At 64.0% G+C, this 115,343-nt stretch carries 87 protein-coding genes and 2 riboswitches (1 of these 89 running past the window's edge); of the genes, 47 read left to right on the forward strand and 40 right to left on the reverse strand.

The window, feature by feature from the left end; all coding sequences use genetic code 11:
- Positions 1-118: 118 nt before the first annotated feature.
- The 4 genes from FHS03_RS21560 to FHS03_RS21575 form a co-directional block, all read right to left on the reverse strand.
- Positions 119-1,090 (reverse strand): FHA domain-containing protein, encoded by a 972-nt coding sequence (locus FHS03_RS21560; RefSeq protein ID WP_183442995.1) that lies wholly within the window; start codon positions 1,088-1,090, stop codon positions 119-121.
- Entirely contained in the window at positions 1,087-2,445 is a 1,359-nt protein-coding gene (locus FHS03_RS21565) for a S1 family peptidase (RefSeq protein ID WP_183442996.1), read from the reverse strand. The genes FHS03_RS21560 and FHS03_RS21565 overlap by 4 nt, the downstream gene beginning before the upstream one ends.
- 39 nt (positions 2,446-2,484) lie before the next feature.
- Complete coding sequence (gene ribA / locus FHS03_RS21570) at positions 2,485-3,135, reverse strand: GTP cyclohydrolase II (protein ID WP_183442997.1); 651 nt, start codon at positions 3,133-3,135, stop codon at positions 2,485-2,487.
- Between the two features lie 155 nt (positions 3,136-3,290).
- Positions 3,291-3,992 carry a pirin family protein gene (locus tag FHS03_RS21575; protein WP_183442998.1) on the reverse strand — a complete coding sequence of 234 codons (702 nt, stop codon included), beginning with the start codon at positions 3,990-3,992 and terminating at the stop codon, positions 3,291-3,293.
- Positions 3,993-4,109: 117 nt separating this feature from the next.
- Between FHS03_RS21575 and FHS03_RS21580 the strand changes: the two genes are divergently transcribed.
- From FHS03_RS21580 to FHS03_RS21590, 3 genes are all read left to right on the forward strand, one after another.
- Positions 4,110-5,048, forward strand: coding sequence for a LysR substrate-binding domain-containing protein (locus FHS03_RS21580; RefSeq protein ID WP_183442999.1), 939 nt, complete (start codon positions 4,110-4,112; stop codon positions 5,046-5,048).
- A 95-nt stretch (positions 5,049-5,143) separates the two neighbouring features.
- On the forward strand, positions 5,144-6,151 hold the full coding sequence (locus FHS03_RS21585; protein WP_183443000.1) for an EAL and HDOD domain-containing protein: 1,008 nt from the start codon (positions 5,144-5,146) through the stop codon (positions 6,149-6,151).
- On the forward strand, positions 6,144-8,297 hold the full coding sequence (locus FHS03_RS21590; RefSeq protein ID WP_183443001.1) for a putative bifunctional diguanylate cyclase/phosphodiesterase: 2,154 nt from the start codon (positions 6,144-6,146) through the stop codon (positions 8,295-8,297). Before FHS03_RS21585 ends, FHS03_RS21590 begins: the two co-directional genes overlap by 8 nt.
- A gap of 99 nt (positions 8,298-8,396) precedes the next feature.
- Here FHS03_RS21590 and FHS03_RS21595 read toward each other — a convergent pair whose 3' ends face one another.
- Positions 8,397-8,906, reverse strand: coding sequence for a KGG domain-containing protein (locus FHS03_RS21595; RefSeq protein WP_183443002.1), 510 nt, complete (start codon positions 8,904-8,906; stop codon positions 8,397-8,399).
- A gap of 182 nt (positions 8,907-9,088) precedes the next feature.
- Between FHS03_RS21595 and FHS03_RS21600 the strand changes: the two genes are divergently transcribed.
- Together FHS03_RS21600 and FHS03_RS21605 are read left to right on the forward strand one after the other, a co-directional pair.
- Entirely contained in the window at positions 9,089-9,319 is a 231-nt protein-coding gene (locus FHS03_RS21600) for a DUF1810 family protein (RefSeq protein WP_229426333.1), read from the forward strand.
- A 51-nt stretch (positions 9,320-9,370) separates the two neighbouring features.
- Complete coding sequence (locus tag FHS03_RS21605; protein WP_183443003.1) at positions 9,371-9,754, forward strand: glutaredoxin domain-containing protein; 384 nt, start codon at positions 9,371-9,373, stop codon at positions 9,752-9,754.
- A gap of 16 nt (positions 9,755-9,770) precedes the next feature.
- Here FHS03_RS21605 and FHS03_RS21610 read toward each other — a convergent pair whose 3' ends face one another.
- The gene (locus tag FHS03_RS21610; protein WP_183443004.1) at positions 9,771-10,421 is read right to left on the reverse strand and encodes a substrate-binding periplasmic protein; all 651 of its coding nucleotides are present in this window, start codon (positions 10,419-10,421) and stop codon (positions 9,771-9,773) included.
- A 263-nt stretch (positions 10,422-10,684) separates the two neighbouring features.
- On the opposite strand from FHS03_RS21610, the gene FHS03_RS21615 reads away from it, so the two are divergent.
- Positions 10,685-13,144, forward strand: coding sequence for a TonB-dependent receptor (locus tag FHS03_RS21615; protein ID WP_183443005.1), 2,460 nt, complete (start codon positions 10,685-10,687; stop codon positions 13,142-13,144).
- 5 nt (positions 13,145-13,149) lie between these two features.
- Here FHS03_RS21615 and FHS03_RS21620 read toward each other — a convergent pair whose 3' ends face one another.
- Positions 13,150-13,389, reverse strand: a complete 240-nt coding sequence (locus FHS03_RS21620) for a DUF3820 family protein (protein WP_183443006.1) — start codon at positions 13,387-13,389, stop codon at positions 13,150-13,152.
- Positions 13,390-13,490: 101 nt separating this feature from the next.
- Here FHS03_RS21620 and FHS03_RS21625 point away from each other — a divergent pair, with 101 nt between their 5' ends.
- The 7 genes from FHS03_RS21625 to FHS03_RS21655 all read left to right on the forward strand — a co-directional run bounded on the left by FHS03_RS21625 (position 13,491) and on the right by FHS03_RS21655 (position 34,311).
- Entirely contained in the window at positions 13,491-14,699 is a 1,209-nt protein-coding gene (locus tag FHS03_RS21625) for an MFS transporter (RefSeq protein ID WP_183443007.1), read from the forward strand.
- Positions 14,700-14,901: 202 nt separating this feature from the next.
- Entirely contained in the window at positions 14,902-16,578 is a 1,677-nt protein-coding gene (locus FHS03_RS21630; RefSeq protein ID WP_229426334.1) for a ShlB/FhaC/HecB family hemolysin secretion/activation protein, read from the forward strand.
- An 8-nt stretch (positions 16,579-16,586) separates the two neighbouring features.
- Positions 16,587-31,421 (forward strand): two-partner secretion domain-containing protein, encoded by a 14,835-nt coding sequence (locus FHS03_RS21635; RefSeq protein ID WP_183443008.1) that lies wholly within the window; start codon positions 16,587-16,589, stop codon positions 31,419-31,421.
- A gap of 7 nt (positions 31,422-31,428) precedes the next feature.
- A complete protein-coding gene (locus FHS03_RS21640) occupies positions 31,429-32,256 on the forward strand; it encodes a hypothetical protein (protein WP_183443009.1) in 828 nt (275 codons plus the stop codon).
- 320 nt (positions 32,257-32,576) lie between these two features.
- Positions 32,577-33,392 carry a hypothetical protein gene (locus FHS03_RS21645; RefSeq protein WP_183443010.1) on the forward strand — a complete coding sequence of 272 codons (816 nt, stop codon included), beginning with the start codon at positions 32,577-32,579 and terminating at the stop codon, positions 33,390-33,392.
- A 53-nt stretch (positions 33,393-33,445) separates the two neighbouring features.
- Positions 33,446-33,691, forward strand: a complete 246-nt coding sequence (locus FHS03_RS21650; RefSeq protein WP_183443011.1) for a hypothetical protein — start codon at positions 33,446-33,448, stop codon at positions 33,689-33,691.
- A 200-nt stretch (positions 33,692-33,891) separates the two neighbouring features.
- The gene (locus FHS03_RS21655; RefSeq protein WP_183443012.1) at positions 33,892-34,311 is read left to right on the forward strand and encodes a DUF596 domain-containing protein; all 420 of its coding nucleotides are present in this window, start codon (positions 33,892-33,894) and stop codon (positions 34,309-34,311) included.
- A gap of 40 nt (positions 34,312-34,351) precedes the next feature.
- Here the strand turns inward: FHS03_RS21655 and FHS03_RS21660 are convergent, their stop codons facing one another.
- Both FHS03_RS21660 and dgt read right to left on the reverse strand, forming a co-directional pair.
- A complete protein-coding gene (locus FHS03_RS21660; RefSeq protein WP_221208214.1) occupies positions 34,352-35,329 on the reverse strand; it encodes an AraC family transcriptional regulator in 978 nt (325 codons plus the stop codon).
- Between the two features lie 4 nt (positions 35,330-35,333).
- Entirely contained in the window at positions 35,334-36,557 is a 1,224-nt protein-coding gene (dgt, locus tag FHS03_RS21665; RefSeq protein WP_183443013.1) for a dGTP triphosphohydrolase, read from the reverse strand.
- Between the two features lie 91 nt (positions 36,558-36,648).
- Between dgt and FHS03_RS21670 the strand changes: the two genes are divergently transcribed.
- From FHS03_RS21670 to FHS03_RS21720, 11 genes are all read left to right on the forward strand, one after another.
- Entirely contained in the window at positions 36,649-38,118 is a 1,470-nt protein-coding gene (locus FHS03_RS21670; RefSeq protein WP_183443014.1) for a sodium:solute symporter, read from the forward strand.
- A 58-nt stretch (positions 38,119-38,176) separates the two neighbouring features.
- Positions 38,177-40,039: a signal peptide peptidase SppA gene (gene sppA, locus FHS03_RS21675; RefSeq protein WP_183443015.1), complete on the forward strand. Its 1,863-nt coding sequence runs from the start codon at positions 38,177-38,179 to the stop codon at positions 40,037-40,039.
- Between the two features lie 281 nt (positions 40,040-40,320).
- The gene (locus tag FHS03_RS21680; protein ID WP_183443016.1) at positions 40,321-41,634 is read left to right on the forward strand and encodes an efflux RND transporter periplasmic adaptor subunit; all 1,314 of its coding nucleotides are present in this window, start codon (positions 40,321-40,323) and stop codon (positions 41,632-41,634) included.
- Entirely contained in the window at positions 41,631-44,729 is a 3,099-nt protein-coding gene (locus FHS03_RS21685; RefSeq protein WP_183443017.1) for an efflux RND transporter permease subunit, read from the forward strand. Before FHS03_RS21680 ends, FHS03_RS21685 begins: the two co-directional genes overlap by 4 nt.
- Entirely contained in the window at positions 44,726-47,947 is a 3,222-nt protein-coding gene (locus FHS03_RS21690; protein WP_183443018.1) for an efflux RND transporter permease subunit, read from the forward strand. The genes FHS03_RS21685 and FHS03_RS21690 overlap by 4 nt, the downstream gene beginning before the upstream one ends.
- Before the next feature lie 8 nt (positions 47,948-47,955).
- Positions 47,956-49,341 carry an efflux transporter outer membrane subunit gene (locus FHS03_RS21695; protein ID WP_229426335.1) on the forward strand — a complete coding sequence of 462 codons (1,386 nt, stop codon included), beginning with the start codon at positions 47,956-47,958 and terminating at the stop codon, positions 49,339-49,341.
- Between the two features lie 117 nt (positions 49,342-49,458).
- Positions 49,459-52,047, forward strand: a complete 2,589-nt coding sequence (locus tag FHS03_RS21700) for a chemotaxis protein CheB (protein WP_183443020.1) — start codon at positions 49,459-49,461, stop codon at positions 52,045-52,047.
- A gap of 38 nt (positions 52,048-52,085) precedes the next feature.
- Entirely contained in the window at positions 52,086-53,639 is a 1,554-nt protein-coding gene (locus FHS03_RS21705; RefSeq protein ID WP_183443021.1) for a sensor histidine kinase, read from the forward strand.
- A 74-nt stretch (positions 53,640-53,713) separates the two neighbouring features.
- On the forward strand, positions 53,714-55,849 hold the full coding sequence (locus FHS03_RS21710; protein WP_183443022.1) for a S46 family peptidase: 2,136 nt from the start codon (positions 53,714-53,716) through the stop codon (positions 55,847-55,849).
- Between the two features lie 118 nt (positions 55,850-55,967).
- A complete protein-coding gene (gene pnuC, locus FHS03_RS21715; RefSeq protein ID WP_183443023.1) occupies positions 55,968-56,603 on the forward strand; it encodes a nicotinamide riboside transporter PnuC in 636 nt (211 codons plus the stop codon).
- Entirely contained in the window at positions 56,600-57,118 is a 519-nt protein-coding gene (locus FHS03_RS21720) for an AAA family ATPase (protein ID WP_183443024.1), read from the forward strand. The genes pnuC and FHS03_RS21720 overlap by 4 nt, the downstream gene beginning before the upstream one ends.
- Positions 57,119-57,244: 126 nt before the next feature.
- Here the strand turns inward: FHS03_RS21720 and FHS03_RS21725 are convergent, their stop codons facing one another.
- Positions 57,245-59,365: a TonB-dependent siderophore receptor gene (locus tag FHS03_RS21725; protein WP_183443025.1), complete on the reverse strand. Its 2,121-nt coding sequence runs from the start codon at positions 59,363-59,365 to the stop codon at positions 57,245-57,247.
- Positions 59,366-59,420: 55 nt separating this feature from the next.
- Positions 59,421-59,518: riboswitch (TPP riboswitch) on the reverse strand.
- 147 nt (positions 59,519-59,665) lie between these two features.
- Positions 59,666-60,823, reverse strand: a complete 1,158-nt coding sequence (locus FHS03_RS21730) for an iron-containing alcohol dehydrogenase (RefSeq protein WP_183443026.1) — start codon at positions 60,821-60,823, stop codon at positions 59,666-59,668.
- A 139-nt stretch (positions 60,824-60,962) separates the two neighbouring features.
- Between FHS03_RS21730 and FHS03_RS21735 the strand changes: the two genes are divergently transcribed.
- Both FHS03_RS21735 and FHS03_RS21740 read left to right on the forward strand, forming a co-directional pair.
- Positions 60,963-61,262 carry a ferritin family protein gene (locus tag FHS03_RS21735; protein ID WP_176349689.1) on the forward strand — a complete coding sequence of 100 codons (300 nt, stop codon included), beginning with the start codon at positions 60,963-60,965 and terminating at the stop codon, positions 61,260-61,262.
- A gap of 28 nt (positions 61,263-61,290) precedes the next feature.
- Entirely contained in the window at positions 61,291-61,767 is a 477-nt protein-coding gene (locus tag FHS03_RS21740) for an Imm26 family immunity protein (RefSeq protein ID WP_176349688.1), read from the forward strand.
- Here the strand turns inward: FHS03_RS21740 and FHS03_RS21745 are convergent.
- The 6 genes from FHS03_RS21745 to ompR form a co-directional block, all read right to left on the reverse strand.
- Positions 61,733-63,040, reverse strand: a complete 1,308-nt coding sequence (locus FHS03_RS21745) for an RNA polymerase sigma factor (protein WP_371871752.1) — start codon at positions 63,038-63,040, stop codon at positions 61,733-61,735. The two genes, FHS03_RS21740 and FHS03_RS21745, sit on opposite strands and share 35 nt — an antisense overlap.
- Entirely contained in the window at positions 63,037-63,735 is a 699-nt protein-coding gene (locus FHS03_RS21750; RefSeq protein ID WP_183443027.1) for a YciI family protein, read from the reverse strand. The genes FHS03_RS21745 and FHS03_RS21750 overlap by 4 nt, the downstream gene beginning before the upstream one ends.
- A 69-nt stretch (positions 63,736-63,804) precedes the next feature.
- Positions 63,805-64,224, reverse strand: a complete 420-nt coding sequence (locus tag FHS03_RS21755; RefSeq protein WP_183443028.1) for a YciI family protein — start codon at positions 64,222-64,224, stop codon at positions 63,805-63,807.
- A gap of 22 nt (positions 64,225-64,246) precedes the next feature.
- Positions 64,247-64,738, reverse strand: a complete 492-nt coding sequence (locus tag FHS03_RS21760) for a VOC family protein (protein WP_221208215.1) — start codon at positions 64,736-64,738, stop codon at positions 64,247-64,249.
- Positions 64,739-64,889: 151 nt separating this feature from the next.
- On the reverse strand, positions 64,890-66,254 hold the full coding sequence (locus FHS03_RS21765) for a sensor histidine kinase family protein (protein WP_183443029.1): 1,365 nt from the start codon (positions 66,252-66,254) through the stop codon (positions 64,890-64,892).
- Positions 66,255-66,272: 18 nt separating this feature from the next.
- On the reverse strand, positions 66,273-67,040 hold the full coding sequence (gene ompR / locus FHS03_RS21770; protein ID WP_183443030.1) for an osmolarity response regulator transcription factor OmpR: 768 nt from the start codon (positions 67,038-67,040) through the stop codon (positions 66,273-66,275).
- Between the two features lie 196 nt (positions 67,041-67,236).
- Between ompR and FHS03_RS21775 the strand changes: the two genes are divergently transcribed.
- The 4 genes from FHS03_RS21775 (at position 67,237) to FHS03_RS21790 (ending at position 74,591) form a co-directional block, all read left to right on the forward strand.
- Positions 67,237-67,614 (forward strand): hypothetical protein, encoded by a 378-nt coding sequence (locus FHS03_RS21775; RefSeq protein ID WP_229426336.1) that lies wholly within the window; start codon positions 67,237-67,239, stop codon positions 67,612-67,614.
- A 202-nt stretch (positions 67,615-67,816) separates the two neighbouring features.
- The gene (locus tag FHS03_RS21780; protein WP_183443031.1) at positions 67,817-69,682 is read left to right on the forward strand and encodes a flagellar assembly protein A; all 1,866 of its coding nucleotides are present in this window, start codon (positions 67,817-67,819) and stop codon (positions 69,680-69,682) included.
- A gap of 99 nt (positions 69,683-69,781) precedes the next feature.
- The gene (locus FHS03_RS21785; protein WP_183443032.1) at positions 69,782-72,130 is read left to right on the forward strand and encodes a penicillin acylase family protein; all 2,349 of its coding nucleotides are present in this window, start codon (positions 69,782-69,784) and stop codon (positions 72,128-72,130) included.
- Positions 72,131-72,257: 127 nt separating this feature from the next.
- Positions 72,258-74,591: a penicillin acylase family protein gene (locus FHS03_RS21790; RefSeq protein WP_183443033.1), complete on the forward strand. Its 2,334-nt coding sequence runs from the start codon at positions 72,258-72,260 to the stop codon at positions 74,589-74,591.
- An 18-nt stretch (positions 74,592-74,609) separates the two neighbouring features.
- Here the strand turns inward: FHS03_RS21790 and FHS03_RS21795 are convergent, their stop codons facing one another.
- Together FHS03_RS21795 and FHS03_RS21800 are read right to left on the reverse strand one after the other, a co-directional pair.
- Positions 74,610-75,689 carry a CaiB/BaiF CoA transferase family protein gene (locus tag FHS03_RS21795; protein ID WP_183443034.1) on the reverse strand — a complete coding sequence of 360 codons (1,080 nt, stop codon included), beginning with the start codon at positions 75,687-75,689 and terminating at the stop codon, positions 74,610-74,612.
- 12 nt (positions 75,690-75,701) lie between these two features.
- Positions 75,702-76,826, reverse strand: coding sequence for an HDOD domain-containing protein (locus FHS03_RS21800; protein WP_183443035.1), 1,125 nt, complete (start codon positions 76,824-76,826; stop codon positions 75,702-75,704).
- Between the two features lie 149 nt (positions 76,827-76,975).
- On the opposite strand from FHS03_RS21800, the gene FHS03_RS21805 reads away from it, so the two are divergent.
- Entirely contained in the window at positions 76,976-77,488 is a 513-nt protein-coding gene (locus FHS03_RS21805) for a chemotaxis protein CheW (RefSeq protein ID WP_229426337.1), read from the forward strand.
- Positions 77,489-77,544: 56 nt separating this feature from the next.
- Here the strand turns inward: FHS03_RS21805 and FHS03_RS21810 are convergent, their stop codons facing one another.
- From FHS03_RS21810 to FHS03_RS21825, 4 genes are read right to left on the reverse strand one after another with little or no spacing between them, the layout of a single operon-like run.
- Positions 77,545-79,542: an ATP-binding cassette domain-containing protein gene (locus FHS03_RS21810; protein WP_183443036.1), complete on the reverse strand. Its 1,998-nt coding sequence runs from the start codon at positions 79,540-79,542 to the stop codon at positions 77,545-77,547.
- A 1-nt stretch (position 79,543) separates the two neighbouring features.
- Positions 79,544-80,431, reverse strand: coding sequence for a 50S ribosomal protein L3 N(5)-glutamine methyltransferase (gene prmB / locus FHS03_RS21815; RefSeq protein ID WP_183443037.1), 888 nt, complete (start codon positions 80,429-80,431; stop codon positions 79,544-79,546).
- Between the two features lie 44 nt (positions 80,432-80,475).
- Positions 80,476-81,609: a succinyl-diaminopimelate desuccinylase gene (gene dapE / locus FHS03_RS21820; protein WP_183443038.1), complete on the reverse strand. Its 1,134-nt coding sequence runs from the start codon at positions 81,607-81,609 to the stop codon at positions 80,476-80,478.
- Positions 81,610-81,618: 9 nt separating this feature from the next.
- A complete protein-coding gene (locus FHS03_RS21825; RefSeq protein ID WP_183443039.1) occupies positions 81,619-81,969 on the reverse strand; it encodes an ArsC family reductase in 351 nt (116 codons plus the stop codon).
- A 348-nt stretch (positions 81,970-82,317) separates the two neighbouring features.
- Between FHS03_RS21825 and FHS03_RS21830 the strand changes: the two genes are divergently transcribed.
- On the forward strand, positions 82,318-83,007 hold the full coding sequence (locus tag FHS03_RS21830) for a class I SAM-dependent methyltransferase (protein WP_229426338.1): 690 nt from the start codon (positions 82,318-82,320) through the stop codon (positions 83,005-83,007).
- Positions 83,008-83,019: 12 nt separating this feature from the next.
- On the opposite strand, the gene FHS03_RS21835 is transcribed toward FHS03_RS21830, so the two are convergent.
- The 3 genes from FHS03_RS21835 to dapC are packed head-to-tail and all read right to left on the reverse strand — an operon-like array spanning position 83,020 to position 86,260.
- Positions 83,020-84,159, reverse strand: a complete 1,140-nt coding sequence (locus tag FHS03_RS21835) for a PilT/PilU family type 4a pilus ATPase (protein WP_183443041.1) — start codon at positions 84,157-84,159, stop codon at positions 83,020-83,022.
- A gap of 50 nt (positions 84,160-84,209) precedes the next feature.
- Positions 84,210-85,037 (reverse strand): 2,3,4,5-tetrahydropyridine-2,6-dicarboxylate N-succinyltransferase, encoded by an 828-nt coding sequence (gene dapD, locus FHS03_RS21840; RefSeq protein ID WP_183443042.1) that lies wholly within the window; start codon positions 85,035-85,037, stop codon positions 84,210-84,212.
- 8 nt (positions 85,038-85,045) lie between these two features.
- On the reverse strand, positions 85,046-86,260 hold the full coding sequence (dapC, locus tag FHS03_RS21845) for a succinyldiaminopimelate transaminase (protein ID WP_183443043.1): 1,215 nt from the start codon (positions 86,258-86,260) through the stop codon (positions 85,046-85,048).
- A gap of 108 nt (positions 86,261-86,368) precedes the next feature.
- On the opposite strand from dapC, the gene FHS03_RS21850 reads away from it, so the two are divergent.
- Positions 86,369-88,180, forward strand: a complete 1,812-nt coding sequence (locus tag FHS03_RS21850) for a DUF4153 domain-containing protein (protein ID WP_183443044.1) — start codon at positions 86,369-86,371, stop codon at positions 88,178-88,180.
- A gap of 30 nt (positions 88,181-88,210) precedes the next feature.
- Here the strand turns inward: FHS03_RS21850 and FHS03_RS21855 are convergent, their stop codons facing one another.
- On the reverse strand, positions 88,211-88,570 hold the full coding sequence (locus FHS03_RS21855) for a MerR family transcriptional regulator (protein ID WP_183443045.1): 360 nt from the start codon (positions 88,568-88,570) through the stop codon (positions 88,211-88,213).
- A gap of 78 nt (positions 88,571-88,648) precedes the next feature.
- Between FHS03_RS21855 and FHS03_RS21860 the strand changes: the two genes are divergently transcribed.
- The 3 genes from FHS03_RS21860 (at position 88,649) to FHS03_RS21870 (ending at position 90,118) form a co-directional block, all read left to right on the forward strand.
- Complete coding sequence (locus FHS03_RS21860; RefSeq protein WP_221208217.1) at positions 88,649-89,059, forward strand: hypothetical protein; 411 nt, start codon at positions 88,649-88,651, stop codon at positions 89,057-89,059.
- Positions 89,060-89,088: 29 nt separating this feature from the next.
- The gene (locus FHS03_RS21865; RefSeq protein WP_183443046.1) at positions 89,089-89,478 is read left to right on the forward strand and encodes a VOC family protein; all 390 of its coding nucleotides are present in this window, start codon (positions 89,089-89,091) and stop codon (positions 89,476-89,478) included.
- A 79-nt stretch (positions 89,479-89,557) separates the two neighbouring features.
- Positions 89,558-90,118 (forward strand): dihydrofolate reductase family protein, encoded by a 561-nt coding sequence (locus tag FHS03_RS21870; protein ID WP_183443047.1) that lies wholly within the window; start codon positions 89,558-89,560, stop codon positions 90,116-90,118.
- 13 nt (positions 90,119-90,131) lie between these two features.
- Here FHS03_RS21870 and FHS03_RS21875 read toward each other — a convergent pair whose 3' ends face one another.
- Complete coding sequence (locus FHS03_RS21875) at positions 90,132-91,106, reverse strand: dipeptidase (protein WP_183443048.1); 975 nt, start codon at positions 91,104-91,106, stop codon at positions 90,132-90,134.
- A gap of 112 nt (positions 91,107-91,218) precedes the next feature.
- Between FHS03_RS21875 and FHS03_RS21880 the strand changes: the two genes are divergently transcribed.
- On the forward strand, positions 91,219-92,469 hold the full coding sequence (locus tag FHS03_RS21880; protein ID WP_183443049.1) for a DEAD/DEAH box helicase: 1,251 nt from the start codon (positions 91,219-91,221) through the stop codon (positions 92,467-92,469).
- A 69-nt stretch (positions 92,470-92,538) separates the two neighbouring features.
- On the opposite strand, the gene FHS03_RS21885 is transcribed toward FHS03_RS21880, so the two are convergent.
- The 4 genes from FHS03_RS21885 to FHS03_RS21900 are packed head-to-tail and all read right to left on the reverse strand — an operon-like array spanning position 92,539 to position 95,906.
- Positions 92,539-93,210, reverse strand: a complete 672-nt coding sequence (locus FHS03_RS21885) for a hypothetical protein (protein WP_183443050.1) — start codon at positions 93,208-93,210, stop codon at positions 92,539-92,541.
- Complete coding sequence (locus FHS03_RS21890; protein WP_183443051.1) at positions 93,207-94,178, reverse strand: MlaD family protein; 972 nt, start codon at positions 94,176-94,178, stop codon at positions 93,207-93,209. The genes FHS03_RS21885 and FHS03_RS21890 overlap by 4 nt, the downstream gene beginning before the upstream one ends.
- Positions 94,179-94,191: 13 nt before the next feature.
- Positions 94,192-95,016: an MlaE family ABC transporter permease gene (locus FHS03_RS21895; protein WP_183443052.1), complete on the reverse strand. Its 825-nt coding sequence runs from the start codon at positions 95,014-95,016 to the stop codon at positions 94,192-94,194.
- A 23-nt stretch (positions 95,017-95,039) separates the two neighbouring features.
- Complete coding sequence (locus FHS03_RS21900; RefSeq protein WP_183443053.1) at positions 95,040-95,906, reverse strand: LysR family transcriptional regulator; 867 nt, start codon at positions 95,904-95,906, stop codon at positions 95,040-95,042.
- Positions 95,907-95,997: 91 nt separating this feature from the next.
- Here FHS03_RS21900 and FHS03_RS21905 point away from each other — a divergent pair, with 91 nt between their 5' ends.
- Positions 95,998-97,386, forward strand: a complete 1,389-nt coding sequence (locus FHS03_RS21905) for an MFS transporter (RefSeq protein WP_183443054.1) — start codon at positions 95,998-96,000, stop codon at positions 97,384-97,386.
- Positions 97,387-97,553: 167 nt separating this feature from the next.
- Here the strand turns inward: FHS03_RS21905 and ribB are convergent, their stop codons facing one another.
- The gene (gene ribB, locus FHS03_RS21910) at positions 97,554-98,198 is read right to left on the reverse strand and encodes a 3,4-dihydroxy-2-butanone-4-phosphate synthase (RefSeq protein ID WP_183443055.1); all 645 of its coding nucleotides are present in this window, start codon (positions 98,196-98,198) and stop codon (positions 97,554-97,556) included.
- A gap of 99 nt (positions 98,199-98,297) precedes the next feature.
- A riboswitch (FMN riboswitch) is annotated at positions 98,298-98,439 on the reverse strand.
- A 151-nt stretch (positions 98,440-98,590) separates the two neighbouring features.
- Between ribB and FHS03_RS21915 the strand changes: the two genes are divergently transcribed.
- The 3 genes from FHS03_RS21915 (at position 98,591) to FHS03_RS21925 (ending at position 102,590) form a co-directional block, all read left to right on the forward strand.
- Positions 98,591-101,413 carry a M16 family metallopeptidase gene (locus FHS03_RS21915; RefSeq protein WP_183443056.1) on the forward strand — a complete coding sequence of 941 codons (2,823 nt, stop codon included), beginning with the start codon at positions 98,591-98,593 and terminating at the stop codon, positions 101,411-101,413.
- A gap of 118 nt (positions 101,414-101,531) precedes the next feature.
- A complete protein-coding gene (locus FHS03_RS21920) occupies positions 101,532-102,059 on the forward strand; it encodes an SRPBCC family protein (RefSeq protein WP_183443057.1) in 528 nt (175 codons plus the stop codon).
- A 93-nt stretch (positions 102,060-102,152) separates the two neighbouring features.
- Positions 102,153-102,590: a hypothetical protein gene (locus tag FHS03_RS21925; RefSeq protein WP_183443058.1), complete on the forward strand. Its 438-nt coding sequence runs from the start codon at positions 102,153-102,155 to the stop codon at positions 102,588-102,590.
- Here FHS03_RS21925 and FHS03_RS21930 read toward each other — a convergent pair.
- The gene (locus FHS03_RS21930; RefSeq protein WP_183443059.1) at positions 102,587-103,636 is read right to left on the reverse strand and encodes an AraC family transcriptional regulator; all 1,050 of its coding nucleotides are present in this window, start codon (positions 103,634-103,636) and stop codon (positions 102,587-102,589) included. The genes FHS03_RS21925 and FHS03_RS21930 overlap by 4 nt on opposite strands.
- 121 nt (positions 103,637-103,757) lie before the next feature.
- Here FHS03_RS21930 and FHS03_RS21935 point away from each other — a divergent pair, with 121 nt between their 5' ends.
- From FHS03_RS21935 to FHS03_RS21955, 5 genes are all read left to right on the forward strand, one after another.
- On the forward strand, positions 103,758-105,368 hold the full coding sequence (locus FHS03_RS21935) for an FAD-binding oxidoreductase (RefSeq protein ID WP_183443060.1): 1,611 nt from the start codon (positions 103,758-103,760) through the stop codon (positions 105,366-105,368).
- On the forward strand, positions 105,365-106,981 hold the full coding sequence (locus tag FHS03_RS21940; RefSeq protein WP_183443061.1) for a glycerol-3-phosphate dehydrogenase/oxidase: 1,617 nt from the start codon (positions 105,365-105,367) through the stop codon (positions 106,979-106,981). The genes FHS03_RS21935 and FHS03_RS21940 overlap by 4 nt, the downstream gene beginning before the upstream one ends.
- Entirely contained in the window at positions 106,974-108,536 is a 1,563-nt protein-coding gene (locus FHS03_RS21945; protein WP_183443062.1) for an FGGY-family carbohydrate kinase, read from the forward strand. The genes FHS03_RS21940 and FHS03_RS21945 overlap by 8 nt, the downstream gene beginning before the upstream one ends.
- 78 nt (positions 108,537-108,614) lie before the next feature.
- Entirely contained in the window at positions 108,615-108,851 is a 237-nt protein-coding gene (locus FHS03_RS21950) for a type II toxin-antitoxin system Phd/YefM family antitoxin (RefSeq protein ID WP_183443063.1), read from the forward strand.
- On the forward strand, positions 108,851-109,228 hold the full coding sequence (locus tag FHS03_RS21955) for a type II toxin-antitoxin system VapC family toxin (RefSeq protein ID WP_183443064.1): 378 nt from the start codon (positions 108,851-108,853) through the stop codon (positions 109,226-109,228). The genes FHS03_RS21950 and FHS03_RS21955 overlap by 1 nt, the downstream gene beginning before the upstream one ends.
- 147 nt (positions 109,229-109,375) lie before the next feature.
- On the opposite strand, the gene FHS03_RS21960 is transcribed toward FHS03_RS21955, so the two are convergent.
- From FHS03_RS21960 to FHS03_RS21985, 6 genes are all read right to left on the reverse strand, one after another.
- Complete coding sequence (locus FHS03_RS21960; protein ID WP_183443065.1) at positions 109,376-109,738, reverse strand: hypothetical protein; 363 nt, start codon at positions 109,736-109,738, stop codon at positions 109,376-109,378.
- A 46-nt stretch (positions 109,739-109,784) separates the two neighbouring features.
- Positions 109,785-111,143 (reverse strand): diguanylate cyclase, encoded by a 1,359-nt coding sequence (locus tag FHS03_RS21965; RefSeq protein WP_183443066.1) that lies wholly within the window; start codon positions 111,141-111,143, stop codon positions 109,785-109,787.
- Between the two features lie 243 nt (positions 111,144-111,386).
- Positions 111,387-112,580, reverse strand: a complete 1,194-nt coding sequence (locus tag FHS03_RS21970) for an aminotransferase-like domain-containing protein (protein WP_183443067.1) — start codon at positions 112,578-112,580, stop codon at positions 111,387-111,389.
- Between the two features lie 106 nt (positions 112,581-112,686).
- Positions 112,687-113,148 carry a RidA family protein gene (locus FHS03_RS21975; protein ID WP_050407049.1) on the reverse strand — a complete coding sequence of 154 codons (462 nt, stop codon included), beginning with the start codon at positions 113,146-113,148 and terminating at the stop codon, positions 112,687-112,689.
- Positions 113,149-113,298: 150 nt separating this feature from the next.
- A complete protein-coding gene (locus tag FHS03_RS21980; protein ID WP_371871756.1) occupies positions 113,299-114,240 on the reverse strand; it encodes a DMT family transporter in 942 nt (313 codons plus the stop codon).
- Positions 114,237-115,223, reverse strand: coding sequence for a threonine dehydratase (locus FHS03_RS21985; RefSeq protein ID WP_183443068.1), 987 nt, complete (start codon positions 115,221-115,223; stop codon positions 114,237-114,239). The genes FHS03_RS21980 and FHS03_RS21985 overlap by 4 nt, the downstream gene beginning before the upstream one ends.
- Before the next feature lie 102 nt (positions 115,224-115,325).
- Between FHS03_RS21985 and FHS03_RS21990 the strand changes: the two genes are divergently transcribed.
- Positions 115,326-115,343: the 5' portion of an aminotransferase-like domain-containing protein gene (locus tag FHS03_RS21990; RefSeq protein WP_183443069.1), read on the forward strand. It continues 1,473 nt past the right edge of the window; the window shows 18 of its 1,491 coding nt (coding positions 1-18); the start codon lies at positions 115,326-115,328; its stop codon lies off the right edge, out of view.

The raw sequence follows: 115,343 nt of genomic DNA on the forward strand, positions 1-115,343 counted from the left end.
TGCGCAAGCTGCTCGTCACCATGAACGCCATGCTGCGCAATCACACTATGTGGTCAGCAACTGACATGCCTTAATCAAGACAGTTGCTGACCCCAATCGGACACGGGCTGGGCTGTGCTTAGTCGTCGTCGTTGTCGTCGGATTTGACGGTTTGGCGGCGGGCGGCGTCGGCGTTGGGCTTGAGCTTGGCGGCGCTGTTCATGAAGTCGTCGACGCTGTGGTCCTTGCTTTGGCGTACTTGCGGCGGCAGCTGGACGGACATATACAACTCGTCGCTGAGGCGGCCGCTGCTTTGCAGATTGCTCATCAGGAGCAGGCCGGAGCCGAGCGCGAGCAGGCTGCCGCAGAAGGCGGCCATGCGCCGCGGATGCTGGGGCTTGATCGTGGTCAGGTGGAAGTAGACCATGCCGCACACGATCGCCAAGGTCATGTGGTTGCCGTAGCGTGTGAAGAATTCGGCCGACCAGGCATAGGCCAGCACGCTGCTGACGGCGCGCCAGGCGCCCGCGGCGATCAGGCCGCCGCCGAGGATGAACAGGTGCCGCCCCATGCGCGCATGGCCGCCAAACAGGCGGTTGGCCAAGGCCCAGACGCCGCTCCACACCAGGCCCGCACCGAGGCTGGACGCGATCAGCAGCAGGTAGCGGATGGCCTGGAACGATTCCACGTCCGACAAGGCTTCTTCCACGCCCGTGAACAGGGCGATCAGGGCCAGGCCGGCCAGGGCCGGCGCGCCGCCTTCCCAGGCGTGCATGGTGGTGTCGGTCATTTCGGGCGCGACCGGGTAGGCGGCGCTGCGGATGCGCAGGCGCGTGTGGCCCAGGCGCACCACGGTATTGCCGTCCAGCGCCATTTCGCTGTGGCGCCGGCCCTGGTGGATCACGCCGTTCTGGCTGCCCAGGTCGCGCAGCAGCAGGCCGCCTTCGGGCGTTTCTTCCACGATGGCGTGGCGCGCGGCGGTGTGGGCGTCGTCCAGGATGAAGTCGTTGTCGTAGCCGCGGCCGATGCGGATCGGCAGGCTCTCCACGCGGTGGCGGTGCAGCACGTCGCCATTGCGCGCCAGCAGTTCGACGAAGTAGGGCCCCTTCATTTGGCGCCCTTGCGCGCCAGCGCTTCGAGGAAGGCGCGCGAGGTGCGCATGCCGTTTTCATAGGACACGCCGCGCGCATCCATCCGGCTTTGCAGGTTCATCAAGCCTTCGTCGGTGCTGGAGGTGAGCAGGGAAAAGTCGTACAGCCCTTCGAATTTGCGGTAGGCGCGCACGCACAGCACGGCGCGCAGCGGCAGGCTCTGGTTCTTGACGAATTGTTCGGTGCAGGTCGGACCGGTCAGGCGGCTGTCCTTGTAGCCGCCGAAGGCTTCGTTCTTGAACGAGGCGCTCGACAGTTGGGCGAAGCGCAGGCTGCCCATCTCGGTGCTGCGCATGAACTGGTGGCGGATGCCGATCTGGCCCGTCTGCAGCGAGCCGGAAACGAAGATGGCCGATTCCATCGCGCAGTTGGTGATGTCGACGGTGAAGGGCTTGTCGGCCTTCTGGTTCGAGCGGCCCCAGCAGCGCATCTGCTCGGTTTCGCGCACCGGCACCTGGTACGGTCCCATGGCTTTCAGCGCCAGCGGCGTGGCCAGCAACTGGTCGACCATGGATTTCTGGTGCGCCAGCAATTGCGCAGCGACGACAGTGGTGAAATCCTTGGGCGGCTTGCCTTGGGCCTGGACCTTTTTCAGCAACTCCTGGGCATAGCGGGCCGGCACCAGGAAGCTGACCAGTTCGCCGTCGAGGCGCTTGGACACGTTCACGCCGGCCACCTCGCCATTGACGGTGACGCTGGGGCCGCCGCTCATGCCCGAGTTGATCGGGCCGGTGAACATCAGTTGCTCGTAGAAGCTGCGCGTGATGACGCCGTTGAAGGCGCCTTCCGAAATGGCGAAGCCCAGGTCGAGCGGGTTGCCCAGCGAGTACAGGTACTGGCCTTGGGTCAGCGGCACCGGCTGTTCGGGCACATTGAAGAAGCCGGTGCCGTAGCGGTTGACGCGCACCACGGCCAGGTCGTGCAGCACGTCGACCGCCAGCAGCTCGATATTGCCGCGCTGGCCTGAGGTGTCGACCCACTCGCCGGTATAGGTGTCCGGGTCGAGCGCGAATTGCGAGACGACGTGGTAGTTGGTGAGCACGAGATTGCTGGTGCCGACCAGGAAGCCGGAGCCGACCGAGGACTGGGTGCGGCCGCTTTTCAGCAGCGAGCGCACTTGCAGCAAGTCCTTCTTGGCGGCGGAGTAGAGTTTTTGCGCCGTGCTCGACGGCGGCGGCAGGACGCTGTCTTCGGCCGACGGTGCGGCCGGTGCGCCAGGCGCGCCAGGCGCAGCAGGGGCGGCGGGTGGGGCCGCCAGCGCGCCGGCGCAGCCCCAAGTCAGCATCAGCGTTACGGCAAGATTAGTAAATTTCATCTATTCCTGGGACTTGGGGGGGAAGGGCGGGGCCGGCGCTTAGAGCTGACCGTCTTCGGCAGCGGGCGGGGTCAGCGGCGCCATCATGTGGCCCAGCTTGCTCGCCTTGGTATCCAGATAATGCTGGTTGAAGGCGTTGCGGTTGACCAGCAGCGGCACGCGCTCGGCCACCGTGAAGCCCAGGTTTTCCATGGCCGCGATCTTGCGCGGATTATTCGTCATCAGACGCAGGCTGCGCACGCCGAACTGTTTGAGCATGGGTTCGACCAGGGCGTAGTTGCGCTGGTCGGCCTTGAAGCCGAGCTGCTCATTGGCCTGCACCGTGTCGGCGCCGGCTTCCTGCAGGCGGTAGGCGCGGATCTTGTTGACCAGGCCGATGCCGCGGCCTTCCTGGCGCAGATAGAGCACGATGCCGCGGCCTTCCTCGGCCACGCGCTTGAGCGCGCCTTCGAGCTGGGCGCCGCAGTCGCAGCGCTGGGAGTAGAGCACGTCGCCGGTCAGGCATTCGGAGTGCACGCGCGCCAGCACCGGCGCGCCGTTGCCGATATCGCCCAGCACCATGGCCAGGTGTTCCTTGCCGGTGGCGTGCTCGACGAAGGCGTGCAGCGTGAACTGGGCCCAGGGCGTGGGCAGGGCGCAGGACGTGACGTAGTCCAGTTCTTCTTTGGGGGCGTGGGCGGCGGACTGCATGGTGTGCTCTTCTTTTTCGGGACGAATAATTCAAAAAGCGCGCCGGTCTGCTCGTCAGACTCGGCGCGCGCCCTTCATCTTACCAAATATTATGCTTTCCTATATTGAGGACCTTTTTCCAGGTTTCAAGATCGGCCAGCTTCCCGCCTGCCGGCTCAGCGCGGCAAGTCGAACAGCAGGATCTCGGCCGCCTCGGCGTTGTCGAGCACGACTTCGGTCTCGCCGCTCAGCTTGGCCGCGTCGCCGCCTTGCAGGCGCTCGCCATTGACCGTCAGGCTGCCGCGCACCACATGGACATAGGCCAGGCGGCCGTCTGCCAGGCTGTGGCGCAGGGCCGGGCCGCCGTTCAGGATGCTGGCGTACAGCGCGGCATCCTGGTGCATCAGCACCGAACCGTCGCGGCCGTCGGCCGAGGCGATCAGGCGCAGCACGCCGGTTTTGCTGTCGGCCGTGAAATGTTTTTCCTCATAGCCGGGTTCGATGCCATTCGCGCTCGGCATGACCCAGATTTGCAGGAAATGCACGCCGTCGGTGGCCGAGTGGTTGAACTCGCTATGCCGCACGCCGCTGCCGGCCGTCATGCGCTGCACGTCGCCCGGACGCAGCACGGAACCGTTGCCCATGCTGTCCTTGTGCTCCAGCGCCCCGTCCAGCACATAGGAAATGATTTCCATATCGCGGTGGCCGTGGGTGCCGAAGCCCTGGCCGGGCGCCACGCGGTCTTCGTTGATCACGCGCAGCGGACCGAAACCCATATGTTTGGGATCGTAATAGTCGGCGAAGGAGAAGCTGTGGTGGGAGTCCAGCCAGCCGTGGTTGGCATGGCCCCGGTCTTCGCTTTTACGGATTTGCAGCATGGTCTTGCTCCTTTCTAGGGATTTATTTGCGATAATTTCGAACACAGGACTCATTCTACGCGGGCCTGTAAAATTCAAAAAACGGAAAATTTCTCAACTCATTATCGAAAATTTCGAATGCTCAGACTCAGCCTCGACGCCCTGCAAATCGTGGACGCCATCGACCGCCGCGGTTCCTTCTCGGCCGCCGGCAAGGAATTGCACCGCGTGCCTTCGACCATTTCCTACACCGTCGCCAAGCTGGAAGACGAGCTGGGCGTGCAGGTCTTCGAGCGCAACGGCCCGCGCGTGGAGCTGACGCCGGCCGGGCGCGAGCTGCTGAAAGAGGGCCGCTACCTGCTGCACGCGGCCCAGGATCTGGAACACCGCGTGCGGCGCGTGGCCTCGGGTTGGGAAACCGAGCTGGTCCTCGGCACCGACGCCATGTTCGCGCCGCTGGCGCTGGCGGCCGATATCCGCGCCTTCTACGCCGTGGCGAGCCAGACCCGGCTGCGCCTGGCCCAGGAAACCCTGTCCGGCACCTGGGAAGCGCTGCTGGAACGCCGCGTCGACTTGCTGGTGGGCGCGCCGGGCGACGGTCCGGCCGGCGGCGGCTATGTGTCGCAGCCGATGGGCCGGATGGACTGGGTCTTCGCCGTCGCCCCCGGCCACCCGCTGGCCGCCGTGGCAGGGCGGCTCGGGCGTGCCGACCTGCAGCGCCACCGCGCCATCGTCACCGCCGACACGGCGCGCCGCATCGCGCCGCGCACCGTCGGCCTGCTGCTGGGCCAGGATACGCTGACCATGCCCACGCTGGCGAGCAAATACGGCGCCCAGCTGGCCGGCCTGGGCTTCGGCTTCCTGCCCGCGCCCTGCGCGCGCGCCGCCATCGCCGCTGGACTGTTAGTGGAAAAGCAAGTCGAGGAACCCAAGCCGGCCGAAACCTTCTACCTGGCCTGGCGCAGCGGCGAGGGCGGGGCGGCGCTGGACTGGTGGCGCCAGCGCATGGCCCAGCCCGGCATGTTCGCGCGTTTGTGTCATCATCTGCCGGGTGTGCCCATGACCGCGCCGTCTTGATGTAAGACAGGAAATGGCGACACAATGTTGGCCTACGCCAACTGTTTTGGGAGTACCATTATGAGTCCGAATCCTCTGGCCCGAACCGATTGCGCATGATAGCCCCGACCCTAGCGCCCGTTTTCCTGCAACTGCTGGCTGACCGCAAAGGCCAGCCCGCCGCCCTCTTATTCGCCGCCGCCCTGCCTGGCGAAACCGCGGCCGCCGAGGCGCTGCCGGCTGGGGCGCCGATGTTGCCCGAGGTGTTGACCGGACTGGCGGCCGCCAGTCCTTGTTTCTATCCCGACACGCTGGAGGAGCCGCTCGCCGCGGCGCTGGCCGACGCCGGCTGGCAGCCGCTGCCCGCCGCCGAACTGTGCCGCGCCGACAGCATGGCGGCGCTGGACGATGTGCCGCCCGGCGCGCACTGGGTGCGCGGCGACTGGGCGCTCGATACGCCGCCCAAGGGCGCCTCGGGCCAGGCCGGAACCTCGCGCGGCTTGGCCCTGCAACTGGTGCAGCTGGTGGCCAACGATGCCGATACCCACGAAATCGAAGCCTTGCTGCGGCGCGATCCGACCCTGTCCTACCATCTGCTCAAGCTGGTCAACTCCCTCGGCATGGGCACCGGCCGCCGCGTCACCAGCTTCTCGCAGGCCATCCTGATCCTGGGCCGGCAGCAATTGCGCCGCTGGCTCAACCTGATGCTGTTCGCCGCCCGCGACGGCGACCTGCGCACCGCCATGCTGCTGGCGCGCGTCTCGGTGCGCGCCATGGCCATGGAGTTGCTGGCGCGGTGCGCCGGCCTGGACAAGCACCAGCAAGAGCAAGCCTTCATGACGGGCATGTTCTCGCTGCTGGGCGCGCTGTTCGGCATGCCGCTGGCCGAAGTCATGCAGCCGCTTACCATCGGCGAATCCGTCAAGCAGGCGCTGCTGGCCAAGCAGGGCGAACTGGGCGTGCTGCTGGGCTTGCTGGAACAGGCCGAGCAGGGCGACTTCGCCGCCGTCGCCGCCAGCCTCCAGCAGCTGCAATTGGAGGCGGCCGACTTCAACGCTGCCGTGGCCGAGGCCAATCAATGGATGCTCAGCGTCACCAGCGGCGCGGGCCAGTCCCATGCTTGACACCGCCATTGCGCGCTGCCAAGCCCTGAGCCGCGCCGCGCGCGGCCTGCAGGGCGAGGCGCAGTCGCGCACCCTGGCCGAACTGGAGGCTGCGCTGGAAGAGTTGCGCGGCTGGCAGATTGCCGCCGTGCCCGCCGCCGGCCTGACGGCCATGCTCGAACTCGACCTGGCCGGCTATGTGCGCGAATGGAACGAGGGCGCCGAGCGCATGTTCGGCTACCCTGCGCGCGAAGCGCTGGGCCAGCACATCCTGTTCCTGTACGACGGCAGCGAGGAGGGCGGCGATATCGCCGAACTGCTGCTGGAGGCCGGCAACGCCATCACCGCCGTGCGCCGCCGCAAGAAAAATGGGGAAGTGATCTGGGTGCATATGGCCATCTCCCTGATGCACGACGCGCAGCGCGAACCGGTCGGCATGCGCGTCCAGCTGGAAGAGGTGAACAAGGCCCTGAGCCACGCCGAAAAACTCAATCTGCATGCGCGCATCATCGAAGACAGCGACCAGGGCGTGCTGATTACCGACGCCAACGAGCGCATCGTGTCCATCAACGGCGCCTTCACGCGCATCACCGGCTACAGTCCGGCCGAAGCGATCGGCAAGACGCCCGACCTGCTGCGCTCGGGCATGCACGACGCCGAATTCCGCGCCAAGGTGCAGGCCGCCATGCGCGGCGCCGGCCCCTGGCGCGGCGAGATCGTCGGCAAGCGCAAGAACGGCGAGCTGTTCCCGCAATCGGTCACCATCAGCGCCGTGCGCGATGGCGAAGGGCGCATCAGCCACACCTTCTCGCTGTTTACCGATATCAGCGTGCACAAGGACGCCGTGGCGCGCATGCAGCGCATGGCCAATTACGACGCGCTGACCGGCCTGCCCAACCAGGGCTTGCTGCAGCAGCTCGTGGCGCAGGCGCTGGCCGAGGCGCGCCGCAGCCAGGAGCACGGCGCCTTGCTGGTGATCGACATCAGCCGCATCGGCGCCATCAGCGATACCCTGGGCCATGAAATCGGCAACCGCCTGCTGGTCGAGATCGGCCGCCTGCTGCGCCTGTGCCTGCGCGAAGGCGATGTCCTGGCGCGGCTCGACGGCCACCGTTTCGGCATCGCCCTGCCGCATATCGAAAAGCGCGAACACGCCGCCATCGTCGCGCAAAAGCTGATCGCCTCGCTGGCCGCGCCGGTCCAGATCGACGGCCAGCACCTGCAGACCGGCGCCCACGTCGGCATCGCCATCTATCCCGAAGACGGCGAGGATGCCGACACCCTGCTGCGCGGCGCCGACGTCGCCATGACGCGCGCCGCCCTGCAGCCGGAATCGGGCTTCCTGTTCTACAGCGAGGAAATGAACCAGCGCGCCAAGGAGCACCTGCGCATCGAAAGCGAGCTGCGCCATGCGCTGGCTAATAACGAGCTGATGCTGTACTACCAGCCCAAGGTCAGCCTGCGCAGCGGGCGCATCGTCGGCGCCGAAGCGCTGCTGCGCTGGAAGCATCCGGTGCGCGGCTTGGTGTCGCCGGGCGTCTTCATCCCGGTGGCCGAGGAAACCGGCCTGATCCTGGAATTGGGCAACTGGGTGATGGAAGAAGCCTGCCGCCAGATCCGCGTCTGGCAGGACGCCAACCTGCTGATGCCGCCGATCGCCGTCAACCTGTCGGCGCGCCAGTTCGACCGCGGCCTGCCGGCGCGCATGGCCGACGTCATGGCGCGCCACGGCGTGCAGCCCGAACAGCTGATGCTGGAAATCACGGAAAGCCTGCTGGTGAAAGGCGCCGACAAGGTGATCGCCATCATGAACGAGCTGGTGGCGATGGGCTTGGCGCTGGCGCTGGACGATTTCGGCACCGGCTATTCCAGCCTGGCCTACCTCAAGAAATTCCCCATCAGCACCTTGAAGATCGACCGCGCCTTCGTCATCGGCCTGCCGTATGAAGAGAACGATTGCGCCATTGCGCGCGCCATCGTCACCATGGCCCAGCAACTGCGCCAGGAAATCGTGGCCGAAGGCGTGGAAACCCCCGAGCAGATGAGTTTCCTGCGCGAGCTCGGCTGCGATCAATTGCAAGGCTACCTCTTCAGCCAGCCCGTGCCTGGCGCCGACTTCGAACGCATGCTGCGCGAAGGCAAGCGCCTCGCCTTCGGCGCCCGCTGACAACCCGCCCACCGCCGGATCGGAGGTCCCTGTTGAGCCCGTGTCCACCTTGGTGCCAGGCACCAAGGTGGACACAGGCTCAACGAGGACGGCGCTCAATTACCGCTTGTCGTCGTTTTTGTGGCTTTGGCGGCCGGCCTGGGCGTGCTGCTCGGGCGTGCCGCCGCGCGTGCCGCCACCGCTGCCACCGCTGCCGCCGCTGCGCGAGCCGCTGCTGCTGTCGTCGTCATCGGAACCGCTTTGCCGGCTGCCGCCGCCGCTGCCGCCCCGGTTGCCGCTGCTGCGCTGATTGTCGTCCTCATCCTCTTCATCGGACGCGCTTTGGCGGTTGGGATCGTTCTTGTGGCTCATGCTGCCGGCGCGGCGCGCCTCTTCCGATGTGAACTCGTGGGCGTTGCCGGAGGCATGCGCGGCGCGCCCACCCTCGGCGGCGATTTCACGCTGGCGTTCCGGGTCCATCGAGGCGAAGCCACGGTTGCTGGTATCGCCGCCCTGATTGCCGCCACGGTTGTCATCCGACTGCTGGTTGTCGCTGCGGCCGCCTTGCTTGCTGCCTTGGCTGCCGCCCTGGTTGCTGCCCTGGTTGCTGCCTTGATTCGACGATGCCATGATGATCTCCTCTTGTTTCGGTTGAAGGAGTGCACATCTTAGGCCGCGGACGAGAGCAGGTTTATAAGATCACATGAGGGAGCGTTGTAGGACAATGCCCCAGTAAAAAGTAACACAGCCATAGCCGTCTTCCTTTCTGCGCGAGGTGGAAATCATGGGTGATATTTTCGATCTGCAGCGTTTTGTCAGCGCCCAGCACGAGGTGTACGAGTCCGTGCTGGCGGAGCTGCGCCCTGCTGCTGCAGGCGCAGGACAGCGCCCACGCCATCTTCGGCGCCACCGATGAAATGAAGCTGCGCTCCTCGCTGACCCTGTTCGCCGCCGCCGCGCCGGACGAAGCGCTGTTCGCGGCCTGTCTGCGCCACTTCTTCGGCGGCCGGCCCGACCCGGCCACCTTGCAGCGCTTGTCATAAACAGCGGGGAGGGCTACATTAGCGCCATCTTCGTTCTCGCAAGGACCATCCATGAGCCGCACGATTCTTGAGCAAGCCCGCATCCATCCCGCCATCCGCGAGCGCATCGGACGCAACCACGCCGATCTGGTGGGCGCGGTGCAGGCGGCCGTGGCGGCCAATCCGCTGGTGGTGGTGGGTATGGCCATGAATCCCTTTCCGCGCAAGGCACGCCGCATCCTCGATCAGCTCGGCACGCCGTATGCCTATCTGGAATACGGCAGTTATCTGAGCCAATGGCGCCGGCGCAATGCGCTGAAGATGTGGACCGGCTGGCCGACCTTCCCGATGATCTTCGTGCACGGCGTGCTGATCGGCGGCACCAGCGAGCTGGAGCAGTTGATCGCCAAGGGCGAGTTCCCAGCCATGCTGAGCGCGCTGCGCCTGGCCGAATAAGCGGCGCGGTGCCGCTTCAGCGGTAATGCGACAGCACGCGCTCGATGCTGCCGTCCTGCAGCAGACTGGCGATGGCGCGGTCGGCCTCGGCGATGTCGATGTGGGAACGCAGTGAAAACGCGCATTGCGCCTTGAACGGATCGAATTCCAGATCGGCGCGCAGGCCCAGTCCCGGCTGCTTACGCTGCAGGTAGGCGAAGGTGGTTTTTTCCAGCACCGCATATTGCATGCGGCCCAGCAAGAGCTTGCGGATATTGTGCTCCATCGACGGCGCATCGTCGCGCCGGAAGCGCGGCCCCAGCGTCGTGCTGAGGGCGGCGTAATGGTAGCCCGCCACAGTGCCCAGCGGCCGATCCGCGAGCTGCGACAGCTGCTTGAGAAGGGCCGCGTCGGCACGCGCCACCACCACCCCGGCATCGGGAATCAGCGGCACGCTCCAGTTGAAATTGCCATCGAGCCATTCCGGCAGCACATAGCAGACCGCGTCGGCGCTGCCCTCGGCCAAGGTACTGGCGACGCGCCGCGGCGGCACGCTGACAAAGCGCGCCTGGCGCCCGGCGCGCTGCGCGATCGCCTCGCCCAGCTCCTTGAGCAGGCCGCCGCTCAGTTTGCCATCGGCAAAACTCGCCAGCGGCATCGTATGGTTGGTCGCCGCGACAAACACCATCTCGCGGCGCTCCTCGGCCCGCGCCGCGGACGCCAGCAGCAGCGTCCCCAGCAGCGCCGCCGCCCCCCAGCGCTTTGATCTAGCGCAAACAATGTCCCACCCTGGTGTCAGGCACCAGGGTGGGACATTGTTTGATTTGGCGCAAAGCGGCATGGCGGGTGGGTAGTGGTGTGGCGGAACAGAGGGTGATCGCTGGAAAGTGTAACGCAAAGCATCGGGGCGGGGGCATAATGCTTGAGCTGGCTTTCTTTTCGGGAGGGGGCATGGGCCGCTTGGGATCGTGGCTGCTGGCCGGGCTGGGCTTGGTGGCGTCGGCGTGGGCGTTGGCCCAGCAGCAGGGCGCGGATACGACGATGCCGGTGGTGCGCATCAGCGCGCCGGCCTTGGGCGCGGGCAGCGCGCGTTCCAGCAGCGTGCTGGAAGCCGACGTGCTGGCACGCCAGCCGCCCGGCCTCGATCCATTCAAGCAGTTGGCCAGGGTGCCGGGCATGCAGACCAGTTCGGGCGACGCCATCACCGGCAGCTATTCCATGCGCCTGACCTTGCGCGGTTTGAACAAGGAGCAGATCGGCATCTCGGTGGACGGCATCCCGAACGGGTCGACCTTGTCGAACGGCGGCGCCATGCCGCACCGCTTGCTGGAAAGCGCCAACCTGGACAGCATCGAAGTCTCGCCCACGGCCGGCGACCTGGGCACGCCGTCGAACCAGGCGCTGGGCGGCTATATCGATTTCCGCACGCGCGATCCGGCCTTGACGCGGGCGGTGTATGGCGAGCTGTCGGGCGGCAGCGTCGGTTACCGGCGCGCTTTCCTGCGCTTCGACAGCGGCCAGTCGGCTTCGGGCCTGAGCGCCTATGCCGACATCAGCCGCAGCTTCCAGCGCACCTGGCCGGGCCAGCATAGCGGGCGCAATTTGCGCTGGCATGCCGATCTGCGCCTGCTGCAGGATCTGGGCGGCGGCTCCAGCCTGCGCGCCACGCTCAGCTATAACCGCTTTGCCGATAACGATTACGAGCCGGTGGCTTTGCGCGCCATCTCGGCGCCGTTCTACAAGGCCACGTTCGAGGGCGATCCCGGCAGCGATGGCTTGAACGACCGCTGGACGGGCGACCCGGCCCAGGACCAGAACCACCGCGGCACCCACGGCATCAACAGCCGCGACATCCTGGCCCACATCGACTGGACGCAGCGCTTCGGCAGCGGCGCGCAACTGGTGCTGAAACCCTATCTGCACACGCAGGACGGCTACGGCTGGTTCTACGTGCCCTACCAGCAGGCGCCCGCCGATGGTCAGGCCTACAGCGTCGTACCGCCCGGCGGCGCGCCGGTGGCCAGCGCACAGGAATGCTTCGCCGGACAATACCGGCGCAATGCCGACGGCAGCCTGCAGCCTTTGCCGCGTGCCGAATTTCCGGCCGGCGCCAGTGCCGCGACGCTGAAGGCGCTGGGCTGTCCAGCGGCGGCCGCCTTTGCCATGAATCCGCCGACACAATGGGGCGCACGCCTGGCCACCACGCGCCGCAGCGATTACCGCATCCGCCGTCAGGGCGTGCTGACGGAGTGGTCGATGGCGCTGGGCGAGCATCAGCAACTGCGCGTGGGCGCCTGGTACGAACACATCGACCGCAGCAAGTCGCGCAACTGGTACGCGGTCAGCGACCCGCTGCGCAATGGCGATTTCGACGCCGCGCGCGGCCCGTATTCAGTGACGCACGACCGCCGCTATCTGGTGAACACCGTGATGGCCTATGCCCAGGACCGCCTGGAACTGTTCTCGCGCCGCCTGCAATTGAGCGCCGGCGCCACCTGGCAGCGCTCGCGCGAAAGCTATGCTTCGCCGGTGGAGTTTTACGGAACGCGCTCGCTGGGCGCCGCCTCGGGCCTGCTGCCGAAGTTCTCGGCCCTATACCGCGCCGATGGCGGCTGGGAGCTGTTCGCCAGCCGCGCGCGCAATTTCAGCGCCATCCCGGACAGCGTGTTCGAAGGCACGGCCGCCATCAGCGCCAAACGCGGCATCCAGCCCGAGACCTCGGTGAACAGCGACGCGGGTTTGCGCTGGTTGCGCGGCGCCTACGGCTTTGGCCTCACCGCCTATGCCATCGATTACCGCGACCGCATCTCGATCCAGAACGGCAAGCCCGACGCCGATATTTTTTCGCGCGACGCCACCACGACGTTTTCCAACCAGGGCGGCATCCGCTCGCGCGGCCTGGAGTTGAGCGCCCAGGCCAACTGGCGCCAGGTGGAACTGCTGCTGAACTACACCGTCAACCGCGCCCGCTATGCCGAGGACACGCCGGCCGAAGGCATCCGCGCCGGCGATCCCGTGCTGGGCGCGCGCCGCCGCACCGGTTTTGCCGAGATCACGTGGAAGCCGCGGCGCGCCTGGCGCCTGAGCGTGAACGCCAGTTACGCCGGCACGGCGGCCGGCACCTATGGCGAGGTGCCGAATACGGTGATCGCGGGCGGCCCGGCGGCGTATCCGCGCGAATACATGCCGGCCTATACGCTGGTGGGGCTGGCGCTGTCCTACCGTCCGGGCGGGGAGTGGGGCGGCGGCTGCCGCCGCTGCGAGCTGCTGCTGAACGCCGATAATCTGCTGAACAAGCGCTATCTGGGCGGCCTTGGTTCGGAACTCGCCAATTCCAATCCCCTGACGACGGGCCGCTACTTCCTCGGCAGTCCGCGCGCGCTGTTCTTGACCTGGCGCAGCAGCTTCTGAGCGCCTTACTTCACGCCGATGGGCGAGCGGCGCGGCTTGCTGCGCAGCGGGTCGAGCAGCTGGCGCAGGGCGTTGTGATCGAGTTCATACATCAGGGCCAGCAGGGTGCCCAGCTCGCCCTTGGGAAAGCCCTCGCGCGCGAACCAGCCCAGGTAGTGGCCGGGCAGGTCGGCCAGTAGAAAACCCTTGTATTTTCCATAAGGCATTTCGCGGCTGACGAGGAGGGTGAGGAGCTCTGCATTCATATTCTTGACTGTGAATCAAATATCTTCTGTTTTTCAACGGCTTTTTCTATCTAAAGAAAGCCGGGATACTGCGTGGCATCAACTTTACAGGAGTGTATGCCATGCCTCTCGCTTTATTGGCGCTGACCATCGGCGCTTTCGCCATCGGAACCACCGAGTTCGTGATTGTCGGGCTGCTGCCCACCATCGCCGCCGACCTGGGCGTCGATCTGCCCTCGGCCGGCATGCTGGTCAGCCTGTACGCCATGGGCGTGGCGGTCGGCGCGCCGGTGCTGACCGCGCTCACCGGCAAACTGCCGCGCAAGCTGCTGTTGCTCTCGCTGATGGTGCTGTTTACCGCCGGCAATCTGCTGGCCTGGCAGGCGCCCGGCTACGCCACCCTGATCGTGGCGCGCATCCTGACCGGCCTGGCGCACGGCGTCTTCTTCTCGATCGGCTCGACCATCGCCACCTCGCTGGTGCCGAAGGAAAAGGCGGCCAGCGCGATCGCCATCATGTTTACCGGCCTGACCGTGGCCCTGGTGACGGGCGTGCCGCTGGGAACCTTCATCGGTCAAAACTTCGGCTGGCGCGAAACCTTCCTCGCCGTCTCGGCGCTGGGCCTGATCGCCTTCCTCGGCAGCCTGTTCTTCGTGCCGCAGAATATCCAGCACAACAAACCGGCCTCGCTGCTGCAGCAGCTGAAGGTGCTGGGCCAGCCGCGCCTGCTGCTGGTGTACGCCATGACGGCGCTTGGCTATGGCGGCTCGTTCACCGCCTTCACCTTCCTGGCGCCGATCCTGCAGGAAGTCTCGGGCTTCAGCGCCGGTTCGGTGAGCCTGGTGATGCTGGTGTATGGCGTGTCGGTCGCGTTCGGCAATATCTGGGGCGGCAAGCTGGCCGACCGCCGCGGCCCGGTGGGCGCGCTGAAGCTGGTTTTCCTCGGCCTGGCCGCCGTGCTGGTGGTGCTGAGCTTCACCGCGCCGCATGCCTGGCTGATGCTGGCCACCGTGCTGGTCTGGGGTATTTTCGCCTTCGGCAATGTGGCGGGTTTGCAAGTGTATGTGGTGCACCAGGCTGAGCACTTCACGCCGCGCGCCGTGGATGTGGCGTCCGGCTTGAATATTGCGGCGTTTAATCTGGGTATTGCCGGCGGCGCCTGGGGTGGCGGTCATATCGTCGAGAAACTGGGCTTGCTGCACACCGGCTGGATCGGCGCCATCGTGGTGCTCGGCGCTTTCGGTCTGACCGCGCTCAGCGGCCGCCTGGACCGCCTGAATCCAATTCCCTTCCATGCGGGCCAAACCGGCAACCGGGTGGCCGCGCATTAAAAGAGTTAATACCGCATCAATAAAACCGCCTCCTTTGCGAGGCGGTTTTTCTTTATAACTTTCAAATTAAAACTATCTAATTGTCACAATTGCTTCGAGTTTTAGAGGGAAATTAACATGGATAATCGTTTTTCCAACTAAAATTTCCATGTGGAAATAATTCAATTAGAATTAATTGGATTAATAGTTCCTCAAGGCAATAATGCAATACCGTCTCAAGCTGTACAGTACGGCTGCCATGCTGTGCAGTGTTTTTGTTCCAGCCGTCCATGCCCAGGATGCCGCCGGCATCGCAACCCAGCAGTTGCAGCGCCAGCAGCAGCGCGAACGGGTCCAGGCCGAACAGGCCGAGCAGCGTCCCGATGTGCGCTTGCAGGCGCCGTCCACCGCCAGCGCCACCAGCTATCCAGCCGACGAGTCGCCATGCTTTCCCATTCGCGATATCCAGCTGCAAGGCGAGCAGGCCAGCCAGTTCGCCTGGGCGCTGAAGGCCGGGGACGAGGCCTTGGGGCGCTGCCTGGGCAGCGCCGGCGTGAATGTGCTGCTGGCGCGGATTCAGGACGCGCTGGTGGCCAAGGGCTGGGTCACGACGCGCGTGCTGGCCGCGCCCCAGGATTTGCGCAGCGGCACGCTGGTGCTGCAGCTGGTGCCGGGCCGCATCCGCGCCATCCGCTTCGCCGATCCGGCCGCGCGCACCTCCTGGCGCAGCGCCATTCCCGTCCGGCCCGGTGATCTGCTGAATCTGCGCGACGTCGAGCAAGCACTGGAAAACTTCAAGCGCGTGCCGAGCGCCGAGGCCGACATCGAGATCGTGCCGGGCGAAGCGCCGGGCGAAAGCGATCTGCTGGTGAAATGGCGCCAGGCGGCGCCCTGGCGCCTATCCTTCTCGCTGGACGACAGCGGCAGCGAGTCCACCGGCAAGCGCCAGGGCGGGCTGTCCATCGCGCTCGACAATCTGTTGGGCTGGCAGGATTTGCTGACCATCTCGGCCAACCGCCATCTGCCTGGGTCCGGGCCGGCCACCGACCATGGCACGCGCAGCACCGCGCTCAACTACTCCCTGCCTTATGGCTACTGGTTGTTTTCCCAGCAGTTCAGCGACTACCGCTACCACCAGACGGTGGCGGGCGCCAACCAGGACTATATCTACAGCGGCACCAGCGTCAATGCCGAATTCAAGGCCGCGCGCCTGGTCTACCGCGATGCCGTGCGCAAGACCACGCTCTCGCTGCGCGCCTACCAGAAGCGCAGCCGCAATTTCATCGATGACACCGAAGTCGAGGTGCAGCGCCGCCGCATGGGCGGCTTCATCCTCGGTATCGCGCACAAGGAATTCCTCGGCCAGGCCACGCTGGACGCCAGCCTGAGCTACAAGAAGGGCAGCAGCGCCTTCGGCAGCTTGCCCGCGCCGGAAGAATTGTTCGGCGATGGCACTTCCCGGCCCACCATCCTGAATGCCGAGCTGACGCTGGCTATTCCGCTGAGCAAACAGTTGCAGCTGCAAAGCGCTTGGCGTGCCCAGCGCGAGCGCACGCCCCTGATTCCGCAGGACCGCTTCGCCATCGGTGGCCGCTACACGGTGCGCGGTTTCGACGGCGAGTCGAGCCTGATGGCCGAACGCGGCTGGCTGAGCCGCAATGACCTGGTGTGGAGCCTGCCGGGCGCGCAGCAGCTCTATCTGGCCCTGGACTACGGCAGCGTGTCGGGCCGCAGCGCACCGCAACTGCTGGGCACCCGCCTGGGCGGCGGCGCCATCGGCTGGCGCGGCCAGTTCCACGGTCTGCAGTACGACCTGTTCGCCGGCGCCCCGATTGCCAAACCCGAACACTACCGCACCGCCGCCGTCACCGGCGGCATCAACCTGAATTACGAGTTCTGAGAATTGCCATGAATAAGCTTCGTTACCGCCTCATCTTCAACAAACACCGTGGTCAGTTCATGGTGGTGCATGAACTTACGCGCAGCCATGGCAAGAGTCCGGGCGAAGGCACGCCGGCCGGCGAGCTGGCGCTGGAGGCCTGGCCATGGCCGGCCTTGCGCAGCCTGGGACTGTCGCTGCTGGCGGCCTTTGGCGTGCTGTTGTGCGGATCGGCCATGGCGCAGATCATTGCCGATCCGCGCGCGCCGGGGCAGCAGCGCGCCACGGTGCTGAATACGGCGAACGGGGTATTGCAGGTGAATGTGCAGACCCCAAGCGCGGCCGGCGTGTCGCGCAACAGCTATGTGCAGTTCGACGTGCCGAGCAGCGGGGCGGTGCTGAATAACTCGCGCGTCAACGTGCAGTCGCAGATCGGCGGCTGGGTCCAGGCCAACCCATGGATGGCGGAGGGCAGTGCGCGCGTGATCCTGAACGAGGTTAATTCGAACAATGCCAGCCAGATCCGCGGCTTCCTCGAAGTGGCGGGGCCGCGCGCCGAGGTGGTGGTGGCTAACCCGGCCGGTATCGCGGTCAATGGCGGCGGCTTTATCAACGTCAGCCGCGCCACGCTGACCACCGGCGCGCCCATCGTCAATGACGGACGGCTCGATGGCTACTCGGTGCAACGCGGCCTGATCAGCATCGATGGCGCGGGCCTCGACGCCAGCCGCACCGACTACACGGCCCTGATCGCGCGCGCCGTGGCGCTGAACGGCCGTCTGTGGGCACAGCAATTGCAGGTGACGACCGGCGCGAATCAGGTGAAAGAGGCGGGGGGCGCGGCATTGGCCCAGGCGGGCGAGGGCGCCGCGCCGGGCTATGCGGTCGACGTGGCGCAGCTGGGCGGCATGTACGCCAATAAGATTTTCCTGGTGGGTACCGAAAAAGGGGTGGGGGTGCGCAATGCCGGCGAGATCGGCGCGGCGGCCGGCGATCTGGTGGTGACCAGCGAGGGCCGGTTGGAGAATAGCGGCAAACTGCTGGCGACCCAGCAGGCGCAGCTTGCGGCCAACACGCTCGGCAACAGCGGCACTATCAGCGGCGATGCGGGCTTGCAGCTGAAGACCGGCGCACTGGTGAACAGCGGCAAGATCAACAGCGCGGCCCAGGCGCGAATCGAGGTGCAAGGCGAGATCGATAACCGCCAGGGCAGCGTGCAGGCGCAGCGCCTGGAGCTGAGTAGCGGCGGCGCACTGCTGAATGCGCAGGGCAAGATCGTCCAGACCGGGGCGACGGGCCTGGACATCAAGTCGGCCTCCCTCGACAACCGCAATGCCGGCATGCTGGGCATGCCCGTGGCTGATGGCGCGAGCGGCAATGCCGGCACGGGTAATGGCACGGGCAACACCGGCGGCACCGGCTCCAGTGGGGAAACGGGCAGCAACAACAATAGTAACAACGGCAGCGCCAATTCCGGCAACAACGGCAACAACGGCAGCAACGGCACAGGCACGGGAACCGGCCCCACGCCCGGCACCGGTGCCGGCCAGGATGGCGGCAACGGCAAGCCTGTGCCGCCGCCTTTGCCCAGCGGCGTGATCCGCGTGGCCCAGGCGCTGAACAACGATGGCGGCACCATTACCGCCGGCGGCGAGGTTAATCTCGACACCGGTAATCTGGATAATGCCGGCGGCAAGCTGGTACTAAATTCGCTCAGTGCCAGGGGACGCGACTTCAGCAACCGCAAAGGCATGCTTAGCGTGCTGCGCGGCGTCACCATCCGCAGCCAGCAGTTTAGCAATGAGGAGGGCAAGCTGCTGGCCGGTGGCCTGTTCGATGCCCAGCTGGGCAGCATGCTGAATGGCCAGGGCTTGCTGCAGGCTGGACAGCTGGCGCTGACGGCCGAGCAAAGCTTGAGCAACGCCCAGGGTGTGATCCGCCAGACCGGCACCGGCGCTGGACAATTGTCGGTGGCCGGCCAGCTCAATAATGACAAGGGGATGTTCGAAAGCGCCGGTAATCTCGATCTGGCCGCCGGCACCCTGAGCAGCAAGACCGGCAAGCTGAATGTGCTGGGCGATTTGCGGATCAAGAGCGGTACGGCTAGTCTGGAGGACGGTAGCGTGACCGTGGCCGGTTCGGCCACTCTGCGCACGGCGGAATTGCAGAATGCCGGTGGTGCGATCTCGGCCGGCAAGGACTTGAGCATCGACAGTGCTGCGCTCGGCAACCAGACCGGCAAGCTGGTGGCGGCGGCCACGGTCCGCATCCATGCCGACGGCATGTTGGACAATGCCACCGGCCACATCCAGTCTGGCCAAGACATGCAGCTCAAAGCCAGCGGCAGTTTCGACAATCACAGCGGCCGCCTGGAAGCGCTGGGGACGGGCAGCAGCCTGAAACTGGAAGCGGCGGCCATTCTCAACCAGAGTGGCCAGATCCTGAACAGCGGTACGGGCGAGAGCAGTCTGTTCAGCCAGGGCGCGCTCGACAACGGCGGCCAGATCGCCGTCAACGGCAAGCTGGCGGCGACGGCGCAAACGGTGATCAACGCCACCGACGCCAGCATGACGTCGGCCCAGGATATGGCACTGGCCGTCGGCCGCAAGCTCGATAACAGCGGCAATATCGCCAGCGGTGGCAAGCTGGGCTTCCAGGGGAGCAGCGCCGAGCTGCGCAACGGCAATACGTTCCTGGCCCAGGGCGACATCCGGGTTGAAGCGGGACGCGTGGACAACACGGCCGGCCGTCTGGCCACGGCCGATGGCGGCACGGGCAGCATCCAGTTGCATGCGGACGAGCTGCAGAACCGCGCTGGCCTGATCCAGGCCCAGGGCAAGGCCAGCCTCGACTTGAAGAATAATCTGGAGAACGCGGCCGGACAAATCCGCAGCGTGGGCGATATGGCGCTGATGGCTGGCGGCCGCGTAAATAATGACGGTGGCCAGCTGGAAGTGGGCGGTAAGGATAGCGGCCTTCAGCTCAGTGCCGAAGTCGTGACGAACCGCAGCGGCCGCATCCTCAATGTCGGCACCGGCGATAGCAGCATTCTGGGTCGCACGGAGATCGTCAACAACGGCACCATCGGCGTGAACGGCCAGTTATCGATGACCGGCATGCGCTTTAACAACCAGCAACTGGGCGTGGTTTCCACCCAGGGGGCGTTGCAACTCGAGATTTCCCATCTGCTCGACAATGCCGGCTCCATCAGCAGCGTCGGCATGCTCAATTATCACGCTGCGGGGGCCAGTCTGCTGAATCATGGCCGCATTGTGGCCGAGGGCGGCGCGCGCTTCGAAATTGATTACCTGAGCAACGACGGCGCGGCGCTGGCGGTCACCGGCGCCGGCCGCTGGTTGAGCGCCAAGGTGTCTGGCCTGAGCAATATCGGCGGCCAGATCACCAGTGCGGGTGGCCTCGGCTTCAATGTGGCGGGCGCGGCCATCAATCGGAAGGGCGTGATCCAGGCCCAGGATGGTGTGCAGCTCAAGGTGGGCGAGCGGCTCGACAACCAGGACGGCGCGGTGGAAGCGCTTGGCCAGAGTGCCTCCCTGGCCGTGCACTCCGGCAGCATCGGCAACGACAAGGGCCGCATCGTCAATCTGGGCACTGGCAATAGCGTGGTCGGGGCCGACAAGGAGATCATCAACGGTGGTTTGATCGGCGCCAAAAACGATCTGAGCGTGAGCGCCGCCACCGTCGTGAACAGCGTGGCCGGCCAGATCAGTTCGAGCCAGGCGCTGGCGCTGACTGCGACCGTCAAGCTGGACAACGCCGGCGCCATCAGCAGCGGCGCCCGCCTGACGCTGGGCCAGGCCAGCGCCGATGTCGTCAACCGCGGCAGCATCGTGGCGGCCGGCGACGCGGCCATCAGCGCGGCCCACCTCGACAACCGGGGTGGCCAGATCGCCACCGTCAAGGATTCCAAGGCCGATATGCTGCTCAGCGCGCAGAACCTGAGCAACCAGGGCGGCGCCATCTTCACCGACCGCAGCGCCAGGCTGAAGATCGGAAGTGACCTCGACAATAGCAAGGGCGTGATCCAGGCCGGCCAGGACTTGCAAGTGGCGGCCGCCGGCAAGCTCGACAACAGCGCCGGCGTGCTGGAAGCCTTGGGCGCCAGCGGCAAGATCGAGGTGCAGGCGCAGTCGCTGGAGAACGCGGCCGGCCGCATCGTTAGCCTGGGCCAAGGCGCCAGCCGGGTGGTGGCCGAGGCCGATTTGCACAATGCCGGCCTGATCGCCAGCAAGGGCCAGCTGGAAGTGGGCGCGCAAACGGCACGCAACGAGCAGGGCGCGACCATCGCTGCCGACGGCGCCATGCGGCTCAGCGTGCATGGCCAGCTCGACAATGCTGGCTTGATCAATACCCAGGCCAGCCTGAGCATGGCCGAAGCGGGCGTGACCCTGAATAACAGCGGCCAGATCAGCGCCGCCGGCAAGGTGCAGCTCGATGGTCGCCACCTGAACAATGATGGCGGCCTGATCGCCAGTGCCAAGGGCGGCGGCGCCGACCTGCTGCTGGGCGGCGAAAGCCTGAGCAACCGCCAAGGCAAGATCCTGGCCGATGGCCAGCTCGGCGCCAGCTTCACGGGTGCGGTGCAGAACGAGAACGGCGCCATGCAGGGCATCAGCGGCGTGGCGCTGACGGCGGGCGGCGCGCTGGGCAACAAGGCGGGCGTGATCGAAGCGGCCGGCGCCGGCGCCGCGCTGGACGTGAAGGCGCGCTCGATCACCAACGAGACGGGGCGCATCGTCAACGTCGGCAGCGGCGCGGCCAGCGTCAGCGCGCAAGAGCAGCTGCTGAACAGCGGCATGGTGACGGGCAATGGCAGCTTGCAGGTGGCGGCCGCTGCGCTGGACAATAAGATGGGCGCCATCCTGGCGTCGGCCGGCAAGATGGAACTGGCCATCGGCCAACGCATGGACAATGCCGGCACGGTCAACAGCAAGTCCACGCTGACGCTGAGCGGGCCGGCGGCGAGCGTGAGCAACGGCGGCCAGATCGTGGCCGATGGCGCGCTGGCCATGCGCGTCGACCGCCTCGTCAACGACGGTGGCCAGATCGCCACCGCCAAAAACAGCGGCGCCGACGTCAGCCTGCAAGCCCAGGAGCTGAGCAACCGCAAAGGTTCGATCGTGGCCGATGGCAGCGCCACGCTGGCGCTGTCCGGCGGCATGGAGAATAGCCAGGGGCTGCTGCAGGCGGTGCGCGACCTGAAACTGACGGCGGCCGGGGCCGTCGTCAACAATGCCGGCGTGATGGAAGCGACAGGCGCAGCCAGCACGCTGCAGTTGCAGGCCGGCGCGCTGGAAAGCCTGGACGGGCGTATCGTCAACGTCGGCAGCGGCGACAGCAAGGTGAGCGCCGAGCAGAGCTTGGTCAATAGCGGCCTGATCGGCGGCAATGGCGCGCTCGCCCTGGCGGCTGGCAAGCTCGATAACCGCAGCGGCGGCAGCATCAGCGCGGCGACGGGAATGGAGATGACGGTGCGCGAAGCCATGCTCAATGCCGGCCTGATCACCAGCGGCGGCGGCTTCACGCTGAGCGCGGCCGGCGCCGGCGTCGGCAACAGCGGCCAGATCGTTTCCGGCGCCAAGGCGACCCTGGCCGCGGCGGCGCTCGACAATAGCGGCGGCAAGATCGTGACGCTCAGGGATTCCGGCTCGGCCATTGCGCTCAACGCGGCCAGCATCGTCAACCGCAATGGCCAGATTCTGGCCGACGGCGGCGCCAGCCTGACGGTGGCCGGTGCGCTCGACAATAGCCAAGGCACGCTGCAAGCGATGCATGGCTTGCGCATCAGCAGCGGCGGCCTGCTGTCGAATATAGGCGGCGTCATCGAAAGCAGCGACGCGGTGAATACCCTGGTACTGCAAGCCCAGGCCATCGACAACGGCACGGGCCGCATCGTCAATGTGGGCACGGGCGACACCAGCATCAGCGCGCAGGACTATGTGCGCAGCAATGGCCTGATCGCGGGCAACGGCCAGCTCTCGGTGCAGGCGCAGACGCTGCAGCAACAGGCGGCGGGCGTGTTGAGCGGTGTTGGCGATGTCGAACTCGGCATCAGCCAGAAGCTCGATAACGCGGGCGCCATCAGCAGTGGCGGCCAGTTGCGCCTGGACCAGGCCGCAGCGGGCGTCCGCAACAGCGGCAATATGAGCGCGCGCGGACCGGTGCTGCTGCATGCGGCCGACGTCAGCAACGATGGCGGCCAGATCGCCACGCTCAAAGGCGGCGGCGCCCATATCGTGCTCGACACCGGTTCGCTCAGCAATCAGGGCGGCAATATCCTGGCTGACGGCAACGCCAATGTGAGCGCCAGCGGCAACCTCAACAACAACACGGGCAAGCTGCAGGCGCAAGGCGCGCTGACTGCCAGCGCAGGCGCAACGCTGAGCAATAACGCCGGCCTGATCGAGATCGCCGGCGGCGCCGCCACACTGACGGTGCAGGGCCAGGCCATCGTCAATGCGGGCGGCCGCATCGTCAACGCCGGCAGCGGGCATACCAGCCTCGACGCCCAAACCAGCTTGAACAACAGCGGCGCCATCGCCGGCAACGGCAGCTTGCAGATCGGCGCCGCCAGTTTGCAGAACGCCGCGCCGGGCATGATTTCCGCCGGCGGCGCGCTGGAACTGGCCGTGCGCCAGCAGCTCGACAATCTGGGCGGCGCCATCAGCAGCGGCGGCACGCTGAACTTCAACCAGGCCGGCGCCAGCTTCAGCAATAGCGGCAAGCTGATCTCGGCCGCGCAAGCGACTGTCATCGCCAACACTGTGAACAACGATGGCGGCCAGATCGCCACCGTCAACAACAGTGGCGCCGACATCGTGCTGCGCGGCCAGAGCGTGAGCAACCGGGGCGGCAAGGTCGTGGCCGATGGCCGCGCCAGCCTCGACAGCGGCAGCGGCCTGGATAACAGCGGCGGCACCATCCACGCGGGGCGCGACCTTGACGTGGCGGTGGCATCCACCTTGAGCAACCATGGCGGCACCCTCGAAGCGGCCGGCGCGGCTGCCCGCCTCGACTTGCGCGCCGTACAGATCGCCAATGGCAGCGGGCGCATCGTCAATGCAGGCAGCGGCGACACCAGCGTCTCCAGCCAGGGTGAGATCAGCAGTAGCGGCCAGATCGCCGGCAACGGTCAGTTGATCCTCACGGCGCAAAGCTTGCGCAACCAGGCCGGCGGCAGCATCGGCGCCGGGCGCGACCTGGAATTGCTGGTCGGCCAGCAACTGGAAAACCAGGGCAAGATCGACAGCAACGGCAAACTCAACTTCAACCAGGCTGGCGCCAGCTTCAGCAATAGCGGCCAAATCGCCTCGGGCGGCGAAGCGACCCTGATTGTCGCCAGTATCAACAATAACGGCGGCAAGATTTCGACGGTCAAGGGTTCGGGCGCCGACATCACGCTGACGGGCGCCTTCAGCAACCAGGGCGGTTCGGTGCTGGCCGATGGCAAGGGCGTGTACACGGTCAGCGGCGTCCTCGACAACAGCAAGGGCACGCTGCAGGCCGGTAAGGACTTGCAGCTCAGCGTGAGCGGCGCCCTGGCCAACGCGGGTGGCGTGATCGAAACCCTGGACACGGCCAGTACCCTGACCATCGGCGCCGAAGCCATCGACAACGGCACGGGGCGCATCAGCAATGTGGGCACGGGCGACACCACATTGACGAGCAAGGGAGCGATCAGCAGCAATGGCGCCATCGCCGCGAACGGCAAGCTGATCCTCGATGGCAAGAGCCTGGACAACCAGGCCGCCGGCAGCATTGCCGCCGGCAAAGACCTCGACCTGCTGCTCACCGAGAAACTTGACAACAAGGGCAAGATCAATAGCGGCGGCACGCTGAGCCTCAAGCAGGCCAACGCGACCTTCACCAATAGCGGCCAGGTCTTCGCTGGCGGCAAAGCCGTGATCGAAGCGCGCAATGTCAACAACGCCGGCGGCCAGCTGGGCACGGCCACCGGCTCCGGCGCCGACCTGACATTGACCAGCCAGCAGCTCAACAACCAGGATGGCCGCATCGCCACCGACCGCGACCTGAGCGTGAGCACCCATACGGTGCAAAATGCCGGCGAGATGTTCGGTGGCCGCGACCTGGCACTGAGCATGGACGGCGACTACACACAGACCAGCGGCTCGCAGCGCTTCCACTCCAACCGCGACCTGAGCCTGACGGTGACGGGCAATATCACCAATACCGCGACCTTCGAGGCGGCGGGCAAGCTGAGCCTGTCCGGCAACCAGGTGACGAACCAGGCTGGCGCGAGCATCCAGGCGCAGGATCTGGTGCTGAACGCCAAGGGCAATATCGGCAATGCGGGTGAGATTAATGGCCAGGGTAAGCTGGAACTGAACAGCGGCGCCACCTTGGACAATACCGGTGGCATTGTCGGCGGCACGGTGAAGGTGACAGTGCAAAACCTGAACAATACCGGCAACGCCGCCCTGATCGGCGCGACCAATGACCTGGCGCTCGGCGTGACCGGTACGCTGAACAATACTGATACGGCGACCCTATACAGTTCGGGCAATCTCAAAATCGACGGCAATGGCGGCTCGACTGCGCTGGTCAACAATGACTCCTCCACGATTGAGGCGGGCCGCGACCTGAATATCACGGCTGGTACGATTGAGAACGTTCGCCACAACGTGCAGGTCGAGCGTGTCAAGACGGTTGATGAAACGCGGGAAATGCATTTGCCGAGCTGGTATCAGCACGGCGATAACCATGAACGGTTTGAAGCCAGTTCGTCCAATTACGCGCCGTATGAGGTTTACTACATCAACCCCGCTTCCATCCTGGAAGAAGAGAAATTTGTGACTCCAGATGGCAATCTGGTGGGACGGGTCAGATTTAAGACACAAGCCAACGATTCCGCCTTTTTCGCAGCCAGGAGCGGCCTGCGTAGCTCGTATGGGCAGCGCAGACGGATCAATCTGAGCGATGGCGAACAGGAAATGTACTATATCTGGCGGAGCGATAACCAGTTGAATCCCGATCAGGGAGGGCCAGCTGAGGGGGCAACGCAACATACCGGTACGGTAACAAATTGGGGTGGTACGACGCTTGATTTCTCCAATCAGTATGGCAATTGCACCAGCAACTGTGTACGGCTGGTGACCCAGCCCGATTATCTGGATCCCGCCACCACCATTCAGCGGGACAGGGTGCTTGCCCTTATCCCTGAAAAGGGCAAGCTTGAGCGAACCCGGTATGCCCACCATACGGCTGAGGAGGATCGGCTGCTACCTGGTTCTGGCCCCGCCGCGCGTATAGTCGCCGGCGGTAGCGCCAATCTGTCGGCAAGCGCTGTCAACAATCGATATGCGGAGATTTTGATCGCTGGAGACTTGGTTACGACGGCTGCGAATGGCGTGTATAACGAGAGTGTCACCTTAAAACGGGAGCATAAATTCGATGGTACCTACCGTACGGGTGATGGATCCACGGGGGTTATGGAAGAACGTGCCTACAGCGAAGAATACGCCAAGATCGGCGCAACCATTAAGGGCAAGAGCGTCACCATCAATGCGCGCAACTTCACCAACGTCGATGTCGGCGCGGGGACTACCGGCAATCTCCTGGACTCCATCAAGGTAATCGGTAGCGGCGCTACAGGCGCATCGTCCGCCGCGGCCAACGCTGGAGCCAGCGGCGCGAATGGCGGTTCGGCTGCTGGCGGCCAGGCAAATGGCAGCGGCACCGTGAACAATGCCAGCGGCCGCGGTAACGCTTTCGGCAGCGGTATTGCCAATATGCTGCGTACGCTTTCCAATGCCGGGAGCAGTGGCATCCAGAACCAGAGTCAGACTGGCGGCAATGCAAACGGCAGCGGCACGGCTGGCCATACCGGCTTCGCTAGTGATGTCGATGGCAGCGGCGTCAAGAACGGCGCCAATACCGCCGGACCGGCCTCGCACAGTGGCTATGTGAACCGTATGGGCGCCGATGGCCGTACAGCGGAAGGCGTGGCAGCCAATGTAGCCTTGGGCGATATCCAGGCCCGCGCTGGGAACAGCGTAGCCAACGCCGCCGGTGCGGTTCGGGGTGAGAGCCAGCAGGGCAATGCGGTCAAGATCGCTCCTGGCGGGCTGTTCAAGCGTAATCCCGATGCCAGCGGCAATGTGCTGTTCGAAACCCGTCCGCAGTTTGCGAATCACGGCAATTGGATCAGCAGCGATTATCTGCTGAAAGAAATCGGTAATGACCACGCCATTACGCAGAAGCGCCTGGGCGATGGTTTTTACGAACAGCGCATGGTGCGCGAGCAGCTGGTGCAAGCAGGCCGTAGCCTGCAAGGCAGTGGCGGCGACGATAGCCGTTACAAGGATTTGCTAACCAGCGGCATCAGCGTGGCCAAGCAGTTTGACTTGCGGCCCGGCATTGCCCTGACCTCCGACCAGGTCAGCCGCTTGACCAGCGATATCGTCTGGATGGAGAGCCAGACTGTCGAACTGCCGGACGGCAGCACCGAAAACGTGCTGGTACCCAAGGTCTATCTGGCACATCTGGATAAGGATGCGGTGAAGCCCTCTGGCGCTGTGGTACGTGGCGACGCCATCGAGATCAATGTTTCTGAGAATATCGTCAACCAGGGCGGTGTGATCGATGGCGGCAAGGGACGAACCGTACTGATCGCAAAACAGGATATCGTGAACCGCGGCGGCGCGATTTCCGGCGGCGACGTCACCTTGCAGGCCGATCGCGACGTAAGGAATGAAACGCTGACCACCAGCCGCAGCTATGCCAACTCGATGGCGAGCGGCAGCTATACCATGCTGTCGGACCAGGCGAAGATTGCCGCTGCGGGAACGCTGAATATAAAAGCAGGCCAGAATGTTAGCGATATCGGTGGCCAGATCACGGCTGGTAGCGCGGTTATCACTGCTGGTAAGGACGTCAATTTCGGTACGGCGCAGACAGGGCACACCTTTAAATCCCAGATTGGTGAATATGTCAGAAACGAAAGCTCGATCACACACGTCGTCAGCCAGCTCAATGCCAGCGGCAATGTGAACATCAGCGCTGACCGTAACCTGAGTTTGAGCGGAACTCAGCTCGGTTTCGGCGGCGATGGCAAACTGACAGCAAATGGGAACGTGAACGTCGCCTCGGTAAGCAATGAGACGAAGTTGGACATGCATAACGATGCCAGCAACAAAGTTTACGATAAGCAGATTCACGAAAACCAGATGGTGGTCGGCAGCAATGTCACCGCCGGTAAATCCCTGGAGCTAAAGGCGGGCAACGCGACCCAAACAGGCACGCTGAATCTCACGGCCAGCAATATCTCCGGCGGAGACGCGGTCAAGCTGTCGGCCACCGGCAGCGTAAATATCAATGAGGCGATGGAGCGCCACCTTTCGGACACGGCTTCCCATCGTGAATCGAAGAGCACCTTCCGCGGCAAGGCAACAGACACGGCCGATTTCAGCGACGTGAACCTGGCCATAGGTAGCAGCGTGAGCGGCAAGACGGTTGTGATCGATTCCGGCAAGGACTTGAACGTGCGTGGCAGCGCCATCGCTGGCGAAGGCGACGTCAATCTGTCGGCAGCCGGCAAGGTTGACATTGCAGCGGCCACCAGCACCAGCACCGAAAAGCACCACAAGAAGGTGACTGAAAGCGGCTTCCTGAGCGGCGGCGGCTTCGGCATCAGCTACGGCACGCGCACCACCACCACCGACCAGGAGCGCGACGCGACCACGCAAAGCGGCCAGTCGCGCAGCCTGATCGGCAGCACGGGCGGTAACCTGACGATCACGGCGGGCGAAGCCCTGAAAGTGGGCGGCAGCGACCTGAACGCCGCCAAGGATATGAGCCTGTCCGGCAAAAGCGTGACCATCGATCCTGGCAAGGACGCGGAAAAAGGCAAGTTCGAGCTGACCCGCGTGCAAGACGGCTTGACCCTGGCCATTGGCGGCACGGTGGTGGATGCGATCCAGGCGATACAAACCGCGAACAAGGCGACGCAAACGAAGAACTCGCGGGTGCAAGCCTTGGCCGCTGCCACAGCCGCCATGCAGGCCGCCAATATCGCCAACAACGTGGCGCAGAACGGCGTGAACGTGAGCATCAGCCTGACGGCCGGCCACTCCGAGTCGAAGCAGACGCAGACCACGGCCAGCCTGACCAACTATGGCAGCGCGCTCACGGCGGGTAACAACCTCAGCATCACGGCCACCGGCGCCGGTAAGGACAGCAACCTCTCCGTTATCGGCAGCGACCTGAAGGCCAAGGGCGACATCAAGCTCAAGGCCGATAACGCGGTGAACCTGGTGGCGGCGCAGGATACCGAAAGCCAGCACAGCGACAGCAAGAGCATGAGCGCGGCGGCCGGCATTGGCGCCTCGATCGGCACCAACGGCATGTCCTTCGGCTTCACGGCCAGCGCCAGTCTGGGACGCGGCAAGGAAGACGGCGAAGGCACCACGCAGCTGAACAGTTATGTGACAGCGGGCAAGCAGCTGACAATCGACAGCGGTGGTGACACCACGATCAAAGGCGCGGTGGCGAGCGGCGAGCAGGTGGTCGCCAAGGTGGGCGGCGACCTGAAACTGGAAAGCCTGCAGGATACCGCCAAGTTCGACGCCAAGAATCAGAGCCTGAGCGTGAGCGGCACGGTGGGCATGGGCGCCAGCTTCAGCGCCAGCGTCAACCAAAGCAAGATCCACAGCGATTACGCCAGCGTGCAGGAGCAAAGCGGCATCAAGGCCGGCGATGGCGGCTTCCAGCTCAAAGTCGGCGGCAATACCGACCTGAAAGGGGCCGTGATCAGCGCCACTGCCGCTGGCGCCGCAAGCAGCATTCTCGACACGAAGACCCTGACCAGCAGCGACATCGCCAACCATGCCGTGACCAAGGCCAGCAGCATAGGCGGTGGCGGCACCATGGGGTCGGCCGGCAGCGGCGACGGCAAAGGCGCCGGTCCAGGTGGCGTGAACTTGATGAAAACGGCCGGTTCGAAAGTCGATACGCCGATTGCCGTGGCGAGCAACGACAAGAACAGCAGCGTGACCAAGAGCGGTGTAGGCGCAGGCCAACTGGTGATCCGCGACGATGCTGCGCAGATTGCAGCGACCGGCAAGAGCGCTGCGCAAACGGTGGCTGACCTCAACCGCCAGGTGGAAACGGGTGTGGATACCAGCGGCAAGATCGCCAACAACTTCGATAAGAAGGAAGTAGAAACTCAGTTGGCGGTAACAGCCGCGTTTATTCAGACGGCTGCTCCATATGCCGCGAAAGTGGTGGGCGATTTCGCACAAGAGAAGCAGACGGCAGCGCTACTCGAGCAAAAGGACTTTGCCCAAAAGGCGATGGAAGCCTGGACCAAGGGTGACACCGTTGCCGGCGATGCTTACGCAGCCAAGGCCGCTGAAGCAGGTGATGCCGCCGCCAAATGGGGGGATAACGGCATGTATCGCGTTGGCTTGCACACTGCCGCGCAAGGCTTGATCGGCGGTGCTGCGAGCGGCGGAGCTGGCGCAGTAGGATCCGCTAGCGCGGTTGTGGCAGGCAATCAAGGCCAGCAAATAGGCAAGGAATTGGGAGAAGCTGAGGCTAAGCGGCTTGGCTTGGACCAGACAGCTCGCGACAAGCTGGTCAATTCTTATCAGGAAGCGTTTGCCACGGTGAGCGGTGCCTTGAGTGGATTATTGACATCTGGCGTAACAGGGCAGAGTGGTACAAATGCCTTGGCCAGTGTGACGCAAAGTACGAATACAGCGAGATCGGTTGATGTATTTAACCGGCAATTGCATACCAAAGAGATTGACCTGATTGGCAAGCTGGCCAAAGAAAAAGCCAAGGAGGTATGCCGCGATAAAGCGTGTGAGGCTAAGGCGGAAGTAATATTTTCCGATGCGCTGGAGCGTACAGCCAAGGGCTGGGTTGACGAGAAAGAGTACGCAAAGAATCAGGCGTATTTCCAAGCACTGTTGCAAGCATCGTCGCATGAAGATAGTAATGGCATGCGCGGTGGCTTGCGTGATTTCCTCGAGTTGCAACGGTTGGCGGAAGAAATGCTCACGCCGCATGTAGGAAGTACCATTTTAGTACGTGGTCAACCCGCGAAGGGGGATGATGCAGAGCAGACGTATTTTAGTGCCACCAGTCGTCAACGCGCCGACTCATCCCTGAATGATGTTTTAGGCATGCAGCCTCCTGCACCTGTAGTTCCCGGCGTGGAGTATCGGAATAAAAATCGCCTGGAGCAATTTGCTGTTCGTAACGGAAACACAGAGCCTATCTATCCTGTGGAAGAGTTGCTGCTTGGTAGTGCCGTTGGTAACCGCGTGACGCAGACACTCGGCCGTATGGCACAATCATTGGATGTGTTGCTTGCCGGAAAAGTTGCAACGTCGGCTGCGGGTAACATTAGTGCGCGAAAGGTCACGGAAGAGGGAATTGCACTTCGTCTCACTTCTTATGAAGAGAGTTTACTCGCGAAGATGAATACAACGTCGAGTTATGCCGTCCAGGGAGAGTTGCGGGAATTTGTTGCAGAAAGCTACTTCATGCGTAACGGTTTTGCGCGGTTGGAAGGAAAATGTGGCAGCGGAAACTGCTTTGATGGTGTGTTTATCAAGGGAGATACTGTATATATTAATGAGGTTAAGCCACTTAACGCGAATAACTCCATTAAATTAAGTGGGCCTGATGCCGCAACCGGATTGAAAACGCAGATGTCGAAGTCGTGGGTGGAAAATGCTATTCAAAGATTAGAGCAATCGAGTAATGCTCAGGCCGTCGAAACGGCAAAAGTAATTAATAAGGCTATGGCTGAAGGGAGGCTTGTGAAGATGGTTACTGGTGTCGATGGAAAGGGAATGACCCTTATTAAGGTTGAATGAGAATAAAATGATCATGTCTAGAGAAAGAAAACTTCAGGCACTACTGGCTGCCTGCGAGGAGAGTAAAGATTTATATTTTAATTCTTTGATGTATAAGAGAGAGAGGGTTCCAATTGGTGTTGGTCTTTGCTTTTTTGCAAAATACGCTAGAACAAAGGCAAATGTTTCATATTTTATAGAAAAGGATATTGATTCTTGTAAGCAATTTTTTTATTTAACTAGTCAGCTAATATTGGCTAGTAGTAAGGAAAGAGAGGGTGAAACATTTGAGGTTGGTACTTCATTTCTTGGTGCTTTGTTATCTGATAATCTGGAAGTTATCAAAAAATTTTCCATGTTGGAAACAGACGAATTGCTTAAAGAGCGGAATAATCCTCTACGGAGCCGTTTTCACGTTCATATGATACAGTTAGCATTGCGAGGCGACGATGAGGCGCTATTGGAGAAAATTGGAAAAATTTCTAAAAACGGAAGAAGGTCAGATAAGGAAGAGTATGGCAGTGGTAGTGATTTTTATTCACTGTTGATAAAGCGGGATAAAGATGCTTTGGAGAATTTAATTCAAAATAAGCACGCCTATATAAAAAGTAGCGAGCCTCTGGATGAGGAATTTATGTCATACCTAGGTGCGCTAGAAACGAAATTATGCTGGCTAAGAGATATTCCGGTAAAAATCAACCATCCTCTGATACCAATGGATTTGATGCCAATTAGGCCATTGGATCAATATGATGATGTATACGATTTTTTAAAGCCGGAATGGGTTCCGCCTAAGCAAGGAATGTTGGCAGATGCTGCCCGATGGATAAAGGATAAAGTTGGTATAAGAAAGTAAGAATTGGTATTGGTTTTTGAAATGGCAAGTTATGCACTTGCTGAGAAATTTAGAGTACGGCTGCAAGCGAACTCTTGGACACCAAAAACTCTAAGCTGGGTACCACTACTCACTAATGCACGGAATGTGCATTGGATTTAAGCCGCGTAATACTGTCTGCCGAGTGGGTAAAGGCACTAAGTGCCGTCTTGCAAAGTCAGGTTTAGATGGGGCCGAGGTTGAAAAAAATTACAGAGAAGGAAAATAAAAGAGGGAGCGTTAAGCTTGATTGGTGTGAATGACAAAGGCATGACGGCGATCAAGGTTGGAGGAAATAAAGAATGACTGAAATGACTAGGCAAGAGGGACTCCGCAATATTATTCTTATGCACGAGGAAATTTATGAGAATGATGTAGTTATGCTGTTGCGTGGAAAATGTCAAGGAAAAGGTGTGACTTTACTATCCTTGGCTACGCATATAAAAGCAAAAGCCATCTATTCTTATTTTGTGGAGAACGATTTAAAGAAAAGTAAGCAGTATTTCCATCTTTCTGCCAAATTGGCTTTGGCTAGCTTTGGCGAAAATGAAGGGGCTAGTTTTGGCAGCGGAAGATGGTTTTTGACGGCTCTTTTTTCCGACAATAAAAATCTAATTGATGAATATGCTTTTTTGAGAAATTATGATTTCATTCAAGAACATGAGAACCCAGCATCAAGCCTTTTTTATGTTCATTTGATACAGTTGGCTATTTTAGGTAATGATGAAGGTGTTGAAAAAAAGATTGCTATTTTTGAGAAGCAGAAGAACAATAGGATGAAAAATGTAAGCGATTTAGGTTTTTACTCATTGCTTATAAATCGCGATAAATTTTCTTTAGAAAAATTAATTTCAGGGAAGCATGCAAATATTAAAAGTGCTGACCCTGTAGATGAGGATTTTCTATCTTATATCGGAGCTTTGGAAACAAAATTGTGCTGGATGAGAGGTTTGAACGTGGAAATAGATCATAATTTAGTGCCAATGGGATTAATGCCGATTAGGCCTCTGGGTCAATATGATGATGTATATGATTTTTTAAAGCCAGAATGGCTTCCTCCCAAGCAGGGTATGCTCGCAGATGCTGTTCGATGGATAAGAGGTGAAATTGGGATATAAGAAAATTTTGAGAATTTGATAATTTTCAGAATTTAAATAAAAGCTGCGAAAAAATGATAGATAAACACGTAGTTAAAGTTATTGTGGATTTTGCTATTTTTTTAGAATTTGCAGATCAAGACACCGTTGACGCAGATGCCGCAATGGCTGCCTTAGAGCAACTTTCTGCCGAGCTGCAAAAAGCGCCAGATAATGTTAAGGCTGATTTGACCAAGTCCTTCCATGATATATCCCACGAGTATGGACCGAGGGCTGGGTTTGTCACAGATTTGGCCCCAATACTAGGTCTTGTGGAATAGAAAAGTATTTGTCGCTGAAGGTGGCACCGCGTCAGCCCAGAAGTGAGTGGCAGCGACTTGACCTCCTCCACCAACATGGACTTTTCCGGCAACAGCGTGCGGTAGTAAGGCTAGCTTTGTCCTATCTTCCAATATGAAATTATGTATGCAATGCGTGATTCCTCTGGCTTTCGATTCTCGCAGCATTTTTCCCCCGAAACATGACGGACTACCTGACCACGCAAGAACGTCAAGATATCGATAGCGAGCTTCATCTTCTTGCTGCCCTGGCTTACGGCATGAACCTGGGTGCTATTTGGTGTCAGACTAAACCAGCAGCCTCGCTACCTTGGCGAAAATCAGCGTTTCTCTACATTCTTCGAAATCTGCTGGAACAGAATAAAGTAAAGATAGGTCGTGGGGGAGGGATCGTCGACGGCAGCGCGGAGGAAATATGCAGGCTGTTTGACTTGGCCTGGCCGTCGTGGCAGGAATTCGATGATGATGAATTTGTCACCGTGCTTCCATATCAAATTGCCGGCGACTCCAGTTGGCGTACCCATTATTGGACTCCTGGTGACGCCGTATGGATTGATAGCTCAGGAGCCGAGTCGTGGTCAATCGATGCAGAGATAGGATAGGCGGCGCCCGTCACCCAGCGCCACCTATCCTGGCTAGAACTTACAAAGCCCTCACCGGCACACACAACTCACAAGTGAATTCCCCCGTTTGCGGATTCAGCGCCGTCTGCGGCGAGAAGCGCTCGAACAGCGGCCGGTCGTCGCATTGCAGGCCGCTGGACGGCAACCATTCGCGGATCAGGCTATTCCATGCCGCAGCGATCGTGGTGGCCTGTCCCTTGAACTGCGCCACCGCATAGCGGCCGCCGGGCAGGGTCGAGATGCTGGCCTGGCCGCCGTTCTTGAACCCTTGCGGCACTTCCACGCAGGCGTCGTAGCGGCACTTTTCCGGCGCGGTGATGCTTGGGTCGTCGTGGCCCACGCCGTAGCAGGTGGCGCTGTCCAGACCATGCGAATGCATCCACGGCGACATGGTATTGCGCCAGAATTCGCCGATGCTCATGCCGTAAGGACCGATATGGCGCTGATAGGCGATGGTTACGGCGGGCAGGTCGATCACGTGTACTTCCATTTGGTTTTCTCCGTTTGGTGATTGGGAGTCGCCATATTCGCCGAGCGGCAGGAATCCGGCCTGACCGCCGCTGCCATTCACCTGATCAGGATTGCTATTGGCCTCTTCGCGCGCCTGGCGCAGTCCGGCCGCCAATGCGGCCAGGCGCTCGCGCGTGCCGTCGCGCCAGGCGCTGGGCGAGCAGCCGAATTTCTGGCGGAAGGCGCGCGCCAGCGCCTCGCCCGAGCCGAAGCCGGTGCTTAGCGCCACTTCCAGCACGCTGGCCTGGCTGCCGCAGGAGAGGTGGAAGGCTGCCGTTTCCAGGCGCCGCCGACGCACATAGTCGCCGATGGTTTCACCCATCCAGGCGGCGAAGATGCGGTGGAAGTGGAAGCGCGAGAAGTTGGCGATGTCGGCCAGTTCCGCCGTTTCCAGCGCGCCGTCGAGGTGGCGGTCGATGTGGTCGATAACGCGGTTCATGCGGCGCGTGTATTCCGCGCGGTTGAGCTGGGGAAGGCTGTCGTCCATGGGCTTATTTCTTCCAGTAGATGGCATCCAGGCTGCCTTCGCCGAAATACTTCTCGTATTCCCGGGCCGCGTTGGAATCCATCATGCCGGAGATGTAATCGATCACCAGCCGCTCGCGCGAATCCTTCAGGCAGCGCAGTTCGGGCGGCAGCAGGATATTGTCCTTGTTGTACTGCTTGTCGCTCAGCACCTCGAACAGGCCGCGGATGATTTTTTCGCCGCGCTTTTCGTAGAGCTGCACATCCTTCTTGCGCAGGATGGCTTTCCACAGCAGGCTTTTCAGGCCGCGCGCCAGTTCCGCCTTGGTCTTGTAGCCCAGTTCCGGGCCATGCTTGCCCTCGACCACGCTGATGTCGCGGCACAGCTCATGCACGATCTGCGACGTCATTTCCTTGCGCAGCACGATGGAGTATTCCTCCGAGCTGTCCTGCGCCTCGCATTTCAGCGCTTCGGCATGGGCGTGTTCGGCGATGGCCGAGAACTGCTCGTAAGCGCCGGCGAAGTCGCGGCTGATCTTGAATTCGTGGACGATCTCGCCCCAGGTGATGATGCCGAAGCTGAGCGCATCCTCCAGGTCATGCGCGGCGTAGGCGATTTCGTCGGACAGGTCCATGATCTGCGCGTCGATGCTCTTGCGCACGGTGATGCCGTGACCGTCCAGCGCCGCGCTGAGGAAGGCGTAATCGTCCTCGTACAGGAACTTCTTCGGATTGTCCGCGCGCCGGTGGAAGTACTTGGTGATGCCGAACAGGGTGCGCACGGTCAGGTTCAGGCCCGCGTAGGCGTAATGCTTCTTCTCCAGCGTGCGCAGGATGCGGAAGGCTTGCGCATTGCCTTCGAAGCCGCCGCCGTCCGCAATCAGCTCGTTCAGGATTTTTTCGCCGTAGTGGCCGAAGGGTGGGTTGCCGATGTCGTGGGCCAGCGAGCAGGTTTCGGACACCACGCTGCGCTCCAGCCCCAGGTCGGCGGCGATGGAGCGGGCGATTTGCGCCACTTCCAGGCTGTGCGTCAAACGGTTGCGGTTAAAGCTGTTGGCGTCCACGCCCAGCAACTGCATCTTGCCTTGCAGGCGGCGGAAAGAGGCGGAGTAGAGCACGCGCGCATAGTCGCGCATGCACTCTTCGCGGCCCTCGCCGCGGCCGTCGGACTGCGAGTGGGCGCGATACTCCAGCGGCAGCACCAGTTTTTCCTGCTCGCGGGCGAATTCTTTGGTTTCGGCTGAATACATGGCTGTTCCTGTGTTTTTACCCAGGGATTTTAGACGAGAGCCGCGCCGGGCGGTGTATATTGCTGCCCACTGTTTTTCAATCGGATCTGGAATGTCTTCTTTTTCCCTGTTTTCACTGGTGTTCGGCTACTTCGGACTATTGCTGCTGGTGGCCTGGTTCACTTCGCGCAATGCGAATAATGACAGCTTCTTCATCGGTAACAAGAGTTCGAACTGGATGCTGGTGGCCTTTGGCATGGTGGGCACCACGCTGAGCGGCGCCACCTTCATCAGCGTGCCGGGGGCGGTGGGGCGCGACGGTTTCGGCTATCTGCAGCTGACCATGGGCTATGTGGCCGGCTATGTGGCGGTGGCGTATGTGTTGCTGCCGCTGTATTACCGGCTCAAGCTGACCTCCATCTACCACTACCTGGATATGCGCCTGGGCCGCCGTTCCTACCAGAGCGGGGCGGCCTTCTTCATCCTGTCGCGCACCCTGGGCGCCACGGCGCGCCTGTATCTTGTGGTGAATATCCTGCAGGCGACCATCCTGGACAGCCTGGGCGTGCCGTTCTGGCTCACCAATCTGGTGATCCTGCTGATGATCCTTCTATATACCTACGAGGGTGGCGTGAAGACCATCGTGTGGACCGACACCCTGCAAACCGTCGGCATGCTGCTGGGCCTCATCAGCTGCGTGGTCTTCCTGATGCACGCAATGCAGCTGGACGTGGCGGGCAGCCTGGCGCAGATGGAGGCGAAAGGCTTGTCGCGCATCTTCACGCAGGACGTGGACAGCCCGTCCTACTTCTGGAAACACTTCTTTGCCGGCATGTTCATCGTGATCGCCATGACGGGCATGGACCAGGAGATGATGCAAAAGAATATCTCGGTCAAAACCCTGGCCGATTCGCAAAAGAATATGCTGGCGCTGACGGCAATCCTGGTGGGCGTGCTGTCGCTCTTCCTGTTCCTGGGCGGCTTGCTGTACCTGTACGCGCCCCAGGTTGGGCTGGCGGCCAGCGGCGACAAGATTTTCCCCGCCGTGGTCATGGGCCATCTGCCCGCCGCCATGCAGATGGTCTTCTTCATCGCCCTGGTCAGCGCCTTGTTCCCCAGCGCGGACGGCGCGATCACGGCGCTGACGTCCTCCTTCTGCATCGACATCCTGGGCCTGAAACGGCGCGCGGACCTGAGCGAGGCGCAGCGCCTGCGCATGCGGCACCGCGTCCATCTCGGCTTTTGCGCGCTCTTCCTGGTGCTGGTGATGGTGTTCAAATGGGTCGATAGCCCCAGCATGATCGGCGTGATCCTCAAGCTGGCCGGCTACACCTATGGGCCGCTGCTTGGCCTGTTCGCTTTCGGCCTGTTCACGCGCCGCAGCGTGCAGGATGGCCGCGTGCCGCTGGTGGTACTGGCCGGTCCGGCGCTGTGCTTCCTGGTCGAGCAGTATCAAGGCTTGTTATTTGGTAGTTACAAAATCGGTCTGGAACTGTTGATACTCAACGGTTTGCTGACCATGGGTGGCCTGTTCCTGATTTCGCGTCCGGCCGAGAGCAAAGAAATGCTGCCGACGCACTGACGAAACTTGTTTTTTCGCTTACAGTAGTCATGGAATCATCTTAATTTTAGGAGAATTGATGTCTCGATCGGTTTCATCTTATGTCGGCGGCGCCTTCCGCTTTGTCTGGCGCGCGCTGGACCTTGGCCGCCGCGCGGTACTGAATCTGCTGTTCCTGATTATCCTGATCGCACTGCTGTATGCGACCTTCGGCGGCGGCGCCAAGCCGCTGGGCGACAAGACCATGCTGGTGATCGAGCTGAAAGGCCAGTTGCTGGAGCAGGGCCGCAATGGCGCGCGCGAAGCCTTGCTGGCCAACCTGAATGGCGACGATCCGCGCAAGCAGATCCAGTTGCGCGACGTGCTGTCCGTGCTCGATGCGGCAGGCAAGGACGCGCAGATCGGCGGCGCCGTGCTGGTGCTGGACGATATGCAGGGTGGCGGCCAGGCGCTGGAGCGCGAGTTCGGCGCGGCACTGGACCGTTTCAAGGCCAAGGGCAAGAAAGTGGTGGCCTGGGGTTCTTCCTACAATCAGGCGCAGTACCAGGTTGCCTCGCATGCTGATGAAATCTATCTGCATCCGATGGGCATGGTGATGCTGGATGGTTTCGGCCATTACCGCAATTACTACCGCGACGCGCTCGACAAGGTGGGCGTGACCGTGAACCTGATGCGGGTCGGCACCTTCAAGAGCTTTGCCGAGCCTTTCGTGGCGAACGGTCCATCGCCGGCGGCGGCCGAAGCGGACGCCTTCCTCATCAACGACCTGTGGGCGCGCTACACCAAGGGCGTGGAGACGGCGCGCAAGCTGCCGGAAGGCCAGCTGATGAAGGTCATCAATGGCTTGCCTGAGCTGTCCAAGGCCGCCAACGGCAATATGGCCAAAGTGGCGCTGGATGCGAAACTGATCGACGGCGTGAAAACCCGCGACGATATCCGCAAGCTGATGATGGAGCGCGGCGCCACGAATGCGGAGGGCAAGACCTTCCGCCAGGTGGCGTTTGACGATTATCTGGCGCGCCAGCGTCCGAAATTCACCGGCGATGCAATCGGCGTGGTGATGGCGGTGGGCGAGATCGGCGACGGCGTGGCCGGTCCCGGCGCCATCGGCGGCGAATCGACCTCGAACCTGATCCGCATGGCGCGCGAAGACAGCAGCATCAAGGCTGTGGTGCTGCGCGTGGATTCGCCTGGCGGCAGCGCCTTCGGCTCGGAGCTGATCCGCCGCGAGCTGGAACTGACGCGCGCCGCCGGCAAGCCGGTGGTGGTATCGATGGGGAATGTGGCGGCATCCGGCGGCTACTGGATTTCCATGGCTTCCGACGAGGTGATTGCTGATCCGGCCACCATCACCGGCTCCATCGGCGTGATCGCCCTGTATCCGACGGTGGAGAAAGTGGCGGACAAGCTGGGCATCCACACCGCCGGCCAGACCACCACCTGGCTGGGCGATATCGACAACCGTCTGCGTCCGATGGACCCGCGCTTCGGCCAGGTCATCCAGGGCATGATCAACCACACTTACGACGAGTTCACCACCAAGGCCGCATTGGCGCGCCGCACCTCCCCGGCCAAGATCGATGAAGTGGGGCAGGGCCGCGTGTGGACCGGCGCCCAGGCCAAGGAACGCGGTCTGGTCGACACCCTGGGCAGCTACCAGGATGCGCTGAAGTCCGCCGCCAAGCGCGCCAAGCTGGAAGGCGAGCCGCGCATCGTCTACATCGAGCGCGAAACCTCGCGCTTCGACCGCGTGCTGGAGTACTTCGGCGGTTCGGCCGCCAAGGCCGTGGGCGAGCAGGTGAAGGTGGCGCTGGCGCCAACCGGCCTGCCGCTGGGCGTGGCCACCGGCGTGGCGAAAGACCTGAGCTGGCTGAATGATCTGACCCAGCAGCGCAAACCGTTCACGGCGCTCACGCACTGCCTGTGCGAATCGCCGCGCTAGCCCCTTATCCTGTGTCGATTTGCTGCGTAATGTAGCCAATTTGTAACCGGGTTTGACAGCAAAACGCCATCGGCAGCCACCGGTGGCGTTTTCGTTGGAGGGCCGGTTTTGCACGCTTTGCGCGTTTTTCGGGCCGTTTTTGCGAGCCGGAGAACGTTTTGGACGGAACCTGTCTGGCGCAGGACGCCGTCAGGTGGCGGCCAATTGTATCGGTCCTGAAGCATTTGCCGCGAAGCCCTGTGCTAGAGTCAATTAAGACTCTGACCCAGCAAGGACATGCGATGGATGCGCACCCGAACACTTCTCCAGCCCCCCAATCGCGCCGCCGCAAATGGCTGGGCGCCGTTATCGCGGTGGCGGCCATGGCGGGGCTGGGTGGTCTGGCCTGGCATCTGACGCACAAGGCGCCGGAAGGGCCGGGGCCGGGCGGGCCGGGGGCTGCTGCTCCAGGCGCCGGCGGATCTGGTGGCGCGGCGGGCGGTGCCGGTCGCGGTTCCGGCCGTGGCGGCCGGGGTGGCCCAGCCAGTACCGTGGGCGTGGCCACGGCTGAAAAAGCCGACATTCCCGTCGTGCTGGAGGCGCTCGGCACGGTGTCGGCGGCGGCCACCACCACGGTGCGGCCACAGGTCTCGGGCATCCTGCAGAAGGTGCTGTTCAAGGAAGGGCAGATGGTCAGGGCCGGCCAGGTGCTGGCCCAGATCGATCCGCGCCAGTTCGAATTGGCGTTGATGCAGGCCAGCGGCCAGCGCCAGCGTGACGAAGCACAGCTGGAAAACGCGCGTCTGACGCTGGAACGCTACCGCACCCTGCTGGCCCAGGATTCCATCGCGCGGCAGGATGTGGATACGCAAACAGCCCTGGTGCGCCAGCTGGAAGGCACGGTGATGACGGACAAGGCGGCCGAAGGCACGGCGCGCCTGAACCTGGGCTATACCAAGGTGGTGGCGCCGATCAGCGGGCGTGTCGGCCTGCGCGTGGTCGATGTCGGTAATCTGGTGGGTTCGGGCGACGCCAACGGCATTGCCGTCATCACCCAGATTTCACCCATCGACGTGGAATTCGCCGTACCCCAGGACCAGGTGCCGGAGGTCATTGCGCGCGCCAATGAAGGCGCCGTGCTGCCGGCGCTGGCGCTGGACCGCACCCGCAGCACCACGCTGGAGCAGGGCCGCTTTGCGGCGCTGGACAATCAGGTGAACACGCAAACCGGCACGGTGATGGCGAAAGCGCGCTTCGAGAACGCCAAGATGGCGCTCTTCCCCAGCCAATTCGTCAACGTGCGCCTGGAACTGCGCACCATCAAGGATGCGGTCATGGTGCCGGTGACGGCGCTGCGCCACGGCTCGACGGGCGATTTCGTGTATGTGCTGAACCAGGACAAGACCGTTTCGCTGCGTCCCGTCACGCGCGGCCAGGCCACGGTGGACAAGGTGCAGCTCAAGAGCGGCGTGCAGGCGGGTGAGCAGGTCATCACCGAAGGCGCTGACCGTCTGAAGGACGGCGCCCACGTCACGCTGCCGGGAGAACGCGGCAGCGGGGAAGGGCGCAAGCGGCGTGAGGGGCATGGCCAGCAGCAGGGAGGCGGCGCGCGATGAGTCCTTCGGCGCCCTTCATCCAGCGTCCGGTGGCGACTTCGCTGCTGATGCTGGCCATCGTGCTGGCAGGTTTGGTCGGCTTCAAGCTGCTGCCGCTGTCGGCGCTGCCCCAGGTCGATTTTCCGACCATCCAGGTGCAGACCCTGTATCCCGGCGCCAGTCCCGAAGTCATGGGCCAGACCGTGACCGCGCCGCTGGAACGCCAGTTCGGCCAGATGGCGGGCTTGCAGCGCATGAGTTCCACCAGCGCGGCGGGCGTTTCCATCATCACCCTGCAATTCAGCCTGGGCCAGACGCTCGACGTGGCCGAGCAGGAAGTACAGGCCGCCATCAATGCGGGCGGCTCGCTGCTGCCGGCCGACCTGCCGGCGCCGCCGGTCTACGCCAAAGTCAACCCGGCCGACGCGCCCGTGCTGACCTTGGCCATCACCTCCGATACGATGCCGCTGACCGAGGTGCAGAATATCGTCAATACGAGGCTGGCGCTGAAAATCTCCCAGGTCAACGGCGTCGGCCTGGTCACGCTGAGCGGCGGCCAGCGTCCCGCCGTGCGCATCCAGGCCGACACGCTGGCGTTGGCATCCTATGGCCTGGGACTGGACACGCTGCGCAGCGCCATCTCAGCCGCCAACGCCAACAGCGCCAAGGGCAGCTTCGACGGCCCCACACGCTCCTTCACCATCAACGCCAACGACCAGCTGTTGACCGCCAACGATTACAAGAACCTGATCGTGGCCTTCAAGAACGGCGCGCCGGTGCGCCTGTCGAACGTGGCCCAGGTGGTGGACAGTGCCGAAAACGTCAAGCTGGGCGCCTGGTCCGGCTTGAAGCCCGCCATGATCCTGAATGTGCAGCGTCAGCCTGGCGCCAACGTCATCGCCACCGTGGATGCGATCAAGGAACGCCTGCCCGAGCTGCAAGCCGGCCTGCCCGGCGCGCTGCGTGTCGATGTGCTGAGCGACCGCACCAACGGCATCCGCGCCTCGGTCGAGCATGTGGAGATGGAACTGGTGCTGGCCGTGGTGCTGGTGGTGCTGGTCATCTTCGCCTTCCTGCATAGCCTGCGCGCCACCGTGATCGCCAGCCTGGCCGTGCCGATTTCGCTGATCGGCACCTGCGGCCTGATGTACCTGCTGGGCTACAGCTTGAATAATCTGAGCCTGATGGCGCTCACCATCGCCACCGGTTTCGTGGTGGACGACGCCATCGTCATGATCGAGAACATCGCCCGCTATATCGAGGAGGGCGAAACGCCGATGGCCGCCGCGCTCAAGGGCGCGCAGCAGATCGGCTTTACCATCATCTCGCTGACGGTGTCGCTGATCGCGGTGCTGATTCCGCTGCTGTTCATGGGCGATGTGGTGGGGCGCTTGTTCCGCGAATTCGCCGTCACGCTCTCGATCACCATCCTCATTTCGGCCGTGGTGTCGCTTACCCTGGTGCCGATGATGGCGGGGCGCTGGCTGCGCAGCCATGCCGGCGATGCACCGGGCAGCACCGGCGCGCGCATCCAGCGCGTGATGGACAAGGTGATCCACCGCTACGACCTGTCCCTGCAATGGGTCTTGCAGCGCCAGGGACTGACCCTGCTGGTGGCGCTGGCGACGCTGGCGCTGACGGTGCTGCTGTATATCTACATCCCAAAAGGCTTGTTCCCGACGCAGGATACGGGCCAACTGCAGGCGCGCATCGAAACGGCGCAAGCCGTGTCCTACAGCCGCATGGCCGAATTGCAGCAGGCCGCCGCCAAGGCGATTCTGGAAGATCCGGAGGTGGAATCCCTGAGTTCACTGGTGGGCGTGGACGCGGCCAACAACACCATGCTGCATACCGGCCGCATGCTGATCAACCTGAAACGCGATCGCGGCAATCAGGCCGATACCATGGAGCGCCTGAAGCGCAGGGTAGGGACGGTGGCCGGAGTGCAGATCTACCTGCAGCCGACCCAGGATTTGACCATCGACGCCGAATCCGGCCCCACCCAGTACCGCGTCTCGCTGGAAGGCGCCGACAACGTCACGGTTTCGCAGTGGGCCGGCAAGCTGGCCGCGCAGATGCAGAAGAAGGCGCAGCTGCGCAATGTGGTGTCCGATGCCGGCGCGACCGGGGCTGCGGCCTATATCGCCATCGACCGCGATACGGCTTCGCGCCTGTCCGTCACCGCCGCCGCCATCGACGACGCCTTGTACAGCGCTTTCGGCCAGCGCATCGTGTCCACCATCTTCACCGAAACCAATCAGTACCGCGTGATCCTGGAGGCGCAGCCGGGCATCCTCAGCACGCCCGAATCGCTGGGTAATCTGCAGATCCGCACCGGCAGCGGCAAACCCACGCCCTTGTCGGCCATCGCCACCATCACGGAAAAGCCCGCGCCGCTGCAGATCACCCATGTGGCCCAATATCCGGCCACCACCATCGGCTTCGATACCGCACCCGGCGTGGCGCTCGGCAAATCGGTGGATGCGATCCGCGCGGCGGCGCAGGAAATCGGCTTGCCGCCCGCGGTGTCGCTGACCTTTCTCGGCGCGGCCGGCGCCTACCAGGCTTCGTTGACGAACCAGCTCTGGCTGATCCTGGCGGCGGTGGTCTGCGTCTACATCGTGCTGGGCGTGCTGTACGAAAGCTATATCCACCCGCTGACCATTCTTTCCACCTTGCCCTCGGCCGGCGTGGGCGCCTTGCTGGCGTTGCTGCTGAGCGGCCAGGACCTGGGCGTGATCGGCATTATCGGCATCATCCTGCTGATCGGCATCGTGAAGAAGAATGCGATCATGATGATCGACTTCGCCATCGAGGCCGAACGCGACGAAGGTAAGCCGCCGCGCGAAGCCATCCACCAGGCGGCGCTGCTGCGCTTCCGCCCGATCCTGATGACGACCCTGGCCGCGCTGTTTGCCGCCGTGCCGCTGATGCTGGGCTGGGGCGAGGGCGCGGAACTGCGCCGGCCCCTGGGCCTGGCCATTTTCGGCGGCTTGATCGTGAGCCAGATGCTGACCCTGTACACCACGCCGGTGATTTACCTGGCCTTCGACCGCCTGGGCCAGCGCTGGGGCACCAAGCGCGGCGAGGCGGCGGCGGGAGCGGCCCTGCCATGAACCTCTCCGAGCCATTCGTCCGCCGTCCCATCGCCACGGTGCTGCTGACGATAGGACTGGCGCTGGCCGGCATTGCCGCCTTTTTCGTGCTGCCGGTGTCGCCGCTGCCGCAGGTGGATTACCCATCCATCTCGGTCAGCGCCAACCTGCCCGGCGCCAGTCCGGACACCATGGCCAGCAGCGTCGCCACGCCGCTGGAGCGCAGGCTGGGCGTGATCGCGGGCGTCAATGAAATGACTTCGTCTTCGGGCAACGGTTCCACCCGCGTCAACCTGCAATTCGACTTGAACCGCAAGATCGATTCGGCGGCGCGCGAAGTGCAGGCGGCCATCAACGCCAGCCGCGCCGACCTGCCGGCCACCTTGCGCAGCAATCCCACCTACCGCAAGGCCAATCCCTCCGACGCGCCGGTCATCATTCTGGCGCTGACCTCGCCCACGCGCAGCCCCGGCCAGATTTACGAGGCCGTGTCGAATATCGTGCAGCAGAAGCTGGCCCAGGTGAAAGGCGTGGGCGATGTGGAAATCGGCGGCGGCTCGCTGCCCGCCGTGCGCGTCGAGCTGCTGCCGTATGCGCTGAACCGCTACGGCGTGTCGATGGAGGATGTGCGAGCCGCGATCCAGGCCAGCAATGCCAACCGGCCCAAGGGCGCCATCGAGAGCGAGGGACGCCGCCTGCAAATCTATTCCGCGCCCAGCACCGCCAGCGGCGGGCGCAGCGCCGCCGACTACCGCGACCTGGTGATCGCCTGGCGCGACGGCGCTGCCATCCGCCTGCGCGATGTGGCCGAGGTGGTGGATGGGGCGGAAAACAAGAATACCCTCGGCTTGTATAACGGCGATCCTGCCGTGATCGTGCTGGTCACGCGCCAGCCGGGCGCCAATGTGATCGAAACCGTGGACGGCGTTCGCGCCTTGCTGCCGCAGCTGCAGGCCCAGTTGCCGCAGGACGTGAAGCTGCAAGTGGCTTCCGACAGCACCAATTCCATCCGCTCCTCGCTGCACGAAATCGAATTTACCCTGCTCATCTCCATCGTGCTGGTGGTGCTGGTGGTCAGCGCCTTCCTGCGCAGCGCCCGCGCCACCATCGTGCCGGCGGTGGCGACCATCGTTTCGCTGCTCGGCACTTTCGGCGTGATGTACCTGCTGGGCTTCAGCCTGAATAATCTGAGCCTGATGGCGCTGACCGTGGCGACCGGCTTCGTGGTCGACGACGCCATCGTGGTGCTGGAAAATACCTCGCGCCATATCGAGGCGGGCATGGACCGCTTCAAGGCGGCGCTGCTGGGCGCGCGCGAAGTGGGCTTCACCGTGCTGTCGATCAGCCTGTCGCTGGTGGCGGTATTCATTCCGCTGCTGTTCATGGGCGGGCAGGTGGGCAGGCTGTTTCGCGAATTTGCCGTCACGCTGTCGGCGGCGGTGCTGATTTCCCTGCTGATTTCCTTGACCACCACGCCCATGATGTGCGCCTGGTTGCTGAAACCTGGGCAGGAGAGCAGGCCGGCCGGCGCCATCTCGCGCTTCTTCGAGCGCCTGTTCGGCTATGTGCTCAAGGCTTACGAGCATTCGCTGGACTGGGCGCTGTCCAGCGTCTGGCTGGTGATGGCGATCCTGGTTTTTGTGGTGGGACTGAACGTGTATCTGTTTTCGGCCGCGCCCAAGGGCTTTTTCCCGCAGCAGGATACGGGCCAGATCAATGGCGGCATCCGCGCCGACCAGAGTATCTCCTTCCAGGCCATGCAGCAGAAGCTGCGCCAGCTAGTTGGCATCATCAAGCGCGACCCGGCGGTGGCGACGGTGGTGGGCTTTACCGGCGGCGGCAGGGCAGGGGGCGGTTTCATGTTCGTCAATCTCAAGCCTGCTTCGGAGCGCGCGGAAACCGGGCAGCAGGTGATTGCGCGCCTGCGGCCGCAACTGGCAAAGGTGACGGGCGTGTCGCTCTTCCTCAACACGGTGCAGGATTTGCGCATGGGCGGGCGGCAAAGCAATTCCACCTACCAGTACACGCTGAAAAGCGACAATCGCGCCGACCTGAAAAACTGGGCCGCGCGCCTGGCCGACGCCATGAAGCTGCAAAAAGCCTTGATCGATGTGGATACCGACCAGGCGGATAATGGCGTCGAAACCTTCGTCACGATCGACAAGGACACCGTGGCGCGCTTCGGCATGACCGTGCGCGACGTGGACAATGCGCTGTACAACGCCTTCGGCCAGCGCCAGGTCGCCACCATTTACGATGAACTGAACCAGTACAAGGTGGTGATGGAGGTCGCGCCCGAATACGCCAAAAGCCCGGAAGCGCTGAAGGATGTGCATGTGGCGGCGCGCGCGACGGCCACCGCCACGTCCTCCAGCAACGCCAGCGCGAACAATACCGCAGCCTTGCGCGACGCCGCCACCGGTTCGGCGCTGAGCGGCGCGCCCAGCGCCATGGTGCCGCTGACGGGCATTGCGCGCTTTGCCGAAAGCGCCACGCCGGCCTCGGTCAACCACCAGGACGGCGAGCTGGCCACCACCATTTCCTTCAATCTGGCCGATGGTTTCAGCCTGAGCCAGGCGCAGGAAGCCGTGAAACAGGCGGAGGCCGATATCGCCATGCCCAACAATGTGCGCGGCAGCTTCCAGGGCACGGCGCGCAGCGCCCAGGAGTCGAACAAGCAGCAACCCTTGCTGATCCTGGCCGCGATTGTGGTGATCTACATCGTGCTGGGCATCCTCTACGAAAGCCTGGTGCATCCGGTGACGGTGCTGTCCACCTTGCCCTCGGCGGGCGTGGGCGCCGTGCTGGCGCTGCTGATGTTCAATATGGAGTTCTCCATCATCGCCCTGATCGGCGTCTTCCTGCTGATCGGCATCGTCAAGAAGAACGCCATCCTGATTATCGACTTCGCGCTCGAAGCGGAACGCGCGCGCGGCCTGGCCTCGGTGCAGGCGGTGCGCGAAGCCTGCTTGCTGCGCTTCCGCCCGATCCTGATGACGACCCTGGCCGCCGCCCTTGGCGCGCTGCCGCTGGCCATCGGCTTCGGCGAAGGCTCCGAACTGCGCCAGCCGCTTGGCATTGCCATCATCGGTGGCCTGATCGCCAGCCAGCTTCTGACCCTGCTGACCACGCCCGTGGTTTACATCCTGATGGACCGCCTGCGCGCGCGCAGCCCGAATGAACGGCATTTGAGCCGCACCGGCGGCGCGCAGGCAACTGCCGCGCCGATCACGCCATGACTCCAAAAATGAAACAGACCTTACGCCTGCTGCCGCTGGCCGCCTCCCTGCTGGCCGGTTGCGCCGTCGGTCCCGCCTATCAAACGCCCGCCACGCCGCTGCCGGCCCATTTCAAGGAAGCTGAAGGCTGGCAGCCCGCCGCCCCGGCCGATGCGCTGGAGCGCGGCCCTTGGTGGACGCTGTTCGGCGATCCCGTACTGAACGAGCTGGCCGCCAATGTGGAAGTGTCGAACCAGAACGTGGCGGCGGCCGTGGCCCGCTATGCGCAGGCGCGCGCCATCGTGGCCGAGCAGCGCGCATCCCTGTTCCCAACCTTGAACCTGACCGGCAGCGCCGACCGCTCCGGCGGCGAAGGTGCGGCGCGCACCGGCAACCAGTACCGCGCCAGCATCGGCGGCAGCTGGGAACCGGATATCTGGGGACGCCTGCGCGCCGGCGCCAGCGGCGCAGCCGCCAGCGCCCAGGCCAGCGCCGCCGACCTTGCCTCGGCTCGCCTCTCGGCCCAGGGCGAACTGGCCCTCAACTACATTGCACTGCGCCAGAGCGACTATCAGATGCAGCTGCTGGACACCACGGTGGCTGGCTATGAGCGCGTGCAAGACATCACGCGCAACCGTTTTGCGGCCGGCATTGCCGGCCATGCCGACGTCTTGCAGGCCGAAACCCAGCTCGCGAATGCCCGCGCCGACCGGCTTGGCGTGCAACGCCAGCGCGCCCAGCTTGAACACGCCATTGCCGTTTTGCTGGGCAAGGCGCCGGCCGATTTCACGCTGGCGCCTGCCGCGCCGCGACTGGCTGTGCCGGACGTGCCGCCCGGCGTGCCGTCCACGCTGCTGCAGCGCCGTCCCGACATCGCCGCCGCTGAACGGCGTGTGGCGGCAGCCAATGCGCAGATCGGCATCGCGCGCTCGGCCTATTTTCCCAGCCTGGACTTGAGCGCCTCCTACGGCTTTGGCGCCAGCAAGGCAGCGGGCCTGTTCAGTGCGACCAACAGCCTGTGGTCATTGGGCCTATCGGCGGCGCAGACCCTGTTCAATGCCGGCGCCACCGGCGCGCGCGTGGACCAGGCCAGGGCCGGGCACGATCTGGCCGTGGCCCAGTACCGGCAAAGCGTGCTGGCCGCCATGGCCGATGTCGAGGACCAGCTCACCGCCACCCGCGTGCTGGCCGAACAGCAGGAACTGCGCCGGCGCGCCTCGCAGGCGGCTGACCAGGTCGAGCAGCAGCTATTCAACCGCTACCGCGCCGGCCAGGTCGGCTATACCGAAGTGGTCACGGCCCAGATCAGTGCCCTGAATGCGCGCCGTGCCCTGGCCCAGGTGCAGGCCGACCGCCAGACCGCCGCCGTGGCCCTGATCCAGGCTCTCGGCGGCGGCTGGCGCAATTCTCCGTAAGGGGGGGCACGCGCCGTGGGACCGCTCTTGTATAATCGGGGCTTCCATGTTCAAGGCGCAAACGCGCCTTGCGTGGAAAATCACCCATGACAGGGCTTTTCCATCAACCAGATCACAATGAGCAAGAATCAAGCAGTCGATGCCGGCGCCGGCGCGCATCCTATCAGTATCTGGAGTGCCGGGGGAACCGTTCCGATTGTCGCCATAGGCGCCTCCGCGGGCGGACTTGATTCGATCATCGAATTCCTGACGGCGGTGCCGCAAAACAGCGGCATGGCTTTTATCGTTATCCAGCATCTTGACCCGCAGCGCAAATGCGTGCTGCCCGAACTGCTGCAGCGCGCGACGGCCATGCCCGTGCATCAGATCAGCGACAATATGGGGATCGAACCGGATTGCGTCTATGTGATTCCGCCCAATATGAGCCTGGCCTTTGCCAACGGCTTATTGTCCCTGGGGCCGCTGTCCGGCCTGCGCGGGCCGCGTTATCCCATCGATGCCTTCTTCCGCGCACTGGCGACGGAGCGCCGCCAACTGGCCGCCGGCATCGTCTTTTCCGGCATGGGCAGCGATGGCACGGCCGGCCTGCGCGCCATCCGCGAGGCGGGCGGTGTGACGCTGGCCCAGCCGCCCGAATCGGCCAAGTTCGACCCCATGCCGCGCAGCGCCATCGACGCCGGGGTGGTCGATATCACGGCCCTGCCCGGGGATATGCCGGAAAAACTGGGCAATGTCTGGTCGGTGTCGCCCTATGTGCAGCAGGCGCGCGTGCGCGGCCGGCCGCACGCCTTGCAGGAGCTGCTGGAACTGTTGCAGGCGCATACCGGCAACAACTTCAGCGACTACAAGATGAATACCGTCATGCGCCGGATCGACCGCCGCATGAAGCTGCAGCAAAGCCTGTCGATGGAGCAGTATGTGCTGTTCCTGCGCGAGAACCCGGCCGAGATCGACCTGCTGTTCAAGGAATTGCTGATCGGCGTGACCAGCTTCTTCCGCGACCCCAAGATGTGGGAGCATCTGAAAAACGTCACGCTGCCGGCCATGGTCGCGGCCAATCCGGAGGGTTGCGCCTTCAAGGCCTGGGTGCCGGCCTGCTCCACCGGCGAGGAAGCCTATTCCCTCGCCATCGTGTTCGATGAGGTGATGGAGTCGATCAACCCGCGCGGCAAATACTCGCTGCAGATTTTCGCCACCGACCTCGATCCGGACGCGATCGACCGCGCGCGGCAGGGTGTTTTCAGCCGCAATATCGAGGAAAGCGTCTCGGCCGAACGCCTGTGCCACTACTTTATCGACGATGGCGCCGGCTTCCGCATCCGCAAGGATCTGCGCAATTCCATCATTTTCGCGCAGCAGAATGTGATCTCCGATCCGCCGTTTACCAAATTGGATATTCTCAGCTGCCGCAACCTGCTGATATATTTCACCCATAAGCTGCAAGAGCACCTGATTCCGCTATTCCATTACGCCCTCAAGCGCGATGGTTTTCTTCTGCTAGGCAGTGCCGACACACCGGGCAACTTCACGGAGCTGTTTGCGTCCGTGCCCGGTTCGGGACGCGTCTACCAGCGGCTGGACGCGGCGGTGCATCGGGTCAGCCATTATTTTCCGACCAAGGTGGTATCGGCCAATGTTCCATTGTCAAACGAAGCAAGGACTGTATCCATGACGGGCAATCTCCAGTCCCAAGTCGAGCATATGCTGCTCAAAAAACACTCGCCTGCGGCTGTCCTGTTGAGCAAAGAGGGCGATATTCTGTATATTCACGGGCGCACCGGCACCTATCTGGAGCCGGCGGCGGGCAAGGCCAATTGGAATATTCACGCCATGGCGCGCGACGGCCTGCGCTACCACCTGGCCGAATTGCTGGAACAGGCCAACCTGAGCGGCAAGCAGGAGGCCTTGCGCGGCCTGATGCTGAAAGACAGCGAGAACCGCGCGCTGCTGGTCGATGTCACGGCCGAGAAGCTGCCCGACAGCGATGCGGTCGAAGGCATGATGCTGCTGACTTTCCACGCCACGCCGGCGCCGACGGGCAAGCGCCACCGCGGCGGCTCGCCCAATCCGCACCAGGTGGAAATGGAGCAGCAGCTGGCCCAGGCGCGCATGGAAATCCATTCCGTGCGCGACGAGATGCAGACCTCGCGCGAGGAACTCAAATCGGCGAACGAGGAACTGCAATCGACCAACGAGGAGCTGCAATCGACCAACGAGGAGCTGACCACCTCCAAGGAAGAAATGCAGTCCCTGAACGAGGAGCTGTACACCGTCAACGCGGAATTGCAGTCCAAGGTGGACGACCTGTCGATGGCCAACAGCGATATGAAAAATCTGCTGAACAGCACCGACATCGCCGTCATCTATCTCGACAACTCCCTGCATATCCGCCGCTTCACCACCCAGGCCACGCAGATCTACAAGCTGATTCCGGGCGACGTGAACCGGCCGCTGGGCGATATCGTGACCGATCTGATTTATCCTGAGCTGGAAGACGACGCGCGCGAGGTACTGCGCACCCTGGCTTTCTGCGAAAAGCAGATCGCCACCCGGGATGGGCGCTGGTTCATGGTGCGGGTGCGGCCGTATCGCACGCTGGCCAATGTGATAGACGGCCTGGTCGCCACCTTCGTCAACATCACAGAACTCAAATCGCTGGAAGCGCGGCTAAGAGGGCCGGGCAGCGATAACAGGGAGACGCAGTAATGTCCCGGCCTGCGCCTCCCGCCCGTATTCGGAGCGACATGCAGAAAGCATGGCATGAGGCGCAGGTCAATCGTATCGAGCTGGAATTGCAGGGGGCCGCCCTGGCCGAGATGCACCGGCAAAAAGAAGAAGTTGAAGAGGATCTAAGCCGTTACACCGGGCTGTATGAGCAGGCGCCCGCCTGCTATCTCTCGCTCGGCCGCTCCGGCCGCATCGATGGCGCCAACCGCGCCGCCGCGGCCTTGCTGCGGCTGCAGCGGGCCGATTTGATTGGCCTGCATTTTGAAGAATTTCTCGCGCCCAGCTCCCAACCCGACTGGCGCGGCCTGCTGGCGCGCCTGGACCGCGAAGGCCAGCCTTCGGCACTCGAGGTGCAGCTGTTGGAAGAGCGCGGCGGCGCCAGCCGTGTGCGGCTGGAAGCCAACTACAATGCGCGCACCGGGGGCTGCCGCATCATCATCAGCGATATCAGCGACTGGCATGCGCGCGAAACGGCCTTGCAGCGCGCCTTCGCCATGCTCGACAGCCTGGACGAGGGCATGGCGCTGACCAATGCCGATGGCTGCATTGTCAGCGTCAATCCCGCCTTCAGCCAGTTGACGGCCTACCCGCCCGCGGCGGCCTTGGGGCGCTCGCTGCGGTTTCTGCGCCACCGCGCGCCCGGCGCGGCCTTTTATGCGGACCTTTGGCGCAGCCTGGTGAGCCGCGGCAGCTGGCAGGGCGAGGCCTGGGGCCAGCGCGCCGATGGCGGCGAGTTCCTGGCGGCGCTGTCGCTCAAGGTCATGCGCGATCCCGATGGCCGGCAAGCCAATCTGCTGGCCGTGTTCTCCGACATCACCCAGCGCAAACGCGCCGAACTGGCCTTGCGCGAACTGCACCGCGAACTCGATGCGCGCGTGCGGCTGCGCACCAGCGAGCTGGCCCAGGCCAACGCCCATCTGCGCCAGCTCAGCGCCCACCTGGCCGAGGTCAAGGAGGCCGAGCGCAAGCGCATCGCGCGCGAAATCCACGATGAGCTGGGACAGAATCTGCTGGCGCTGCGCATCGACATCTCCATGCTGCAGGCGCGCGCCGGCGCCCGCCACCCGCGCTTGCGGCAGCGCGCCAACCTGGCGCTGGAGAATGTGGATGCCACCATCCGCAGCGTGCGCAATATCATCAATGAGCTGCGTCCGGCGGTGCTGGACCTGGGGCTGCACGCGGCGCTGGAATGGCTGGTGCGCGACTTCGCCGTGCGTGGCCAGTTCGATTGCCGCCTGCTGGTTGCGGGCGAGGCCCTGCTCGACCGCATCGACGCCGAAAGCGGGGTGGTGCTGTTCCGCATCGTGCAGGAATCGCTGAGCAATGTGTTGCGCCACGCCGCCGCCAGCCATGTGCGGGTGGAGCTGACGGAGGAGGGCGACACGGTGCTGCTGCTGGTCGAGGACAATGGCGCGGGCATGGAAGCCAGCCAGCGCGACAAGCCCGGCGCCTTCGGCCTGCTGGGCATTGCCGAGCGGGTGGACGCCATGGGCGGGGCGCTGAGCATCGTTTCCGCGCCGCGCGACGGCTGCCGCCTGAGCGTGCGCCTGGCGCTGCCGGCGCGCGCCTGAAGCTGTCAAAAAAGCATTTTCACCAGGATGAGTAAGGCATATACTGCCCCCGCATCCACACACAGGGGTAAATCTTGTATAAATTGCTCGTTCTCCCGGCCGCGCTGCTGGGCGTTTTCGCTTCCGCCCACGCCGATGAAGGCCAATGGCAACCGCACCAGCTGCCGCAACTGAAATCCGAATTGAAACGCATCGGCATCGCCATCCCGGCCGAAAAGCTGGCCGACCTGTCCAAGCATCCGATGAGCGCCATCGTCTCGCTGGACGGCTGCTCCGCCTCCTTCGTGTCGCCTGAAGGCCTGGTGGTGACCAACCACCACTGCGCCTACGGCGCCATCCAGCGCAATTCGACCGCCGAGAAGAACTACATCAGCAATGGCTTCCTGGCCAAGACCCGCGCCGAAGAACTGCCGGCCGGCCCCAACTCCCTGGTCTACGTCACCGACAAGGTCGAAAACGTGACCGAACGCGTGCTCAAAGGACTGGACAAGCTGACCGGCCGCGCGCGCCATGAAGCCGTTCAGGACAGCATCAAGAAACTGATCGCCGAATGCGAATCGGACAAGATCTATCGCTGCTCCGTGCCCGCCTTCCACCGCGGCGCCGAGTACTACCGCATCCGCCAGATGATGATCCGCGACGTGCGCCTGGTGTACGCGCCGTCCGACAAGATCGGCAACTACGGCGGCGACATCGACAACTACGAATGGCCGCGCCACACCGGCGACTACTCCTTCCTGCGCGCTTACGTGGGCAAGGATGGCCGCCCGGCCGACCCGTCGCCGGACAATGTGCCGTATAAATCCAAGGACTTCCTGGTGGTGTCCGCCGAAGGCCTGAAAAACGGCGACCCGATCCTGCTGGCCGGCTACCCGGGCCGCACCAGCCGCTACAAGCTGCCGTCGGAAATCCGCTATGCGCGCGACCTGAGCTACCCGGCCATGGTGGCCGAATACCAGGCCGACCTGGACACCATCGCCGCCGCCACCAAGGGCAACGAAGCGAACGTGGTGCGCTACGCCAGCGTGGCCAAGTCCATCAACAACCGCATGAAGAAAACCCAGGGTCTGCTGGACGGCTTCGCGCGCAAGGACATCGCCGCCATCAAGGACGTGCAGGACGCCGAATTCCGCGGCTGGTACAACAAGCAGCCCAACGTGTCGAAAACCATGCTGTCCGAGCTGGACGCCGTGATCGCCGCCGATATGGCCCTGAACGACGAGGAATTCGCCTGGGGCATGGCGACCAACAGCGACCTGCTGAAAAGCGCCCGCACCCTGTACCGCCTGGCGCTGGAACGCCAGAAGCCGAACGAGCAGCGCAAGGCCGGCTACCAGGACCGCGACCTGAGCTTCATCAAGGCGCGTCTGACCCGTCTGGAACAATCGCTGGCGCTGCCGGTGGACCAGGCCCGCTTCGCCGGCGGCCTGCAACGCTACGCCAAGCTGGCGGCCAAGTACCATCCGCAAGGTCTGGACGCGCTGCTGCCAGCCGTGGATGCCGTGCCGGCCCTGTACCAGAACTCGAAACTGGGCGACACCGCCCAGCGCCTGGCTCTGCTCGACAAGGACGCCGCCGCCTTCACCGCTTCCAGCGACGCCTTCGTGCAGCTGGTCGTGAAACTGCACGGCATCGACGAGTCGCTGGAAAACCGCCGCAAGGAAGTGGACGGCAACCTGGAACGCATCATCCCGCAATACATGGGCGCCGTGATCGCATGGAAGAAATCCCAGGGCAAGCCAGTCTACCCGGACGCCAACTCCACCCTGCGCGTGACCTACGGCACCGTGTCGCCATACTCGCCGCGTGACGGCGTGAGCAAAGGCCCGTTCACCACGGTGGAAGGCATCGTCGAGAAGCACACCGGCAAAGAGCCGTTCATCGCGCCGCAAAACCTGATCGACGCCGTCAAGGCCAAGCGCTACGGCCAGTTCAAGGACCCGATCCTGGGCACCGTGCCGGTCAACTTCCTCACCAGCGCCGACACCACCGGCGGCAACTCCGGTTCTGCCGTGATGAACAAGAACGGCGAACTGATTGGCCTGAACTTCGACTCCACCTACGAGTCCATCACCAAGGACTGGTACTTCGACCGCGGCATCACCCGCGCCATCCACCTGGATGCGCGCTATATGCTGTGGGTGATGAAGGAAGTCGATCACGCCGACAATCTGCTGAAAGAAATGACGATCAAGTATCCAAAACACTGATCGCTGCTCGATCCAGCATCGCAAAACGGGGCCGCGCGCCCCGTTTTGTTTTTTCAGCCGACGCACGGCGGGGCAGGGCAGGCTGCGCTATAATCCCCGGTCCTGCTAAACCCCTGCCATGAACGAAACCCTTTCCCTGTTTGGCTTTGCCACCACCCCGCTTGAGCTGATTTCCTTTGTGCTGTCGGTCGCCACGGTCTGGCTGAATATCCACCAGAAGCACTGGGCCTGGCTGTTCGCCATCGTTTCATCCGCCACTTATGGCGTGGTGTTCTTCAATTCTCGGCTGTATGGCGATATGGGACTGCAACTGGTCTTCATCAGCGTGTCGGTCTGGGGCTGGTATCAATGGCTGCATGGCGACGCCACGCACGAACAACTGCCGGTGACGGCCCTGAACGTGCGCCAGCGCTGGCTGGCTGGTGCGAGCTGGCTGCTCGCCTTCGGCGTGCTGGCCTGGTTCCTCAAGACCTATACCGACACCGACGTCCCGCATTCCGACGGTTTCCTCACCGCCGGCAGTCTGGTGGGGCAGGTGCTGCTGTCGCGCAAAAAGCTGGAAAACTGGGTGGTCTGGATTGTGGTCGATATTCTGTACGTCGCGCTGTACGTGCACAAAGGCCTGATGCTGACGGCCGTCCTGTACGGCATGTTCGTGGTGATGGCCGCGATCGGCCTGCGCGCCTGGATGAAATCGGCGGCTGGCGAAGCGGCCGCGATCGACGCCGAGCGCGATGCAATGGTACTCAAATGAAGCAGCCGTTCAGAGTAGCGATCCTCGGCAGCGCCTCATCCGGCAAGACCACGCTGGCGGCGGCGCTGGCTGAAAAATACGGCGCCCTCTGGGTGCCTGAATATCTGCGCGAATTCGTCGATGTGCGCCAGCGCGTGCCGGTCGCGGCGGACCAGATCCACATCGCCCGCACCCAGGTTGCGCGCGAAGACGCCGCCGCCGCGCAAGGCGGCCGCTTCCTCTTCTGCGACACCACACCGCTGATGACCTCCGTCTACAGCCGCCACTACTTCGGCGGCATCGACGCCGAGCTGGAAGCGCTGACCGCCTCCCACGGCTACGACGTCACGCTGGTCTGCGCCCCCGACATCCCGTGGGTCCCCGACGGCCTGCAGCGCGAAAACCAAGACCTGAGTGGCGTCATCAATGGCTACCTGAACGAAGAACTCGCCCGTCGCGCCATCCCCCACACCCGCATCCACGGCCCCCTGGCCGAACGCCTGCAGCAAGTCGCCCAACTGCTCGGCCAAGTTTGATCTTCCTCAACAAATGTCCAACCCTGGTGTCAGGCACCGGGGGCGGACATTCTTTGATCTAGCGCAAACAATGTCTCACCCTGGTGCCTGACACCAGGGTGAGACATTGTTTGATTTTTCGCAAACTTAGAAGTCGATCTGGGCGGAGAGCTTGAAGGTGCGCTCGGCGCCGGGGAAGAGGTAGCCGCCGAGATCCGGGGTGACGTCGCGCCAGTAGAACTTGTTGGTGACGTTGTTGACCTGGGCGCGCAGCACGGTCTTGTTGCCGGCGATGCTGGTGGCCCAGGCGGCGCCAAGATTCAGCAGGTGGTAGGCGGGAACCATGACCTTGTTCTGGTCGTCGAAGGCTTTGTTGCCGGAGTATTGCCAGTTGGCGTTCAGCTTCAGGCCCGCCACTTGCGGTACGGCGTATTCGGCGTACACGGTGGACTTGAACTTGGCGACGTTCGGTACGCGCTTGCCGTCCATGCCCGGCTGGCCCGTGCCTTCCTGGTGGGTGTTCAGCGCGGTGGCCGATGCGCCCAGCAACAGATCGGACGTGAGCTTGCCTTGCGCCGAGAACTCCACGCCGCGATGGCGCGCTTCGCCGCTGCGCACGAAGGTGCCGCCGGTGCCCAGCGTGTAGTCGGTGAATTCCAGACCTTTGGTGATCTGGAAGATGGAGGCTGCTAGATTCAGGCCGCCGACATCGGCTTTCACACCGGCTTCCAGCTGTTTGGATTTGCCGGGAGGGAGGGCTTGCTTCTCGTTGCTCGTGCCTTTGGGCGCGATGCTGCCCAGTTCCAGGCCTTGCGCGTAGGAGCCGTACACGGCCAGGCCGGCGTTCGGGCTGAAGACCAGCGCTACGTTCGGCAGCCAGAAGCCTTGGTCGATATCGTATTTCGCTTTCGCTTCGTGGCGCTTGACTTGCACGTGGCGCGCGCCGGCGTGCAGTTTCAGCGTGTCGTTCAGGGCGATCACGTCCTGGGCGAAGAAGGAGCGCTGCTGGTCGTTGCGGCGTTCCGATACCGGGCCGCTGCTCAGGCCAGTGGCCTGCAGCACCACCGGACGGTAGATATTGCTGGTGCCGACGCCTTCATAAATATAGTCGCCCCAGTATTCGCTGTTCTTGAAGTAGGAATAGCCTGCGGTCAGCTCGTGGCGCAGCGTGCCGGTGGCGAATTTTCCCTGCACCATGGCTTGCATGGTCTGCGGCTTTTTCTTCTCGCCCAGGCTGACGTAGTCATACACATCATAGTCGCCATTGGCGCAGAAGCCGCTGTCCAGGCCTTCGCGGTAGCAGCCCAGCGGGAAGGCGGTGTAATCGTCGCGCTTCAGCGTGTGGCGGTTGGCGCTGATCGTGGCGCTCCAGTCCTGATTGAATTCGTACTGGAAGCGCAGGCCGATATTGCTGCTCTCCGTTTCCACCGGCTTGCTCCAGGGCTGATTGTTCAGCATATTGTCGGCGGCCACATTCGGCAGGGTGGTGCCGCTGATCAGCTGGAAGCCGGGCGCCGTCACCTGGGATTTTTTCTGGTAGTCGGCGTCGATCTGCAGCAGCGCCTGCGGCGTGATCTGCCAGTCGAAGGCGCCGGAGACGAAGTTGCGATGGCCATCCGCGCCCTTGATGTAGGAACGCAGACGCTCGGCGGCGGCGTTGACGCGGTAGCCGAAGCGCTTGTCCTCGAAACGTCCGCCCAGGTCGACGGCGCCGAACAGCGTACCGCGCTCGCTCGCCTCCAGCGTGACGGAACGCAGCGGCGCATTGGTCGGACGCTTGGTCACGTAGTTGACGATGCCGCCCGGCGCCGCCACGCCGGCTTGCAGACCGGCCAGGCCTTTGAGTACTTCCAGGCGCTCCTTGTTTTCCAGCGGGATTTGCGTATCGCCGGAAATCGCCATACCGTCCTTGCGGTAGCTGTTCGCGTTATTCAGCTTGAAGCCGCGGATCGAGAACTGCTCCGCGTAGCCGACCGCATTGTACGAATCGCTGATGCTGGCATCGAACTTCGCCGCATCGGTGGTCGAGCGGATATTCAGATCCTGCATCTGCTCGCGCGACAGCACGCTGACCGAAGCAGGCGTTTGCATCAAGGGTGTATCGGAGAAGCCGGCGACGGCCGCGCGCTCGCCGCCGGTGCGGCTGGCGCTCACCACCACCTCGGTCATTTTCGCGTCATTGGAAGACGATTGCGCCAAAGCGGAAGGAGAAAAAGCCTGCGCCACAGCCAGCGCGAGGACGGAAACAGCAAAATTCGGAGTAGGCATATTGTGCTCTTGTAGTCGGCGGACAGACCAACGCAGGAGCACTCAAAGGAGGGGAGACAACAACTTTGCGCTTTCCTTCGCTGGCATTATCCAGATCAGGTACGAAGGGTATCTCTCACCCGGAACAGCGTTCCAGGACCCCTAGCGAAGCCCGAAGCTTACCACAAGCCCCCCGTTTGCGCTAAATCAAGCAATGTCCAACCCTGGTGTCAGGCACTGGAGGTAGACATTCTTTGATATAGATCAGCAAATGTCCGGCCCCAGTGCCTGACACCAGGGTTGGACATTTGTTGAGGGAGATCAAAGGCTGAGGGTGAGGGCGGCGCGGGTGGCGGCGCTGTCGATGTCGTGGTGTTCGCCGAGGTGCACAGAGCCGGCGGCTTCGAGGGCGGTGACGACGGCGTCGATGGCGCTGGCGTCCAGGCCGTAGCCGCTGAGGCGCGAGGGGACGCCCATCTGTTCGAAGAAGCGGCGCGTGGCGTCGATCGCGGCATCGATGCGGCTGTCGTCGTTGCCGTCGCGTAAGCCCCAGACGCGCTCGGCATACTGCAGCAGCTTGGCGCGCTTGGCTTCGCGTTGGACCTGCATGATGCCGGGCAGAACGATGGCCAGGGTTTGCGCGTGGTCAAGGCCGTACAGGGCGGTCAGCTCGTGGCCGATCATATGGGTGGACCAGTCTTGCGGCACGCCAACGCCGATCAGGCCGTTCAGGGCCATGGTGGCGCTCCACATCACATTGGCGCGCACCGCCAGGTCGTCGGGCTGGCTCAGGGCTTTCGGGCCTTCTTCGATCAGGGTCAGCAGCAGGCCTTCGGCGTAGCGGTCCTGCACCGGGGCTTGCGCCGGGTAGGTCAGGTATTGTTCCATGACGTGGACGAAGGCGTCGACCACGCCGTTGCCGACCTGGCGCGCGGGCAGGGTCAGGGTCTTGGCCGGGTCGAGCACGGAGAACACGGGATAGACGTGGCGGCTCATGAAGCCGCGTTTTTCCTGCGTGGCGTGGCGGGTGATGACGCTGGCGCTGTTCATCTCGGAGCCGGTGGCGGGCAGGGTCAGCACGCTGCCGAAGGGCAGGGCGGCCTGGATCACTTTGCCGCCTTTGCTGAGGATGTCCCAGGCGTCGCCTTCGTACAGGGCCGCCGCGGCGATGAATTTTGCGCCGTCGATGACGGAGCCGCCGCCCACGGCCAGCAGGAAGCCGACCTGTTCGCGCCGCGCCAGCTCCACCGCCTGCATCAGGGTTTCGAAATGCGGATTCGGTTCGATGCCGCCGAATTCGAGCACGGCGTGGCCGGACAGCGCGGCTTTGACCTCGTCATACACGCCATTGCTCTTGATGCTGCCGCCGCCGTAGAGCATCAGCACTTTGGCGCCCGCCGGCACCTGCTTGGCGAGGGCGGCGATCTGGCCCTGGCCGAAGAGGATGCGGGTGGGGTTGTGGAATTCGAAGTTCTGCAATTGATAACTCTTTTCATTGAAACTGCGGACATTATCCCCGATCGGGCCGCATTCCGTGCGACGTCCATCCTTTTCAACGGCTAGACTTGAGAAATCTGCGCCATACGCCGACAATGCCTGTATTGATAAGGAGTCCGCCATGGCACAGGAAGAACTGATTGAGGAACGCGATTATCTGAACGCGCAAGTGATCGATATGCACCGCGCTTTGCGCTCCCTCGCCGAAAAGCTGGAGCAGCTGGACCTGCATAACCAGCGCATCGAGGCTTGCACCGATCCCGAGCTGAAGCTGGTCATGGCCAGCCAGCGCGATGCCACCCGCAAGCATATCGCCATGCTGCTGGAGTGGGTGCGCCGGCGCGATCCGAAACTGGATAAGGAAATGAAGGACGCGCTGTTCAAGGCGGGACCGATTGCAGCGCAGTATCACTATGAATAAGGCCGTGGCTGTAGATGAAAGGAAGTGAATGAGATTGAAGCCCTACCGCGAAGGAAGCTGGTTTGCCGTGCCGCTCAGGCATGGCGGTTATGCCACGGGATTGGTAGCCCGCTTGTCGCCGCAAGGGAAAATCATGCTGGCCTACTTGTTTGGTCCGAAGCGCGAGGACGTGCCCGCGCTGGAGGAGGTGGCCGGCCTCACGGCCCAGGATGCGCTGAAAGCCATCCGCACCGGCGACGTGGCCCTGGCCAACGGCCGCTGGCCCGTGATCGGCGACGCCGAGGAGTGGCAGCGCGCCGACTGGCCGGTGCCGGTCTTCATCCGCCGCGCCGACGCCTTGAAGCGGGCCTGGCGCGCCACCTATGCCGATGATCCGGCCCGCCCGGAGAAGGAAGTGTCGGTGCCGTATGAAACCGAGGGCCTGGAAAGCGATTCCCTGTACGGCTACGGCTCGACCGAGCTGCTGCTGACTAAGCTGCTGGAGCCGCCGACCCTGGCGGCGTAGGCGGCAGACGGCGGTGGCAGGTGGCGGCGCGCGTCAATAGCAGGTCGCGTTCGCGCTCGTTTTGCGTCATGCCGGCGGCGCGCTCGAATTCGGCGCGCGCCTCGTCCAGCCTGCCCAGTTTGAACAGCAGGTCGCCGCGCACGCTGGGCAGCAGATGGTAGTTGCGCAGCAGCGGCTCGTCGAGCAGGGTGTCGGCCACGGCCAGGCCTTCGGCCGGGCCGAAAGCCATGGACACGGCCACCGCCCGGTTCAGCTCCACCACCGGCGAGGACGCCAGTTCGGATAGTGTCTGGTACAGGGCGGCGATGCGCAGCCATTCCGTGTCCTCGGCCTTGCGCGCCCGCGCGTGGCAGGCGGCGATTTCCGCCTGCAGCACATAAGGCCCGGCCGGACGATCCAGGCGGGCGGCACGTTCCAGCGCGGCCAGGCCGCGGCCGATCAGCAACTGGTCCCAGCGCGAACGGTCCTGTTCCAGCAGCAGCACGGGACGGCCGCGCGCGTCGCAGCGCGCGCGCAGGCGCGAGGACTGGATTTCCAGCAGCGCCGCCAGGCCATGCACTTCCGGTTCCTGCGGCGCCAGGCCGGCCAGGATGCGCGCCAGGCGCAGCGCTTCCTCGCACAGGGCGGGACGCATCCAGTCGGCGCCTGCGCTGGCCGAATAGCCTTCGTTGAAGATCAGGTAAATCACTTGCAGCACGGAGCACAGGCGTTCCTCCAGCTCCGCACCGCGCGGCACCTCGTACGGCACGCGCTTCTCGGCCAGCGTGCGCTTGGCGCGCACAATGCGCTGGGCGATGGTCGGCTCGGCCACCAGGAAGGCGCGCGCGATTTCGTCGGTGGACAGGCCACCCAGCAGGCGCAGGGTGAGTGCCACCCGGCCTTCGGTCGGCAGCACCGGATGGCAGGAGATGAAGACCAGGCGCAGCAGGTCGTCGCCGATATTGTCGTCCAGCGTCTTTTCCAGATCGGGGGCGGCGTCCTGCAGCAAGCCCTCGATCTCGTAAGTCAGCTCGGCTTCCTTGTCCTGGGTCAGCTTGCGGTGGCGCAGATGGTCGAGGGCGCGGTTTTTGGCCACCGTCATCAGCCAGGCCGCCGCGTTGTCCGGCATGCCTTTTTCAGGCCAGATTTCCAGCGCGCTGACCAGGGCGTCCTGGGCCATCTCCTCGGCCAGGCCGACGTCGCGCAGCATGCGCGTGAGCACGGCGATGATCTTGGCCGACTCGATGCGCCAGACCGCATCGAGCCGCTGGTGAATGGCCTGGGACGTGGTCACTGGCGCACCACCTCGCGCAATTCAATCTGGATGTCGGGACCGTTGGGGAAGGGGTAGTTGCGCACCCATTCATAGGCCTCTTCGCGGGTCGCCGTCTGGATCACCCAATAGCCGGCGATCAGTTCCTTGATCTCGGTGAAGGGACCGTCGATCACGGTATGGCGGCCGCCACCGAACTTCACGCGCGCGCCTTGCGCTGCCGGCTTCAAGCCTTCGCCCGCCAGGATCACGCCGGCGCGCACGCCTTCCTCGTTACGGCGCATCATCAGGGCGATATGCTCGGGATCGACGCCCTCGTCGCGCTCGTGCTTTTCGTTCGCCTTCAGCAGCACCATATACGGCGTGAGCTGGGGCGGCACATTGGCCTCGAAACCCAGGCAACCGCTGCTGCAGCCGGTTTCGCGCACTTCCAGCGTGAACTCGCCCTCGTTGTCGGCCGTGGGCCAATGCTTGGCCCATTCGATGGCCTCGGCCTGGTCCTTGGCTTCGATCACGGTAAAGCCGGCCACCATTTCGTGCGCATTGGGGAAGGGGCCTTGCTCGACTTCCCAATCGCTGCCGTTGTACTTCATGCGCGTCGACCGTTCGCTGGAATGCAGCCATTTGCTGTCGGGCAGGGCGGCGGTCAGGCCTGGGGGCGGGAACGAGGCCTGTTCGGTGCTGCTGTCAGCCCGGCGCAAAATCATAAAGTGCATTGCATCCTCCTGTATCGGTTGGCGTATGAAGCGGCGCGCGGCCGGCGCGCGCCGGTTTGCGGCAAATATTCAGGCAGCGCTTTCGACCTGGGCGCGCAGGCGGTCTTCCTGCTCGCGCAGCTCGGGCGTCATGGCGGCGCCGAAATCCTCCATCTCGAAGACGCGGCGGATTTCCACTTCCGAGCCGTCGTCCATCGGCGCGCGCTTCATCCACTCCACCGCCTCGTCCAGCGACTTGACCTGGATCAGCCAGAAGCCGGCCACCAGCTCCTTGGTTTCGGAGAAGGGGCCGTCGACCACCACGCGCTCCTTGCCCTGGTAGCGGATGCGCGCGCCGCGCGAGCTGGGATGCAGGCCTTCGCCGGCCAGCAGCACGCCGGCGCCCACCAGCTCTTCATTGAAGCGGCCCATCTGGGTCAGAGTCTCCTCCGACGGCATGTCACCGGCTTCGGAACGGGCATTGGCTTTGACGATAATCATGAAACGCATGGCAGTCTCCTCGTGCTCGAAATTATTGTTGTGCCGCTTCGCCGCAGCCGCCGTGCTTGGCCGCATCGGCCGCCGCCGCCGCGATTTCTTCGGGCGTCAGGTCGCGCACATGGGTGGCGATCGACCAGGAGTGGCCGAAGGGATCGGTCAGCACGCCGTAGCGGTCGCCCCAGAACATTTCCGTCACGGGCATCTTGGTGGTGGCGCCGGCTTCCAGGGCGCGCGCGAAGGTGGCGTCGGCGTCTTCCACGTACAGGTGGATGGTGACGGGCGAGCCTTTCAGCGTATTGGGCCCGACCGAGCCCCAGGCCGGCGCCTCATCCATCAGCATCAGGGCGGAATTGCCGATGCGCAGCAGGGCGTGCATGATCTTGCCGTCCGGGCCGGGCATGCGCGCGCCCTCGACGGCGCCAAACGCCTTTTTGTAGAAGTCGATGGCCTGGGCGGCACCCGCGCAGACCAGGTGCGGGGTCAGGGAGTGCATGTCTTCGGGGATGGCTTTGACTTTGCTCATGATGAAGTCTCCTATCAAGGGGTGGAGGAGAGCGCGGACTGCGCTTCCATATTCCCACGACGGCCCGCGCCGGCGGAAATCGACAAGCCCGGCAAAAATAATTCAAAAATTTTAAATTATTTTTGCAAGCTTTGCCGAAAGGAGTGACTCATCAGGCGATGGCGCGCATGACGATCTGGATCATCAAGCCGCCGCCGGGCCGGTTGCGCACCTTGAATTCCGCGCCATGCTTGAGCAGCACGCGCTCGACAATGGCCAGACCGAGGCCGGCGCCATTGGCCTGGCCGCGCGCCGCGTCGAGACGGGTGAAGGGTTTGAGCAGCTGGGCGATCTGCTCTTCGGGCACGCCCACGCCATGGTCGCTCACCTCGATGGTGACGCGGCGCGCCGTGTGCATGCCCTTGACGCTGCATTTCAGCTCGATCTCGGCCACGTCCTTGCCCGGCGTCTTGCCGTAGCGGCGCGCGTTCTCGATCAGGTTGCCGATCACGCGTTTCAGGTCGGTGGCGTTGCCCAGCACGTGGCTACGCTCGGCCAGCTCGGTGCTGACCTGCACATCCGGCAGGCGCGATACATCATGCGCGCATTCCTCCAGCAGGTTTTTCACGTCCACATTGATGAAGGTGGCCGCTTCGGTCGGCTTGGCGTAGTCGAGGAACTGGCCGATGATGGCGTCCATCTGGGCGATGTCGGACTGGATGCCGTCGCGCGATTCGGCCGAGAGATTGGCCATCTCCACCTCCAGCTGCATGCGCGCCAGCGGCGTGCGCAGGTCGTGCGAGATGCCGGCCAGGATCACGGCGCGGTCGGATTCGACCTGCTGCAGATCGTCCACCATCTGGTTGAAGCTGCGGTTCGCCTCGCGGATTTCGCGCGGGCCTTTTTCCGGTAGCGGCGGCGGACGATTGCCCTGGGCGAATTCGCGCGTGGCCGCCGTCAGGCGCGCCAGCGGCAGGTTGATCAGGCTGGAAATCAGGGCCGCGCCCAGCAGCGATACCACCGACACCACGCCGGCCCAGCCCAGCCACTGGATGCCGGTCAGGCCGCGGATGCGCTCGCGCTCGAGCATCAGCCAGTAGGCGTCGTCGTCGATCTTGAAGCTGACCCAGAAGCCGGATACGCCGTTCACGTTGGAGGAAAAGCGCGTGTCGGCCCCCAGCTTGGCTTTCACCAGGGCTTCGATATCGGGCATCAGGGCATTGTCGGGCGGCGGGTCGACCTCATCGTCCTCCTCCATCGGGAAGACGCGGATGCCCTCGTTCGACACCAGCTCGAACAGCAGTTCGCTGCGCAGGCCGACGGCTGAATGGGTGAGGGCGGCGCGGGTGATGGTGACCACGGAGATCACCTGGGCCGAAATCTGCTGGACTTGCGGTTCGCGCTGGACGATGCTGATCATGCCCACCCAGGCCGACATGCTCAGCGTGGTGAGCACGCCGAGCAGCAGGAAAGTGCGCCAAAAGAGACCGCTTTTCAGCCAGGCCAGGCGGGGGAGTTTAAACAGGCGCTTCTTCATGCGGTGCTGCCGGGCACCTTAGCGCGGCTGTCCCTCCGGGATGAAGACATAGCCCAGTCCCCATACCGTCTGGATGTACAGCGGGCTCGATGGATCCGGCTCGATCAGCTTGCGCAGACGCGAAATCTGCACGTCCAGGCTGCGGTCGAATACCTCGTATTCGCGGCCGCGCGCCAGTTCCATCAGCTTCTCGCGCGACAGCGGCTGGCGCGCATGGCGCGCGAACACTTTCAGTACCGAGAATTCGCCGGTGGTCAGCGGCACGGTCTCGCCGTTTTTCTTCAGCGTGCGCGTGCCCAGGTCCAGCACGAACTGGCCGAACTCGAAGGTTTGCGGGGTTTCCGACGGCGCGCCCGGAATCTCGTCCGGCGCCTTGCGGCGCAGCACGGCGCCGATGCGGGCCACCAGCTCGCGCGGGTTGAACGGCTTGGGCAGGTAATCGTCGGCGCCCATTTCCAGGCCGACGATGCGGTCCACATCCTCGCCCTTGGCGGTCAGCATGATGATCGGCGTCTGGTCGCCCGCGCCGCGCAGGCGGCGGCAGATCGACAGGCCGTCTTCGCCGGGCAGCATCAGGTCCAGCACCAGCAGGTCGTAACGCTCGCGCAGCCACAGCTTGTTCATGGCCGTCGCGTTTTCCGCGGTGAAGACATTGAAGCCTTGTTCGGTCAGATAGCGGCGCAGCAGGTCGCGCAGACGGACGTCGTCGTCCACTACCATGATCTTGGCTTGGTGGCCCTGGTTGTTGCCAGCGCTGTTGCTCGATTCGGTGGAGGTCGTAGTCATAATGCTGTCGGAATTGTCAGATTCATGTTGCTATGGTAACGTCATAATGGTCGCCGGAAACAATACTTGGCAGACCCATTACAAAGTGTTACAAACTTTACCCAAACGCTCTTACCCGCGTAATGAAAGGGGCATACACTTGGGCCATAGTCAGTACAGCTTATAGGTTTACCTTGCAAGACGGAAGAGGATCACGATGAACAAGCCAGCAGCAACAAGCAAAAGGACGGGGGAAGCGCATCTGCGCCGGCGCCTGCCTGCCGCTGCGCTGGCGCTGGCCTGCTCCCTGACCGCCGTCGCGGCCTGGGCCAACGGTCCGACCGATCCGCCCGGCAACCAGCCGCGCCGCGAAGAAAGCCGGCCGGCGCCGCGCGAAAGCCGCGAGACGCGCGACCGGCGCTGGGGCGACTACGAGCAGCGCGCCGAAGAGCAGCGCCGCGCGATGCAGGAAAATGTGAACAATGCGGAGATGAACCGCCGCGTGGGCCGCATGACGGCCGACGAGAAGCGCGACCTGCGCCGCCAGATCCAGGAAACGGGGCAGGAGTTGTACGCGATTCCGCCGCGCCGCTAGGACCGCGCCGCAGACCGCCACCGGGCCGCTTGCGGCCCTTTTTGTTGGCGCAACTTTCTCATATTTGCAACCGGCGGGCGGCGAAAAGCGCGAACGGGGGTGTGTTCGGCCCCGGTTCGTGGTACGCTTTCTCGATATAATAAAGAAATAAATGTTGCTGGCGTGACAAATGCAGTCCCGTTAGGCGTTCATTGGGGGATTCATGTCAGACGTCGCTCCTGCGGGGCAAGCTAGTGGAGAGGGCGAGCTGCCGTCGGCTATCGTCAAGCGCGAGGATGGCGTCTACTTCCAGGCCGATGCCGGCACTGTGGCCTGCCAGGCGGCCGCCAACCAGGTCTTCCTGTCCAGCGCCTATTTCAACGGCCTCGATTACGGCGTCTTTCTGCGCGCCCTGTATGAGGCCGGACCGGAACTGCCTGAAGGCATCAAAGGCCAGCCCCTGATCCGCTTCGCCGACGATATCGTCCCCTTCAATCCCGCCCGTCGCGGCTTTTACAAATCGGTCCGCATCAGCAATGGCGAGGCCGAATACTATTTCGAGCCGGTCTTTCTCGACCTGCCCGGCCAGCCGCCGCAGCAGCAAGCCTTGAACTTCGACGAATTCGTGGCCGATATGTGGATCAAGGGCATCCGCTTCGGCATCGACGCGCCGGCCGTGAAAGCGGCCATCGCCCACGGCAAGGCGGTGCGTCTGGTGGCGGCGCGCCGCCTGAACGCGGCGCCGGGACGCGATGCTTCCATCGCCGAGGTGTCGCAGTCCCTGCACCGCTCGAACGCGCCGCGCGAACTGGCCAACGGCCGCGTCGACCTGCACACTTTCCAGAACCGCTTTCCGCAGGTGAAGGCCAACGTCAAGCTGCTGCGCAAGGTGCCGAAGCAGGCCGGCGCGCGCGGCTACGAGCTGTCCGGCATCGTGATCGAACCGCCCGAGCCGCGCGACCTGGAACTGACCGGCGTGGCGGGCGAGGGCACGGTGATCGAGCATGTCAACGGCGAGGACTACCTGGTATCGGCGGTGGAGGGCTTCGTCAGCGTCGATGGCGGCAGCAAGCGCCTGTCCATCGGTCCCAAGATCGTCAGCCGCGAGGGCGTCAGCGTGCGCACCACCGGCAATCTGCAGCTCACCGGTGAATACGAGGAATTCGGCGAGGTGCAGGAGCAGCGCGTGGTGGACGGCTACAGCATCACCATCCACCAGGACGTGTACGGCAAGATCAATTCGCGCGGCGGCAACATCAGCCTGCAGCGCAACCTGATCGGCGGCACGGCCATGAATGCGGACGGCAATATCAAGGTCAAGGGCATGGCCTCCGGTGCGGTGCTGCAGACGAAGAAGGGCGAAGTGGTGCTGGGCCGCGCCGAGAACTGCGTCATCTCCGGCAGCAAGGTGGTGGTGGGCGAGGCGCTCAATTGCGAGATCATGGCCGACGAGGTCATGGTGCATAAGGCCGAGGGCTGCACGATCGCCGCGCGCAAGATCGACATCGATGGCGCCGGCCCGCGCAAACAGGCCGAGATGCAGCTGTACGTGCTGCTGCCCGACACCAGCAAATACGACCGCAGCATCGCCGAATACAAGGAAAAGGCCGCGCGCCACGCGGCGGCGGCGGCCCAGCGCCAGTCCGAGCTGGATGCGCTGACCGGCCGCCAGGACATGCGCAACTACCTGACCCTGGCGACCCGGGTGCGCAAGCAGGAAGTGGTGCTGACCCACGAACAGCTGGGCTTATTCCAGAAAATGGCCGAACAGCTTGGGCCGGCGCTGAAGCAGGTGGGCCAGATTTCGCTGGCGGTCAAGGAAGCCCAGGTGCGGCAAAAGCAGATGGAAGACCAGGCCGAAGCCGTGCTGCACCAGAAGCTCAGCGTGATCGGCGCGGCGCGCTGCACGGTGCGCGCGGTGCTGGGCGATACGCTGCTGCGGCCCATGATCTTCAATCCCGACCTGGGGCCGGCCTACGACCTTGCGCCGAAAGACATCAAGGCCCGCCTGCGCGCGGCCAGCGGCAGCCAGCCCATCTTCTCGGGCGCGCGCGGCAGCATCGACTGGAGCGCCAGCAGCGCGGCCTGAGCGGCGGGCGGTCTTCATCGACCCTTCAGTTTTCCTTAGCATGGCCTTCACCCGTGCCGACGCACAATCGCTCCTCGTTTTCACACAGGAGCAGAGACCATGCAGCCATTACCAGGCTGGCGCCGCGGCGCCCCGCTTTCCTTCGCCCTCGCAACGTCGGTGCTGGCGCTGAGCGCCTGCGGAGGCAAGAAATCCGGCGAGCCGTCCAATCCGCCCAGGACGCAGCTGTCCGCCGAAATCCGCCGCACTTCCTTCGGCATCCCGCACATCAAGGCCAATGACGAAGCAGGACTGGGCTACGGCATTGGCTATGCCTACGCCGAGGACAACGCCTGCCTGCTGGCGGAAGAGATTCTGACCGTCAACGGCGAACGCTCCAAATACTTCGATCCAAGGACCGCCAGCTACCCGGTGGAGAACGCGCCGAGCAATCTGGACTCGGATTTCTTTTACCTCGCCGTGAACAGCGAGGCCGCCGTGAACGCGGCGCTGAACGCGCAAAGCACCGCAGTGCGGGAACTGCTGCGCGGTTACGTGGCCGGCTTCAACGCCTGGCTCGACCAGCCCCAGTCGGGCACCGTGAACGCCATGTGCCGCAATCAACCCTGGCTGCGCAAGATCAAGGAGCAGGATCTGGCGCGCCTGATGCGGCGCACGGCCATGAGCAATGGCTCGGTAGGCTTTGTCGGCGGTATCGGCGCGGCGCAGCCGCCGGGCACGGCGCAGGCGGCACCGGCGGCGGCTGCGGTTATACCGGCGGCCAGGCCGCGCCGCACGGCCAGCAACGGGCTGGCGGTGGGCGGCGAGCGTTCGGAAAATGGGCGCGGCATCGTGCTGGGCCAGCCGCATCTGGCGTGGCTGAACAATTCGCGCTTTTACGAGATGCATCTGACCATCCCCGGCAAGCTCGATGTGATGGGCGCCAGCCTGCCTGGCCTGCCGGTGGTCGGCATCGGCTTCACGCAGAATTTCGCCTGGACCCACACCACCGACACTTCGGCCCACGCCACCTTCTACGCCCTGCAGCTCGACAGCAAAGACCCGACGCGCTATATGGTCGATGGGCAGTCCATTGCCATGGGGCGGCGCGAGATCAGCGTCGAGGCGCGGAACGGCGACGGCCGGTTGGTGAAGCAGACGCGTACCTTGTACACGACGGAATACGGTCCGCTGGTGCAGGTGCCGGAGATGGAACTGAACTGGAGCGCCAGCCGCGCCTTCGCCCTGCGCGACGCCAATGCCGACAACCACCGCATGCTGGAGCAATGGTATGCGATGAACAAGGCCTCTTCGCTGGAAGAACTCAAGCAGCTCAACCAGCGCATTGTCGGCAATCCCTGGAATAACACGCTGGCGGCCGACAAGGAAGGCCGCACCCTGTTCATGAACGTCTCGCCGGTTGCCAACCTGCCCACGCTGGCGCAATGCCAGCTGCCGCAACCGGCCTACCTCGATGCGCAGAACGCCTTCACGCTGGATGGCAGCCGCAAGGCCTGCAACTGGGTGGACGATGCGGGCGCGCCGCAGGCCGGCATCATGGCCGGCAGCAGGCTGCCGGTGCTGGAAAACCGCGACTATGTGCAGAATGCCAATGACAGCGCCTGGCTGGCCAATCCCGCCACGCCGCTGACCGGCTTCTCGCCGCTGGTCAGCAAACAGGGGGCGGTGCAGGGCATGCGCACGCGCCAGATGCTGACGGAACTCCAGTCGCGCCCGAAAAAGCTGGGCATGGCCGACCTGCAGGATATGGCCCTGAACAACAAGGTCTATCTGATGCAGGCGGTGCAGGACGACTTGAAACCGTTCTGCGCCAGCCGCAGTTGGCAGCCCGACGCGGGCCGCGCCTGCGCCGCGCTAGGCGGCTGGGATGGCCGCGCCAACCTGGATAGCGATCTGGCTTATGTTTATCTGCGTGGCATCTGGGCCGGCACGCTGTCCCGCATGCAGGGCGATGCCGCTATCTGGGCTGTGCCTTTCAATGCCGCCGATCCGGTGCACACGCCGCGCGGCCTGCGCTATCGCGATCCGGCCCTGGCCGAAGCGCTGTCGCTGGCGCTCGATGGCGTGATCGCCAGCCTGAATGCGAAAGGCGTGCCGCTGGCCGCGAAGCTGGGCGAGGTGCAGGTGGCGACGGTGAACGGCCGGCGCATCGGCATCCATGGCGGCGCCGACCTGATGGGAGTCTTGAACGCGATTGAAACCGATGCGCCCGCGAACGGCGTCTTTGAAGTCCAAGCCGGCACGACTTACTTGCAGGTCGTCGGTTTCGATGCGCAAGGACCGGTGGCGCAAACCCTGCTCGCTTATTCGCAGTCGTCCGATCCCTCGTCGCCGCATCGCAGCGACCAGACCGACCGCTTCTCGCGCAAGCAGTGGATTGCATTGCCCTTCCGCGAAGCGGCGATCCTGGCCGATCCAGGCTATCGCAGCAAGACTATCAAACAATAAGGGAAAGGCCTTGCTGCCGCAGGCGTTGCATGCGGCAGCAATAAGACAGAATTTACATCTTTCCTCGCTTGCCGGGCAAATTTGCATGGCACAATGGCCCATGTATAAATTGACAAGGAGCCTCCTCATGCAGCAACGGCAGTTGTGGCGCAGCGGCGCTTTGCTTTCCCTTCTGTTCCTGGCGCTACCCGCGCCGGCCCAGGGCGACAGCGCGAAGGCTGAAGAGTCCTACCAGCCATCCAAGTCCCTCTTCATCGCTGAAATCCGGCGCACTTCCTTCGGCATCCCGCATATCAAGGCGCTCAATGAGGCCAGCCTGGGTTTTGGCCTGGGCTATGCCTATGCCGAGGATAATTTCTGCCTGATCGCCGACGAGATCCTGACGGTGTCCGGCCAGCGCTCGCGCTACTTCGATCCGTCCCAGCCCAGTTATCCGCACTGGAGCGCGGCGCCCAATCTGGAGTCGGACTTCTTCTTCCGTAGCGTGAACGACGAAGCCAACGTGAAAGCGGCCTGGAATGCGCAGACGGCCGAAGTGCGCGCGCTGCTGCACGGCTATGCGGCCGGCTTCAACACCTATCTGGACCAGACCGGCAGCGCCCATCTGCCCGAGGCTTGCCGCAGCGCGCCCTGGGTGCGCAAGATCAATGAATATGACTTGATCCGCATGGCGCGCCGCATCGCCCTGTTTACTACCTCGGCCATGTTCGTGCCGGCCATTTCCAGCGCCCAGCCGCCGGGATCGGACGCGCGCCCCGCCGTGGCCTCACCCAAACAGCGCCTGGGTGCCAGCAATGCGTTGGCGGTGGGCGGCGACCGCTCCGCCAATGGGCGCGGCATCGTGCTGGGCCAGCCGCATCTGCCCTGGATCAACCAGCTGCGCTTTTATCAGGCGCACCTGACCATCCCCGGCAAGCTCGATGTGATGGGCGTGACCCTGCCCGGCATGCCGGTGGTGGGCATCGGCTTTACCCGCAATTTCGCCTGGAGCCACACGGTCAACACCTCCGCCCACGCCACCTTGTATGCGCTGGAACTCGACGGCAAAGACCCGACCCGTTATCTGGTCGACGGCCGCTCCATTCCCATGAGCCGGCGCGAGATCAGCGTGCAGGTGCGCGGCCCTGACGGCCAACTGCAAACCCAGACGCGCACCCTGTATTCGACCCAGTATGGTCCCGTGCTGCGTTACCCCGACCTGGGCATGGAGTGGAGCAGCACGCGCGCCTACGCCATCCGTGACGCCAACGCGTCCAACCACCGCGCCATCGAGCAATGGTATGCGATGGGCAAGGCGCGTTCGCTGGACGAGGTGAGGCAGGTCAACCAGCGCATCGTGGGCAACCCCTGGAATAACACCGTGGCGGCGGACAAGGATGGCCGCACGCTGTACCTGAATATCTCGCCGACCGCCAATGTGCCGGGCCTGGCCGCCTGCGAAGTGGAGCAGGCGCCGGTGCTGTACACGCTCAACACCGTCACGCTGGACGGCAGCCGCCAAAGCTGCGGCTGGGCCAATGAGGCGGGCGCGCCGCAGCCGGGCATCGTGGCCGGCCGCAATCTGCCGGCGCTGCAAAACCGCGACTATGTGCAAAATGCCAATGACAGCGCCTGGTTGACCAACCTGGCCACGCCGCTGACCGGCTTCGCGCCGCTGGTCAGCCGCGAATACCTGCCGCAGGGGCCGCGCACGCGCCAGCTCTTGAGCGAAGTGCTGGCGCATCGCCAAGCTTTGAGCAGCGCCGACTTGCAGGACATGGCGCTGAGCGACAAGGCCTTCATCGCCAGCGTGGTGCAGGACGATATGCGCCGCTTCTGCGCCAGCCGCAGCTGGCAGCCGGATGAGCAGGCAGCCTGCGCGCGCATCGGCAGCTGGGACGGCGTGGCTGGCCTGAACAGCAATATGGGTTATGTCTATCTGCGCGGCCTGTGGGAAGGCTTGACGGCCGAGCGCGATGGACTGTGGGCCGTGCCTTTCGATCCGGCCGATCCGGTGGCGACGCCGCGCGGCCTGGCCTACGCCGATCCGGTGGTGGGCGCCAAGCTGGCCGCTGCGCTGGGCGCATCCGCTGCCGGGGTCAAGGCGGCCGGCATCGACGCCGACGCGAAGCTGGGCGCGGTGCAGCTGTATGGCAGCGCCGGCCGCCGCCTCGGCATCCCCGGCGCTTCCGACGCCATGGGCGCGCTGAATACCATCGATACCGATCCGCCGGCCGATGGGGCGTTGAACGTGACCGGCGGCACCAGCTATCTGCAGGTGGTGGGCTTCGACGACAACGGTCCGGTGGCCAATGCGCTGCTGTCGTACTCGCAGTCGGCCAACCCGGCGTCCCCGCATCACCTGGACCAGACCGAGCGCTTTATCCGCAAGGAGTGGATCAAGCTGCCTTTCAGCGAGGCGCAGATCGTGGCCGATCCCGCCTACAGCCGCAGGATCATCAGCCGTTTTGACCTGCCTTGAAGCCGACGGCCGGCCCGCTCAGGCGCGGAACTTGAGCGGGCTGGCCGCCGCCAGATAGCGGCCCTCGCTCGGGTGTTCGCGCTGGCGCACCATGCCGCGCGCCTGGAATAGCGGGTGCTGCACGGCTTCGCTGGCGCGCAGCACCGGCGTGACGCAGCAGTCGCTGGCGCTGAACACCTCGCACCATTGCGCCAGGCTGCGGCCGGCGAAGATGGCGTCCAGCTCCGCTGTCACGGCCATCGCGTCCGCGCCGCCGGGCTGCTGGCCCAGCTGCCAGTGGCGCGCGGCCAGGTCGGGCCGCTGGAGCACTTCGCAGCAGGCTTGCCAGAACTTGAGTTCCAGCGCGCCCACCGCCATGAAGCGGCCGTCGCGCGTGCGGTAGACGTTGTAGCAGGGGACGCCGCCGGTCAGCAGCTCGCGTCCCGGCACGGCGTCGGCGCCATTGTTGAGGGCGACCAGCGGCATCAGGTTGTGGGCGAAGACCGCGTCCGTCATCGAGACGTCGATAAAGCGTCCCGGTCCGCCCATCTTGACCGCCACCAGGGCCGCCAGAATGCCCTGCAGCGCCGTCTGCGCGCCGCCCAGCAGGTCGCCCACCTGCAGATTGGGCAGGGCGGGCTTGCCGTCCGCTCCCACATTCTGTTCCAGCATGCCGGCGTAGCCGATGTAGTTGATGTCGTGGCCGGCCAGCGCCGCATACGGGCCGTCGGCGCCGTAGCCGGAGATGGCGCACATCACCAGGCGCGGATTGCGCTGCTTGAGCGTCTCCCAGCCCAGTTCCAGCCTGTCCATCACGCCGGGGCGAAAGCTTTCCACCAGCACGTCGGCCGTCTCCACCATCGCGAGCAGCTGCTGGCGCTGGGCCGCGTCCTTCAGATCCAGGCGCAGGAAGGTCTTGTCTTGGTTGAGGGCGACGAAAAATTGCGACACTTCCCGGCGCGCCGTCCCCATGCCGCGCGCATAGTCGCCGGGGCCGGGATCTTCGATCTTGATTACTTCGGCCCCCATTTCGGCCAGATGGCGCGTCGCCATCGGTCCGGGCAGAAGCCGGGTCAGGTCCAATACGCGGATGCCGGCCAGCGGCTGTTGTATATCCATCGGTGTTTTTCCTCAGGTATCGGCTTCGGGAATGGTGTGCAGGGTGGCGTAGCAGCGCTGCGCCGCGGGCGGCAAGCCGTCGAACAGGCTGGGATCGTCCTCGGCGATCTGGCCTTGCTCGGCCATGATGCGGGCCTTGCTCAGGTAGTCGGCGCGCGCCAGCACGCGGCCCAGCGGCGAGATGGCCGAGCCGCGGCGCATCAGCTCCTGCTCCAGGATCGCTTCGGCCACGCTGGGCGGAAAGTGCCACTCCTGCGCCACGCCGGCCGCGATCTGGCGCGTGGCGCCTTGCAGGCGGGCGCAGAACAGGGCGCTGCCCAGGGCGCGGCTTTCGCCGCCGATCTGGTCCATCACCCGCAGGGTGGCCAGCAGGCCGGCGTTTTGCACCAGACCGGTGAGGAAGGCGTCGAAAGGCTCGACGTCTTCCGGCGGCGCCAGCATGCGCGCGGCCACGGCGCAGCGCTCCGACTGTTCCCAGATGCGCGGCGCCAGCAGCTTGGTGTAATAGCCGGAATTGAGATTGATGATGGGGCGGAAGGCGACCGTTGTGATCAGCTGGCGCAAGCCTTCCTGGCCGATCACCATGATGGCGTGTTCCACGCTGGTGATGCCTTGGCCGGAGTGGTGGATGGCGTGGTTGGCAAGGCGGATCACGGCGGCCACCAGCACCACGTCGCTGGAGATCTTGCGGGCGATCTCGGCGCCGGCGAACTGTTCGCTGCGCAGGCTTTGCAGCACTTGCGGGATCAGTCCCGGCATGCGCCGCATCATGTCGGCGGCGCTGTGCTGGCGCGACATCTTGAGCAGGGTGGCCAGCACGCGCTCCTCGGCCTGGTTGGTGTCCAGTTCATCCTTGCCATAGGTGGCGAATAGCCAGCGGCAGTAAGCACTGTTGATGGCGTCTTTTTGATCGAAGGAGGGCACGCCGGTTTCCAGCACGGCGGCGATGGGGGAAGGGGGCGGCGGCGCGATCTCGGCGGCCGGCGCGGGCGTGGGTGGACCCGGCGGCGCCGCGGCCGGCGGATGCGCCACGGCCGGTGCCGGCGCATGCACCGCGCGCGCGGCGGCCGCGGGCGGTGCGGCGGCTTCGCTGGCCGCGGCCGAACCGGATAGCAGACGTCTGAGCCACTGGTACATGGATGCCCTCCCTGGGCCGCAAACTGTCGCTCAATTGTAGCGCAGGCGGCTTCGCTTGCGCTGCCGCAACTCCACCGGCCAGCGCAAGGAGTAGCATGAATTCCACGCAGCTTTGTTAGCGCCGCTCAAACCCAATGGTGAAAGGATGCATGATGCAATCGTCGAACACGCCAGTTTTGGGGCAGCCAGGCCTGGCCCCGCCGTCGCCGGACGCCGGGCCGCGGCAGTTTCTGACCTTCCGCCTCGGCGGCCTGGAATACGCCATCGACTACCGCAAGGTGCGCGAACTGCGTCCCTTTAAAACCCTGGAACGCTTTGCCGCCGACGGGGAAATCGTGAAAGGCGTGGCGCTCTCGCGCGGCGTCATCATGCCCATCGTGGACATGCGCGTGGCGTTCGGCCAGCATCCCGCGCCCGAGAACGAGATCGACGTGGTGATCCTCAAGCTCTCCAGCTGCATCGTGGGCATGGTCACGGATGGCGTGACCGATATCGTGGAAATGGGCAGCGGCCAGATCGCCCCCTTGCCCGATGTGGGCGAGGAGATCGACTATCTGCTTGGCTTGGGACAGGCCCATGGCCGCAAGCTGATCGTGCTCGACATCGACAAGCTGATGTCATTGCGCCAGGCCAGCCTGGGGCCGCAGACGGTGGCTGCCTGAGACCGGGCAGGCCCGGCTCCCGGTCCCGGTCCCGGTCCCGGCAGCGCTGGCTGGCTTCAGGCGGCCAGCGCTTCGAGCTGCTCCTGCAACTCCATCCATTCACCTTCCAGCTTTTCCAGGTCTTTCGTGTAGAAAGCCTGGTCGGCCAGCAGGGTTTTCAGCTTGGCCTTGTTGGCCGCGTCGTAGATGGTTGAATCGGCCAGCTGTCCGTCGACATCGGCTTTTTGCGCATTGCGCTTGGCCATCTGCTCCTCGACCTTTTTGAGCTTGTTTTCCAGCGGCTTGCGCTGGGCAGAAAGACGCTGGCGCTGCTCGGCTTCCAGGCGCTTTTGCTCGCGCTTGTCCACCCCGGGCGCCGGTGGCGGCGCGATCGGCGAAGTGGTCGGGAAGTCGGTTTTGTTGGCCTTGCCGGCGGCCGGCAGCACGTCGGTGCCTTTGCCCATCTTGGTCTGCAGCAGCCAGTCCTTGTAGTCGTCCAGATCGCCGTCGAAGGGTTGCAGCTTGCCGTCGGCAACGATGATGAACTGGTCGGTGGTCGCGCGCAGCAGGTGGCGATCGTGCGACACCACCACCAGCGTGCCTTCGAACTGCGCCAGCGCCTCGGTCAGCGCTTCGCGCGTTTCCAGGTCCAGGTGGTTGGTCGGTTCGTCCAGCAGCAGCAGGTTGGGGCGCTGCCACACGATCAGGGCCAGGGCCAGGCGCGCCTTCTCGCCGCCCGAGAAGGGCGCGATCGGGCTGGTGACCATGGTACCGGGGAAGTTGAAGCCGCCCAGGAAGTTGCGCAGCTCCTGCTCGCGCGTGGTCGGCGCGATCTTGGCCAGGTGCCACAGCGGCGACTCGTCGTGGCGCAGCATTTCCACCTGGTGCTGGGCGAAGTAGCCGATGGTCAGGCCCTTGCCGACGGTCGATTCGCCGGTCAGCGGCTGCAGCTCGCCGGCGATGGTCTTGATCAGCGTGGATTTACCGGCGCCGTTCACGCCCAGCAGGCCGATGCGCTGGCCGATCTGCAGCGAGAAGTTGATGCCGTGGACAATGGTTTTTTCGCGGATATCGCCGGTGGCCTGGTCTTCGCTGCGGTAGCCGGCGTTGACGTCCTCCATCACCAGCAGCGGGTTGGGGGCGCTCAGCGGCTCGCGGAATTCGAAGGAGAATTCGGCGGCGGCGCGCAGCGGCGCCAGTTCTTCCATCTTGGCCAGCGCCTTCATGCGGCTCTGCGCCTGGCGCGCTTTGGAGGCCTTGGCCTTGAAGCGCTCGATGAACGATTCCAGGTGGGCCTTCTTGCGTTGCTGCTTCTCGATCATGCCGGCGGCCAGCGTCATTTGCGCGGCGCGCTGGCGCTCGAAGCCGGAGTAGTTGCCGGAGTAGCGTTTCAGCTTGCGTTCGTCGATATGCACCACCACGTTCACGATTTCGTCGAGGAAGTCGCGATCGTGCGAGATGATGATCAGGGTGCCGGCATAGCGTTTCAGCCAGTCTTCCAGCCAGATGATGGCGTCCAGGTCCAAGTGGTTGGTCGGCTCATCGAGCAGCAGCAGGTCGGAGGGGCACATCAGCGCCTGCGCCAGGTTCAGGCGCATGCGCCAGCCGCCCGAGAAGCTGGCCACCGGCTGCTGCATCTGGTCCAGCGAGAAGCCCAGGCCGAGCAGCAGCTGTTCGCCGCGCGATTGCACGGTGTAGGCGTCGGCGTCGGCCAGCGCGCTATACACCTCGCCGATGGCGATGCCGTTGTCGTGCGAGTCGGGCAGCGCTTCCAGGCGCGCCAGTTCGGCCTCCAGCTTGCGCAGGTTGACGTCGCCGTCGATGGCGTAGTCCAGGGCCGCGCGTTCCAGCGGCGGCGTTTCCTGGGCCACGTAGGCCATGCGCCATTTGGCGGGGAAGTCGATATCGCCCTGGTCGGGATGGAGCTCATTGCGCAGCATGGCGAACAGGCTGGATTTGCCGGCGCCGTTGGCGCCGATCAGGCCGATTTTATCGCCGGGGTTCAGCGTCAGGTCAGCCTGTTCGAGCAGCGGCTTGATGCCGCGCATCAGGCTGACGTTTATCAAACGAATCATATTAAATCTTCAGTTGGTCCGCGGTCAGCAGGAAGACCATATCGTCGCCCTGGCTGGTGGTGAGCCAGGTTAGGCCCAGATGGCCAAAGGCCGCTTCCGCAAATTCTTTTTCATTGCCGATTTCGACAATCAGCAAACCGTCATCGGTGAGGCGCTCGGCGGCGCCGGCCACGATCTTGCGCACCAGGTCCATGCCGTCGGCGCCGCCGTCCAGGGCGATCTGCGGTTCGTGCAGATACTCTTGCGGCAGGCGCGACATGGAACCGGAGTTCACATACGGCGGGTTGGTGATGATCAGATCGTACTTCTTGGCCGGCACGTTCTGATACAGGTCGGACTGGATCAGCGTCAGGCGGACTTCGAGCTTATAGGTTTCCACATTGCGGCGCGCCACTTCCAGCGCGTCGGCCGAGATATCGACCGCGTCGACTTTCGCGTCCGGGAAGGCGTCGGCCATCATGATGGCCAGGCAGCCGGAACCCGTGCACAGCTCCAGCACATTGGCCACGTTCTCAGGCTCGTTGACCCAGGGCGCGAAGTAGTGCGGAATCAGCTCGGCGATGAAGGAGCGCGGCACGATGGTGCGCTCGTCCACGTAAAAATTGTAGGTGCCCAGCCAGGCCTCGTTGGTGATGTAGGCGGCCGGAATGCGGTCGCTGGCGCGGCGCTCGATCACGGCCAGCACCTGGGCGATTTCCTCGGGCAGCAGGCGCGCGTCGAGGAAGGGTTCCAGCTTGTCCAGCGGCAGCTTGAGCGTATGCAGGATCAGGTAGGCCGCTTCGTCGAAGGCCTCGGCGCTGCCGTGGCCGAAGAACAGCTTGGCGGCGTTGAAGCGGGTGGTGGCGTAGCGCAGCAGGTCGCGCGGCGTGGTGAAAAGAGTGGTGTTCATTGTTGTTCTCGATAGTTCACGCCGCGCACTGCCTTATTGCTGTTTTAGCGCAGCAGATTTTCCAGGGTGCGGCGGTAGATATTCTTCAGCGGATCGATGAAACGCAGCTCAATATGCTCGTCGATCTTGTGAATGCTGGCGTTCGGAGGGCCAAATTCTATCACCTGGGGGCAGATCTGGGCGATAAAGCGGCCGTCCGAGGTGCCGCCGGTGGTGGACAGCTCGGCGTCCACGCCGGTTTCGTCCTTGATCGCGCTGCAGATCGCGTCGCTCAGGCTGCCGCGCGGGGTCAGGAAGGGATGGCCGCTCAGCGTCCATTGCAGATCGTAGTGCAGGCCGTGCTTGTCGAGGATGGCGTGCACGCGCTGTTTCAGGCCCTCGGCCGTGCTGGCGGTCGAGAAGCGGAAGTTGAAGTCGATGTGCAGCTCGCCCGGGATCACATTGTTGGCGCCGGTGCCGGCCTTGATGTTCGACATCTGCCAGGAGGTCGGCAGGTAGTACTCGTTGCCTTCGTCCCAGACTTCGGCCACCAGGTCGGCCAGCGCGGGCGCGGCCAGGTGGATCGGGTTCTTCGCCAGCTGCGGATAGGCGATATGGCCTTGCACGCCCTTGACCGTCAACACGCCCGAGAGCGAGCCGCGGCGGCCGTTCTTGATCATGTCGCCCAGGGTCTTGTCCGAGGTCGGTTCGCCGACGATGCAGTAATCGAGCTTTTCGCCGCGCGCCTTGAGCAGGTTGCAGACTACCACCGTGCCGTCCACGGCCGGGCCTTCCTCGTCGCTGGTGATCAGGAAGGCGATCGAACCCTTATGGCCGGGATGGGCGGCGATGAATTCTTCGCAGGCCACCACCATGGCGGCCAGCGAGGTTTTCATATCGGCCGTGCCGCGGCCATACAGCTTGCCGTCGCGGTGGGTCGGATAGAACGGCTCGGAAGTCCATTTGTCCGCGGGACCGGTCGGCACCACGTCGGTATGGCCGGCGAACACCAGCACCGGTTCCGTCGTGCCCTTGCGCGCCCACAGATTGGTCACTTCGCCGGACTGGATGGTTTCGCACTTGAAGCCGAGCGGCTCGAGCAAGTGGATCATCTGCTCCTGGCAGCCTTTGTCTTCAGGGGTGACGGAGGAAAGGCCGATCAGTTTTTCGGTCAGCGCGAGGGTACGGGAAGCGGTCATGGCGGGCAATTACAGTTTGAAGATCTGGCGGTACTGGGCGTCGGAAAAGCCGACGTGGCAAGCCTCCGCGTTCTGCAGGACGGGACGTTTGATCACGGAGGGGAATTCCAGCATCAGGGCGGCGGCGCTGGCGGCGTCGGTGACGGCGGCCTTGCGCTCGTCGGGCAGGCCGCGCCAGGTCGTGCCTTTCTTGTTGACGAGGACTTCCCAACCCAGATGCTGCAGCCAGGCCTCGACGGTGCCGGACGTCAGGCCCTGCTTTTTGAAATCATGGAAAACGAAGTCCTGCTGCTGGTCGGCCAGCCAGACGCGGGCTTTTTTCACCGTGTCGCAATTGGGTATTCCGTAAAGAGTAATCATGGATAGGCAAAAAAAAGAGGCGTGGCCGGGGCGCGGCCCGGCGGAAGTGCGACATTATAGCTCGCTGCCGCGGTGCGGGTGAGTCAGTGGCGCATGGTGGACGGCAGATTCATATTGTTTTCTGAATAATTTTGAATTAAGTTTATGCTTGCCGCTCCTCGCTCAACGTACCTGGAACAATCTATGAAGTGTATTGTTTGTGCTGGTAACACCGAAGTTGGCTATTCGTCCTGGCATCGGACGTGTCCTGTCTGTCGCTATGAAAGCGCGGACCTCAAGCCCGTCATCAATCAAAGCCAGGCCCACGGCCACGTTGACGAGAGGGACCGCGAGATCGCGCTCAAAAGCTTGAGGGCCGAGAATTTCCGGATCATCGTCGATCGCGTCAGCCGCCTGGCGCCGCAGTCGGCCGCGCGCCTGCTGGACGTGGGCAGCGCCCATGGCTGGTTCCTGGAGCAGGCCAGCAGCCGCTTCGAGGTGCTGGGCATCGAACCGGACCAGGTGGTGGGCGAGCGCGCCGCCGCGCGCGGCCTGCCGGTGCGGCTGGGCTACTTCCCCGATGTGCTGGAAAGGGACGAGCGTTTCGACGTGATCGTCTTCAACGATGTGATCGAACACATCCCCGATATCGGCAGCGCGCTCGATGCCTGTCACGCCAGGCTGAATCCGGGCGGCCTGCTGGTATTGAATCTGCCGAGCAGCCGCGGCGTGTTCTACCGCCTGTCCAAGCTGTTCGCCCGCTTCAATCTGCGTGGACCGTTCGAGCGCATGTGGCAAAAGGATCTGCCTTCGCCGCACGTCCACTACTTCAACGAGGCCAATTTGCGCGCCTTGGTCGGCCGCCACGGCTTCGAGGAAAAGCAGGGCTTCGAACTTGCCTCGCTCAAGGCCAGCGGCCTGCTCGAAAGACTGCGCTTCACCGGCGGCGTTCATCCCGCGGTGCTGTATGCGCAGTACATCGTGCTGCGTTGCGTGATTCCCTTCCTGAACCTGCTGCCCAGCGATATCGTGGTGGGCATCTACCGCAGGAAGGATTGAGGCGGCCGCCGCTCAGCTATCGAGCGTGAACTCGGTGAAGGAGGTTTCGGCGGCCGGCGGCTTGTGCTCCGGCTCGTTGGCGGACTTGGCGTCCGGCCCGTTGTTCAGCAGCCAAAGCAGGTTGGTGGCCGAATCGGCATTGGCCAGCGCTTCTTCCTGGGTGATGGCACCTTCCTGCACCAGGGCGTACAGCGCCTGCTCGAAGGATTGCGAACCGGGCGAGAGGCTTTTTTCCAGCGCTTCCTTGATCTGGCTGATCTCGCCTTTCTCGATCAGTTCCGAGATATAGCGGGTGTTGACCATCACTTCCACGGCCGGCGTGCGCGTGCCGCCCTGGGCCGAGCGCAGCAGGCGCTGCGAGACGATGGCTTTCACCGTGGACGACAAGTCCTGCAGCAGCGCCGCGCGGTTTTCGATGGGATAGAAGCTGATGATGCGGTTCAGCGCGTTGTAGCTATTGTTCGCATGCAGCGTCGCCAGCACCAGATGGCCCGACTGGGCATAGGCCAGGGCGGCGGCCATGGTTTCCTTGTCGCGGATTTCGCCGATCAGGATGCAGTCCGGCGCCTGGCGCATGGAGTTGCGCAGGGCGGTGTAAAAGTCCTTGGCGTCGCTGCCGATCTCGCGCTGGTTGACGATGGACTTGCGGTTCTTGAACAGATACTCGATCGGGTCTTCCAGCGTCAGGATATGGCCGGAGCGCAGCTCGTTGCGGTGATCGAGCATGGCGGCGATGGTGGTCGACTTGCCGGAACCGGTGGAGCCGACCAGCAGCAGCAGGCCGCGCTTTTCCATGATGAGTTCAGCCAGCACCGGCGGCAGGCCGAGTTCACCGAGCACGGGAATATTTGCGGGCACGAAGCGGAATACGGCGGAAATGCTGCCGCGCTGGCGGAAGGCGGAGAGGCGGAAGCGGCCCAGGTTCGGCACCGAGACGCCCATATTCAGTTCGTTCTCGCGCGCCAGTTCGGCCATCTGCTCGGGCGAGCAGATTTCGGCGAGCAGGGCGTGGATATTGTCCGGCTCCAGCTTTTGCTGGTTGATCGGAATCAGATTGCCGTTGATCTTGATGTGGACCGGTGAATTCACCGCGAAGAACATGTCCGACGCGTTCTTCTCCTTCATCAGCTGGAACAAGCGATCCATCGCCATGGCACCCTCCGCAAAGAAAAACCGGGAGCCTGGCTCCCGGTTGCAAGGCTTTATACGCCGCGCAGCAGTTCGTTGATGCCGGTTTTGGCGCGGGTCTGCGCATCCACGCGCTTGACGATCACGGCGCAGTACAGGCTGTACTTGCCGTCTTCCGAAGGCAGGGAGCCGGACACCACGACGGAGCCGGCAGGCACGCGGCCGTAGCTGATTTCGCCGGTGGCGCGGTCGTAGATCTTGGTCGACTGGCCGATGTACACGCCCATCGAGATCACCGAGTTCTCTTCCACGATCACGCCTTCCACGATCTCGGAGCGGGCGCCGATGAAGCAGTTGTCTTCGATGATGGTCGGATTGGCCTGCATCGGCTCCAGCACGCCGCCGATGCCGACGCCGCCGGACAGGTGGACGTTCTTGCCGATCTGGGCGCAGGAGCCGACGGTGGCCCAGGTGTCGACCATCGCGCCTTCATCGACGTAGGCGCCGATGTTGACGTAGGAAGGCATCAGCACCACGTTCTTGCCGATGAAGGAGCCGCGGCGCGCAACGGCCGGCGGCACCACGCGGAAGCCGCCCTTGGCGAAATCTTCGGCGCTGTAGTCGGCGAACTTGGTCGGCACCTTGTCGTAGAACTGCATGGTGCCGTCCGATGGCAGCACCACATTGTTCTCCAGGCGGAACGACAGCAGTACGGCCTTTTTGACCCACTGGTTCACCACCCAGGCGCCGCTGTCTTTCTGCGCCACGCGCAGGCTGCCGTTATCCAGGCCGGCCAGCACGTGGTTGACGGCGTCGCGCAGTTCGGCGCTGCCGTTGGATGGGTTGATTTCGGCGCGGTTGTCCCAGGCCTGTTCGATGATTTGCTGAAGTTGTTGGCTCATGATGGTATTTACTTGGTCAGGGTGTTACAGAATTGGACAATGCGCTGCGCTGCCTCCCGGCCTTCTCCGGTTTCGGCCACCAGGGCCATGCGGATGCGGTTCTGGCCGGGGTTGACGCCGTGTGCCTCGCGCGCCAGGAAGCTGCCCGGCAGGACAGTTACATTATATTCGGCGTACAGGCGGCGCGCGAACTCCGTGTCCGACAGGCCGGTGCGGCTGACGTCGGCCCAAAGGTAGAAGCCAGCGTCGGGCAACGCCACGTCCAGCACCTGCTGGATCAGCGGGGTGACGGCGGCGAACTTGGCGCGGTATTGTTCGCGGTTGGACTCGACATGGGTTTCGTCGTTCCAGGCCGCGATCGACGCAGCCTGCACCGGCAGGCTCATGGCGCTGCCGTGGTAGGTGCGGTACATCAGGAATTTTTTCAGCACTTCGGCGTCGCCGGCCACGAAGCCGGAGCGCATGCCCGGCACGTTGGAGCGCTTGGACAGGCTGGAAAACACCACCAGGCGCGCATAGGGACGCTCCACCGTGGCCAGGCCGAGAATGTGGGCCGCCTGCAGGGCGCCCAGCGGCGGCTCGTCGCCGTGGTAGATCTCGGAATAGCACTCGTCGGAGGCGATGATGAAACCATGGCGCTCGGACAGGGCGAACAGGTTTTCCCAGTCGGTCAGGGTCAGCACCGCGCCGGCCGGATTGCCGGGCGAGCAAAGATACAGCAGCTGCACGCGTTCCCACACCGAGGCCGGCACGCTGTCGTAATCGCAGGCGAAGTTGCGCGCCGGGTCGGAATTGACGAAGTAGGGCTCGGCGCCCGCCAGATAGGCCGCGCCCTCGTAAATCTGGTAGAAGGGATTGGGGCTGACCACGATGGACTTGGCGGCCGGATCGATTACCGCCTGCGCCAGCGAGAACAGCGCCTCGCGCGAACCGTTCACCGGCAGCACCTGGGTGGCGGGATTGAGCGGCGGAATGCCGTAGCGGCGCTCCAGCCAGCCGGCGATGGCGCCGCGCAGGGCTTCCGTGCCCAGCGTGGTCGGATAATTTGCCAGACCGGCAAGATTCTCGGCCAGCGCCTGCTGGATGAAGGGTGGGGTAGGGTGTTTCGGCTCGCCCATGCCCAGGCTGATCGGGCTATACGCCGCATTCGGCGTGACGCCGGCAAACAGCTGGCGCAGTTTTTCGAACGGGTAGGTTTGCAGCTTGTCGAGATGTGGGTTCACGGGCGTTGGACGGTGGTTTTTTGAGTCGGAACCGATGATTATAGCGTCTGCGCGCAATGCGGGCTGCGCATGCCATAATCGCAAGAATGTCCATTCAAGAACAAGACCATGCAAGCAGTCCACGAAACAAATGAATCCATCCGCGACGCCGCCGTGACCAGCCAGGTCGGCCGTGCGCGCTTATTGACAGGGCTGGCGCAGGGCGGCCTGCTGTATTGGCTGTACCACGCTTCGCGCGACAAGGTCTGGCCGGCCACCGATCCCTTCATGTTTTATCCGCTGCTGATGCTGTCCCTGCTGGTGCCGGTGCTGCTGGTGTCGAGCCTGGGCCATTTAAACCGCCGCCAGCTGCTGCGCTGGCTCGGCGCGGTGGCGCTGGTGATCGTCGCTTGCAGCCTGCATGACGCGTGGCGGCGCGCCGAGTGGCGGCCGAATGCCGCGCTGTTCCCATCGTTTTACCTGTTTGCGTTCTGCGTCTGCTTCTTCTATATCGCGCATTCCCTGGTGCTGGCCGGAGTGCGCGACGGGCGCCGCCTGGCGCAGTACGAGACCTATTTCGAGTCGGCCTGGAAGCTCTTCCTGCAACTGGCGTTTTCCGCCTTCTTTGTGGGCACGATGTGGGCGGTTCTGTTTCTTGGCAGCGCCTTGTTTGACCTGATCAAGCTGCGCTTCATGCGCGATTTGTTGGGCAAGTCCTGGTTCGTGGTGCCGGTGATCTGTTTCGCCTTCTCCTGCGCCATGCACGTGACCGACGTGCGGCCCGCCATCGTGCGCGGCATCCGCACGCTCCTGCTGGTGCTGCTGTCCTGGGTGCTGCCGATTGCCACGCTGCTGGTGGCGGGCTTTCTGGGCGGCCTGCTGTTCACCGGGCTGGAGCCGCTATGGCAGACGCGCCGCGCCACCTCCGTGCTGCTGGGCGCCACGGCCATGCTGGTAGTGCTGATCAACGCCGCCTTCCAGCACGGCGGCATGGAGCAGGGCGTGGCGCGCATGGTGCGCTACAGCGCCCGCATCGCGGCCTGCCTGCTGCTGCCGCTGACGGCCATCGGCATCTATGCGCTGGGCCTGCGCGTGGCCGGCCGTGGCTGGAGCACGGACCGTGTCATCGCCGCCGCCTGCCTGCTGGTGGCGGCCTTCTACGCGGTGGGCTATCTGTACGCCGCCTTGCGCAAGGGACCATGGCTGCAGGCGCTGGCCCAGGTCAATGTGGCGGCGGCCCTGGTGGTGCTGGCCGTGCTGCTGGCCTTATATACCCCGCTGGCCGATCCGGCCCGCATTTCGGTGAATCACCAGGTGGAGCGCCTGAAGCAGGGCCGTGTCACGCCCGAACGTTTCGATTTCGGCTTCCTGCGTTTCGAGGGACAGCGTTATGGACGCGACGCCTTGCAGGAATTGGGCAGCTACAGCCAGGGCGCGGATGCGGCCAGAATCCGCGAGCTGGCCGCCATCGCCGCCAAGGCCACGATCCGCAGCAGCTACGTCGAGACCGAGGCCATCATCGTTGGCGAGAATCTGACCATCTGGCCCAAGGGCGCCAAGCTGCCGGCCGGCTTCCCGCTCAGCGGCTGGAATCTGGTGCAGCCCGACTACGGCCTGCCACGCTGTCTGCGTGAGAAGAGCTTCGACTGCGACGCCTTCGTGCTGGACATGACCGGCGACGACAAGCCAGATGTGCTGTTGATCAGCAATAATGGATCGCATGGCGCCGCATTGATGAGCGAGGTCAAAGGGAAATGGCAGATGCTGGGCCGCCTGCCGTATGACGTGGGCGGCTGCGACGCGCTGCTGCAGAAGATGCGCTCCGGCAGCTACCGCGCGATTGCGCCGACCATGCGCGATCTGGACGTGGGCGGCGTGCGTATCAAGCTCGAATCGGGCGAGTTCACCCCCTCCAACGTCTGCGCCGATCTCGGCAAGTAGGGCGCGCATGCGCCACCGCTGCGACCTGCTTCAAGGCCGCAGCGGACAGGCCGCCATCGGCGCGTCCAGCCTGCGCTGCAACTCGCCGCGCAAGGCCGACAAGCCGTCGATGCGGCGGTCGATCTCGGCCAGCTTGGCCTGCAGGGCGGCGCGCAGCTGGGGCGCGGCGGCATCCGGCGCTGCCAGCAGGGGCAGGTCGTCCTCGATCTCTTTCAGGCTGAAGCCCAGCGCCTGGGCGGTGCGGATATAGCACAGCCACTCCACCGCCTCGGGCGGATAGTCTCGATAGCCGTTGCTGGCGCGCCGCGCGCGCAGCAGGCCGCGTTTTTCGTAAAAGCGCAGGGTGTCGCGGCTGATGCCGCTGGCGGCGGCGATTTCTCCGATTTGCATGGTCTTCCGTCAAAAGTGCTTGACCTTGGAGTGTACTCCAGGCTTTAGCATCGGCTTCCCTTTTAATTGGAGCTTGTTATGCCGATCTTTTCCGTTTCCACCTTCCGCCGCGTGGTGCGCGCCAGCGCCGTGTACGATGTGCTGATGATCGCCGCCTTTGCCACGCCCTGGAGTTTTGCGCTGGCCCATGGCCAGCTTTCCACCGTGAACCAAGCCTTGGGCGGGGCGGCGCTGCCGGCTTTCTCGGCCCTGCACATCCTGTTCGCCTGCCTGCTGGGCAGTGTGGTGCTGGTATGGTCGGTCCTGCGCATCCGCGATCCGCAGCCGCGCTTCGGCCGCTACGACGCCGTGGCGCGCCTGCTGTTTGCGCTGTGGATGCTGTGGGCCTGGCAGCAGACGGGCGCGCCCCTGCTCTGGCTTTTCCTGCTGCCCGAAGCGGCATGGGGTGTTGTGCAGGCGTTGCCGCTGCGCCGCCAAATGCCGGTATAGTGGCAGTTCATTCCGGGAGGAGGTGAACCATGCAAGCGCAACCCCTGATCGCCGTGCGCGACGTGCCAGCGGCCAGCCGCTGGTATCAGCAAGTCCTCGGCTGCCAGAGCGGCCATGGCGGCAATGATTACGAACAGCTCATCCATGGCGGGCGCATGATCCTGCAGCTGCACCGCTGGGAGTCGCACGGCCACGCCCATATGGGCAATCCCGACGTGCGGCCCTACGGCAACGGCGTGCTGCTGTGGTTCTACAGCGAGGATTTCGACGACGCCGTCGAGCGCGCGGCGGCCATTTCGGCCACGGTGCTGGAAGGGCCGAAGGAAAACACCAATGCCTCGCATCGTGAAATCTGGCTGCGCGACCTGGATGGTTATGTGGTGGTGATCGCCGGCCCCTACGGCGATATGGGAATGTAAAAGTTGCGGCTCCTGTTGTCGATTCCAGCGCGGTCCAGCCGTCGTTGGAATGGAAACCCGTTTAACAGGAGCATGCGCAATGAGAAAACTGATATTGGCAATGTCCATGTCCGCCGACGGCTTCGTGGGCGGCCTGAATGGCGAAATGGACTGGCTGGCCGGCAGCCTGGACGCCGACGCCACGGCCTGGCTGCTGGATGGCTGGTGGCAGGCCGACGCCCACCTGATGGGCAGCGAAGCCTTCCGTGATATGGCGGCGCGCTGGGCCGGATCGGATGCGGCGCTGGCCGAACCGCTGAACGCGATTCCCAAGATCGTGTTCACGCGCGGCGGCGTGGCTTTGCCCGGGGATTGCGGCAGTTGGTCGGATGCGCGCGTGGTCAAAGGCGGCTTGCGCGATGAAATCATGCGTCTCAAGGCGCAGCCGGGCCGGCGCCTGCTGGCCCATGGCGGCGCGGGCTTTGCCCAGAGCCTGGTGCGGCACGGCCTGGTGGACGAATACCACCTGATCGTCCACCCGGTGGTGCTGGGCAGCGGCCTGCCGCTGTTTCCCATCATGGCGCAGCCGCTGAAGCTGCAATTGCTGAATGCGCGCTGCTTCCCTTCCGGGGCCGCGGCCCATGTCTACCGGCCCGCCTGATGCCGCCGCCCGCTTAGGCAGCGGGCGCCAGCCAGGTTTGCTGCGCCACGCGCATCATATTCCGGCCCAGGACCATCAGCACCTCGCTATCGCCCATGCCCAGCTTGCGCAGCTCGGCGGGCAGCTGGCGCCAGACGCCGGTCGGCGTGAAGCTGGGCGGCTGGTCCGCCTGGTAGCCGGCCGTTTCCGGCCACCAGTAGCCGGCGTCGAAGGCGCCGGGCGGCGTGTCGTCCAGGCCGGGCTGCCGCACGCAGATATCGAGGCCGATGCCGACATGGGCCACGCCCGCGATCTCCGCCACATAGGCCACATGGCGCGCCACATCGGCAGCGCTGGGACGCGCCGTGCCGATGAAGAAGGACAGGCCGGACACGCACACCACGCCGCCGGTGGCGGCGCAGGCCAGGATCTGCTCGTCCGTCACATTGCGGCCGTGCTGCACCAGGGTGTAAGGATTGGCGTGGCTGAACACCACCGGCTTGCCCGAGGCAGCCATGATCTCCAGGCTGCACACGCGGCCCGTGTGCGAGCAATCCATCAGGATGCCGGCATCGTTGATGGCCGCGACCATGCGGTAGCCGAGCGGCGTCAGGCCGCGCGCGCTGTCGTGGCAGCCGTCGGCGGCACTGTTGTTGCGGTTATAGGCCAGGTGGATCTGGCGCACGCCCAGGCTGGCGTAAAGGTCCACCATCTCGGGCTGTTCCAGCAAGGGCAGGCTGCCTTCGAGATCGAAACCGATGGCGATGCGGCCGGCGGCGGCGGCGCGGATGATGTCGTCCACGCTGCGCGCCAGGGTGTAGCGTTCCGGATTGGCGGCAATGGTGGCGCGGTAGCCGGCGATCACCGACATTACCTGGCTCACAGGATTCATATCGGCGCCCACACAGACCGACACGTAGTTCACGCCGGCGGCTTGCAGCTCGGCGATCGGGGTGAAATCGGCCTGCGGATGCTGGGGCAGGCAGAAGTGGGCGTCCCAATTAATCATGTGGCAAAGCCTTTCTTGTTGAATTTTCGGCATTATAGTCCCACGAATGATGATTCGGAGCAATGGTCGCCGTGCTTTATACTGTCGGATTAATCCAGTTTTCTAAGCAGCCATGTCTTTCTCCGCCCTCGGCCTTGCGCCCCCCTTGTTGAACGCCCTCGCCGAAATCGGCTACGAAGCGCCGACCGCCATCCAATCGGCCTCCATTCCGCCAGCCCTGCGCGGTGAGGATGTGCTGGGCGCGGCGCAAACCGGCTCCGGCAAGACCATGGCGTTTTCCCTGCCCGTGCTGCACGCGCTGTTGGCGAAAAAAGCCGGACCGCGCCAGCTGCATGGCCTGGTGCTGGCGCCTACGCGCGAGCTGGCGGCCCAGGTGGGCGAAGCGATCCGCAAGCTGGTGTCGCATCTGCCGGTGCCGCTCAAGGTATCGATCGCCTTTGGCGGCGTCTCGATCAACCCGCAGATGATGGCGCTGCGCGGCGGCACCGACATCATGGTCGCCACGCCGGGCCGCCTGCTCGATCTGGTCGAACACAATGCGCTCAAGCTCGATAGCGTTGCCACCCTGGTGCTGGACGAAGCGGACAAGCTGCTCGATATGGGCTTCGGCGAAGAGATCGGACGCATCCTGGCCCTGCTGCCGGCGCGGCGCCAGAACCTGTTCTTCTCCGCAACCTTCCCGGCGGCGGTGCAGGAACTGGCCACGCGCATGCTGCGCCAGCCGGTGAAAGTGGAAACCACGGCCGAAGCGGCGCAGGAGCCCGACATCCTGCAACGGGCCGTCGAAGTCGATGCGTCGCGCCGCACGCAATTGCTGAAGCACTTGATCCGCGACGAGAAATGGGAGCGCGTGCTGGTTTTCGTCGCCACTAAATACGCCTCCGAACACGTGGCCGACAAGCTGCGCCGCAACGGCGTGCGTGCCGAAGCCTTCCACGGCGACTTCAGCCAAGGCGCGCGCACCGAAGTGCTGGCCGATTTCAAATCCGGCCGCCTGCATGTGCTGGTCGCCACCGACGTCGCGGCGCGCGGCATCGACATCGCCCAGCTGCCGGTGGTCGTGAACTACGACCTGCCGCGCTCCTCTGCTGACTACACCCACCGCATCGGCCGCACCGGACGCGCCGGCGCCAGCGGCACCGCCGTCAGCTTCATCGATGCCGACGGCGAAGCCCACTTCCGCCTGATCGAAAACCGCCAGGGCAAACGCGTGCCGCGCGAACGCATCGCCGGCTTCGAACCGGTGCTGCAAGCGGCCGCGGCGAATCCCGCCACCGACACCCTCAACGGCGGCATCAAAGGCAAGCGCAAGAGCAAAAAAGACAAGCTGCGCGAAGCCGCCGCCCAAACCAAAACCGTTTGATCAAAATCAACGAATGTCCAACCCTGGTGTCAGGCACCAAGGTCGGACATTTTTTGATATGGATCAAACTTAGTTCGGGGCGGGACTCTGGACAAGGGCGATGCGGCGGCGCAGGTGGGCGGCTTCGGCGGTGTCGCCGGCTTTTTCGGCGCGCTGGGCTTGGACATTGAGCCAGGCGAGCAGGGGCCGGCGCCAGCCTTGGGCGGAAGCGGTATCGATCGCGAGCGTCAGCAGTTCGGGCGTGGCGCGGTTGGCGCGGAATAGCGCGCCGGCGGCAACCAGGCGGGACAGGGGATCGTTCATCGCCTGTACGGCGGCGGTAGCGGCGGCGTCGCTGCCGGCGGCGAGTACGGCGCGTTGCGGCTCCGGCAGCAGGGCGGCGTCGGCGGGATGGGCGCGGTCGGCGAGGTAGTTGGCGTAGGCGATGTCGGCGGCGCTGGCGTCGGCGCGCAGGGCTTCGAAGCCGCTGCAGTCTTCGAAGGCGAGCGCGGCGACCCGCGTTGCGCAGCGTATCAGCTCGGCGCGGATCGCCAGTTCCATCTTGCCGGTGCTGGCCAGTTGTTCGCGCGCGCGCTTGAATTCGTTTTTCTCGACGTTGGCATTGCCGCTCATATAGGCGGCGGTGGCGCGTTCCATCGCGCTTTGCGCGTTCATCTGCCAGTCGGGCACGCGCGGGCCGCTGGCGCAGGCGCCCAATAGCAGCAGGGCGGCGGCGGAGAAGAAGGTGCGGGCGTGGCTCATGGCAGTTTGATCTCCGTATCTTCGCGCTTGAAGGGCCATTTGCGGTTGATTTCGTTGACCAGTTGTTCGATGCGGCGCAGATTGCTGTCCACGTCGGCGCGCAGGGCGCCCAGGTCTTCGGTGGCGACGCGCGCGTTGGCGCCCACGGCCTGCGCTTCGACCAGCACTGCATCCATTTTCTTCAAGCTGGCGCGCGCGTCGGAAAGCAGACCATTCAGCTGGACCACGGCTACCTGCGCATCGTTGGCCACGCCGTTCTTGCCGAAGACGCGGTTGTCGGCATTGCCCACCAGCTTGTCGGCTTTGACGATCAGCGAGTTCGCATTGCGCAGCAGCTCCTGCGCCTTGCGGTCCTCGCCCGCGATCAGGCCCATGGCGCCGCCCGGCCCATTGAGTTTTTCGGTCACGCCTTCCACATTGCGCAGGCTGTTGCCCAGCGAGGAGTCGGCGGCCGTCAGCGCGGCCACATTGTTCAGCAGATCCTTGGCGGCCGACAGCAGGCGCGGAATCTCCGCCGCCGCGTCGCCCACCAGCAGTTCGCGCTCGGCGCCATCCTTGAGCGGCGGATCGGTGGGAATGCCGCTGAAGGCGCGCAGGCGGGCGCCGCCCACCAGTCCCCGTTCCAGCGTGAAGATGCTGGTCGAGCGCAGCCAGTGCGCATCTTTTTCCGGCACATCGACCAGCACGCGCGCCTTGCCGTCCGCGCCCAGTTCGATGCGCAGCACGCGGCCCACGGGGAAGCCGGCGAAGGTCATGTCCATGCCCACCGCCACGCCTTCGGAGTTATCGGTGGTCAGGACCAGGCGCTGGGTCGGTTCGAACGCGCCGCGCGCATACATCAGGTACAGCACGGCGCTGGCGACCAGGGCCACCATCAGGAGCAGCAGCAGGGCGGCCTTGAATTCGGCGTGGCGCACCGGGGCCGCTTCGGGCGCCGGCGCGGCAGGGGCGGGAGTCGGTTCGTTCATGATGCGGTGTGGATCAGTAGTAGTTGCCCATCAGGGAGGCGGCTTCGATCAGCAGGATCACGGAGAACATGCGGACCATATCGGCCAGGCCGTGGGTGCCGTGGGCGCGTCCGAACAGCGGATTGGCCGCGCCATGGTAGTAAGAGGAAGCCAGCGGAATCACGCCCACGGCAAAGCTGAAGAACAGGATTTTCAGCGCCAGGATCATGGACACGGCAGGATTGAAGATATGTCCCACCACCCGCGTATAGCTTTGCAAGGCCCATGGCGTAAAGCCATAGATCACCAGATAGGCCAGCACCAGGGTCAGCACGCAGCTGACCGCCGCCAGCAGCCAGACGGCGAAGACGCCGGCCGCCGCGCGCGGGAAGAACTCCGTTTGCAGGGCGTCGCGCGCGTCGAGGCGGGTCGGGATGCCGCTGGCCGAAGCCGCCGCCAGCCGCATCTGCGCGAACTCCACGCCGGCCGGCAGGGTGCTGCGCAGGGCCACGAACAGGGCCGCCGTGAGCGGGATCAGTTCCAGCACCAGCACCCGCACCACCATCTCCAGCGCATAGCGCGACAGGCCGTAGCTGAGCGAAGTCACCACCACGATGCGGATGATGACAAGGCTGATCAAGGCCGAGAGCACGGAGAACCACAGCAGATTGGGCGCGGTCGCCACCACCAGGTGGTGGGCGATCCAGCGCCGCCGGGAACTGGCGTAAGTGGAGGGAGCGAAGGCGCGCGAAATAATCAGCGCCGCGAATTGCAGCAGCCGCCACCAGCTCGTCAGCCAGCCGATGGCGGAACGATGCATGCGCCGCAGCGGCGGATAGGACGATGCGTTGGTGCTCATGAGGGACATCTTAGCACTCCGCCTTATTTGCCGGGGAACGATTCAATAATGGCATCGGCCACGGCGCGCACGCGCGCGCTGCGATTCAAGTCGCTGTGCATCACGAGGTACATATCGTAGCTGTGCTCCCGCTGCGGCCAGATGCGCTTCAGGCGCGGGTCGGCGTCGGCCATATGGGTGGGCAGTTCGCCGATGCCAAGTCCGGCGCGGGTGGCTTCCAGCAGCATCAAGCCGGTATTGACCTCCATCGCCACGCGCGCATTGTGTACCGGCTCGCCGCAGATTTTCTCGGCATGGCGCGGCGCCACCGAGGCGTGGTAGATGACGATATCGTGGCCCGCCAAGCCCGTGCCGGGCTGCGGCTCGCCGCGTTGCTTGAGGTAGGAGCGCGTGGCGTACAAGCCCGCCGCGCGCCGCGCCAGGTGGCGCGAGATCAGGTCGGGACTGGTGGGCTTCACCGTGCGCACGGCCAGGTCGGCCTCGCGCCGGGTCAGGCTGGATATCTGGGTGTCGACCGACATTACGATGCGGATGTCGGGGTGCTTTTTATGCAGGCGGTGCATGGCGTCGATGACGAAGTGGGCGGCCATGGTATCGGTGGTGGCCAAGCGCACCACGCCGGACAGGCGGTTGTCGATGCCCTGCATTTCGCGTTGCAGCTGGTGCGCCGCCTGTTCCATCAATTCGGCCGAGCGCCGCGCCGTCTCGCCGGCCGGCGTCGGCACATAGCCGTCCGGCGTGCGCAGGAAAAGGCGCGCGTTCAAGCTGCTTTCCATGGCCGCCAGGCGGCGTCCCACCGTGGCCTGGTCGACGCCCAACTGCGCCGCCGCGCCGCGCAAAGTGCCGGCGCGGCAGAGCGCCAGAAAGATGCGCGCGTGGTCCCAATCCATTTTCCCTCCCGATCGTGATTCGTGATGCAATTTTGCATCACGATGCCGATATGATGCCTCTTTACTGCATCATGAAGCAGAATTAGTATCGATGCAAGGAGGAAACATCGTGCTCTTATTTACCCTGGCCATCGGTTTTGTGATGGCAATGATCGACGTAACCGCCGTGAACACGGCTTTAGGCAGCATTTCGGCCGACCTGCAGGTGCCGCTATCGGGCCTGGTGTGGGTGGTGGACGGCTACACCCTGACGTTTGCCGCCTTCCTGCTCGCGGGCGGCGCGCTGGCCGATCGCATCGGTGCGCGCCAGACCTACCAGGGCGGCCTGCTGGTCTTCGTCGCCGGTTCGCTGGCCTGCGCGCTGGCCCCTAGCGGCAGCACCCTGGTCGCCGCGCGGTTGCTGCAAGGCACGGGCGCGGCGCTCTTCATGCCCAGCTCGCTGAGTCTGCTGACCCACGCCGCACCCGATGACGCGGCGCGCACCCGCATGGTCGGCACCTGGTCGGCCCTGGTGGGCTGCGCCGCCACCATCGGACCGCTGGTGGGCGGCCTGCTGGTGCACGAATTCGGCTGGCGCAGCGTGTTTTGGATTAATCTGCCGCTGGGACTAGCCGGCATCGTGCTGGCGCAAATGCTGGCGCCGGCGCCGGCCGCGCATCGGCGTCCGCTTTCGATGCTCAGTCATGTGCTGGGCGTGCTGACGCTGGCCGCGCTGAGTTTCCTGCTGATCGAAGGGCCGGTGCGGGGCTGGATTTCGCCCTCGGTAGCCGTCGCCGCTATCTCAGCCTTGCTGTTTGCCGCCGTGCTGGTCTGGCGCGAGCGCGCCGCGGCGCATCCGATCCTGCCGCGTGCGCTGTTGGACAGCAGCAGCTTCGCCGCCGCCAACTTCACCGGCTTCCTGATCAACTTCGCCGTATTCGGCCAGATCTTCCTGCTCAGCCTATTCTTCCAGCAGGCGCACGGTTCCAATGCCTTGGAAACGGGGATGAAGATCCTGCCCATGCTGGCGGCCAGCACCATCGGCAATTTCCTGTCCGGCCGCGTCATCGCGCGCACCGGCACCCGGCCCTCGCTGCTGGGCGGTCTGGCCGTCAGTGCGGTGATGGGCGCGGTGCTGACCCGCAGCGGGCCGCACACGCCCTATCTCTTGATGATGGCCGGCGTGCTCGTGATGTACTTGGCGATTGGCCTCGCCATTCCCGCCATGACCACCACCGTGATGCAGGTCGCGGGCAAGGTCCACGCCAACATCGCCGCCGCCGCGCTGAACGCCAACCGCCAGATCGGCGCCCTGGTCGGCGTCGCCGCCATGGGCAGCATCCTGCACGCGGTGGGCGACTGGGGCTGGCGCCTGACGCTCGGCTTCGGCGCCATCGGCCTCGCGTATGCCATCGCCTGCCTGCTGGTACACCAGCACGTCCGCCAGCACCAGCGCCAAAGCAGCACCGACCCCGACGCCACCCTGCAGGCTGGACACTAAGCCCGCAGCCCGCGTTTGATCTAAATCAGCAAATGTCCAACCCTGGTGTCAGGCACTAGGGTGGGACATTCTTTGATTTAGATCAACTAATGTCCTACTCCAGTGCCTCGGCGGCCCCGCCTGACACCAGGGTGGACATTGTTTGATTTGGCGCAAACGGGGAGGGCTTAGCCGTGTTGGCGGCGCCAGGCGATGAGCTCGGCGATGGTGAGGATGGGCATGGCGTGCTCTTCGGCGAAGCGTTCGATGGCTTCGCCGCGCATCATGGTGCCGTCGGGGTTCATCAGCTCGCACAGTACGCCGTAGGGCGGCAGGCCGGCCATGCGGGCCAGGTCGACCGAGCCTTCGGTGTGGCCGGCGCGCTCGAGCACGCCGCCGGGCGCGGCGCGCAGCGGGAAGATGTGGCCGGGACGGACGATGTCTGCGGGCTTGGCGTTGCGCGCGGTGGCGGCGCGGATGGTGGTGACGCGGTCGGCGGCCGAAACGCCCGTCGTGACGCCGTCGCGCGCTTCGATGGAGACGGTGAACGGGGTGCCGAAGCGGCTGCCGTTTTCGGCGGCCATGGGCGGCAGTTCCAGCTCGCGCACCTTGTCGGCGGGCAGGCACAGGCAGACGATGCCGCTGCATTCGCGGATCAGCAGGGCCATGCTTTCCACCGTCAGCTTGTCGGCGGCGAGGATCAGGTCGGCTTCGTTTTCGCGGTCGAAATCGTCCAGCAGGATGACCGGCACGCCGGCGCGCATGGCTTCCAGTGCCGCGTGGATGCGGCCTTCCAGGTCGGTGCTATGAAGGGTATAGGAATTGACTAACATGTGAAACGCTCCTCGCATAAGTGGGCGAAAAACGCATCAGGGCAAAGCGAATGGACACGGCTTCCCGGGCCGCGAACGGCGCAGGAAATCGCGCAAAGCGCACATCTTCTTTCATCCGGACTATACCGTCGGCTCTGGCTTCGCACCAGATCTGCTGACCCTGCTTGCGCAGGCGCTCGCGGGCTTGACCGTTGCCGGTCTTACCGCCGGTGGGGAATCGCACCCCGCCCCGAAGACGTATGGTTAAATTGTGCCCGTCACCATGACGGGCTGGGGCATTGTAGCAGCGCCACAAAAAATTTGCTTATGAGGAAAGCTTCTAGCACAAAGATGTTGCTCTAGTGTATTGTTGTTACCCTTGCCAAATTGGCTATCCAGAAAAGCACCATTGCATGAAAACTTCTCTTCGCCTCATTTCCGCCGCCGTGCTGTTCAGCTGCTCGTTGCTGGCCCAGGCCGACATCAAGCTGGGCGACAAGCTGCCCGTATCGCCCGCCGTCAAGGTCGGCAAGCTGCCGAACGGCCTGACTTACTACATCCAGAAGAATGCGCGTCCGGAAAAGCGGCTGGAGCTGCGCCTGGTGGTGAAGGCTGGTTCCATCCTGGAGGATGAAGACCAGCGCGGCCTGGCCCACTTCACCGAGCATATGGCCTTCAACGGCAGCACGAATTTCAAGAAGAATGAGCTGATTTCCTACCTGCAGTCGATTGGGGTGCGCTTCGGCGCCGATTTGAATGCCTATACCAGCTTCGACGAAACCGTCTACATGCTGCCGATTCCGACCGATAAGAAGGAAAACGTGGAAACCGGCTTCCAGGTGCTGGAAGACTGGGCGCACGGCGTGGCCTTCAAGGACGAAGCCATCGAGAGCGAGCGTGGGGTGGTGCTGGAAGAGGAGCGTCAGGGCAAGGGCGCCATGGACCGCATCAACAAGGTGCTGTATCCGAAGCTGCTGAACGGTTCGCGCTACGCCAACCGTCTGCCGATCGGCAAGGCCGAGGTGCTGCGCACCTTCAAGCCGGAGGCGATCCGCCGCTTCTACCGCGACTGGTATCGCCCCGACCTGATGGCGGTGATCGCGGTCGGCGATATCGAGCCGGCCGAGGCGGAAAAACTGATCCAGGCCCACTTCGGACGTCTGAAGAATCCAGCCAAGCCGCGCGCGCGCCAATACGCCAAGGTGCCGACCTACAGCAAGCCGGAAGGCGTGGTCATCACCGATCCCGAGGCGGGCGGCAATGCGGTCATGATCCGCTATCCAATCTTCGCCAAGGGTGAAGGCCAGACTTATGGCGACTACCGCGCCAAGCTGGTCGAAGGCCTGTATACCGGCATGCTGAACCAGCGCATCGCCGAACTGACGCAGCAGGCCAATCCGCCTTTCCTGTTCGGCGGCGCGGCCACGGACCAGGTGGTGTCGGGCTACCACGCCTTCAGCACGCGCGCCGTGCTGGGCAAGGACGGCGCCGTGCCGGCCATCACGGCCCTGCTGCAGGAAGAGCAGCGCGCGCGCCAGTTCGGCTTCAGTGCCGAGGAACTGGAGCGCGGCAAGAAGCGCATCCTGCGCGGTATAGAACGTCAGTATCTGGAGCGCGAGAAGTCGGAGTCGGGCGCTTTCGTCAGCGAGTACACGCGCAATTTCCTGACGCAGGAAACCATGTCCGGCATTGAGCATGAATACAGCATCACCAATGAACTGGTGCCGAAGATCTCGCTGGAAGAAGTCAACGCCGCCTACCGTAAGGCGGTGCCGGCGCAAAAGAACAAACTGGTGGTGTATACGGGCGTGAGCAAGGCGCAGACCGCGCTGCCGACATCGGCCGAGCTGCTCGCCGCGGCCGCCGCGGCCGAGAAGCAGACCCTGACGGCGCATGAGGAAAAACAGCTGGCCAGCCAGTTGATGGACGCCGCGCCGCAAGGCGGCAGCATCGTCAGCGAAAGCGTGAACGCCAAGCTGGGCACGACGGAGCTGGTGCTGGGCAATGGCGTGAAGGTGGTGCTGAAGCCGAGCGACTTCAAGAACGACCAGGTGCAGCTGGGCGGTTCGCGCTTCGGCGGCCAGTCCCTGTACGGCGTGGCCGATGTGCAGAATGCGCGCTACGCGTCCAGCATCGTCGGCCAGATGGGCGTCAAGAATCTGAGCCCGCTCGATTTGAGCAAAGTCCTGGCCGGCAAGACGGCGCGCGTCTCCCTGAACATTGGCGAGCTGTCCGAGTTCGTCAGCGGCGGTTCGGGCAGCGCCGATATCGAAACCATGTTGCAGCTGGTGTACCTGGGCATGACCCAGCCGCGCCGCGACGAAGCGCTGTTCCAGGCCTTTATCGGGCGCCAGAAGGAAATAGCCGGCAATTCCCAGGCCGTGCCGGAAGTGAGCTTCATGAACGCCTTCGTCAAGACCATGTTCAACGATAATCCGCTGGCTCCGGGCTTGCCCAAGCCGGAGGACTTCGACAAGGTGCAGCTGGACCGCGTGCTGGAAATCTACCGCGAGCGTTTCTCCAGCGCGCGCGGCTTCACCTTCAACCTGGTGGGCAGCTTCGACGTGGAAAAGGTCAAGCCGCTGTTGGCCAGCTATCTGGGCACGCTGCCGGCCGGCGAGATCGTCAGCGAATTCAAGGACCGTGGCGTGCGTCCGGTGCGCGGCGTGGTCAAGCGCGAAGTGCTCAAGGGTAAAGAGCAAAAGAGCCTGGTGATGTTGACCTTTACCGGCGATGCCGAGTACTCTGCCGAGGCCCAGCTGCGCTTGCAGGCGCTGATGGAGGTGCTGAACATCAAGGTCAACGAAGTGCTGCGCGAGCAGAAAGGCTTGATCTATAGCGGCGGCTTCCATGGTGCCCTGCACAAGCAGCCGTATGGCGCGTATTCGGTCACGCTGAACCTGCCTTGCGGCCCGGAGAATGTGGACAAGGTGGTGGCCGCCGCGCTGGAGGAAATCCGCAAGGTGCAGGAAAACGGCCCCGAGGCGGCCGACCTGGCCAAGGTGAAGGAAGGCTGGAGCAAGGGCGATCTGCGCGCCATGCGCGAGAACGGCCACTGGCTGTCGCATCTGCAGGCGGTGCAGCAGGATGGCCGTGATCCCGACGCCATCCTGACTCGCGTCGCGCGCGGCAACGCCATCACGGCGCAGGAGGTGCAGGCCACGGCCAAGCGCTACCTCGATCTGGAAAACTATGTGCAGATGGTGCTGAAACCGGAGCCGAAAGCCGGCGAATGATGTTGGCGCAGGCCCGGACCTGAGCCGCCGCGCCGGCAGCCGCGTGCTGCCGGCGCGCTCCCTGGATTATGTGATAGTCTTGCGCTTCTGATAATTCCATCAAAGGGGGGAGACATCCATGATTAAAAAAATCAGCCTCGGCCTCATCGTCATTCTGCTCGTGATTCTTGGCCTGGCCGCCTCCAAGCCGGACACCTTCACCGTGCAGCGCAGCGCCACCATCAAGGCGCCGCCCGAAAAAATCGTCGCCTACCTGAACGACTTCCACAACTGGCAAGCCTGGTCGCCGTGGGAGAAGCTCGACCCGAAAATGCAGCGCACCTTCGAAGGCCCGCAGAGCGGTAAGGGCGCCGTCTACGCCTGGAACGGCAACGACGAGGTGGGCCAGGGCCGCATGGAGATCATCGACAACGCCAGCCCGGCCAAGGTCGGCATCAAGCTCGAATTCATACGCCCCTTCGCTTCGCAGAACAGTTCCGACTTCAGCTTGCAGCCGAACGGCGACGGCACCCAGGTCAACTGGTCCATGAGCGGTCCCATGCCTTTCGTCTCGAAGCTCATGAGCGTCTTCGTCAGCATGGACAAGATGATCGGCAAGGATTTCGAAAAAGGCCTGGCGCAGCTGAAGACGGTCGCCGAGAAATAGTGTTGTAGCCCGCGTATGGGGCGCGTGCAAACGGCCTGGCAGGCATATACTAAAGATATTGCCGCGCAAGCGTCGTTCACGTCGAGGTATGCCATGAAAACCCCGTTTACGCTTGCCCTGGGCGCTGCGGCGCTGTTCGGCGTGGCGACGGCCGCCGCGGTGGCCTTGCCGGTGCGCGACGACCATCCCATCGTCGGCACCTGGCGCTTCGTGCTGCCGGACGGTTCCTGCCACGAGGTCTACCGCATCCGCGCCGACGGCACCTCCCTCATCACCAGCGCTGCGGAAGTGGCCGAGACGGAGTTCGTGATCGCCGACCAGCCCGATGAACAGGGCTTCTACGCGTCCAGCGACAAGATCGTGAAGGACAACGGCAAGCAGGATTGCACCGGCGAGATCACCCAGGTCGGCCAGTCGGTGGCCAGCTTCATCCTGTTCCACCCCTCCAAGAATATGTTCCTGATGTGCCATAAACGCGATACGAAGACCTGCATCGGTCCCTTCGTGCGGGTGCGCGGCAGCGAGGTCTAGGCGCTCAGCGTCTGTTCGCGCCAGGCGCCGGGATTGCGGCCCGACCATTCCTTGAAGGCGTGGGTGAAGGCGCTCTGCTCCTGAAATCCGAGCAGGAAGGCGATGTCCACCAGGCTCAGGCCGGGCTGGCGCAGATAATCCTGGGCCAGGGCGAAGCGGGCCTGGTCCAGCACCTGCTGGAAGCTGGCGCCGGCATCGGCCAGCTTGCGCTGCAGCGTGCGCGGGCTGACTTTCAATTCCTCGGCCACCGGCGCCAGACGGCCCTGGCCTTGCGACAAGCCGCGCAGGATGGCGGCGCGCACCTGGGCCACCACATCGGCTTCGGTCCGCGCGGCGCGCTGGCGCAGCAAATGTTCCGCGTGCTGCTGCAAGACCGGGTAGAGGCTGACGTCCGCGTTCGGCACCGGCCATTGCAGCATGCGCGCATCGAAATAGCCGATATTGGCGCTGGCGCCGAAGCGGGGCAGGGTGCCCAGCACGCGCTGGTATTCGCCATGGCCGGCCGGGTCGCCGCCATCGTGCATCAGGGCCAGCGCGCCGGTCGGCAACTGCTGGCCGGCCAGCCAGTTGCCGAATACGCGGATGCCGGCGAACACGCTGTCCACCAGGTGGCGCTGGACCACCGGATAGTGGCTGTGCCAGCAATAGGCCGCCGTGCCATCCTCTACCCGCAATTCCGAGCGGCCCAGGTCATGCGCCAGCTGCTCGTAGCGCATGGTCTGCTCCAGCGCCTGGCCGAAGTCGCGGCAGCTGAGCAGGATCAGGCCATACACGCTGTACGTGCCCAGTTTCACGCGCTCGCCCACGTGCAGGCCGAAATGCGCATCGTTGCACAGGGCCGCGCCGGCATCGAGCAGGCGCACGTAGCTATCGGCTGGCAAGGCGTCGGGCAGCGGTTCCAGCGTGCCGGCTTGCAGGCCGGCCGCCTGTTCCAAGGCAGCCGCCCGCACCCCGCGCGCCGCTGCCGCGTCCAGCAGGGGCTGGAGATAGGAACCGGCCACGCGCCCGGCATTGGTGCGCGGCGTGTCAGGCGGGGAACTTGGCATAATCGAACAAGGCAGGTGTCATGAATGCGCAATACCGCCAGCGGCTGGCGGCTTAATCTTGTGTCAATGACTAATGGCGCTTGCCAGTATAGCAAGCGCCGCGCACAGGGGACAAGACACGATGCGACGCTGGAATGGCTGGGGGGACGAGGCGATTGAATTCGCCCTGAATGAAGATGCGCTGGGCTTTCTGGCGACGCGCATCGGCAATGGCAATCCGGTGGCGGATGCCAGCTTCGAACAGGCCTGCGCCCAGCTGGGCGCTTCGCGCCTGCCGCCGCACCGCTTGATCGATACCAGTCCCGCAACCCGGCTGCGCAATGCGCTGGGCCAAAGCCTGCCGGACTGGCTCAAGTTGCGCTACGGCCGCATCGGTCCCGCGCCGGACGGCGTGGCCTTCCCGGAAAGCGGCCAGGAAGTGCGCGAATTGATCAACTATGCGCGGCTGTATGGCGTGGCGCTGATTGCGCACGGCGGCGGCACCAGCGTGGCGGGCCATCTGACGGTGCTCGATCCTTTCCGCCTGACGCTGGCCGTGAACACCACCCGCCTGTGCCGCCTGATCCATCTGGACCAGCAGTCGCAATTGGCGACCTTCGGCGCGGGCGTGCTGGGGCCGGACCTGGAGGCGGCGCTGCGCGCCCACGGTTTCATGCTGGGCCACTATCCGCAATCGTTCGAGTATTCGACCCTGGGCGGCTGGATCGTCACGCGCTCATCGGGCCAGCAGTCGCTGCGCTATGGCCGCATCGAGCAGACCTTTGCCGGCGGGGTGGTGGAAACCCCGCAAGGCACGCTGGAAGTGCAGGCCTTCCCGGCATCGGCTGCCGGCACCGACCTGCGCGAGCTGGTGCTCGGCTCCGAAGGACGCCTTGGGATTCTGACCGAAGCCACGGTGCGCGTCAGCAAGGTGCCTGAATACGAGGCCTTCCACGCCGTCTTCTTCCCCAACTGGCAGCAAGCGGAAGCGGCCGCGCGCGAGCTGGCGCAAGGGCGCATGGGATTGTCGATGCTGCGCCTGTCGAACGCCGTGGAAACGGTGACGATGCTGGCGCTGGCCGGCCACAAGCGCCTGATCGGCGCGCTGGAAACCTGGCTGTCCCTGCGCGGCTGCCGCGACGGCAAATGCATGCTGATGATTGGCGTCAGCGGCGGCAAGGCCCAGGCCAAGACCGCCATGCGCGCCGCGCTGGGCCTGTGCCGCGAGCACAAAGGCGTGCATATCGGCCGCATGATGGGCGACAAGTGGAAGCAGAACCGCTTCCGCAACGTCTATCTGCGCAACGCGGCCTGGCAGTACGGCTACGCCATCGACACGGTGGAAACGGCGGTGGACTGGTCGCGCGTGGAAAGCATGATGCATGCGGTGGAAAGCGCGGCCGAAACGGCGCTGGCGGCGCATCAAGAGAAAGTGCACGTCTACACCCATCTTTCGCATCTGTATGCGCAAGGGGCCAGCGTGTACACCACCTTCGTCTATCGCCTGTCGGGCAACTACGAAGACGATCTGGTGCGCTGGAAGGCGCTCAAGCACGCCGTCAGCAGCGCCATCGTCGACAACGGCGGCACCATCAGCCACCAGCATGGCGTGGGCAGCGACCACGCGCCCTACTTGGAGGCGGAGAAGGGCGCAGCCGGCATCGCCGCCATGCAGGCCGTGTTCCGCCACTTCGACCCGGAAGGCTTGCTCAACCCCGGCAAGCTGGTGCCGCCGCAAGGACTGGCGGCATGAACGCCCCGCACTGGCGGCCGGGCGGGCGCGCGGAGCTGCGCAAGCTGTTGGCGCAGGAATGGGATGTGCTCATCGTCGGCGGCGGCATCTGCGGCGCCGGCATCCTGCTCGAAGCATCGCGTCGAGGCCTGCGCGCGCTGCTGGTCGAACAGCGCGACTTTGCCTGGGGCACGTCGAGCCGTTCCTCCAAGCTGGTGCATGGCGGCTTGCGCTACCTGAAGGAGGGCCAGTTCGCATTGACGCGCGAATCCGTCCACGAGCGGGAAGCCTTGCTGCGTGAGGCCGCCGGACTGGTCGAGCCGCAAAGCTTCGCCTTCGGCGACTACGCGGGCCGCAAGCCTGGCCGGCGCACCTTCCTGCTCGGCCTTGCCATTTACGACCGCATGGCCGGCCAGCGCAGCCGCCACTACTATCCACGCGAGGCGTTCCTGCAACTGGCGCCGCATATCGACGCCGAGGGGCTGCGCGGCGGCATGTGCTACACCGACGCCAAAACCGACGATGCGCGCCTGGTCATGCGCGTGCTGCAGGAAGCGCAGCAGTATGGCGGCACGGCGTTCAATTACCTGTCCGTGCAAGGCCTGCTGCGCGAAGGCGGCAGCGTGCGCGGCGCGCAATTGCGCGATGAGCTGGATGCTGGCGGCGAAACGCATACGGTGCAGGCCAAGGTCGTGATCAGCGCCACCGGCGCCTGGGCCGATGCGCTGCGGGCGCAGGGCGGGGCGGCGCGCCGCCTGCGTCCTTTGCGCGGTAGCCACCTATTGCTGCCCGCCTGGCGCCTGCCGCTGGCGCAGGCTGTAAGCTTGATGCACCCGCAGGATGGTCGTCCCGTCTTCGCCTTCCCGTGGGAGGGCGTCACCCTGGTCGGCACCACCGACCTCGATCATGGCGAGGATCTGCGCCACGAAGCGGCCATCACGCGCGCGGAAGTGGACTATCTGATGGCCGCGCTGCGCTTGCAGTTCCCGCAACTCGACTTGTGCGAGGACGACATCATCGCCACCTATGCCGGCGTGCGTCCGGTGATCGACAGCGGCCAGGCCGATCCATCGAAGGAAACCCGTGAGCATGCGCTGTGGCTGGAAAACGGGCTGCTGACCGTCACGGGAGGCAAGCTGACCACCTTCCGCGTGATGGCGCTCGACGCGCTGAAACAAGCCAAGACCCTGCTGCCGGAATGGCGCGACGAGCTGCGTCCGCAACCCATTTTCGCCGCCGTGCCGGCGCCGCGCTACCAGCGCGGCCTGCCTGCCGGCCAGGCGCGCCGCTTGCAAGGCCGCTACGGCGCGCAGGCGCAAGCGCTGCTGGACGCCGCCCATCCCGCCGAGCTGCAAACCATTCCCGGCACCGAAACCCTGTGGGCGCAGCTGCGCTGGGCCGCGCGCCACGAAGCCGTGCAGCATCTGGACGACCTGCTGCTGCGCCGCACCCGCGTCGGCCTGCTGCTGCGCAACGGCGCGGCCGCCATCCTGCCGCGCGTGAAAGCCATCTGCCAGCCGGAGCTGGGCTGGAGCGAGCAGCGCTGGCGTACCGAGGAGAGCGCATATCTGGCATTATGCAAAGCTCACTACAGCTTGCCGCCAGAGCAGGAAAACAAGAGACAGTATGGCTGACCAATACATCCTATCCATCGACAACGGCACGCAAAGCGTGCGCGCCTTGCTGTTCAAGGCCAACGGCGAACTGGCGGCCAAAAGCCAGGTGCATCTGCAAGCCTACTACTCCGACCATCCCGGCTGGGCCGAGCACAAGGCCGAAGCCTATTGGCAGGCGGTATGCACGGCTTGCCAGCGCCTGTGGGACAGCTGCGCCATTCCCGCCAGCGCCGTCGCGGGGGTGGCCGTCACCACGCAGCGCGGCACCGTGATCAACCTGGACCAGGATGGCAAGCCGCTGCGTCCCGCCATCACCTGGCTGGACCAGCGCCGCACCGAGCAGGTGCCGCAGTTGAACGCCTTCTGGCGCACCGCCTTCAAACTGGCGCGCGTGGACGGCACCATTGCCTATTTCCAGCGCGAGGCCGAGATCAACTGGATCGCCGATCAGCAGCCCGACATCTGGCGCCGCACCGACAAATTCGTGCTGCTGTCGGGCTATCTGAATTTTTGCCTGACGGGGCGCCATGTCGATTCCATCGGCTCCCAGGTCGCCTACCTGCCTTTCGACTACAAGAAGCACCGCTGGGCCGGCGCCATGGACTGGAAATGGCAGGCGCTGGCGATCCGCCCCGAGATGCTGCAGGAACTGGTGGAGCCGGGCACCGTGATCGGCGCCATCACGGCCGACGCATCGCGCATGACAGGTATTCCGCAAGGCGTGCCGGTGGTGGCCGCCGCCGCCGACAAGGCCTGCGAAGTGATCGGCGCGGGCGCGCTGGAGCCGCATATCGGCTGCCTGAGTTACGGCACCACGGCCACCATCAATACCACCAACCGAAAATACATCGAAGTCACGCCGTACATCCCGCCATATCCGGCCGCCGTTCCCGGCGCCTACAGCACCGAGGTGCAGATCTTCCGTGGCTACTGGATGGTCAACTGGTTCAAGGAGCAGTTCGGCGACCGCGAACAGATGGCCGCCGCCGAACAGGGCCTGGTGCCTGAAGCGCTGTTCGACACCCTGGTCAACGAAGTGCCGCCCGGTTCCATGGGCCTGATGCTGCAACCTTACTGGAGTCCCGGCATCCGCTTTCCCGGTCCCGAAGCGAAAGGTTCGATGATCGGCTTCGGCGACGTGCATACGCGCGCCCATATGTACCGTGCCATCCTCGAAGGCGTGGCTTACGCGCTGCGGGAGGGCAAGGAGCGCATCGAAAAGCGCGGCGGCACGCGCATCACCGAACTGCGCGTGGCCGGCGGCGGCTCGCAAAGCGATGCCGCCATGCAGTTGACGGCCGACGTCTTCGGCCTGCCCGCCGCCCGCGCCCATATCTACGAAGCTTCCGGCTTGGGGGCGGCCATCTCGGTCGCTGCCGGCCTGGGCCTGCACGCCGGCTTCGACAGCGCCATCCGTGCCATGACGCGCCCCGGCCGCGTGTTCCAACCGATCGAGGCCAACCGCAAGGTCTACGACCAGCTGTACCGCCGTGTGTACCTCAAGATGTACCAGCGCCTGCAACCGATGTACCAGGAGATTGCCGACATCACGGGCTACCCGATGGCGCGCTAAACCCGATGAAAGCCGCTTTGTTCAGCTTGCGTAGCGGCGGCGCATGGACTAAGCTGGACTAAGTCCATAGGAGGCGTTATGCGGATCGTTAATATCCATGAGGCCAAGACGAATTTTTCCAAGCTTATCGATGCGGTCAGCCAGGGCGAAGAAATCATCATCGCCAAGGCAGGCAAGCCGGCTGCACGCTTGCTGCCTATTGCCCTGGTCAAAGCGAGGCGGGTGCCCGGTTCCCAGTCTGGCAAGATTGAAATTGCCGACGACTTTGACGAGCCGCTGCCTGATGAACTGCAAGCCGTATTCGAGGGACGTTGATGCGCCTCCTGCTCGATACTCATATTTATCTTTGGTGGCTGGCGGACGATCGAAAATTGACGTCCACCGCCCGCGATCTGATTGCGGAAGCGGCTGAGGTGTATGTCTCCAGCGCCACAATCTGGGAGATCGCCATCAAGAGTGCGCTTGGAAAACTGAAGGCGGATATGGGCGCATTGGTCGACGATATCGCTCAGAATAACTTTCTGGAATTACCCATTAGCGCGCGTCATGCCGCTGCTGTGAATACGCTGCCTTTATTGCACGCTGATCCCTTCGATCGTTTGCTGGTGGCGCAAGCGATTACTGAGCCGCTACCATTTTTGACACATGATTCCAGGCTGGCAGCGTATTCTGAATTGGTGAAGGTAATGTGAATCCAGAAGCGCATATCGAGTGAGCTGGTCTTGGTTTTTCAACGACCATCCCGGCGATGTCAATCCTAGGCGGACATCAACCTCGATCATTATCCAGCCGCGTCATCCAGGCCTTGCACTCTCCCGCCCCTTCGATAACGTACCAGTTCACCGCCAGAAGGTAGCTTTTCTGTTCGTCGGACACAAAATATCCATGCCAAACGCGTTTTCGAAGATTTTCGCCAGGTTTTTGCCGTTGTGCAGGATAAGAACCCGATCCTTATCAGCTCCGCGCTGTTCGAAGAAGACATAAGCCGGCGCGGCATCCAGATGGCAGGAGTATGTGAATTCGTTCGGCTCCAGTGGAATGGCGATGGAATTGTGGCCGATCGCCAGGTGGCCGGCCATGCGCTCCGGCTTGAACTTGCCGATGACTTCAGCGATGAATTGACGCGATGGCTCCGGATCGAGCACGGAACAGGATAATCCCAACTCCCGGGCGGAGCTTAAAAACTCATTGATGCAGGACATTGCTTGAACACTTTAGTTATTCTCGCCGACTGGCCGGCGGCGCCGTTCAGCGCATCACCAGCGCCTTCACCGCCTCCAGCGAATCGCCGCTGGAGCGGGTGGCGCGTACTTGATTGCGGCCGCCTTCCTTGGCCACGTACATGGCGCGGTCGGCGGCCACGAACAGCGATTCGGTGCTATCGAGCTGGCTGGGGTGGATGGTCGCCACGCCGATGCTGACCGTGATGTGCGGCGAGGTCACCGAGCGCGGATGCGGCAGCTGCAGCGACTCGATGTGGGCGCGGATCGATTCGGCCAGCAGATAGGCCGAATCCGAATCCGTTTCCGCGAACAGCAGCACGAATTCCTCGCCGCCGTAGCGCGCCGCCAGGTCGGTGGCGCGCAGGGCGTGCGAGTTGATGGCCTGCGCCACTTTCTGCAGGCAGACGTCGCCTGCCGCGTGGCCCAGGGTGTCGTTGTACAGCTTGAAGTGGTCCACGTCGAGCACCACCAGCGACAGCGCGGCGCCGCTGCGCAGGGCGCGCTGCCATTCTTTTTCGAGGAAGCTGTCGAAGTGGCGCCGGTTGGCGATCTTGGTCAGCGGGTCGATCATGGCGGCGCGCTGCAGGGCGTCTTCCGACAGCTTGTGGTGGGTAATGTCGTGCAGCAGGCCGATGAACAGGGGCTGGCGCAGAAACATGGGCGTCAGCGTCAGGTCCATGCAGACCGAGGAACCGTTGTGGTGGCGGATGATGACTTCGCGCGTGCCGTGGCTGTAGGCCGTCTCCGGATTGGCGGCGTAGCGCGCGAAATAGTCGAGGTATTCCTGCGCCACCAGGGGATTGAGCAGGTCCGAAATCGATTGTCCGGCCAGCTCGTTGGCGGCATAACCCAGGTACTGGTCGCAGGCCGGGTTGGTGAACTGGATGCGGCCATCGGCCTCGATGATCAGCAGGCCCTCGGCCATATTGTTGACGATGGTGCGCAGGCGTTCGGCCTGTTCCTGCTGCGACTCCTGGCTGATGCGGATCTGCAGCTGGGTGCGCACGCGGGCGCACACCTCGGCCATGCGCAGCGGCTTGCCGATGTAATCGACGGCGCCGCAATCGAAGCCGGCCACCACGTCTTCCGCCTCGGTGCGCGCGCTCATGAAAATCACCGGAATGCGCTGGGTGACAGGACTGGCTTTCAGTTGGCGGCAGGTTTCGATGCCGTCCATGCCGGGCATCACCACGTCCAGCAGGATCAGGTCGGGGTGCACGCGGCGTGCGATCTCCAGCGCGCGTTCGCCGGAGTTGGCGACGAAGGTTTGATAGCCTTGCTCGACCATCATCTTGCGCAGGGCGCTCAGGCTCTCTGGAGCGTCGTCCACGATCAAAATCGCAGCGTCGCGCTGCGTGGCAATGCTCGTACCGCCTAGGTTCATGCTGGCCTGAAAAGAAGGGTTCGGTCCCAACGATCATACCGAAGGGACAATGGAAATTGTTGGAAAACATTGCCATGTTGACCGAAAAAGACGCCCAATGGCAGCCCAATCGGAAAAACAGGTGTTACTAATGGGAAATTATAATTACTTCTAGTCAAGATGTTGCGGCTTAACGTCATTCTCGTTGTTAAGCCGCAACAGTGTGCGCGGCAGCAGGACGCTGCCGCGCGGCGGGGAGGGGGATTACACGCGGGCGGCCAGCAGCTTGCCCAGGATTTCGATGCCGGTGTGGATGCGGTCCGGCGCCACGGTCACGAAGGACAGGCGCAGGGTGTTGGTTTCCGGCTCGTTGGCGTAGAACGGCGCGCCCGGCACGAAAGCGACTTTCTGCTTGATCGCTTCGTCCAGCAATTCCATGGCGTTGATGTGTTTGGGCAGGGTGACCCAGATGAACATGCCGCCTTCGGGCTTGGTCCAGGTGACGCCGGCCGGGAAGTGCTCCTCCATCGCCTTCAGCATGGCTTGGCACTGGTTGCCATACAGTTCGCGGATGGTCGGGATGTGCTGGTCCAGGAAGCCATCCTTGATCACTTCGTGCACCACCATCTGGGTCAGCTGGGCGGTGTGCAGGTCGGCGGCCTGTTTCGCCAGTTCCAGGCGGCGCACCAGCGGCAGCGGGGCCACCACATAGCCCAGGCGGATGCCGGGGGTCAGCACTTTGGAGAAGGAACCCATATAGATCACGCCTTCCGGGTTCATCGCCACCATCTTCGGCATTGGGTCGCCTTTGTAGCTCAAGGCGCCGTAAGGATCGTCCTCGATCAGCGGCAGGCCCAGACGGGCGCAGGTTTCCACCAGTTCCAGGCGGCGTTCGACCGACAGGCTGCGCCCGGTCGGGTTCTGGAAGTTCGGCAGCGCGTACAGCAGGCGCGCGCCCTGGGCCACTTTGTCCAGCGAGGAGGGAATCAGGCCATGTTCGTCGGTGTCGACCGACATGAATTCAGGACGATAGACCGAGAACGCTTGCAGGGCGCCCAGATAGCTTGGCGTTTCCACCAGCACGCGGCTGCCTTCGTCGATCAGCACCTTGCCCAGCAGGTCCAGCGCCTGCTGCGAACCGGAGACCATCAGCACTTGTTCCGGCACGATCCTGGCGCCATTGGTCGAGAGCGAATCGGCAATCCACTGGCGCAGCGGCATATAGCCATCGGTCGGGCCGTATTGCAGGGCGACCTTGCCGTTATTCGACAGGACTTTGTCGAACGCTTGCTTCATCATGTCCACCGGGAAGGTGGCGGGGGAAGGCAGGCCGCCGGCGAAGGAAATGATTTCCGGCTGTTGCGTGACCTTCAGGATCTCGCGGATGAAGGAGCTTTGCATCTGGCTGGCGCGTTCGGAAAAGCGCCACTGGAGCGGATTGGGGTTTTCGATTTTCATACGATTCTCTCTTGAGGTGGACAGGGCGGCGCCCGGGCCGGGAACAAGCGCGCTTGTGGCGGCTTTGAAAAGAGCGACGCCGGGTAGGCGCCGCCCACAATCTGTTTTACGCGATTTCGGCGATCATCTCGATCTCAACGCAGGCGCCGCGCGGGATTTGCGCTACGCCGAATGCGGAGCGGGCGTGTTTGCCCGCTGCGCCGAATACTTCGCCCAGCAGTTCCGAGCAGCCATTGGTGACCAGGTGTTGGTCGGTGTAGTCCGGGGTCGAATTCACCAGACTCATGACTTTAACGATGCGTTTCACGCGGGTCAGGTCGCCGCCGCAGGCGTCCTGCAGGGTGCCGATCAGGTCGATGGCGATGGCGCGCGCGGCTTGCTGGCCTTCTTCGGTCGAAATGTTCTTGCCCAGTTGGCCGACCCATGGGTTGCCATCGGCTTTCTTGGCGATATGGCCGGAGATGAACACCAGGTTGCCGGTCTGGACGTGCATGACGTAGGCAGCCACGGGCGCGGCCGGGGCGGCCAGCGTGATATCGAGCGATTTCAGTTTTTCGTAAACAGACATTTTGTATCCGAAGAAAATGGCCGAAGGTTCGGCGGGTTAGAGGTAATGGTGCCGGCTGCGAAGCCGCGAGAACGATATTGTACGTCTTGCTGCGTCACATGCCCACAAATCCGGCGCGGCGCCGCCGTATCAACCCATTCCATCCCCGTTTCAGCGCCGGATCTGGGCGCGGCGGCCGACGCCGACCACGGCGATCACGGCCAGCGCGAACAGCATATGCTCGCCCTGCAGCGGCTCACCCAGCACCAGGGCGGCGCCCAGCAGCGAGAGGAAGGGCTGTACCAGCTGCACCTGGCCCACGCGCGCCACCCCGCCCAGCGCCATGCCGCGATACCAGAAGAAGAAACCAATAAACATCGAAAACACGGAAACATAGGCAAAACCGCTCCAGGCGCGCAGGCCGGCGTGGACGAAGGCGGCCGGGTCTTGCCAGATCAGCCACAGGCTGATGGGCAGAGCCACCGGCAGCGACAGCACCAGGCCCCAGCTGATGACCTGCTGCCCGCCCATGCTTTGCGCCAGGCGGCCGCCTTCCGCATAACCGATGGCGGCGGCCAGCACGGCGGCGAACACCGCCAGGTCGGCCAGATGCAGGCTGCCGCCGCTCTGGCGCAGCGCAAAGGCCAGCACCAGGGCGGAGCCCAGCACGGCGGAAGCCCAGAAGGCCGGCGAGGGCCGCTCATGGCCGCGCAGCGCCGAGCACAGGGCCGTGGCCAGCGGCAGCACGCCCACCAGCACCGCGCCGTGCGCGGCAGGCAGCGAGCGCATGGCGATGGAAGTCAGCAGCGGAAAGCCGACCACGCAGCCGGCCGCCACCACCAGCAACTGGGGCAGGGCGGTGCGCGGCGGCAGCGCTGCGCGCTTCCACCACAGCCAGAGCGCGGCCAGCGCGCCCGCCGCCACGGCGCGGCCCATGGCCACGAACACCGGGTCGAGCGTGGCCACCGCCATGCGCGTAAAGGGCAGGGTCAGGCTGAAAATGGCGACGCCGGCCAGGCCAAGCAGCATGCCCATGCTTTCGTCGGACAGGCCGCTATGGCCTTGCGTGGCCAGCGGTTTGCCGGGCAGGGAACTGGGAACGGCGTTTTTCATGGCACGCTCCGGAACGGTTGTTCGTCCAGCACGCGCTGCAGCAGGGGCGCGTCGACATTGGCGCCGGTCAGCGGCAGGCCCAGTTTGCGGCCCTTGACGCGCGGGTCGTTCTTCAGCAGCAGGGCCGCGGCCAGGGCCGCCGCGCCCGCGCCTTCGCTCAGATTATGGGTGCAGCGGTAGTACAGGCGCATGGCGCGCGCCACCTGCTCGTCGCTGACGGCGACGATATCGTCGGCCAGCTCGATAATCGGCGGCAGCGAACTGGCGTCGGCCATGCGGCAAGCCAGGCCGTCGGCCAGCTCGGTGCCGACCGGCGCTTCCATCGGCCGGCGCGCGTGGAAGGAGAGCTGGTAGGCCAGCGCATGTTCCGACACCACGCCGATCACGCGGGTTTTCAGCCCCAGCGCCTGGCGCGCGGCCAGCGCGGCGCAAATGCCCGAACCTTGGCCGATGGGGACGAAGAGCGTGTCCAGGTCGGGCTGGGCGTGGAACAGCTCCAGATAGCCGGTCGCCACGCCGGCCACCAGATCGGGATGCCAGGAGGGCACCATATGCAGGCCGTCGCGCCGCGCCAGCATCTGGGCGTGTTCGCGCGCGGCCTGGAAGTCGTCGCCATATTCGATCAGCTGGGCGCCCAGTGCGCGCATGGCAGCGTTCTTTTCCACGCTATTGCCATGCGGGACCACGATGTGCGCGCCCAGGCCGTGGCGGCGCGCGGCAAAGGCCAGCGACTGGCCGTGGTTGCCGCGGGTGGCGGCGATCACGCCGCGCACTTGCGGTTCGCGCCGGCTCAGCGCATGCAGGTAGACCAGGCCGCCGCGCACCTTGAAGGCGCCGGTCGGCGTGTGGTTCTCGTGCTTGATCCAGGCCTCCGTGCCGAGCGCCTCGTTCAGCAGGGGCCAGGAAAATTGCGGCGTGGGCGGCATGGCGCCATACACGATGGCGGCGGCGGCTTCGAGTTCGGTGGGAGACGGCAGGGACATGGCGGCGCTGGAATCTTATTGATAACAGGTGTATCGTAGAATAGCTAAGCAGTACAGTGCCAATACACTTATCCATATAATTTCACATACTGTAACGGTAAAATGACCGATACACCGGCG

It is taken from the genome of Pseudoduganella violacea (assembly GCF_014191875.1).
In the GTDB taxonomy this organism is placed as follows: Bacteria; Pseudomonadota; Gammaproteobacteria; order Burkholderiales; family Burkholderiaceae_D; genus Rugamonas; species Rugamonas violacea_A.

Excerpts from the sequence above, each read along its gene's own strand:
- FHS03_RS21585 (WP_183443000.1), top strand. The coding sequence starts at position 5,144 with ATGATAGCCCCGACCCTAGCGCCCGTTTTCCTGCAACTGCTGGCTGAC.
- FHS03_RS21935 (WP_183443060.1), top strand. The coding sequence starts at position 103,758 with ATGCGACGCTGGAATGGCTGGGGGGACGAGGCGATTGAATTCGCCCTG.
- sppA (WP_183443015.1), top strand. The coding sequence starts at position 38,177 with ATGTCTCGATCGGTTTCATCTTATGTCGGCGGCGCCTTCCGCTTTGTC.
- FHS03_RS21750 (WP_183443027.1), bottom strand. The coding sequence starts at position 63,735 with ATGCACTTTATGATTTTGCGCCGGGCTGACAGCAGCACCGAACAGGCC.
- FHS03_RS21985 (WP_183443068.1), bottom strand. The coding sequence starts at position 115,223 with ATGTCCCTGCCGTCTCCCACCGAACTCGAAGCCGCCGCCGCCATCGTG.
- dgt (WP_183443013.1), bottom strand. The coding sequence starts at position 36,557 with ATGTATTCAGCCGAAACCAAAGAATTCGCCCGCGAGCAGGAAAAACTG.
- dapD (WP_183443042.1), bottom strand. The coding sequence starts at position 85,037 with ATGAGCCAACAACTTCAGCAAATCATCGAACAGGCCTGGGACAACCGC.
- FHS03_RS21930 (WP_183443059.1), bottom strand. The coding sequence starts at position 103,636 with ATGCCAAGTTCCCCGCCTGACACGCCGCGCACCAATGCCGGGCGCGTG.
- FHS03_RS21805 (WP_229426337.1), top strand. The coding sequence starts at position 76,976 with ATGATGCAATCGTCGAACACGCCAGTTTTGGGGCAGCCAGGCCTGGCC.
- FHS03_RS21790 (WP_183443033.1), top strand. The coding sequence starts at position 72,258 with ATGCAGCAACGGCAGTTGTGGCGCAGCGGCGCTTTGCTTTCCCTTCTG.
- FHS03_RS21895 (WP_183443052.1), bottom strand. The coding sequence starts at position 95,016 with ATGAGCACCAACGCATCGTCCTATCCGCCGCTGCGGCGCATGCATCGT.
- prmB (WP_183443037.1), bottom strand. The coding sequence starts at position 80,431 with ATGAACACCACTCTTTTCACCACGCCGCGCGACCTGCTGCGCTACGCC.
- FHS03_RS21680 (WP_183443016.1), top strand. The coding sequence starts at position 40,321 with ATGGATGCGCACCCGAACACTTCTCCAGCCCCCCAATCGCGCCGCCGC.
- FHS03_RS21580 (WP_183442999.1), top strand. The coding sequence starts at position 4,110 with ATGCTCAGACTCAGCCTCGACGCCCTGCAAATCGTGGACGCCATCGAC.
- FHS03_RS21560 (WP_183442995.1), bottom strand. The coding sequence starts at position 1,090 with ATGAAGGGGCCCTACTTCGTCGAACTGCTGGCGCGCAATGGCGACGTG.
- FHS03_RS21740 (WP_176349688.1), top strand. The coding sequence starts at position 61,291 with ATGAGATTGAAGCCCTACCGCGAAGGAAGCTGGTTTGCCGTGCCGCTC.
- FHS03_RS21920 (WP_183443057.1), top strand. The coding sequence starts at position 101,532 with ATGATTAAAAAAATCAGCCTCGGCCTCATCGTCATTCTGCTCGTGATT.
- FHS03_RS21975 (WP_050407049.1), bottom strand. The coding sequence starts at position 113,148 with ATGTCTGTTTACGAAAAACTGAAATCGCTCGATATCACGCTGGCCGCC.
- FHS03_RS21655 (WP_183443012.1), top strand. The coding sequence starts at position 33,892 with ATGACGGACTACCTGACCACGCAAGAACGTCAAGATATCGATAGCGAG.
- FHS03_RS21850 (WP_183443044.1), top strand. The coding sequence starts at position 86,369 with ATGCAAGCAGTCCACGAAACAAATGAATCCATCCGCGACGCCGCCGTG.
- ribB (WP_183443055.1), bottom strand. The coding sequence starts at position 98,198 with ATGTTAGTCAATTCCTATACCCTTCATAGCACCGACCTGGAAGGCCGC.
- FHS03_RS21965 (WP_183443066.1), bottom strand. The coding sequence starts at position 111,143 with ATGAACCTAGGCGGTACGAGCATTGCCACGCAGCGCGACGCTGCGATT.
- FHS03_RS21860 (WP_221208217.1), top strand. The coding sequence starts at position 88,649 with ATGCCGATCTTTTCCGTTTCCACCTTCCGCCGCGTGGTGCGCGCCAGC.
- FHS03_RS21720 (WP_183443024.1), top strand. The coding sequence starts at position 56,600 with ATGAAGCAGCCGTTCAGAGTAGCGATCCTCGGCAGCGCCTCATCCGGC.
- FHS03_RS21940 (WP_183443061.1), top strand. The coding sequence starts at position 105,365 with ATGAACGCCCCGCACTGGCGGCCGGGCGGGCGCGCGGAGCTGCGCAAG.
- FHS03_RS21625 (WP_183443007.1), top strand. The coding sequence starts at position 13,491 with ATGCCTCTCGCTTTATTGGCGCTGACCATCGGCGCTTTCGCCATCGGA.
- FHS03_RS21795 (WP_183443034.1), bottom strand. The coding sequence starts at position 75,689 with ATGGATATACAACAGCCGCTGGCCGGCATCCGCGTATTGGACCTGACC.
- FHS03_RS21785 (WP_183443032.1), top strand. The coding sequence starts at position 69,782 with ATGCAGCCATTACCAGGCTGGCGCCGCGGCGCCCCGCTTTCCTTCGCC.
- FHS03_RS21650 (WP_183443011.1), top strand. The coding sequence starts at position 33,446 with ATGATAGATAAACACGTAGTTAAAGTTATTGTGGATTTTGCTATTTTT.
- FHS03_RS21670 (WP_183443014.1), top strand. The coding sequence starts at position 36,649 with ATGTCTTCTTTTTCCCTGTTTTCACTGGTGTTCGGCTACTTCGGACTA.
- FHS03_RS21685 (WP_183443017.1), top strand. The coding sequence starts at position 41,631 with ATGAGTCCTTCGGCGCCCTTCATCCAGCGTCCGGTGGCGACTTCGCTG.
- FHS03_RS21700 (WP_183443020.1), top strand. The coding sequence starts at position 49,459 with ATGAGCAAGAATCAAGCAGTCGATGCCGGCGCCGGCGCGCATCCTATC.
- pnuC (WP_183443023.1), top strand. The coding sequence starts at position 55,968 with ATGAACGAAACCCTTTCCCTGTTTGGCTTTGCCACCACCCCGCTTGAG.
- FHS03_RS21865 (WP_183443046.1), top strand. The coding sequence starts at position 89,089 with ATGCAAGCGCAACCCCTGATCGCCGTGCGCGACGTGCCAGCGGCCAGC.
- FHS03_RS21900 (WP_183443053.1), bottom strand. The coding sequence starts at position 95,906 with ATGGATTGGGACCACGCGCGCATCTTTCTGGCGCTCTGCCGCGCCGGC.
- FHS03_RS21810 (WP_183443036.1), bottom strand. The coding sequence starts at position 79,542 with ATGATTCGTTTGATAAACGTCAGCCTGATGCGCGGCATCAAGCCGCTG.
- FHS03_RS21605 (WP_183443003.1), top strand. The coding sequence starts at position 9,371 with ATGAGCCGCACGATTCTTGAGCAAGCCCGCATCCATCCCGCCATCCGC.
- FHS03_RS21620 (WP_183443006.1), bottom strand. The coding sequence starts at position 13,389 with ATGAATGCAGAGCTCCTCACCCTCCTCGTCAGCCGCGAAATGCCTTAT.
- FHS03_RS21835 (WP_183443041.1), bottom strand. The coding sequence starts at position 84,159 with ATGGCGATGGATCGCTTGTTCCAGCTGATGAAGGAGAAGAACGCGTCG.
- FHS03_RS21915 (WP_183443056.1), top strand. The coding sequence starts at position 98,591 with ATGAAAACTTCTCTTCGCCTCATTTCCGCCGCCGTGCTGTTCAGCTGC.
- ompR (WP_183443030.1), bottom strand. The coding sequence starts at position 67,040 with ATGACTACGACCTCCACCGAATCGAGCAACAGCGCTGGCAACAACCAG.
- FHS03_RS21630 (WP_229426334.1), top strand. The coding sequence starts at position 14,902 with ATGCAATACCGTCTCAAGCTGTACAGTACGGCTGCCATGCTGTGCAGT.
- FHS03_RS21765 (WP_183443029.1), bottom strand. The coding sequence starts at position 66,254 with ATGAAGAAGCGCCTGTTTAAACTCCCCCGCCTGGCCTGGCTGAAAAGC.
- FHS03_RS21615 (WP_183443005.1), top strand. The coding sequence starts at position 10,685 with ATGGGCCGCTTGGGATCGTGGCTGCTGGCCGGGCTGGGCTTGGTGGCG.
- FHS03_RS21880 (WP_183443049.1), top strand. The coding sequence starts at position 91,219 with ATGTCTTTCTCCGCCCTCGGCCTTGCGCCCCCCTTGTTGAACGCCCTC.
- dapE (WP_183443038.1), bottom strand. The coding sequence starts at position 81,609 with ATGACCGCTTCCCGTACCCTCGCGCTGACCGAAAAACTGATCGGCCTT.
- FHS03_RS21640 (WP_183443009.1), top strand. The coding sequence starts at position 31,429 with ATGATCATGTCTAGAGAAAGAAAACTTCAGGCACTACTGGCTGCCTGC.
- FHS03_RS21660 (WP_221208214.1), bottom strand. The coding sequence starts at position 35,329 with ATGGACGACAGCCTTCCCCAGCTCAACCGCGCGGAATACACGCGCCGC.
- FHS03_RS21980 (WP_371871756.1), bottom strand. The coding sequence starts at position 114,240 with ATGAAAAACGCCGTTCCCAGTTCCCTGCCCGGCAAACCGCTGGCCACG.
- FHS03_RS21970 (WP_183443067.1), bottom strand. The coding sequence starts at position 112,580 with ATGAAAATCGAAAACCCCAATCCGCTCCAGTGGCGCTTTTCCGAACGC.
- FHS03_RS21590 (WP_183443001.1), top strand. The coding sequence starts at position 6,144 with ATGCTTGACACCGCCATTGCGCGCTGCCAAGCCCTGAGCCGCGCCGCG.
- FHS03_RS21955 (WP_183443064.1), top strand. The coding sequence starts at position 108,851 with ATGCGCCTCCTGCTCGATACTCATATTTATCTTTGGTGGCTGGCGGAC.
- FHS03_RS21690 (WP_183443018.1), top strand. The coding sequence starts at position 44,726 with ATGAACCTCTCCGAGCCATTCGTCCGCCGTCCCATCGCCACGGTGCTG.
- FHS03_RS21945 (WP_183443062.1), top strand. The coding sequence starts at position 106,974 with ATGGCTGACCAATACATCCTATCCATCGACAACGGCACGCAAAGCGTG.
- FHS03_RS21870 (WP_183443047.1), top strand. The coding sequence starts at position 89,558 with ATGAGAAAACTGATATTGGCAATGTCCATGTCCGCCGACGGCTTCGTG.
- FHS03_RS21725 (WP_183443025.1), bottom strand. The coding sequence starts at position 59,365 with ATGCCTACTCCGAATTTTGCTGTTTCCGTCCTCGCGCTGGCTGTGGCG.
- FHS03_RS21950 (WP_183443063.1), top strand. The coding sequence starts at position 108,615 with ATGCGGATCGTTAATATCCATGAGGCCAAGACGAATTTTTCCAAGCTT.
- FHS03_RS21890 (WP_183443051.1), bottom strand. The coding sequence starts at position 94,178 with ATGAACGAACCGACTCCCGCCCCTGCCGCGCCGGCGCCCGAAGCGGCC.
- FHS03_RS21635 (WP_183443008.1), top strand. The coding sequence starts at position 16,587 with ATGAATAAGCTTCGTTACCGCCTCATCTTCAACAAACACCGTGGTCAG.
- FHS03_RS21575 (WP_183442998.1), bottom strand. The coding sequence starts at position 3,992 with ATGCTGCAAATCCGTAAAAGCGAAGACCGGGGCCATGCCAACCACGGC.
- FHS03_RS21905 (WP_183443054.1), top strand. The coding sequence starts at position 95,998 with ATGCAAGGAGGAAACATCGTGCTCTTATTTACCCTGGCCATCGGTTTT.
- FHS03_RS21695 (WP_229426335.1), top strand. The coding sequence starts at position 47,956 with ATGAAACAGACCTTACGCCTGCTGCCGCTGGCCGCCTCCCTGCTGGCC.
- FHS03_RS21800 (WP_183443035.1), bottom strand. The coding sequence starts at position 76,826 with ATGTACCAGTGGCTCAGACGTCTGCTATCCGGTTCGGCCGCGGCCAGC.
- FHS03_RS21705 (WP_183443021.1), top strand. The coding sequence starts at position 52,086 with ATGCAGAAAGCATGGCATGAGGCGCAGGTCAATCGTATCGAGCTGGAA.
- FHS03_RS21780 (WP_183443031.1), top strand. The coding sequence starts at position 67,817 with ATGTCAGACGTCGCTCCTGCGGGGCAAGCTAGTGGAGAGGGCGAGCTG.
- FHS03_RS21595 (WP_183443002.1), bottom strand. The coding sequence starts at position 8,906 with ATGGCATCGTCGAATCAAGGCAGCAACCAGGGCAGCAACCAGGGCGGC.
- FHS03_RS21960 (WP_183443065.1), bottom strand. The coding sequence starts at position 109,738 with ATGTCCTGCATCAATGAGTTTTTAAGCTCCGCCCGGGAGTTGGGATTA.
- FHS03_RS21760 (WP_221208215.1), bottom strand. The coding sequence starts at position 64,738 with ATGAGCAAAGTCAAAGCCATCCCCGAAGACATGCACTCCCTGACCCCG.
- ribA (WP_183442997.1), bottom strand. The coding sequence starts at position 3,135 with ATGCAGTCCGCCGCCCACGCCCCCAAAGAAGAACTGGACTACGTCACG.
- FHS03_RS21925 (WP_183443058.1), top strand. The coding sequence starts at position 102,153 with ATGAAAACCCCGTTTACGCTTGCCCTGGGCGCTGCGGCGCTGTTCGGC.
- FHS03_RS21855 (WP_183443045.1), bottom strand. The coding sequence starts at position 88,570 with ATGCAAATCGGAGAAATCGCCGCCGCCAGCGGCATCAGCCGCGACACC.
- FHS03_RS21885 (WP_183443050.1), bottom strand. The coding sequence starts at position 93,210 with ATGAGCCACGCCCGCACCTTCTTCTCCGCCGCCGCCCTGCTGCTATTG.
- FHS03_RS21610 (WP_183443004.1), bottom strand. The coding sequence starts at position 10,421 with ATGGTGTTTGTCGCGGCGACCAACCATACGATGCCGCTGGCGAGTTTT.
- FHS03_RS21875 (WP_183443048.1), bottom strand. The coding sequence starts at position 91,106 with ATGATTAATTGGGACGCCCACTTCTGCCTGCCCCAGCATCCGCAGGCC.
- FHS03_RS21735 (WP_176349689.1), top strand. The coding sequence starts at position 60,963 with ATGGCACAGGAAGAACTGATTGAGGAACGCGATTATCTGAACGCGCAA.
- FHS03_RS21775 (WP_229426336.1), top strand. The coding sequence starts at position 67,237 with ATGAACAAGCCAGCAGCAACAAGCAAAAGGACGGGGGAAGCGCATCTG.
- FHS03_RS21565 (WP_183442996.1), bottom strand. The coding sequence starts at position 2,445 with ATGAAATTTACTAATCTTGCCGTAACGCTGATGCTGACTTGGGGCTGC.
- FHS03_RS21645 (WP_183443010.1), top strand. The coding sequence starts at position 32,577 with ATGACTGAAATGACTAGGCAAGAGGGACTCCGCAATATTATTCTTATG.
- FHS03_RS21825 (WP_183443039.1), bottom strand. The coding sequence starts at position 81,969 with ATGATTACTCTTTACGGAATACCCAATTGCGACACGGTGAAAAAAGCC.
- FHS03_RS21755 (WP_183443028.1), bottom strand. The coding sequence starts at position 64,224 with ATGCGTTTCATGATTATCGTCAAAGCCAATGCCCGTTCCGAAGCCGGT.